Source organism: Legionella birminghamensis (genome assembly GCF_900452515.1).
GTDB classification, from domain to species: Bacteria; Pseudomonadota; Gammaproteobacteria; order Legionellales; family Legionellaceae; genus Legionella_C; species Legionella_C birminghamensis.
In genome coordinates this window covers 2,710,553-2,825,895 of record NZ_UGNW01000001.1, presented here as the reverse complement: position 1 = coordinate 2,825,895, position 115,343 = coordinate 2,710,553, and the positions used below count along the sequence as shown (strand labels likewise).

Genomic DNA, 115,343 nt, shown 5'->3' with positions numbered 1-115,343 from the left:
GGGTTGAGGATTAGGAATATTTCGAAGCACGTCTTTAAATGCGAGAATATTCTGTTCATTAGCCAGATAAGCGCTGGAAAAAAACCAGGGCATTGCCAGTTCTACAAACAGATCAAAGGACACCGCTTCCTTACGGCATCTCAGCAGGCTTTCCAGAGTTTTAATGGTCCTTGGGTTAAAGCGGGAGACGGCGTTTAACAGAATAAGTTTACCCATGCTGTCGAGATAGTGCCGCGCTACAATCTGGGCAATGGCTGCTCCCATGGACTGACCCAAAATATGGGGCTTTAACAGGCCAAGTGCTTCGATCAAAGCAATGACATCCGCCGCCATGGTTTCCAGGGTAAAGGGTTGTCCATTATCCGTTGTTTGGCCAATGCCTCGATTATCAAAAATTACGACCTGAAATTGAGCCGCCAATTGCGGCAGCATCAGATTCCAGAAATTATGATCGCCCGTATATCCGGCGATTAGCACCAGCGGTTGACCCTGACCATGAATTTCATAATACGTTCTGATTCCATTACCTTGCATTACTGGCATCTTCTATCCTTAATCATTTGTCTCTATTGAGCTTAGAGAAAATTACTGCCTGAGTCAAAACCGTATTACTGCTATAACAGTAATTATGGCGGTATAGTTCAACTTCAGAACCAAAAAATCCAAAGATAAGAAATAATTTACTGTTAAAGCAGTAATTAGTCGCGTTTTTTTTATTAAATAGGGTTGAAACTATATTATTTAGCCATTATTACTGCTATAACAGTAATATGTTTATAGTTATGAATAATATGATTGCTAATGAGATTGCACAAATGGTTCATTATTACCGCAAACAAAGCGGGTTATCGCAGCAAGATCTGGCCAATTTAGCCGGGGTAGGTAAGACCGTTATCTTTGATATTGAAAAAGGGAAAGAAACAGTACAATTAAATACATTGATAAAAGTACTGGATGTTCTAAATATTCGGATAAAGTTTGAACCGCCTTTTCCTAAGCCCAGGGAAAATAATTCATGAGAAAAGCGCGCGTATTAGTGAATAACATCGAGGCTGGAATATTAGAGGAATCAGAGACTGGGAAATATCTGTTTAATTACCATGCTGGTTATGAGGGGGCGCCTGTTTCTCTCACCATGCCCTTGGCAAATAAACGCTATGAATTTGATAAATTTCCCCCTTTTTTTGAGGGCTTGCTGCCGGAAGGCATTATGCTTGAAGCATTATTGCGCAAATATAAAATTGATAGAAATGATTATTTTGGGCAATTAATAAAAGTGGGGCAGGATGTTGTCGGCGCGGTTGTTATCGAGGAGTTCAAATGAAGCGCTGTCCCATTACTTATGAAATTCTAAGTGCTCAGGAAAACTATTCGCAACGCGGATTGCGTCTGCTTTCCCCGCAATTGAAAAATCTTCATCCCCTGGCATTTAGTGCTGAAGAACAGCGGAAAGAAGCGCTGGATCGGGTTGGAAAAATGTCAATTCAGGGTGTACAAAAAAAATTAAGTGCACAACTGAAAATTAAAGCAGAGCGTTTTGAGATAACCGATCAAAATGGCCGTTATATTTTAAAGCCGCAAAGTGAGAATTATCCTGAGCTGCCAGAAAATGAAGCCCTCACAATGTGTCTGGCGGAAATAGTCGGCCTTGAAATACCCGTGCATGGATTGATTTATTCTAAAGACAACAGTATGACTTACTTTATTAAACGATTTGACCGAATTGGGGCTAATAAGAAATTGGCTCTGGAAGATTTTGCGCAGTTATCAGGTGAGGATCGCTATACAAAATATAAAAGTTCCATGGAAAAAGTTGCTGCCATTATTGAAAGCTTCTGTACATTTCCCAAGATTGAATTTGTCAAATTATTCAAATTGACATTATTCAACTTTCTAATTGGTAATGAAGATATGCATTTGAAGAATTTTTCCCTTATCACAAGAGGCAGTAAAGTATCTTTATCGCCAGCCTATGATCTACTCAATTCGACAATTGCTCAAAAAAACGCAGAAGAAGAAATTGCTTTACCGATAAGAGGGCGAAAAAAAAATTTAACTAAACGGGATATTGTTGACTATTTTGCAGCTGAACGCTTGAAACTAAATCAAAAAGTAATTGATGGGGTGATTCAGGAATTTCAACAAGCGATACCCGAATGGCAGAAATTAATTACTATCAGTTTTCTCTCGCAGGAGATGCAGGAAAAATATATGCAGCTACTGGAGACAAGATGCAGGCGTTTAAATTTTTCCATAAACGCTGCATTTATTTAAATTCGCGGCAATGAGTATGAATTGCTGTGGCAGCAATGGCCGCCTGACTGGTTGCAACACAGATCTGGTTCAGGCCATCGACCAGATCCCCTGTGGCAAAGACTCCCTTTACTGAAGTTTGCTGGTGTTTATTCACCAACACGGCATCCTCTTTCAGCTTTACTCCCAAATCTTTAGCCAGTTTGTTGTTGGTAATAGCGCCTAAGGCTGAATACAGGCAATCGACTTCCAATTTTTTTTGATTGGTAAAGATCATTTTTGCCGAGTCAGAGGTTAATTCAATTTTCAGAATATCCTCGGTAATTAAAGTGATATTTGCCTCCCGGATCTTTTTCAAGTCAGCCTTTGTCCAGCTATCTGTTTTCCCCAGGCTCAATAGATAAATATTTGGCGTATAATCATGCAGGAAAAGTGCTTCACCCAGGCCGGATTTTCCATAGCCAACCACCGCGATTTTTTTATTGATTACTTCGAAGGCATCACAAACCGGGCAATGCCTGATTAATCCCTTTTGAATGCCGTCATTAATATCCGCCAGACGGGGCTCTATATCCTTTACCCCCGTTGCTAAAATGATATTTTTGGCGAAACGCTCAGATGTTTGAGTGCTTACCAGAAATTCATAATCGTCTATTTGTTTAATCGAGTCGACAGGTTCAGGAATGATCGGTACTTCATAAGCAGCGATCTGAGCTTGTAATCTGGCTAATAATTCCGGGCCTGAAAGGCCTTTTGGAAAACCAGGGTAATTATGGGAAAGAGGGATTTTTTCAGCCCGGCTATTACCCGCATCGTAAATAACTGCCTTGCGGCGGTACCGGCCCAGATAAATGCCTGCAGTGAGTCCGGCAGGACCTCCCCCAATGATAATACAGTCCAGGATATCCTTTTCCATTGATTACCTTAATTTGATATAATTGAAATAAATAAGTATTCTCTCATAATAAATATAGAGCGGATTTACTTTCCTGAACAATGAATTTATTTAACAAATTAGTCAACCTGGAACTTGATGCGACACAATTTGGTTTTCGTTGGGAAAATGCCAGGCAAATTCTCGCGCAAATTGAAAGCGAATGTGCCGAAGTCAATCAAACCCTTGATCAGGAAGAAGCAAGCGATTTGCTGCAATATGAAATTGGCGACCTGTTGCATGCGGTGTTATCCCTATGCCTATTCTGCGGTTTTGATCCCGAGTTAACGTTGGAGAACAGTCTGAATAAGTTCGAGCAGCGTTTTTTGGCAGTAAAGCAGTTGGCCAAGGCTAAAGGTTTGAATCATCTAAACCATTTCTCTTTCGAGCAGTTAATGGAGTTATGGACGGAAGCAAAAATACTCTCCGATAATAAAGAGAGGAAATCTTAAAGTGCTGCACTGAACAGGGATTCAATGCAGCGTATAGAATACCTAAAGCATTGGATTTTTCACGCTCGTAGTGGTTGTTCCTGACGTTTTTGGCTGGTTTCGCGAAAAGAAATTCCATTCGAGGCTGCATCCTCTTCGTTCCTCTTCAATTTCCGGCTCAAACTCTGGCGCTTTTTCGTTTTTTGGACCATTTTTCAGCCTCATCTGGAAATCTTTACTGATAAACGTTTCCTTATCGATGCGAATTTGCTGAACCAGAGTATCGTATTTACTCGGTAAATCCAAATTACTGCGTACGATCATCGCCATTGCCTGAGGAAATTCCATGTTAATCTGTAAAATTAACTTCTGTGCATCCTCGTGACTAATAGGCAATAGCAAATCCAAATCAAGCACTGCATCTTCAGTGTTTGTCCTTTGAAGCATTTCCAATTTTTCAATGGGTTTTTCAACATTAAAGGCTTTTAAAAGTAAATTACCAATGAATGCGGACGCTTCAGGGGAGCCGAGTTCTGTGGCTAAAGCCCTCATGCTCTCCGTTATAGTAGCAAGTGTAATCACCTTGGATTGGCATAAAGTCTGATAAGCTTTTAACGAACGGGGTTTTATGGCCAGATAACTGACTGCAGTTGTATACCAGTCAGGGAGAATTGCAGTTCCCATAGTCGACAAATTAATTTTTAGATAATGAGGGAGTTCCGAACTTACGGCTAAATCAATATATTGAGCAGTGCCGGCTCCATATGTTTTGTTGAGAAAGGCTTCCAGCTTCCTCATATTGTCGCTGCTTAAGCTCATTGCCAGCTGAAAAAAATCGTGATGAAAGTCAAAGTCGCTTTGATTGTTTCGTAAAGGACTAAACTGGCAGTGTTGAGGGAACTCTTCAATCCCTGCCAGACGACACATCATATGTTCGAATAGATCAGATTTCTCGCAATTAATATTAAAAGGAAAAAGCAGGTTTTTAAGCCGGCCGCTAAGATCATAATCATAGTTTGTTTGTTCGGTCTGGAAGCCTAATCTGGCTTCGGGCCTGATAGATAAACCCAGATTTTTTACGGCAGACAGAAAAGCATAGCGAATGCCTGAATAAATTTGAGTTTCATCTAAAGAAGTATCCAAATCACGCATGACCGTAGCTCGCACCGCTTGCTTGTTGCCTAGCAGCAGCTTGGTTGCATTTTCAAAATACTCAGCCAGGGCTTTGTCGCTTATTTTGCCGGGGTTTTTAAGAAGTTCATCAAATGCTTTATTGACCTCATCCATTGAAAACAATTCAATTTTTGAACCCGGTAAGGTGTTTGGTTTTTCCGGCAAGGAATTAAACTCAAACTCCAGGAATTGCAGTGCAGTAGTTATCCATGAACCGCCAATATACTGAATTTCTTTATTGATCAGCATATCCATAGCGCTTTGCGCGGTTTTATCTGTAAAATAAATGTCCAGATAATTCTGCAGTTGGCTTAAGCGATTAATGACATAATTGGGGCGAGCCAGCCTCTGGCCGAAATAATTACCGGATAAGAGGTGGAGATAGGATAATAAAGAGGGAAATGATTGATGGGCGCTTATTAACACATCTTTACAGGGGAAACACATTGCCGGGTGTTTTGTAGACAGAATACCAAATAAAAGCCGCTCAAAGCGAAGGGTATTGGGCTCAACAATCTGGCCGGCAGCAACCAATGCCTGCGCCATTGTATATCCAGGATATCCGGGAACGGGTATGCTCTTAAGTTTCCGGAAGTTGACCACCGCGATGGTTACCTTGCTGAAGTGGCGGGTAAAATCGCTAAAACCTGAGCTCAATTCAAACCATTCGCATTTAGTATTTGCTTTCCAGCCATATTGAACATGCTGTGCATGATTTATAAAAAGATATACGGTATTGTCCTGCATATCTTTTTCTTCAGGAAGTCTATCAGTGATAAATAGTTCCCAACCGCTATTTTGTTTTTCATTTCTGGCTTTCCTGGCATTCACCTCTTCAAAAAAAGCCTGCAAGCTGCAGGAAGCAATTTTATTTAGCCAGTCATCAAATTGGGCAATGGGAAGCAGAGCCTGGGGAGCGTCAGGGGAGGCTGGCTTGCCGAATATTCGTGAGAATAATCCTGGAGCAGGCTTTGTTGATTTATGGGCTGTATTTTCCATAATTGTGCGGGCGACATTCTGCCAACTGCGGCAAATTTCCAATGCGACCTCCCGCTTGTTTTGAATGGCAAAATTCATGTGCTTCATCAGTGCATTGATCACAGCTTCGCCAGTGAACTCCCCCACACCGATTTGCCGGCCTTCCCGCTGGGCGATGGCATACAGAATTGCGGCATTGCTTAGATCCAACAGCTCAAACTTCAACTTAAGGCGGGTCTGAACGTTATTATTTATTTCAGCAAGGCTGTCGGGTGGCATTAGCGGAGTAAAGTTAATTAATCCCAGCTCATCCAATAACAGGGCCTTCACTTGGGGGTAGGTGTTTGAGTCGGTGAGAGACAGGCTGTTTAGATATTTGGCATTAGTGAACATTCAAATTCCAGTGCATTTTTTAAAATAATTGATTATAAATTATTCTAATTGCTTTGTATACTCAAATGAGTAAGAACTTGATGCTTTGCGCTAATCGGCGTTACAATGGTTAAAATATGTACTCGAGTAATCACTTGTAACGGATCATGAGTTCTGAACTGACAATTAAAAATCGCGGCGCACTCTCTAATCCGCAAGGGCGTTTCGAAAAAATCAGCCACGAATCCTTTGACGATGGCTGGGAGAGAGAGCTGGAGGCTTTGCCTCCGCTTGAAACTTTTCTTTATCCTGAGTCAGCCCGGACAATTATCAGCCGTAATCAATCTCCTGATATCGGTTTTGAGCAGTCAATTAACCCTTATCGGGGATGTGAACATGGCTGCATATACTGCTATGCCCGACCGAGTCATGCCTATGTCGATTTATCCCCAGGCCTCGACTTTGAGACAAGGATTTTTTACAAAGTCGGAGCCGCTGAATTACTAAGGAAAGAAATTAACAAGGCAGGTTATCAGTGCAAACCCATAGTTATTGGGGCTGGAAAAAATACGTTTTTTATCATAAATATTGTATCAATTTCGTTTAAATTATATCATTAAGATGCGGGACAATAATTAAAAAATTAATGGATTAAATTTGTTAGCATAGGAAGTGCTTTATGAAGACGTATTCAACGAAAACCAGAACATTGGTATTACATGGCTTGTCGAAAATTGGTAATCTTATTCTCAAAGCGATAGCAACATTCGCATCAGATAGCCGCTCTAAGCCAGCTTATTATAATAAAAAAAAATAAGTTATCGGTTCTAAATATCAGACTTTCCATTCCCGCTCAGGCGGGAATCCATTAGGGATGACGCCGTGAGTGATGAATATCTTGAGAGTATAAGCTTTGACGAATTGACCATTGGCCAGCAAGCTAAACTAAGCCGTCAGCTGACTCCTGATGATATCGCATTATTTGCTGCGGTTTCCGGCGATATAAACCCGGCCCATACAGATCCTGATTTTGCACAAAATGATATATTCCATGGTATTGTAGGCCATGGCATGTGGACTGGCGGTTTAATTTCAGCGCTTTTGGGAACCGCATTGCCTGGTCCTGGCACTATTTACCTGGGGCAGGATCTTAAATTTAAAAAACCAGTTCACCTGGGAGATACCATCACTATTACCATTACGGTAATCGATAAGGAAAAAGAAAAACCGATTGTAGTCTTTAATTGTATGGGGAAAAACCAGCAGGGGGAGACTGTAGTAGAAGGGGTGGCCAGGGTTTTGGCACCCACAAAAAAGCTCAAAGTGGCCAGAGCCCGTTTACCTGACATAGAAATTCATAATCACGATCGCTTCGAGCCAATTATCCGATCATGCCAGGCAATAGGGCCTATTAGGACACTGGTTGTTCATCCTGTTAAGGCTAGCAGCCTTGAGGCTGTTTCAGACGCTGAGAAGGCAGGCTTGATTAAACCCGTTCTGGTGGGGCCGGCAGCCAAGATTAAATCAGCAGCAGCTGAGGCGAATATCGACTCTGGCCGCTGGGAAATTATTGACTGTCCCCATAGCGATGCAGCGGCTTTAAGAGCAGTGCAGCTGGCTGCGGAGGGTAAAGCAGATGCCATCATGAAAGGCTCTCTGGCTACACATGAACTATTGAGCGCTATTGTGCCTTCTTCTGCAAATCTGCGTACCAAGTTTCGCATAAGCCATGCCTATGTCATGGATGTTCCTTCCTACCATAAAACCCTGATCATTACCGATGCCGCTATCAACATTTCGCCAGATGCTGCGGAAAAAGCAGATATTTGCCAAAATGCGATTAATTTATGGCGCGTTTTGAATGGAATGGACGCTAAACCCAAGGTTGCGATATTGGTGGCAACTGAATTCATCAATGTAAAAATGCAGGCTACTGTGGATGCGGCGCTCCTCTGTAAAATGTCTGAGAGGGGACAAATAACGGATGGCATTCTCGATGGGCCCTTAGCTTTTGATAATGCAATTAATAAGGCCGCCGCGATTGAAAAAAATATTGTCTCCCAAGTCGCTGGCGAGGCTGATATTTTAGTAGTTCCTGACATTGAGTCAGGAAATTTGCTTTCCAAGCAGCTTACATTTTTAGGTCATGCCGATGCAGCGGGTATAGTTTTAGGGGCGAGAGTGCCCATTATCCTGACCAGCCGTGCAGATTCTATTCGCACTCGCCTGCTGTCATGTGCCCTGGCTGTAAAAATAGCCGATGCGCGCAGCAAAGGTTGGATTAAATGAGTCTGGCAATCGCTAGTATCCTTGTGCTGAATGTAGGTTCTTCCAGTGTGAAATTCCAGTTATTTGTGGCTGATGAAACCCTGGAATTATTGGTGAAAGGCAAAATTTTTAATATTGGCGGTGAGCCAAGCTTCACTGCCCAGGCTGATGGAGAAAACCGTGTTAACGAAATTCTTTCCACTGATATCGATCAGCAAGCGGCATTGGAATACATTTTCAACTGGATAGAGCAACATCCGTGCAAATGGAAGATCCTTGCTGTGGCTCATCGTATCGTCCATGGCGGCGAGCGTTATGACCATTCGGTTCTTCTGACCCCAGCGGTTATCAATTATCTCAATACACTTTGCCCTCTGGCTCCACTGCATCAGCCTCATAATCTTGCCGGAGTAGAATTTATCAAGCAGCTGGACAAAAGCCTGGTCCAGATTGGCTGTTTTGATACCGCTTTTCATGCAGGGCATGCGCCATTGTTTACCGAGTATGCTTTACCCAAAACAATCCGTCAGGCAGGTGTTCGTCGTTACGGATTTCATGGCTTGTCCTTTGAATGGATCAGTTATTACCTCAACAAACACCATAGGGATTTGATTAAAGGACGTATAATTGCTGCACATTTGGGCAATGGTGCCAGCCTTTGTGCATTGTTGGCTGGGAAAAGTATTGATACAACCATGGGTTTGACTGCTCTGGACGGCCTGCCCATGGGGACTCGCTGCGGCAGTATTGATCCGGGCATTATTCCTTATCTGGTTAATTATGCTGGTCTGGATATTAATGAGGTTGAGTCCTTATTGTACAATCAATCGGGTCTGAAAGGATTATCCGAATGGACGAATGATGTGCAGTTGCTTGAAAGAAGCGAGGATCCGAAAGCGCAGTTTGCACTGAATTTTTTCTGTTTGAAAACCGCACAGTATATGGCAATGATGGCAGTCTCAATGGGAGGCGTTGATCATATTGTATTCACTGGCGGTATAGGAGAAAATTCAAGCCTTGTTCGAAAAAAGATTCTCAATCATGTCCAGTTTTTGTCTGTTAAGTCGGAGCTGGTGGTTTCTGCCAATGAAGAAAAAATAATGGTTTTGCATAGCCTGGCTATTCTGAAAAAGGAATATTAAAATGAAGGGATTAATTGTGGGGGTGACAAATGAGTCCTCAATTGCCTGGGGCTGTGCCAAGGTATTACACGAGGCTGGTGTTGAATTGGCGCTGACCTATCAGAATGAAAAAGCCAAACATTATGTTCAACCGCTCGCCCAGAAGCTTAACGCGTCTGTCTTTATGCCGCTTGATGTCAGCAAGGAAGAGCAAATGACAGCTCTTTTTGATGCAATAAACACGCAATGGGGAAGGCTTGATTTTCTCATTCACTCAATCGCATTTGCCCCTAAATCCGATTTGCAGGGCAGGGTTGTAGATTGTACGAAAGAGGGTTTTTTAATGGCGATGGATATTTCCTGCCATTCGCTGATTCGACTTTCCAGAGCAGCCGAGCCATTGATGAACGAAGGTGGATCAATTATTACAATGAGCTACTATGGTTCGGAAAAAGTGATCAAAAACTATAATATTATGGGCCCCGTCAAGGCGGCTCTGGAATCGACAGTACGTTATCTCGCCATTGAATTAGGCCAGGAAAAAATCAGGGTCAATGCTATCTCTCCCGGACCGATAATGACACGCGCGGCTTCCGGGCTCGCCCATTTTGATCAGTTAATGGAAAAAGCAGCTAATGAAGCGCCTCTGAATCAGTTGGCGACTATCGAAGCAGTAGGCGACATGGCCGCATTTCTGGTGTCGGAAAAAGCGGCACATATCACGGGACAGGTGCTTTATGTGGATGACGGATATAACATTTGTGGTTAGGAATAATACAGCAAAAGCTTCATATTTGAACCCCTTAAGACGATGTCGAATTTCTGGAGGTCAGCTGCTCCGTTACCTCCTCCTCTGTTTTGTTGCCATCGACATCTTTAAATAGAGAAAAATAGCTCTTAACGATTATCCCCGGAGTCCTGACTAAATTGGATGAATCCTTCTGTCCAATTGCCATAACCTGACTGGCTGCTTCAGAAGCAGTTTTATTGCCATTCATAAAATCCTGAATGGCTTCATATTGATCATAAACCCGCTTGGGAATGCGGCAGGGCTTTCCATCCAGTGTGATTTCATAACGGCTATGCCGGATAGCCCAGCCTGTATCACTAAGGCTGGTTGTAATGATAGTTTGCATCACCGCGGCCAGAAAGACCTCCGCTTTGGCCTCTGTCAATTTTTTTCTGAGCGCTTTATTCTCAATTTCCGGTAATATAGCACTGGCTAAATTATAAGCACTTTTCAAAGAGGTTTTACTATTCGTATGCAGAAAGGATCCTAAAGCAAATGAAAACATACCATCGCAAAGTGAAATGAAATGATCAGCCAGGTGAGAAAGCGTTTGTTCGGCAAGAGAGCTTGCCTCGGATGATTTCAATTCCTGTATCAGACGCTTAACACCGTCCTTTTTTTCGGATTGTAAGGTTTGATATATCGCATCAATAACCAGATCATGGTACAGGTTTTCCAACTCACGGGTTTCTTTGGGGAATGGATTGGTTGTTATTGATTTTTCAGAAGGCTGCGCGCTTTTCCATAGTTCCAGAATACTTCGTGATTTAGTAAGCAGTATGTCTATCTGGATTTTGCCTTCCAAAAAATCGCTGGAGCGGGCCAGGCTGGTCACTTCTTCAATCAATTGGGAAAATTTGGGAAGATTCCTCTGACGGATCTCTTTCCGTCTCAGCTCCTGTTGATTCACAAACGCCAGTATTTCCTGATAATTGAGATCCTCTTTTTCGAAAAACTTCAAATCATCCGGGTCATACTCTGCAGAGTATTGCTCATCGGGGCTAGTACTGAGTGTAGACATCCGCTCATCAATATCCTTCTCCAGGACTTCTGTATTATTAGTGAAACATGTCAGGTTCAGACCGAAGAGGGCTTCCCTGATTAATGATCTTATATCAAAGAATTCCTGAAACGGACCGGGCTTTGTTGCTGCGATGCGCCGTTCCGGGGTCTGTAGTTCTGCACTGATGGTATAAACTATGGCATCGATATACAGTTTTTCTTTATCTGACAGTTGGTCAATTTGTGTGTCGCTAGCAACAATACTCAAATTACTTTCCAGGGATCCTTTCCCAAGATCAACCTTGAAGCCCAGATTTTTGGCAGCATCAACCTGTATTTTTCCATTCTGATCCAGGGTATCCCAAAGGCTTAATGTAGAAATTGAGGCACAACCATCAAGCGATTCGCAGCCTGATTTGGTACCAGGTGATTTGACGCGGCCATTACGAAAAACTGCGATGTCTAAAGCTTGCTCGTCCCTGAGCATTTTTTTCAAGGTCGCTAAGGCCTCCAAAAGAAGCTGATTCTTACTCAACTGTAGCTCCATACCCCATTCCCTGTTGAAGGATATACAATTTAATATAACATAGAGATTAATATTTTTCCTCTTTGCAATTGTTTTGTGCGGGTTGCCGATGGCAACAAAACTAAATAAACGGATTTATGCAGGGCTTTTGACAAGCTATACACACAGTTACCCACAGATTCTGTGGATAAAAAAGGCTTACAAATAAGTACAATGTATAGAAAAAGGCAGAAAATTATCTTAAATTTAATAGACTAATCCAGTGATCGAGTTGGTATGGATTCATTTCGAGCATTCTTTGGTATAAAAATAGAACATCAGGCTCAGGAAAAGCTGGCTCAATTAATAGAAGAGCTCAAACATTGTTCGCCCCATTCATCCATACGCTGGACGGCAAAAGAAAATCTCCATATTACCTTGCAGTTCGTGCAGCAAATGCAAATCAGGGATACTTTTGCATTGGCTCAGACTTTAGCGCTTGAACTCCATTCAGAACCTTTTCCTGTAGAGTTCGGAGATTTTATTTATTTTCCTAAACGCTCACAGCCCAGAGTCATATCGCTGAAGGTTGAACCCAACGATAAACTGGCAGCTTTAGCTGAAATAATTGGAAAAGTGCTTGCCCAATTCGGTTATCCAGTTGAAACCCGTTCATACAATGCGCATGCAACCCTGGGCAGAGTTCGAAACAGCGGTTGGAATATCGAGTTTTTTGAACAGTTTAATTTACAGCCAATGGCGGCAATGGAAGTAAAAGAGATTATTCTTTTTGAAAGTGTTTCTGGTAAAGAAGGCTTGCGCTATGTTCCATTAATGAAATGGCCAATTGAAGGGCAACAATTTTGAGCCTCTTTAAGCTAATTCCCACGGCGAAGACCCATAGCTATCTACAAATATTTTCCCCGTCCGAATCCCCGCGGCACCCATGCCTGTTGAAGTAGTATGGTCTTAAGACAAGTTTCAATATTGCCAAAAAATAGGATGTAACAGGTAGTCATAAATAAGTGTTCCTAACAGTAAATTGGCTTCGTGTGGGCCCCGCGGTCGCAGCCGCGGGGATTCGATCGCTTTTAATTCTCATGCACTTGTGTAGATAAGCCGCGGAAATTCAGCGACCTATCCCCCGGAGACAAATGGTTTAAGCTACTCAATCACCGAATTTCTTCAACAGTTCCCCTAACTCTATCGGCATAGGAAATACGATCGTTGAGGTATTGCCGCCGGCCAAAGTAGATAAGGTTTGTAAATAGCGCAGTTGCATTGCCTGGGGTTGTCCAGACAATACTTTGGCTGCCTGAAGGAGTTTTTCAGAAGCTTGTAATTCACCTTCAGCATGAATTACTTTTGCGCGGCGATCACGTTCTGCTTCGGCTTGTTTGGCAATAGCCCGGATCATGCTTTCATCGAGATCCACATGTTTAATCTCAACATTGGAAACCTTAATCCCCCAACCATCAGTCTGGGTATCGAGAATTTTTTGAATATCACTGTTTAATTGTTCACGCTCAGCCAGCATTTCATCCAATTCATGTTGACCAAGCACCGAGCGTAAGGTGGTCTGTGCCAGTTGACTGGTGGCTTCGAAATAATTTTCCACTTGAATAATAGCCTTTTCAGGTTCGACGACGCGGAAATAGAGTACGGCATTAACCCGTACAGATACATTGTCGCGCGAGATGACATCCTGACTGGGTACATCCATAACCACGGTACGCAGATCAACCCTTACTATTTGTTGAACGCCGGGAAGCACCAAAATTAGTCCAGGTCCTTTGACCCGCCAGAAACGCCCCAACTGGAAAATAACGCCGCGCTCATATTCGCGCAAGACACGAAAGCTGGCAATTATGATAATGAAAATAAATGCTATTAGAAATCCGAAAAATGAACCCATGATTAACTTCCTCCCTGATTATCTGCTTCTTCTGTGTCGATTTCTTCAACTTCCAGGTTTAAACCCTCTGCTCTAACGACCCTAAGCGGTTTATTGGCAGCAATAGGCGTTTGAGAGCTGACACTCCAGATTTCACCGCGTATTACCGCCTGGCCGTCCAGATTAATATCATTTAGCGCACGACCTTCAGCATTAAGCAAAATGGATAAGCCATGCTGCACCGTTTTACGTCTGGTTTGAATGGCCATCCCCAGCAAAGTGAACAGGGCAAGAATATTGGCTGCAGCCATTGACCAGATCGCTGAGCGGGCAATCTGATAGGATTGATGTTCCGTGTCGATCAGCAAAATAGAGCCTGCAATAAAAGCAATTGTTCCTCCGACTCCAAGAACGCCAAAGCTTGAAGTAAAGGCCTCTGTAATAATAAAACCAATTCCTATGACCATCAGCGCTAAGCCGGCATAGTTAACAGGTAGTAATTGAAGGCCATACAGGGCAATGATCATTGAGATAGAGCCAATAACCCCTGGTAAGACAAATCCGGGGTTTACCAACTCAAAAAATATTCCGTAAATTCCCAGCAATAACAAGAGATAAGCAATAGTGGGATCGGTAATGACCAGCAGAAATTTCATTCGCCAATCTGGTTGTATAAGAATAATTTCAGGATTACTTGAATTTATCTGTATTGATAAACCTGCCTGATTAACAGTTTTTCCGTCCAGTTTGCTCAATAAATCCTTAGTGTTTTCTGCGATAAGATCAATCACCCCTTTTTTAAGGGCCTCATTGGCTGTCAGGGTTGAAGCGCTCATTACAGCCTGTTCGGCGAAAACTGCATTTCTTCCACGTAATTGAGCGAGGGAGCGGATATAAGCAACACTGTCATTTGTAACTTTCTTATCCATTACTCCTGACTTCTCTTTATTATCGCCGCTCAAACTAACAGGGCTTGCAGCACCTAAATTGGTTCCCGGAGCCATGGCTGCTATGGTGCTGGCATAAAGCAAAAAGGTGCCTGCACTGGCCGCGCGTGCACCTTTTGGATAGACATAGGTGACGATAGGAACTTTAGATGCCAATATATCCTGAATAATCTGCCGTGTAGACTTATCAAGACCTCCCGGGGTATCCAGAACAATTAAAATCAGGTTGGCATCCTGTGCGGAGGAAATACTGCGGCTTAGATAGTCCGCAGTGGCTGGTCCAATACTGCCTTTTATGGTTAATTCTACAATTTTACTGGCCTGCGCAGAGCCATAAATGATGATTAGGGCAAAAGCGATTAGAGAATTGATAATGACGCGCTTAATGCTCATAACCGTCCCGTCCAGATCCCTTTCTTTAAGAATAGCAGAACCGTGAATTGCAGGGCTCTGATTCTGTCAGGCTTATCAAAATCCGTATTTTAAAAAGAAGCGGTGCGCTGATGCAGCTGTTTACTCAGGTGTAGCAGTTCAAAAGCAGTTGTGCCGATTTGCTGTAATGCAGTCTTGGCCTGATCAAAATGTTGATTAATCTGCTCGAGCAGACTTTTCTGCGGAAAAAGTTGTGCATACGTGACTTTATCATTGGCCAAATCAGATGCCCGGCCTTTTCCTAAATGTTCTATTGAGGCATAGGCATCAAGGTAGTCGTCCTGCATTTGAAATACCAGACCTAAATGATTACCATAAAGCCGCAGATTTCTGATTTCTTCACTGCTGGGTGTGCCCGCTGCTAATGCCATATTGATACAGGAAAGAATGAGTTTGCCGGTTTTCAATTGATGAATCTTTCTCAGAGTGTGCTCATCAATTGTATTATTGCAAAGTTCAGAAAGATCAAGGCTTTGCCCGCTCACCATACCGGTAGGCCCGCTGGCTCGCACCAGCTCCCTTGTAATTTCGATTACATTAGCTGCAGGAAGGATGTCTGTTAATTTACTGAGCAGAATTTCAATCGCAAGTGCCTGCATCCCATCTCCCACCAGAATGGCAGTCGCTTCATCAAATGCACGATGACAACTGGGTTTTCCTCGCCGCATATCGTCATTATCCATAGCAGGCAAGTCATCATGAACCAGGGAATAGCAATGGGTCAATTCAACGGCTGCCGCGATATAATCCAGGGCAGCCAAAGGTGCTCTGACCAGCTCGCCGCAGAGATAAACGAGGACTGGCCTCAGCCGTTTACCGCCAGGAAAAAGGGAATAAGCAATAGCCTCTTTTAAGCGGGAAGCGGGAATATCCAGTTCAGATAACAACTGCAATAAGACCATTTCATGACGGTCAATGAGTGCATTCATCTTCTCATTATTCATCAGTGGACTCACTGGCATTCATTGAATTCATCCTGAGCATTTCAATTTTTTGCTCTGCCTGGGTTAATACTTCCTGACATTGACGAGCCAAATGAATGCCTTTTTCATATTGTTTTAAAGAATCTTCAAGCATTAATTCGCCACGTTCCAGCTGTTTGACGATTTCTTCTAGTTCCTGCATGGATTTTTCAAAATGAATGGTCTGAGACATAACTGATTATACTGGCTGTGCTTAAGTTGTAGCATTATACTCGAAATGGGTGAGCCGAGTCACGAAAATTGGATGGGAACCTATGTACTCTGCGTACCGCCCATCCGCTACGTACCGCCCATCCGCTACGTACCGCCCATCTCCTAGGTACCGCCCATCCCCTAGGTACCGCCCATCTCCTAGGTACCGCCCATCCCCTACGTACCGCCCATCCGCTACGTACCGCCCATCCCCCTAGGTACCGCCCATCCCCTACGTACCGCCCATCCCCTACGTACCGCTCATCCCCCTACGTACCGCCCATCTCCTACGTACCGCTCATCCCCCTACGTACCGCGCTTTATGCGCGGTATCCAGCAATCTTTCTGATGAATAGAAAGTATGACAATACACCATTCTATTTATGGTTACCGCGCATAAAAGCGCGGTACGTAGGTACTGATTATGGTTACCGCGCATAAAGCGCGGTACGTAGGTACTGATCATGGTTACCGCGCATAAAGCGCGGTATGTAGGCATTGATTGTGGTTACCGCGCATAAAGCGCGGTACGTAGGTACTGATTATGGTTACCGCGCATAAAGCGCGGTACGTAGGCACTGATAATGGTTACTTCGCATAAAGTGCGGTCCCTAGGCACTGATAAGATAGTTATATTTGGAGGAGCCCTCAAGCTTATAGGGTATTCAATTATAAAAACTACGTGTGATATTTAAACCACACTGGCAATATTTTGTTAAGATAAACCATGAACTTCCACAGGCCTACCTGTGATTCCACACTGCCGTAGGGATCGGCTTTGGATTCAGGATAAGCAATACCCAATCCGAATAGCCCTGGCCCGATAATCCCTAAATGCGGGTTGTATCTGACATGATCATAATCGCCGATAACCAGGTTTTTGCGCGGCTCAAAACCAACTGCGTAAATGACCTGATGGCATTCAGGGAGATAGCGGGCAAGATTGTGCTCATTGACAATATAGCGGGATAAACTGGAAGGCAGTTTTCCATCAATATTTTCGCGGGCCCAAAGGGCAGTCTGCCCTTTTAAGCCGGTGTTGTCGAATAAAATCCAGTCACCCATGTTGATGGCATAGCGGCAGGGGGAGCGGTAAAAATTAATAATTTTTTCTACCCCTAATTCGACTAAATGGCGAAGAATAATAATCGCTGAGTGAGAAGAACCAAAGACAGCATAGCAATGATCTTTTTTTATCGTCTGGCTCAATTTCTCTTTATCAATCGCAGTTTCGAAAGGAAGGACATCAACACCCGGATAATTAAGCGAAGAAGGCAGGGCACCGGTGGCCAGAATGACATTTTTTGCTTTATATTCATTCTCCTCTGTCGTTAAGGTCCATTGCCTTCCCGAAAGATTCATTTGTTTAACGGATTCTTTTCTGGCCGTTGTGGATTGCTGTAAATGATCGCTTACCCATTGCAAGGGTTTAACTATATGCTCGAGTTTGCAGGTATCCTGCAAAGGCAGTTTGAGCAACTCAAATTGCTGTGCTGCTGCTTCGCCAAATCTGAACGATTCGACATCATTTAAAAAATCAACAAAAAGGGCAACGCGGGTATTACTGGAAACCTGGCTCCAGAACTGACCCAGGTCACCGACCTTAAAAGCAGGATCAATCCAGAGAATCTTATCTCCGGGAATCCCGTGATCGATAAGTTTACCGACGGCCGCAATTCCTGCGGGGCCTGCCCCAACTACCGCCCACTGATATACTTCTGCATTCATTATCGACATAGCTTCAATTGCATTTTCAGGATAAGATCACCCAGTTTGAAACATTCTGCGAAAAGAAGCAAAGAATAAATGAAAACCAAGATTCGTTACTGTTGTAGTCAGTGTGCCGCCAGCTTTTCCCAATGGTCTGGACAGTGCGCGCAATGCGGTGCATGGAATTCTGTTATTGAAGAGAGCATTGCGCCGGCCAAAAATTTACGCATTGGCAATTATGCCAATCAGAAATCAATAGTAACCTCCGTCGAGGAAGTCGTAATTAACCATGAGGTACGGATGGACTGCGGCTTATCCGAGCTTAATCGAGTCCTTGGCGGCGGCCTGGTTGATGGTTCGGTTGTTCTTATCGGTGGAGACCCGGGCATTGGTAAATCGACCTTACTGCTGCAAACCCTGGCTAATTTATCGGTACAGCAAAAAGTGCTTTATGTGACGGGTGAAGAATCATTACAGCAGGTTGCCATGCGGGCAAAACGCCTGCAACTTCCGCTGGAGGGGCTTCGTTTATTGGCAGAAACCCATGTGGAAACCATAATTAACCATGCCCAGCTTGAAAAGCCGCGGGTTATGGTAATTGATTCCGTACAGACCATATTCACGGATAGCATTTCCTCTGCGCCTGGCGGCGTTAGCCAGGTAAGGGAATCTGCCGCACAGTTGGTTCGTTTTGCTAAAAGCGCGCAAGTTGCTGTATTTATTGTCGGCCATGTAACCAAAGAAGGGGCTCTGGCCGGTCCTCGCGTCCTGGAGCATATGGTGGATAGCGTTTTGTATTTTGAAGGGCAAAGCGATAGCCGTTTTCGAGTTATACGTGCAATAAAAAATCGTTTTGGCGCAGTGAATGAGCTGGGCATTTTTGCAATGACTGATCGCGGACTCAAAGAAGTTGCCAATCCTTCCGCTATTTTCCTGTCCCGGCAACCCGAACCCACGCCCGGCAGCGCAGTAATGGTGACCTGGGAAGGGTCTCGGCCTATGTTGGTGGAAGTACAGGCTCTGGTGGATGAAGCGCATGGTCAGCAGCCCAAACGAGTCACTGCAGGACTTGAACATAATCGTCTGGCGATTCTGCTGGCGGTTTTGCATCGGCATGGCGGTGTGGCAACCTTTGATCAGGATGTATTCATTAATGTGGTAGGCGGGGTCAAAGTCACCGAGACAGGAAGTGATCTCGCTTTACTGGCGGCCGTTGTATCGAGTTTAAGAAACAGAGTGTTTGACCGTGAAACTATCATTTTTGGTGAAGTTGGCCTGGCCGGTGAAATTCGTCCAGTGCAGAGCGGTCAGGAGCGCTTGAGGGAAGCCGCCAAACATGGATTTAAACGTGCTATTGTCCCTTTTGCCAACGCGCCGAAACAGGCTATTGGACTTGAAGTGGAGCCTGTAAAACATTTGCAGGAAGTATTGCAAAAAATGTAGTTTGTGCTTGTTTGGCCATCAGATATGGACCCCGCGGTCGATTGCCCATAGCTATCTACACATCTTTCAAAATACAGTCTGCTCCTTGCTCCTACGTCCCTCGGCTTGTTGTCCGAGGGATCCATAAGACTCATAGAAAGTCACTGGACCCTGTGGACAAGCCGCAGGGCGTAGTGGCGATGTGTAGATAGCTATGGGTCGTTGCCCTGGGGATTCGGGTGATTGAAGCTGCGGGGATTCAGATCACGTGAACAGGAATTTAACCACTAATGCTGATCAAAATAATCCGAAGGCACACCATAAATAGAGCAGGCCAGCGCCTTGTCTGATTTTTGCTCCCAATCCGGCTTACTTAAAACATCCATAGCATTCTGATACCCAATATTCATTCGAAAATCAACCGCCGATCGGACAAAATTATAATCTTTAAAAGAGTGGGCAAAATGGGTGCCGCGGTAAATGATATGCACCACACTGAAATGTTTACTATGGCCGAGCTCGAGGATTTTCTGTACCTCAGGATCCTGCATCGCTTCCGGAGTTAGTTTATCGCTTAGGTATTGAATTGCGGCCTGTAAATTCTGGCGGCTGGTGTACACATTCGTCAGGCGTCTGGAATGACTGGCGTAGCGAATATCTTTTTGCCGTTCCTCCATCTCGTCCATCGTCTGCGGTAATTTGCCTTGCAGGCTAAAACAATCGACAACAAAGCACAAAGTGTCCATTTCCGGCAGTGCATCCAATACAGTAACCAATGGGGTGTTGGCATAAATACCGCCGTCCCAGTAATATTTGTCGCCAATTTTAATGGCGGGGAAGCCAGGCGGCAAAGCGCCGCTGGCCATGACATGGTCCACGGTTATTTCTGTGATCTGATTATTAAAAAACTCCATCTCTCCTGAGGCAATATCAACAGCGCCCAAACACAAGGTTACTTTTTTGTCATTTATTCGATCAAAATCAATTAATTCAGTTAAGGTTTTCCGTAAGTAAGAGGTGTCGTAATAGCTTAAATTATCCGGTGTATTGTTAGAAAACGCATGAGGGGGGAAGGGGCGGGGCTTAAAAAAACCTTCCAGGCCAAAAAATACAGAATGCAAGGCTCCGATGCGGTTATGCATATGATGGATATAGTCAGGCATTTCATGTTGAAAGAGTGAATCAGTCCATAGATTAGGAACAATTGTATTCCAGAAGGTCATCAATTTTTCAATTTGCTGATCCACAGGATTGCCGGCAATAATCGAACTGTTGATCGCTCCGATGGAGACACCCGCTAGAAAATTCGGATGATAACCTTTTTCATGAATTGCACGAAATGCGCCCACCTGATAGGCACCTAAAGCGCCTCCTCCCTGAAATACACAGGCAATTCGATCGTAATGCTGTTTGATATTGATCGGTTTTGCGGGTTCGTTGATTCGACACAAGGGGCCTTTATGATGGCATTTAATTTCATGGCGTTTATCTTTCTGACGCATGGTACTACTCCGGCATTCCATTCAGTTGCTTGAGATCCCCTGATTGACAGGAGATCTCTCCCTGCAGGCTCCCCTCTTAGGAGCCTCATGCTTGACATGACGCTGAGGAAAACTATTTTCCTTCTTTACCTGAGCAAGTGGCAGCAATTTTATAAATTTCTTTATAATATTCATCGTCAGTCATTTTTTCTGAATTCTTACTCAGATCGACTAACTTGGGATCAGCACAATCACAGTAGGATGTGGCAATTTTCTTATCATTGTCATCCATTTTGGGATAGACCAGCATCCAGCGGCTATGGCAGCTGTCATCAATGTCTTTACTGGTTACCTTATCAAGACCTATATTTTCTTCCGCAGAATCCATGGCATCCTGTAATATAGTTCGGGACATACAAACCTGTGCCGCTTTGTTGATCGCTTCCTGACTGTCTAATGGCTGTTGCGTTTCAGCGCATTTACAATATTTTTCACCAAAATTTTTGAAAGCCATTTTGTCAGTTATTTCCGTATTACGACCCATCCAGGCATTCACACAGGTTGACTGGAAAGTCGGCGCTTCAGTTTTTGCATCTGTCTTTGTGTCTTCGCTAAAACCAATAGCCGGCAAACAACTTACAACTACAACTGTTAATAGTGACTTCATTGATCGAAAGGTCATGGCATGCTCCGTTGAGTGAAGTTATCACCTTCTAGCTTAGTATATAGTTAAGAACTTGGCTAATTTATTTATTAAAAACAATGAAATGATTAGAGTCTCATAAATAAAAGCGGGCTGGGCTGTAAAGCCCGGCAAAATGCAAGAGCTTAAGATTTACTTAAGTCTTTGCGTGTAAAATATTGAGTCATCATGCTTGTTTTATGTATATCCTATGTCAAGATCAGAAATTGAACCCTTATTAATACCTAATCAGAACCAGCCGTTCAGAGAACTGACAACTTTTGACCATGTGAAAACCGGTATTCGACTGTTTACTTCAGTTTTTGAAGGGGCTGCCAACTGGACGTCGACCTTTGGCCCCATTGCCATTTACTACAGTCCAGGGCTTTGGCTGATTGCCCCAGCTGCACTGGGGGCTGCTATTTCGCTTACCAATGAAGCAGTAGAAGCGCTGCTGCAGCGTCTTCCGAATAATAGGTTCCTGCAGGCGCTGCATAAAGGCAGTTTTTTCCTCAGCAACGGGGTTGGCGAATTTTTTGGTAATTTCGGCTTCACCTGGACAATGATTACAACTGTTGGTATGGATATTGGCGGCGTCAGATTATACAGTGATACATTTGGAAAAATCATTGCACCGGCTTTGGCGCTAGTGCCTGCCGGTCTTTCTACTCGTTTTAAGTACGATCTGGCCCAGGGCAATTTGACGGAAAGAGGCCTTGTCCGTCACATCGCCGCCCTTACAAATGGCGGGATTTCCCCTTCGGGAGTGCTGGATGTGCTCATTCAGCAGGGACAATTGTCACTTAACTCATTTGTTCCTACCACCATTATTCTCATAACTGCCCTTTTAGGCTTATTACAGTCATTAGGAAAAGAAGCCTATCCGGCATTAAGCAAGACGATATTGTTTATAATAACAGCAGTCTGCACCAATCCTTCCCTGGCTGCTACCATGTTCCATTTTCCACTGGATATCTATGCTGCCGAGCATGACGATGGGGTAACCAACGATCTTTTTTACGGGGTTCTGGGCGGCAGTTGTTTTTTCTTTACCTTGTTGTCAATTGTGTCGTTTATCGACTTTCAACTTCAATTGGTAGAGCCACAGAAAAAGAAACCCTCGATTGTAGTCGAGGAAGTGAGGGACCCGGAGGATGTGGAAGCGGCTAGCGATGAAGAGCTGTTAACGTTCTCAATGTCTGATTTTTCTTCAGATGATGAGGATTGTATTTCCAGAAAGCTGGGGGCAATGAAACTGGAAAATGAATACGGGAGGGATACTGATACAAAATCAGAGAGCTCAGGCTGGCATTCTCTATCCGATGATTTGCAAGACTCTGAGCCCTTACTTGATGACCAAGTGAGCCTGTCTGTAAATACTGCTTCACCTTTGCCAAAAGAAGCGTATAATGAACCAATAAGGGAGAATTATAGGCAATTAACGGATGAGATGGAGGGGGATGCTTCCGGGCAAAGCCAACAGCTTTCGTCTGGCAGGGCTGTGAAAAGCAAAAACCGCTATCCATTTTTTGCTAGCCGCAGCTTTGATGCATTAAGTCAGTTAAAGCAGGGCCAGGTCGAATCGTTAAATATAGACACTGGATATCAATCCTGCTAATGAAGAGGTTATCATGAAAACGTTGTTAGGCGCTGTTTGTTTGGTAGTCAGTAGTTATGCAATGGCCTCAACCCAGACCAATTACATGTTTTTTCAAAGCGACTCTCAAGCGCATCTTGAAAAAAATGCTGATAGTTCTTATACCTTAACACTGCAAAATCCGCCCAATTACCTGAGTTATTTTTCGGACAGGCCGGCGCGTTCAACCGGGTTAATCAGTTTGTCGGATTTTTTGAGGTTGTGGCAGGACAAATCTGTAAAAGATAATTTCAGCGAAGTACCTCCTAATGTAGCTTTCGCTATGATGCCCTCAACCGGAAAACAACAAAACTTTGTTGCGGTGGTTTCAGACCCACAGTACAGCAACAATAAAGTAACCTATAAACTGGCTGTGATTGGTAAGCAAAGCATTCAGACTGGTGATATGACCCATGTAGATGCTTTCTTCGACAACATCCCCTGGAATCCAGGCGGATTTGGTCATTCCAAGGAGTAGGTTGCTAGCCGCAGCGAAGCACGCGAGCTATACGTGGAGGTAGCTCCTGAATGCGATGGAACACCTCCGAATCCCCGAGGTCGAAGCTCATAGCTATCTACACAAATATTTTCCCCGTCCGAATCCCCGCGGCACTGACCGCGGGGCCCACACGAAGCCTATTTAGAATATCAGTTAGTCTAGTTAATTAAGGATATATTTCTAACTGCTTTTCAATTACTTATTTTCGGCAACATTGCAAGATTCAGGGAATATGTTCGATTACCAGGCATGGGCCCCGCGGTCGAAGCCGCGGGGATTCGATGACTGGGCCGCGGGGATTCGATGACTGCGTCGCGGGGATTCAATGACTGGGCCGCGGGATTCAATGATCTGCACCACAGAGATAGGAAGCTGGAGCCTGTTTTTTACAACTGCACAATTCCCAAATCAATCAAGGCATTAGTCAATGCAATCAAAGGCAAGCCCTGGATAGTACTATCACTGCCAATGACCTGGCTAAACAGCCACTTCGCTCTTCCTTCATAATGATAAGCCCCGCAGCTTTGATACGGTTTGTCGTGCTTTAAATAGTTTTCGATGCTTGATTCATCCAGGTTTTTCAGTGTTAGCATTGCGCTATCCTGTCCCTCCCAGAGGATCTCCCCGGCTTTGGCAATGCAGCAGGCGGAAATCTGTGCATGTTGTTTGCCTCTTAGCAGTTTAAGATGCATTACTGCAGTCTCGTGATTGCCAGGTTTATCCAGAATCTGCTGATCTACTACACAAAGCTGATCGGCTGCGATTACATAGCTTGCAGGGTTTGCCTGGCTAACTGCCCGTACCTTGCAGGCTGCCAGTTGGCGGGCTAGTTCGATAAAATCATTAGAGGAAAATAACTGCTTGATTTCTTCCTCATTGCAATCGGATGGGACAACAGAAAAATCAAGCCCCAGAGAACGCAGCAATTCCTGACGGGCTCTGGAGCCTGAAGCCAGAATGATGGGCTTTTGATGTGGAAAATTATACATAGAACGCTACCGAAGCCATAAGTAAAAAGCCAATAATCACAAAGCTGAAATCGCGCAAATTGCAGCAGCGTTCCACCATGACACAGCGCTCCAGGCCATGTAGTGTGCCAAGATAAAGGAATGTACCTGCTGACGCCGAGATTAGAATTGAATCAAAAAGTGAATTGGTTTCAAGCCCGCGTCCAAAATACCAGCCAAGAAAAATCCCCAATGGGGTCATCAGGCTGAAGGACAAAAAGAAAAGAAGACTTTTGGTGTGGCTAAGGCTGCTTTTATTGAGTTGTACGGCAATAGCAAAACTCTCCGCCCATTTATGGGTAATAATAGCCAGAAACAGCATAACAACTACCGAATTGCTATGGCTTAGGCCTAGTGCTGTTCCCAGCATCAGGGAGTGAACGGACAGCATGGCCCAGGCTAAAATGGCAAACGCAGGATGGCGGTGATTATGATGCTGATACAACTCCTTACCCAGATGTTCAAACCACAGAAACACCAGAAACACGAGGCCGGTAATAATAAAAGCAAAAGGATAATGATACCCCCGCTCAATAAATGCATTATTGGCTTCCGGCAGCATGTGCATTAAGGCCGCGCCAAGAAAAACACCGGTAGCCAGGGTTTCACCGATCGGAAAATCCAGGTGCTCCTCGCTTTCAATTCGCCTTTTAAAAGGTAACCAACCTGCTAATAAAATAACCGCTACAATGGCAACGGCAAATATCAGCTTTAATGTAGCTGCAGTGACAATCATGGATTTCCTTTATGGGATACTGTTGACAGCCGTCATTGCTTTACAGTGACGAGGTCTGAAAGATTCAGGAATGATATTTTTCCATCATCTGTTTGGCAAGTATTTTCTAGCCGGTCCAAATTCTCATTGTTTAATACTCGTATACTGGTTCAGAATATTAACACGTTTTATTTGAGGAAATTGAGCAATGTCCCCATTTATAACTTCTGAAAAAGAGGAGGGGGGCATGGATTTAAAAAGCAGATCCAGATAAAGAGCGCCGTCAAGATAATGGACGGTGAAACCTTTCAAATCGGGAAATTGCTGCTGCCAGGGGGTGATTAATTGCTCTTGTAATGTGTTGCGGCTTGGTAGATGCAAAGAGGGGCAATTCACCTCATCATCTTCCGGATCAACATGCACGGTCACATCCTTCACTTTTTCAAGCTGGCTCATTAATGCACGATGTACATGCTGGGCGATGTAATGGCCTTCAGACACTGAAATAAAGGGGGCTACTAAGATATGCACATCGATTAATATATCCCCACCCATAAACCGGCTGCGCAATTGATGGATCTTATCAACACCATCCACTTCCTGAATAATCTTCTCGATTGTTTGCAGAGTATCTGAGCCAACAGCGGTATCTACCAGTTCTTTCACGCTGTTCCAACCATATTCCAGCCCCATTTTAACAATCATGAGACCCACAATTACCGCAGCAATAGCGTCAAAATAAATATACCCGAGCAGGCTGGCGGCAAGGCCTAAAGCCACCACGATAGAGGAAGCAGCATCTGAGCGGTGATGCCAGGCATTAGCGATAATGAGTTCCGATTTAATACGTTTGCCTATGTGGCGGGTGTAGTGAAAAAGAAGCTCATTAAGTAGTATGGAAATTAAGGCTACCGGTAAAGCCAGCCAGCCGGGTCTTGTATGGTTGGCATTAATCAGTTCATCAATGGAATCCCAGGCGATGCCTATACCGGCAAGCACTAATAGCAGGGATAAAAGCAGGGTGGCTGCTGTTTCAATACGCTGATGGCCATAAGGGTGGCTGTCATCTGCGTCCAGGCTGCCGTATCGGGAGGCGAATAGAACAAGTGCGTCGGTGAATAAGTCTGAGAAAGAATGTACGCCATCGGCGACCAGCGCATGAGAATGCCAGATAAACCCGGTAATGAGTTTGATGAAGCCTAATAAGGCGTTGACCAAGGCACCAAGAAGTGTAACCCGCTTTGCCTGTTTATACCGTTCCGATTGAATCATGGTCGCTTTCGATTGGCAAAGACGATAACTTTAACATGGTTTATGGAAATGATAAAAGCCATCTGCGCAGGGAAGCCGCATGCTTCAGCTCATTGAAGGAATACAGAATTTGAACGAAAAATTTGCACAATCATGTAAATCGCTATAATTTAGTCATCACAATGAAAATATCCACGAGGTGATTATGGAATTTGTCAGTCGCTATGTTTCTCATAAGCCTGATCCAAAAGGGATGGTTAATTATTCCACTGAGGAACACCGGGTCTGGCAACTGCTTTATGAGCGCCAAATGCCAATACTGACCAATAGAGCTTGTGATGAGTTTATTCTTGGGCTCGAACGGCTTGAGCTGTCTGCCGATCGTATTCCTCAATTGCCAGAGATCAGCCAGAGATTGCATGAGTTAACCGGTTGGCGGGTTGAGCCCGTTGCAGCCTTAATTTCAGCGCGGGAGTTTTTTGAGTTGCTGGCCGAGAGAAAGTTTCCTGCCGCAACGTTTATCCGTTGTGAGGAAGAATTAAATTATGTCCAGGAGCCCGATATTTTTCACGAGCTTTTCGGACACTGCCCCATGCTGACCAATCCGGTTTATGCGGATTTTGTCTGCAATTATGCAAAGCGTGTGCTGGGTTTTTCAGAGGACGAATGGCCGCTACTGCAACGTCTGTTCTGGTTTACGGTTGAGTTCGGCCTGATTAAAAATCGGCAGGGTATACGCGCCTATGGGGGAGGAATACTTTCTTCAATCAGCGAAACAGCCTACAGTGTTGAAAGCGATATTCCAATGCGGGTGATATTTAATCCCGTTACGGCCTTCAGGACTCCCTATCGCATTGATCAGCTGCAAAAGGTTTATTTTGTTATTGACAGCTATGATGTCCTGTATGATTTAGTCACCCATGACATGTCGAAGTTGATAGACAGGGCGCGGGAGCTTGGAGAATATCCTCCATTTTTCCCTGTGGATCCAAATAATCCCAGTATTCATATTCTGGCTTGTTAAATTCCGCTACACTTTATAGTATGCGTCATTCAGCAGGCACAGGAATTGAAATGGCTTATTGACAGACTATCATTGTAATGGCTGAGCAGTCTTGTTAATATCAGTGAACCTTTGTGTTCATTGGCATAGTAGTCAAGGAGCATCGTTTGATTAAAGTACTCATTGTGGATGACCATGTGTTCGTTAGAATGGGTATTCGCCGTTTGTTGGAAGATTTACCTGACATGAGTGTCGTCGCTGAGGCGGAGAGCGGGGAACAGGCGTTAACACAGGTCAAATTGCATAAACCGGATGTGGTTTTGCTCGATATGAAAATGCCCGGCATTGATGGCTGGGAAATAACCCGTCGTTTGAAAAAAACAAATCCGCAAATCAAAATTATTGCTGTAACGGCATTATGCGCAGAACCTCTGCCCTCGCGTGTCTTGCAATTGGGTGCAATGGGTTATGTGACTAAAGAGTCCAGCGCTGAAGAAATGGCTGCGGCGATTCGTAAAGTGGCAAAGGGTGAAAAATACCTCAGCACTGAAATTGCTCAGAAAATGGCGATTAGCAGCCTGGAAGCAGTGCAGGAATCCCCATTTGATTTGCTTTCTGAACGAGAAATGCAAGTCATGTTTATGATTACCAGCGGCATGACAGTCCAGGACATTGCTGATCGTTTGTTTTTGAGTACGAAAACAATTAATGGTTACCGTTATCGCATGTTTGACAAGCTTGGCATCAAGAATGATGTAGAGCTCACATTCCTGGCCATGAAGCATCGGATTATTGAAAAACCCACCGATGCGCTGCATGATAAGTCTTAGTTTTAATCGATTTAAAATACGAATCCCACGGGGTGAGCCGAATCCCCGCGGCTCGACCGCCGAATCCCCGCGGCTTGACCGCCGAATCCCCGCGGCTTGACCGCCGAATCCCCGCGGCTTGACCGCGGGGCCCATATGGGAGCTCGGTGAAATGGGCCCCGCGGTCAAGCCGCGGGGATTCGGGGTTCCTAAAGCCGCGGGGATTCGGGGTTCCTAAAGCTGCGGGGATTCGGGGTTCCTAAAGCCGGGGGAGTCGGGACGCCTAAAGCTGCGGTTTTCTGGATAGTCTAAGCCGCGGGATTCGGCATGGTTTTTCGCCGCAACCGTTCTAGTTGTAATATACTTTAAATTCTATGAGTACTTTCGAAGTCAATACCGATTTTTCGGCTTTTCTCTCTAAACTGACCAGTGAACCTGGTGTTTATCGCATGCTGGATTGCGAGGGCGTTGTTTTGTATGTAGGAAAAGCATCCAATCTTAAAAAAAGAGTCAGCAGCTATTTCAATAAGCAAACTGCTGGTGTCAAAACGCGCTCATTGGTTAATCAGATTAGTACTATCGAGGTAACTGTTACCAGCAGTGAAACAGAAGCCTTGCTGCTTGAGAGCAGTTTAATCAAAACGATGAGGCCGCGATATAACGTGCTGATGCGTGATGACAAAACTTATCCTTACATTCAGGTGAGCTCGGGAAGTGCTTACCCCCGCATTGAAATGTTTCGCAGTAAACGTAAGCCGCAAAAAGGGATGGTGTTTGGTCCTTATCCCAGCGCAGGCTCAGTCCGGGAAACATTGGGGGTGATTCAGAAAGTATTTAAAATCCGCAATTGCCGCGACAGCTATTTTAATGCGCGCTCAAGACCTTGCCTGCAGTATCAGATCAAGCGATGCAGCGCACCTTGTACCGCCTATATATCACCTGAAGAATATCAGCAATCCATCAATGATGCGGTTCGTTTTCTGCAAGGTAAATGCGGACAAATCCTTGATGAACTAGCCAAGCGAATGGACGATGCGGTGGAACGTCTGGCTTTCGAAGAGGCTGCTTTCTTGCGCGATCAGATAAAAAGTCTGCGCCTGATTCAGGAGCAGCAGGGCATTGTCCAGCTGCGCGGCGATGCGGATGTCGTTGCCATGGACGTTCAGCCTGGATTTGCCTGTATTCAATGCCTGACGATAAGGAATGGTCAGGTCATCGCCAGCCAGAGTTTTTACCCCAACATGCCTAAAAAGAATATTGCTTTGGAAGAGTATGAACCCAATGATTTACGCCAGCAGGTATTTGAGGCGTTTGTATCCTACTATTATCTCGAAACACCAGAACGGATCCCGGCGCTGATTATTCTCGATGAACCCTTAAGCGATGAGCCGGTTATCCAAAGCATGCTGAGTGATTTGCATAAAAAAGAAGTGCAGATTAATTCGAAGCCAAGAGGGATTAAAGCAAGATGGCTCGAGTTAGCGAATAAAAATCTGCGTTTAAATGTAGCTGAGCATATGGCTTCCACCATCACTTTGGAAAAGCGCTACAATGCGCTGATAGAACTACTCGGTTTATCTGTACCAGTTACCCGCATGGAGTGTTTTGACATTAGTCACACCCAGGGGGATTCTACTGTTGCTTCCTGTGTGGTATTTAATCAGGAGGGGCCATGGAAGAGTGAATATCGGCGTTTCAACATTCAAGGGATTACCCCGGGTGATGATTATGCGGCTATGCAGCAGGCAATAACCCGCCGTTTTAAGCGTTTGGCTGCCATGCAAAATTTGCCGGATATCCTTATTATCGATGGCGGCAAGGGACAGGTTGCAGTTGCTGAGAAGGTTCTCTCTTCATTAGGTATCAATTCAGTGTTTCTACTGGGAATAGCGAAAGGTCCGGAACGAAAAGCGGGTTGGGAACGATTAATTTTAGTTTCCATGAACAAGGAAATGACATTGCCTGTCGATTCTCCGGCACTCCACCTTCTACAGCATATTCGTGACGAAGCGCATCGCTTTGCTATCACATCTCACCGTAAAAAACGCCTCCAGACAGGACTGGACTCCTCTTTGCTTAGTATAGAAGGCGTCGGACCCAAGCGCCGCCAGGCGCTGATGAATCGTTTTGGCGGGATGAGGGAGTTAGCAAAAGCACCTTATGATGAAATCGTGAAGGTTTCAGGTATTAATGCGGAACTTGCCTTACGTATTTTTCAACATTTCCATCCTGAGTCTTGAAAAAAGACCTCAATTAAGAGAATGTATAGGGCTTTTGCCTGAGTTGCAGTAATAGAGCTGGAAAAGTTTACTTTTTAGCTAAACTTTTTTCACAGTTTACCGACAATTAGCTATGAAACAGATTCATAACGCAATTTCAGCACGCTTTTTGCTTGATAAAGATTAAATGCACGAAGGGAGCAGATGATGAGAAAAATCCTGGCAGCAATGACACTACTGATAGCGACCTCAGCGTCCGCCGCGAGCAATTATTATGGCGTGGGTCTTTGTGCTTACTCCCCGTATCAATGTATTAAGGTGCAAAAGGGCCAGACCTGGGAAACGCTGTTCCCGGATCCCGTACAGCGCGATATTGTTCAGCGGCTAAATCGCAGTTACAACCATCTCTGGGCGGGCAAGGAAATTGTCGTTCCTAAAGATCTCAATCAAAAAACGCTGCTCGATTTTTCACCATTTCCGCTGCAGATTGCTCCGGAGGATGAAAAGCAGATTATTGTTGACCAGGACAAATTGGCTTGGGCCGCTTACGGTGAAGACGGCAAACTGGTGAAATGGGGGCCTATTTCTTCGGGTAGAGACAAGTGCTCTGACAGTAATCATTCCTGCCGCACAATGACGGGTATTTTCCACTTCTTCAGTAAGGAAAATGAAAAATGCCGTTCCAATGTCTTCCCTATCGGCAGAGGGGGGGCAAAAATGCCTTACTGCATGTATTTCCATAAAGGGTTTGCCTTACATGGTTCCGATGACATGCCTGGAGAGCGGGCCAGTCATGGATGTGTTCGATTATTTACGCAGGATGCGCTTTGGTTGAATCATGAGTTTGTCGACATTGCCAATCCTAAAATCAACCGAATGGGTACAAAGATAATTGTTCGTCCAATTTTGGCCACCAGTGGAGGAAAAAAATGAGAACAATAAATACAGGTAAAACTCTACTGCTTGCGTCTGTACTATTAGCCTCAATGCAAGCAAGCTATGCTGAGAAGGTCGAAAAGGAAGACAACCGTAATCCGTTGGGTTGTCGTGATACCGGCTATTTGTTTGAGTTAAAAACATTAAAACTGCTTCCAGAAGAGGCAGGTGCTGTGCAATCGATGTATTTTCTATTTAACAAATCGAATCAAAAAGTTAGTCTGTATCAGATGCTTAATAAAGAAAGCTCACGCAGCATGTATCTGAACCATTCCATTCAGAATGGTCAGTGGGCCGTACTATCAACCAGCGAAAAGCAGATGAAATATATCTGTACCATACCGCAACAGGGTTCTCGGTATGGGCAAATTGTAGATTGTGCAGATCATTTACAGGTATGTGAATATACCAATGTAAAATTTGGTTTGAATAATAAAGGGAATTACTGGCTGGTAAATGGTAATACAAGAAGTGGCGCTCTGAGAGATGTTGTGCGGTATGGCATCATTCCGGCGCTATAAAATTTGCGAATCCTGGGCAAGGCGACAATAAAAAAGAGGGAATCACCATGAAATCATTTATCCCATGGTTTTGTCTGGTTGCTGCAACTGCAGCCAATACTGTACAAGCTGCTGACGGAGTTGACGCCTATCGTCGCGGCAATTATTTTCTGGCTGCCAAAAGCTTTGCTGAGGGAACTAGCAAGGATCCTGTAGTTAATTACTACCTGGGAAGGATGCGACTTTATGGTTATGGGGAGTTAAAAAATAATGCATTGGCGCTGCGTTATTTTACCGAGGCTGCTCAAAAAGGGTATATGCCTGCCCAGGAATTTCTTGCGCGCTATTATCTCCAGAAAGGAAATGATCCTGTACAGGCATTCCAATGGTTTAAAAAGCTGGCTGATGCCGATGAGACCGCTGCACAAATGTATTGCGCTGCCGCCTATATTTATGGGTATGGCGTCAAACAAAATGCAGACATGGGACGCCGCTATTTTATAGAAGCGGCAAAAAATGGTAATCCAATTGCGCAATTTGCCGTGGCCTCGCAATTTTTGGACAGCCGGGACAGCCGAAATAAAAAATTGGGTTTAATATGGTTAAGCAAAGCCGCTGAGCAGAATAATCCCAAAGCGCTGGTTAAATTGGGTGAATTATATGCAGCTGGCGGAATTGTTAACCGTGACCCTGTGAAAGCCAAGCAGTTAATGGAGCAGGCGGTAAGCCAGAACTATATTCCCGCCATGGTCGCTTTAGGAGAGCTTGCGCAGAAACAAAACAATTTCTTTGAAGCCAAAGAATGGTTCAATAAGGCGGCTGAGGCTAATAATGTCGATGCGCAACTGGATCTGGCGAAAATGTACCTGTCCAGTACCAACTCTCAACAGGATGCCTCTTCCGGTTTTATGTGGATGCTGAAAGCCGCCCAAAACGGCTCAGGGGAAGCCCAGAAGTTATTGTCGGAAATGTACAAGAAAGGACAGGGGGTGGCAGTTGATGAAAATCTGGCTTTGCAATGGAAACAAACTGCAGAAGCAAGTGCCGCCAAAAAAGTACAGGTCGATCCCCGGGTCGCTACTGCCCGTTGGTTAAGTAATGACAGCTCCGACAAGTTTGGCGGCAATTATCAGTTGGGGGGCATTTACAGCGCCTGGCAAAATCCCCAAGCTTTGAAAGAAAATAATTATAATGCGGCGCCGCAAATGGATACAGTGACCCGTAATCATTTGTATCAGCCGCAATTCGTAATGGCGAAACCCGACGAAATTCCAATTAACGATTATTTCGACGTGTTGGCACCGATGCTCACCGGGGCCCATGCAAATGACTGGTCGTTTCCGCGCTATCCGATTGATAAGCAAATTGCTTCCCTGATCCGCCATGATTCAATGGTACTTAAGCATAAACAGGGTTCCGCAGCTGTCGATGACGGCGCTAATTATCTGCAAAAAGACGACGAAGAGGATTCACCTGATTACCTGGCACAGCAAACATTGGGATGGAAGCAGCAGGCTAACATGCAAGCCGTCCTTAGTGAAATGTATAACCAGGCCATTCTCGGTAATTCCTCATCGCAGTTTGAAATTGGGCAATTATACCAATATGGAATTGGTGTAGTTAAAAATATTGATCAGGCCATTGTTTATTATCAGTTGGCAGCGGCCCAGCAGGATGTAAGGGCTGAATATAATCTTGGGGTGATGTATCTGGAAGGTAAAACCAATCCGGTTGATTATCAAAAGGGAATTGACTGGATGACCGATGCTGCATTTAAAGGCAATGCCTATGCCCAGTATGTTCTTGCTAATATCTATGAAAAAGGGCTCTCGGATCCGAATGGCAAGGAGATCATTAAACCCAACCATCAGCAGGCAATGGCAATGTATTACCTGGCTTCTGCCAATCATTTTGGTGAGGCGGAATATCGATTGGCAGATTACCTGGTCAAAGAGAAACAATCCGGTTTGAGTCAGGTCGCCAAGAAACATCGAAGTGAGCTAATCAAGCGTCTGTATGCCGGGGCTGCTAAACAGGGAGTAGCAGAAGCAATACTCCCCTTAGCGTTCTACAATGCAATGGATAGTGATCCCAAAAAGCAGGCACAGGCTTTTGAGATCGCTCGCAAAGAAGCGCGTAACGGCAACTCGGAAGCCGCTTTATTACTGGGTATAATGTTCGATCGCGGCATTTCAGTGCAGCCCAATCAATACGAAGCCTTATATTGGTACCAGCAGGCGGCGAACAATCCAGTGAGCGCCTTCATCCTGGGGACTTATTTTACGGAAGGAAATGGTGTCGCCAAGGATCTTGAAAAGGGGCGGGCACTGCTGCAGCAATCTGCTGATGCCGGGTTTCCCTATGCTAATCTGAACCTGGGCGTATTGAAACATGATGTGGATGAGTATTTCTTAACCGAGCTGGACACTGCAAGGCAGCAAGGCAATAGTAAGGCAGGTCTTTTATTAGCTGACTACTATCTGCAGCAGGCCAATGATCCGGAAAAAATGAAGCAAGCCCGTGATATTTACGAGTATTTTGCCGGCAAGGGCGATAAGGAAGCTCAGACAAAACTGGCTTTCCTCTACGACCGCGGTCTTGGAGGCGAGGCTAATAGCGAAGTTGCTGCCCACTGGTATACGGAAGCGGCAGAACAGGGTCAGCCTATCGCCCAGTTTTTGCTTGCGCAACTCTATCAACTGGGGCGGGTAGGTGACAAGCCTGATTATGAGCTGGCGAAGAAATGGTATAAACAGGCACAGGTTAACTTTCCCTTTGCTTCTGTAGCACTTGGTTTTATTTACGACACAGTCGAAGATGATTATGTCAATGCCGCTGATAATTACAGTCTCGCGGCAAAAACCGGTGATGCCATTGGGCAATATAACCTTGGTCTTCTCTATGAAAATGGCAAGGGAATGCCGGTTAATCTGCAACAGGCCAGGGATTATTTCCAGCAGGCTGCCGATCAGGGGTATGGTAAGGCGATGACACAGTTAGCCGGGCTGTATTTTAATGGCATTGACGGGGTACGCGACGAGCAACAAGCGCTGCACTGGTATAAAAAAGCGGCAGCTGCGGGGGATGGCGGGGCTCTGTATCAGTTGGGCCTTTTGTCAGAAACAGGTGTGGCAATGAAGCTGGACTTCCCTAATGCAGTCAGCTACTACCAGCAAGCCTCTGATTTAGGAAATGAAAAGGCGCAAATGGCTTTGGCAAGAATGTACCAATACGGCATCGGCGTACAAAAGGATCTTCAGCATGCTGCCGATTTGTATAAAGTTCTGGCAGCCAACAGCAATGCCTATGCCCAGTATCAACTCGCCATGATGTACATTGATGGTCAATTGGGCGAACCCTCAATAGCACAAGGCAAACCCTTGCTGATTCAGGCTAGCAACAATGGCAGTTACCAGGCTGAAACCATGCTGCGCTGGCTTAATGCCAAGCAGGAGCAGAAGCTGAGTTTTATAGAGCCTATGCGATTGAATAAAGCGCCGGTATTGGCCGGGCAACCCGCCGAGTTGATGTATATGGATGCCTTGAATGAATGGAACCGTGGGGATGAAACCATGTCACGTATGATTCTGGATCGCCTGATGACACAATTTCCGCATTACATTCCGGCAAAGAAGATCTATGAACAACTGAACCAGCAGTCCAAGGCTCCGGATTTGGGGTGACACGGATCATCGTATTCCCGCGGCTTCGACCCACAAATATTTTTTCCCGCTCCGAATCCCCGCGGCATCCACCGCGGGGATTCGTGGTGGGAAAATACTTGTGAGGATACAGCACTGCGTTCGCAAAGACGGAGTTAAAACTCTTCCATCTCTTCTTTCAAACGTCTCTCTTCCATTAAATCTTCAATTCGTCTTCGCCGCTCAAGTCTCTTGCTCGAGGCAGTTTCGCAGACAGCGTCTACAATATTGGCATCATCATTATTAATTTCAGAGTCAAATTCATTAAAATCCTGTGATTCCATGCAACCTCCTTTTGCCTGGCGGCAATTTCCATTTGAATAAGACTAATCCAAAATAACAGAAATGGAGGTTGAGATACAATGGGTTTATGATGTGATTTAACTTGCTTCCAGCTCCCGCTCTACCGCTTTAATGAAACGTGATGAATCGGGGGAGGTGGTGGAAAAGAAATAGGTCACTAATTCGCCTTTTCGATTGATCAGATATTTATGAAAATTCCATTTGGGCGCGCTGCCAAATCCTAATTCCTTATAAGCCCAAAGATAGAAAGGGTGTGCCTGTTTGCCTGAAACCACTTCTTTTTGAGTCATCGGGAAGGTTACACCATAATTGACCTGACAAAACTCACCAATTTCTTCTGCTGTTCCCGGCTCCTGTTTGCCAAAGTCATTGGAGGGGACGCCAAGGATTACCAGGCCGCGATCTTTATATTGCTGATATAGCTTTTCCAGCCCTGCATATTGGGGCGTGAAACCACATTTTGACGCGGTATTCACAATGATTAATACCTTGCCCTTATAGGTGTCAAGCGGCAGGGGTTGGCCTCCTGCCAGCTTTTGAAAAGAAAAATGATACGCGTTGTGCTGGGGTGCAGCGTTGGTGTCCATAGAATTCATAGGTATCCCTTATTATTTTTATTATCAATAAAATACGTTTATTTGGGTGCCGGGCCGCCTGCTTTTGCCTCTTTTTCAGCCCGCTCGGTTTCTACTTTCTGTATGTCAGCTTGTAGCGCTGCCTTAAACGCATTGGAGTCCGTTGTTTTACTGATTGGGTTATCAATGTAATTTTTCCGTTTTGCAGCCTGCTCAGCTGCGACGCGTTTAATTTCTGCCAGACGCTCGGGCTTTCCTTTAAATAATTCCTCAGCCGTTTTTACTTCGCCATTCACTTCAATTTTGATATTGGATATGGTCTTGTTCGGGTCTTTGGGGTCAGGGGTCGTTCCTTCTTCAAAGCCAGCACGCAGGCAGGCTTCAAATGCTTTTCTACCCATTTCCATTGCCCATTCCTGGTCTTTATGCTTCACGGACATTTTGATCGTGCTGTTACCGGTTGCATAGACTGCAGAAGCCATGGTGGTCAAATCATAAAGCACATTCTCGTGTCGGCTGTTGTAATACAGGAAGCCGTATTGAGGGAATTCCATGGAGTATTTACCGCTGCCCAGATTTTTCATCTCAAGCCCGGTAATGCCTTCCATATATTGTAAATCTTCGATTTTGACATTTTCAAAAATGGCCAAGCCGCCTGTGCCGTCAACATTGACTGAAATGCCTGTTGGATTAGCTGCCAACTTGCCTGCAGCAATGAGATCTTGTTTATTTTTTTCAGCAACACGGGCGATTTCTTTCTGCATGGCATTGGAGTTGTGCCACATAGTTGCCAGCCAGGCAACGCGGCGACGTTCATTCTCAGCCTGTGTATGTAAATTTTTAACTTCATCTTTAACGGAGCTTTCAAACTTTCCAAGCGCATCTTTCTGGGATTTATCCAGTGCTGCTTCCATTTCTTTCTTGAAGCTTTCGAGCTGGGTGTCAGTATCCAGCCCCATTGTTTTTTTAAGATTTTGCTTAAAGCCGTCGTCTTTAAACAGGGTTTCCAGTTTATCTTTTTCCTGTTTATGCTGATCCGCGATAGCATTTTTTGCGGCCGCATTCGCTTCCTGAAGGTTGCTGGCAACTGTTTCAACGCGATAACGGGGTTGTTTGCTGTGTAAAAGATTATTTAAACTGGTTACTTTGTCTGCATAGCCTTGTTGGGCCTTGGTTGTTTTCTCATCAGTAACCAGAATATCGTCAAGCGCTTTTTTGACCGCCCGGGCTTCGTCAGTATCCTGATTAATTTTTTTGCCAAAATTCTCTTTTTCATCCGGTGTTTTAATTGCAGCAAAACCATCGGTGTTCTTCATCTTGCCTTTTTCATAGGCATCGAAGGGTGTCCCGCTTCCCAGTTTTACCTCATCAGGTCCTTTGGCACTGCTCTCATAGGCTTTGAACTGCTTATGCATCGCATCGGCCCCAAACAAGTCCATGCGTGCCTCAGTACCTAAAGTCTTCCTGCCAAAGGGGATCAGATCAATCGGAACATTGTCGAGGACCGCTTTACCTGCGGTAGTCACTGCAGAGCCCACTTTTGAAGCAACGTCTTTCACAGCCATATAAATCCCGGTGGTAACTGTATTTATTCAATAAGTATAACAGCAAAAAATTAACAGTGAATTAAGAAAATAAATCAGTATTAAAAATATAATTCGTGCATAATCCTGTATATTTTGCTATTATAGTGAGCAAATTTTATATAACTTAAACCGTTTTTTGCTGGTTTCGCTTTATATTGGAAGTTCTATGACAAATGATTCAACAAGTTTTGCATCTCTTGGACTGTCTCAGGCTATTCTAAAAGCCCTGTCTGAAATGCAATTTCAAACCCCCTCACCCGTTCAGGCGAAGACAATTCCCTGCTTGTTGGAGGGACAGGACGTTATTGCCCAGGCTCAGACCGGTACTGGCAAGACGGCTGCTTTTGCTTTACCTATTTTACAGAAACTGAACCTGAAATCCTCTGCGACTCAGGCCCTGGTTCTGGCGCCTACCCGTGAACTGGCAATTCAGGTGGCCGAACAATTTTCTACACTTAGTTCAAATCTCCATGGCCTGACGATTTCCGTTTTATGCGGAGGCCAGGATTATCGCCGGCAATTGAAGCAACTGAAAGATGGTGCGCAGGTGGTTGTTGGAACACCGGGTCGTATCCTCGATCATATTGACAGAGGTACGCTTCAACTGAATCAATTAAAAACCTTTGTGCTTGATGAAGCCGATGAAATGCTGCGTATGGGCTTTATTGAAGACGTGGAAACGATTTTGTCCAAATTGCCTGAAGAAAAGCAAATGGCTTTATTCTCCGCAACAATGCCTTACCGGATTCGCCAGATTGCTAATAATTATCTGAACAACCCGGTTTCTATTGAAATCCGTTCAGAAACAGCAACAGTAAAGAGTATCGAACAACGCTTTATTTTCGCGTCCCAGGGTCAGAAACCGGATGCATTGCATCGAATTCTAGCCGTTGAAGATTATCAGGGCGTTATTGTTTTTGTCCGTACCAAAAGCAGTACTGAAGAAGTGGCTGAGTCCTTGCAACAACAAGGATATCGGGCAATGGCTATCCATGGGGACATCACTCAGGCACTAAGGGAGCGGATTATTGCCCAGTTTCGCCAGGGGGCTATAGATGTTCTGGTGGCCACTGATGTTGCAGCCCGTGGTCTGGATGTTGATCGAGTCACTCATGTGATCAACTACGATGTTCCCCATGACTGCGAAACCTATGTTCATCGTATCGGCAGAACCGGACGGGCTGGACGCAGCGGGGTGACTATCTTATTTGTTACTCCCAGAGAGTCAAGAATTCTCAATACGATTGAACGGCATACCCGCCAGCGCATTGAGAAAGTGAATGTGCCTAATGATCATGCCATTCAACAGGCCCGTCAGCAGCGGTTTATGGATAATATCACCGCTCGTCTGGAACATCAGCATTTGCCTGCCTACAAGGCAATAGTGCAAAATTATCTGGCTCAGAACGATGTATCGCCTGTTGACGTTGCTGCGATTCTGGCATTGCTGCTCAATCAGGATAAACCCTGGCAGCAGGAGTTGCCAAAATTTAAAGCTGATTCTGGTAAAGAAAGACGCAGCCGTGATCGCGACAGTGAACCAAGAGGTTCCAAAGGGGGCGACCGCCGCCGTGGTGATCGATTCGATTCTGAGAAAAAACCAGGTCGAAAAGATAAGCGAGAGTTTGGGGATAACCATCAGCAGGAATTATTCCGAATTGATGTTGGCCGTGTTCATGGCGTCAAGCCAGGTAATATTGTCGGGGCGATTGCTAACGAAGCAGGTCTGCAAAGCCGTTATATTACCGGTCTTAAAATTCATGACGATCATTCCACTGTCCGCCTGCCTCAAGGGATGTCCAAGGAAGTTTTCCAGGATTTAAATAAAGCCTGGGTTTGTGGACGTCAATTGAAGCTTACGTCTTTAGGGGTAGTGTAAATCCCTGGGCTCCGCGGTCGATGCCGCGGGGATTCGTTGGTCTGCGGCGGGCGGGATTCGAAGCCATTCCAAATCGCCGCGTGAATATAGACTCTACGCGGGGGATGCGCACTCCCCGTATCCCCGCGGCATCGACCGCGGGGCCCATCTCATACATTGACACCATCTCAGGGTTTCGGCGGATTTGTATTAAGTAAAGCGGCTGCTCCCAAAACACCCAAAGCCAAAATTCCTCCCCCGAGAAGCGCATAATTACTAAGCTGTGAAGCTTCATCTTTTGCCCGCACCGCTGCAAGCGGCCTGATCTTTACACGCAACACCGCTAAAGGGTTTGCTGAGTTGATAGGATTGGCCAACTCGCGAATGGATTTATTCCTTATTTCTTCCTGATAGTTATACAATTCCTCTGGTGGTTCAGATAAGTAGGATTCAAGTGTTTTAGTCAACGCTTCTGCTACTGCTGCCGTGAGCGTGAGAGCATGTTCTTCACGCCAATGTGTGATACCAAAGCGTTCAGTGTACATGAAACGCTTCTTATCATCCGAGCTTTGAAAATTGTTTGCAGCGATACTTCTTTTGCTTGGGCTGTCAAGAATTGAAAGCAGGTGATAATAAAACTGACCCAGAAATTCCTCGCGTGTAATGGCCATGATACTCCTTATAATTCAAGCCGTTAATGGTAATCGTTTATAAATACGATAGGTGAAATCAGCAACTAATTGGCCGTTGGGCTTTCTTGCATATAAAGGATACACCGCTATTAGTTGATATTTTTTTAAAAATTGCTGTTGGATGAGTATCTCCATCAGATCATTTGCCTGATTCCATTCATTAACAGAATAGATAATCCAGTCTGGAGGATGACGTACTAACGTTAATGCATAATTCTCAAGCGAACTGTGCTGTGTCATTTGCCGATTATTCAAACATTCACTGTCAATATAATCTAAATCAGGCCGGCCAAAATAAGGAATAATTCCACAATCAGAGACCAGGATGCGAGCATTTCTCTGCGCCTGGTGGTTAATCATCTGACTAACCCTCATTCGAAGATCACTGCGCTGCTGATAATGGAGCAGTTCTTTCTGTGTTTGAGTTTCGTTTATGCCCGGTATGCTGAAATGGGCAAGCAATAACACTGTAATAAAGCACAAGACCATTTTCAGCGTATTGTTTAACGAGAAATAGTTGAGAAACTCTTGAATGCCCAGAGGAGGCAATACGCAAATTAATGCAAAGGCAGGCAGAAAGAGACGGTTATAATGGGCAATAATCGGATTGGCATCCCAAAGTAATACAGCATAGGTTAAAGAGGGCAGCCATAACAGCATGTTACGGCAATCGTATCTGGCAAATAAAAAGGGGAGGCCCAGAATGATGAATGGGAAGCTGATTGCCAGGTAGTCATGAATAAGGAGAAAATGATAAAAAGAGGCAATTGATGGATAAAAACTGCCTACCGATTTGCAGAGGTAACTGTTTGGCAGCAGCTGGCCAAAATAGGCAATCCGCCATAAAGAATAGATTAAATAAGGCAGTACAAAACTAATTAATACAGATTTCCAAAAGGCAGTATGCGGTTTATCAGAAGGGTTATTATAACGGCGGCAAATAATGTAAAGACCGGCGAATAATAGCCAGAGGATCCCTTCGAACCTTGTCAGAGATAAAAAAAGAAGGCTAATACAAATCCATACACCGTTTCCTTTTTTTAATTTTGTCAGCAATAAGTAAGTAAGCAGTAAAGCCAGCGCAACGAACAGACTGGTTTCCAGCCCGCTCACTGTCCACCAGTAGAGTCCCTTGTAGCAGGAAAAGAGATAAACACTGAGTAGCGCGTATAGCGGGTTACTGAAGACTCGAGCACAACGGTAAAGAAAGTAAAACGAAAGAAAAAGACAGGCCGTCGCGAATATTTTCATTGCTGGAATTAATGGAAGGCCCAGTTTGATAAATAAAAAAGCAAGCAATAACCAGCTAAAATTGGAATAGCCCTCAACTGGAGGCTGATTGAATGACCACAGAAGGCCTTTCCCCTGTGCCAGATGCTCGGCATATCGCCAACTGATAAACGCATCGTCCGTCACAAAATTCCAGCAGTTTATTAAGGAATAAACGGCATTAAATCCAATTAACAGCAGAATAACGGCTGTTAAACTGGTTTTCAGGTATTCTTCTTTACTCACTTGGGCTCATGGGACGGTGGTGCAGCCAGGAGACTGCTCCTTTGTTGCTGCTCTTCAGTAAATGTACTGAGCTTGTTAATGAAAAATGCGAGGAAATTGCCAACGCGGTTTTGTTGATAGAAACGTTGTATATTGGGTCTGGGCTGATTGACGCCATCGGTTAATTTCAACACATAAGCCAGGCAGTCGATCTCTCCCGGTTTCATCTTATTCGCCATATAGTGATAAGTGCAGGCATGCGTTTCCTGCATTTTTCGGTGTAAGGCCATCATTTCAGCGATGGTTTGCCCAGTCGTTTCCTGCGTGATGCATTGCTTTGGTTTTTTATCCGTTTTTGAAGGGGAGGTGGCAAATTCCAGGGTAAAAGGTTTTCTATTGGGAATGTCAATAATAATGAATGCATGTTGTCCCACATAGCCTTTTAACTTTTTACTAACAAATTGTGCGGGGTGTGTGGCTACCTGGTAGGATGTCCTGGATTGCAGGAATTGCTCCAGTTTTTCTTGGTTTCCATCGAAATTCTTCTTTAGCAACTCTTCCAATACATCGTCCAGATATTCATGGAAAGATTTTTTACTAGTGCTTAGGTGTCTTAAATTTTCAGTCAAACCCCGCAATGCAAATCGGAGTTGCCTGATGAGAGGGGTTTCCAGAATATACTCCGGTGCACGGTTTCCAATGGCACCCCCCATGCACAGGCCCACTAAAAGTCCCAAAGCAAAAAACTTTAATGGGTTTTGTTGATTCATTATTCCAGTAGCTAATCCGGTAACTCCACCCAGGATAGCGAAGAATATGCCCGTTATTATCGCCAGTATGGCACAGCCAATGGTCAACAGGTGGGGGTAAAAAACAAAATTGCTGTCGTATTTATTAATGAGTCTGGCGAGGCTATCATACCGTTTATTAACCAGATGAATTTGATTCCTGAGTTCGGGCGAATTTTGTTTGAGGATTAAAAACTGCTGGCACTGCAGGGTCAAGTCGATAGAAACGGCCAGGATATCTCTGGTCTGTTGGGTATTCGTCTGCTCAATAGCTGTCAGCAATAAAAACAAGTGATATTTCAGTTCGGTGGTAGGAAGGGCCAATATGCTTTGTCTAAAAAATTCCAGCCTGTTTTCATATTCTGATTCGAGCATGGCATTTATCACTTGGAAGCTTTGCTAACTATATTGTGAAGAAAATTGCAAAAGTTCAAGCAATAAATGCAAATACTTTCTGCATCAGTTTAGAACCACAATAAGCTGCTGTGGCAAAAGGAAATTAACGCATATAAAGCCAACGGAAATATTTTGATTAATTTACTATTTGTTCTCATGGTAAATCCATTGATTAATGGTCTGGAGTAATCTGTATTCAAGATCCATGCCTGTTATTCCCAGTCGATGGTCATGGCTCAGCAACCATCCATAATTGTCAATAAATGCTCGAATAGTTGACTTATTGTAAATTAAATTGATTGTCAGACAGTTCCATACTATAATTCGTTGTTTTTTATAAAATACAATGAATTAAGGCTTTAAATGAAAGTATTACTGACCTTATGTGCTTTGTTTTTGTCCACTGCAGTGAATGCGGCAGCATTAAAAGATATCGTCGTTTTTGGCGACAGTCTTTCGGATAACGGCAATCTTTATGAATATATGCACCATCAATTGCCGCAGTCGCCTCCTTATTATGAGGGTCGGTTCACGAATGGTCCGCTTTGGGTTGAACGCTTACTGGCGCTCTATTACAAGAAAAACCCAAACAGCCATTTGAAGGATTATGCTTTTGGCGGTGCTGGTGTTTCCGAAGAAGATGACGGCGGGGTGCTTTTTACCCTGCGCAGTGAAATTGAAAGCTATTTTCTAACCCACCATCAGGCAGAAAAGAATAATTTATATGTGGTTTGGATTGGCGCGAATAATTATCTCGGCGTGCCAGAGGATGTTAATGAAACGGTAGCGCGGGTAAATAAAGGCATTGCTAACGGTTTGCGGCAACTGGCTGACAAGGGTGCGCGTCATATTCTGGTATTCAACTTACCCGATTTAGGTAAAGCTCCAGCAGCCAAGGATTTTGAAGCTGAAGACATTCTCAGCGAATTTTGCCGACAGCACAATGCTGCCTTAGCTAATACTATGCGTGAATTGAAGGCCGAATATCCTAAGGTTCAGTGGATATTCTATGATGTGAATGAATTGTTAAACAATATCTTTGCTGATCCTGCCCGCTATGGTTTCAACAATGTAGATCAAACCTGTTACGATGTAATGATTGAGAAACCTAGCCAGAAATCAGTCCTGGAAATTGCTTCACGCGTTCACTTAAACAGCGAACAGGATTCCTGTGAAGGGTTTCTGTTTTTTGATCCGGTTCATCCCACCGCTCCGGCCCATCAAATCATGGCAGAAACGGCTTATCGTCTGCTTAAAGAAGCCGATATTTCTTTCGGTAATTCGAATTCGGAAGAGGGCTGAGTCTTAATTCACTCCGAATTCCCGCGGCAAGATTCACTCCGAATTCCCGCGGCAAGATTCTCTCCGAATCCCCGCGGCAAGATTCTCTTCGAATCCCCGCGGCTGCGACCGCGGGGCCCAAGTCTGTGGCGGAACATGCTCTTCAGATGAATCCAATGTTACCGAAATAGCAATTAAAAGCAGTTAGGAACAAGTCTTTCAAACATTATCCTTAAATTAGCAAAACCGATATTCTAAATAGGCTTCGTGGCCCCGCGGTCTTTTGCCGCGGGGATTCATATAGTTGACGCCGCGGGTATTTGATAAGCTTTGTTTGCACAAGTTTAGGCAAAATTCTTGCATTGAATTAGTTATCTTATACGAAAGAGAACGCTATGCTCTTCCGTTTTTTTTATCTACTTCTGTTATATATTGCTCAGGAATCGCTTTTGTTTGCTGCAGGCGATATAAAAATTAGTGTCAATCAGGAGCAAATTACACTTCCTTTCTGGGAGGCTCCGCACACTCCGGGCAAAGGCGGTATTATTCTTTTGCAGGGGGGGAAACCTGCCGGTGGTTCAGCGTTTTCAAAGCGCTTGGCTGCCGAGTTGGCGGCATCAGGCTGGTCTGTGGTTCTTTTGAATAGTGATCCTCAGGTAAAAACACCTTGGCTTGAGCAATTGCCTGAAGTAATGTCCACTTTGCGGCAGCATTCGAGTAAACGGTTGATAATGATTCATTATGGCGATGAGGTTGAACTTAGTCTGGACTATTTCTTCAAACCTCAGTCCAAGCAAGTGAATGGATTAATCCTGCTTTCAGCTTTCCAAAGCAAACCTTTGCCGCAGAAGGAAAAAGGGCCTGGAGGCATTTTGCGTTTCCCGGTTTATGAGATCTATGGACAGTTTGATTATGAGGCGGTGAAACAAAATGTACGACAGTTTCAACAGCAATTGGATAGGAAACCACCCTCCAAAATCCTGCAGATACCTGGGGGCAGCCATGACTATGACTATTCCACTCCTCTGTTAAGCAATTACTTAAATGGCTGGATGAGTCATTTGCAAGCCATAGAAAGGGCAAAATCCCCCTTGTAATTGATAATGCCTGTACATCGTCTTTGCGAGCATGGGCTCTGCTGAGAGGCATTGAGGCTTGCTTCACTTCGTTCGCAATGACGAGGAACGTTGTTCGCAATGGCGAGGAGGCCGTTGAAAAGCAGGGTTAGTCGCCTACCATCCCTTACTAGCACAAATCTCCTCGTAGGCTTTCGTGATTTTCTGCGTTTTTTCATTGGCAATCTTAATCATTTCTTCAGGTAAGCCTTGGGCAATCAATTTATCGGGGTGATTTCGGCTAATTAATTTTCGGTATGCCTTCTTTACTTCCTGTTTGCTGGCATTGGGGCTGACCTCAAGAATTGCATAGGCATGCATCAGGCTGTTAGGGGGTTGATAGTTGTAATTATCTCTTTGCTGATGTGAACCAGAAGAAGAATAAGAGGAGGAACGACGATTTGAGCGTTGCGAATAATCAGCAGTGGAGTAAGCACCGCCGAAAATGTAATCTTCATAAAACCGATATTGCTGTCTTAGCGGGGCAAAGCCCATTTTTCGAAAAATATTATCCAAAGCTTGGATCTTTGACTCGGTTAATCCACCCGCTTTGGCAACACGGTACTGGATGTCCATAAATAATTTTAAAAGTTCGGGATTAATTCGACAGGTATCCTGAAGTGTGGACAGTGTGCTGGCAAGATCAAACTGCGCGCTTTTACCCTCATTAAACAACCGCTTGGCTAATTCCTGTTGTTCATTATTCAGGCGCATTTCATTCATTAACTGGCGGGCAACCTGAATTTCTTCCTCGGAAACCCTGCCATCCGCTTTGGCAATATGTCCCATGACTGAGAAGGTTGTCTGAAAAAATATTTGCTGGATTGCCTTTCTCTTTTCGCTGTAATAACTCCAGTGTGGACGGGAGAAATGTTCGGCAAGGCCGCGATCGAAAAAATTGCCGATAAGAATACCAAAGAGGGCACCCATGGAGCCTCCCATAAGGTATCCCAGGAAACCGCCAATTATTTTTCCCCACCATGTATGTGTCGTAAAGTACTGACGAAGATTCATGTAAGCCTGCAGTGATTGCTTGGATAAACCAATTATTAGTCCCTTTTACGGATGATTAACTCATTATTTCATAAATTGGGAAGATAAACGACATTCGAAATGCTGTTTACACTTTATTAACTATTATATGGCTAAATGCGATAGCTTACAAAGTGGCCAATATGCCAATTGTATTAAACAGTTTCTGAAATTAGGAGTAATGAGTATATACTTCTCCTTTTTGCAGGAATTCTAATGCGTTATATTTATTCCTTTTTCATGTACTTGTTAACTCCCTGGCTTCTTTTCCGTCTTTGGTGGAAGGGAAGAAAAATTCCCGCTTACCGCGAGCGAATCGGTGAACGCTTCTGGGCTGGCATGCCACCAGTTCCTGATATTGATGTATGGGTACATGCTGTTTCATTAGGGGAGGTCATCGCGGTAACACCGCTTGTTAATGAAATGCTTGCTAAAAACTGGCGTCTGCTGATCACAACCATGACGCCGACGGGTGCTGAACAGGTAAAAACAAAATTTGGCGACAAAGTCCAGCATCGTTATATCCCCTATGATTTGCCCGATGTATTACAGCGCTTTTTTGTTTCAGTCAAACCACGTGCCGGTGTTATTGTCGAGACTGAACTCTGGCCTAATCTGATTCATTATGCCAATGCAGCCAAAATCCCTTTGATGCTGATTAACGCTCGTTTATCGGATAGATCCTGTAAGGGATATCAGAAAATTAAATGGCTGATACAGCCAGTGATTAATCAGTTTACCTGGATCCTGGCTCAAAGTGCCGATGATGGTAAGCGCTTCCAGCAATTGGGAGCCAGAGAGGGGCTGGTACAAACTATAGGTAATATGAAGTTTGACCTGCAAACTAAAGATATTAACCGTGATTTATTTTTGCAGCTAAAAGCTGCCTGGGGGCAGGACAGACCTGTAGTTATTGTCGCCAGTACCCACGATAATGAAGAAGAGCAAATACTGGGGCAATTGGCGCGCCTGCAAGCTGCTATCCCGAATGTAGTAACATTATTTGCCCCACGTCATCCCGAGCGCTTCCAAAAGGTTTATGCGCTGGCCCAGCAAGCTGGATTTAAAACTGGTTTGAGAAGTAAGCCAGAGACACTGTCGTCAGAGTCAGATGTAGTTATTCTGGATTCCATGGGCGAATTGCTCGGTTTTTACCAGATAAGCGATTATGCTTTTGTTGGGGGAAGTTTTGTTCCGATTGGCGGCCATAATGTGCTTGAACCAATTGCTATGAACGCTCCTGTATTTAGCGGTCCAGAGGTTCATAATTTTAAAACGATTTGCCGTGATTTGCTCGAAGCCGATGCCATGATTATTGTGCAATCAGCATCAGAGTTAGTCGACAAGATTATTGCACTTCATGCAGATGAACCAGAAAAAAAGAAATTGGTGTCGAATGCCAGCGAGGTTTTAAAAGCGAATAAAGGCGCTGTAGCGCGTTATCTTGCGGTTGTTGAAACATTTGTTGATTAGAATTAATTAGGGCATAACTCCAGGTTCTGCGGTTTGTCCCTGAGCGATCCTCAAAAAATATAAACTTCTTGTCAGTGCCTACGTACCGCGCTTCATGCGCGGTACGTAGCATTTTTATAAAATCAGACAGTTACCCTTACTTTGTAAGGAACTCTCAGGGCTTGTAGGCAAACCGCAAACTTATACTAGTCACAATTATGGATACCGCGCTTAAAGCGCGGTAAGTAGACAGTTATCGCGGAGCGTAGCGCCCGGTTAACTTCCCTGGTTCTGCCTTTCTTTAATTTCAGAAAGGGTTTTGCAATCGATGCACAGGGTGGCTGTGGGGCGGGCTTCCAAACGTCGCAAACCAATTTCTACGCCGCAAGCCTCGCAATATCCGAAGTCTTCGTCACGCAGGCGCTCCAACGCATCCTCGATTTTTTTGATCAGTTTTCTTTCCCGGTCGCGTGTACGCAGCTCCAGGCTGAATTCTTCTTCCTGACTGGCTCTGTCATTGGGATCGGCAAAGTTTGCAGCCTCTTCCTTCATATGGGAAACGGTTCTATCCACTTCTTCCATGAGAGATCTCATCCAGGCTAACAATATTTTCTCAATATGTGCCCGCTGCTTCTCGTTCATGTACTCTTCCCCTTCAGTTTCCTGATAGGGGGCTATTCCCATACTGCCAACGGCGTCATTTTTCACGTTCAGTGTACTCTCATTGTTTGTATCAATTAATTGTAACGGCATCGAGGCCTCCCACTATTACATCCTTTAGTAAATGCACCAAAAATTAAGGCCGTTAGGTATATCAAAAATTAAGTCATTCATCAACCTTTCGCAGCCTTCCTCCACTTACTCTGTCCAGACCTTGTATGTCCTTCCAGCACTGTATATTTTGATATCCATAATCTTTAATCATAGACGCTACAACAGATTTTTGATCATAGCCATGCTCTACTAATAATAGCCCGTCTGGCTCAAGCCTAGCAATACTCTGTTGCAGGATATGCCGAATTGCCGTTAAACCGTCTTCACCGCTGGCAAGCGCCGTTTGCGGCTCAAATCGCAAATCGCCCTCTGACAGATGGGGATCGTTCTGCGGAATATAAGGAGGATTGGAAACAATTGCATGAAATAATTTCGCTTCAGAAAAGGCAGAAAACCAATCCGAATGAATAAAACGGATATTATTAATTTGTAGTGAGGCAGCATTTTCCATGGCAACCTGTAATGCGTCCTTGCTATTGTCGCAAGCATATATTTCCCAGTTGGGGCGTTCTTTAGCCAATGCCAGCGCAATTGCACCGCTGCCTGTTCCCAGGTCAGCAACGCGCAGCGCCAATTGCTGCGGCAGCAAACGCAGACAGAGTTCAACAATTAACTCGGTTTCAGGCCTGGGAATAAGTGTACTTTCGGAAACTTTTAACGGCAGCGACCAGAATTCGCGCATTTGCGTCAGATAAGCGATAGGGCGCCCCAGTTGGCGATCATTGATTAGCTGCTGAAACTGCTCCCATTGCTGTGCGTTAAGCAGTTGTTCAGGATGTGTATAAAGCCAGGTTCTTGTCTTTGACAGCGTATAGGCCAGTAAAACCTCAGCGTCCATTCTTGCTGTATCATGGCAGCCGGCAAGGGCTGCTGCCGCTATTGACAAGGCTTCTTTAATATTAGTCATGTCGGCTTAATTCAGCTAATAGTTCAGCATGATGCTCTTTTTGCAGCGCATCAACTACAGGCGTCAAATCGCCTTCGATAATATCACTCAACTGATAAAGGGTTAGATTGATGCGGTGATCAGTAAGACGACCCTGCGGGAAATTGTAAGTACGGATTCTTTCGGAGCGATCGCCTGTTCCTACCTGGAGCTTTCTTGTCTGTGCCTGTTGCTGCCGCTGTTTGCTTTGTTCAGCATCCAATAGGCGGGTTTTCAGAAGGGCCATCGCCTTGGCACGGTTTTTATGCTGGGAACGTTCATCCTGGCATTCTACAACAAGACCTGTGGGTAGATGGGTAATACGAATCGCAGAGTCAGTTTTATTAACGTGCTGACCCCCGGCGCCTGATGAGCGATAGGTATCAATACGCAGTTCATCTGCACTAATATCAATATCGTCAATTTCATCGACTTCCGGGAGGATAGCGACGGTACAGGCAGAGGTATGAACCCGTCCCTGTGATTCTGTTTCCGGGACTCGCTGCACGCGATGCGCGCCAGATTCAAATTTTAACTGGGAATACACTGAAACGCCGGAAATCCTCGCAATAATTTCCTTATATCCGCCATGTTCTCCATGATTGGCGCTAATGATCTCCATCTGCCAGCCTTGTGTCTCAGCATAACGGCTATACATACGGAATAAGTCGCCTGCAAAAATCGCTGCCTCATCGCCTCCTGTTCCTGCCCGGACTTCGAGATAGACATTTCGCTCGTCATCCGGATCTTTGGGAATCAGATAAATTTGCAATTGGGCATCCAATTCTTCAATCTGCTGCTTTTCGGCATTAATTTCTTCAGCTGCCATCGCCGCCAGATCTTTATCTTCCCCCTTAGCCATCTCTTCCAGAGCCAGTAAATTTTCCTGAGCCTTCTGATACGTTTCATAACAGGTGGCTACGGGCTCAAGCTGGGCATATTCCTTGGATAGATTTTTAAACTGATTCTGATCGCTGATCACCGATGCTTCAGATAATAGACGGCCAACTTCCTGGAAGCGCTCCAGGAGCTGCTGTAATTTGGATTCAAGAGATTTCTTCATAACTGGACTGATTTACCGGATTGTGGAAAAGATATTTCGCCAAATCAAGAAGATCCTGGCGATTATCCCAGGCCGCCTGTCTTAAGCCGATGGTGGGCTGATGAATCAGCTTGTTTAGCATGCGGTTACAAAAGGTCTCCAGAACCTGCTTTTGGTTCTGGCCTGATGAGAGATTAAGCATTGCGCGTTCGAGTTCCTGTTGGGCAAGAGACTCCATCTGGTTGCGGTAGCTGCAGATGATGTCCTTAGCGCGTAAGGACCGGTGCCAGCGAATATAATTATCCAGCTCGGATTCAATAAGCTGCTCTGCCTGCAGTGCTGCTGTTCGCCGCTCATTCATTCCATGCTCAATCATTAGCTGCAGATCATCAACGTTATACAGCTGTACAGAAGGTATTTCTGCAACATCCGCTTCAATGTCGCGTGGAACAGCCAGATCAAGAAAAAACATAGGCGCCTGGCTTCTTTGGGATAGCGCATGCTCAACCAGGCTTTTATTAATAAAGGGCAGGGGACAGGCTGTTGCCGAAATAACAATATCTGCCTGAGCCAGATATTGGGGAATGTCGCCTATCGTTAATGCTTTACCTGCAAAAGCAGCAGCCAACTGCTTGGCATTTTCCGGAGTGCGGCTGGCGACAAGAAATTGCCGGACTCCTTCTTTATGTAAATATTTGGCGACTAGAGAGGCGGTCTCACCTGAACCAATCAAAAAAACACGCAAATTTTCAAGATTCTTAAAGAATTGCCCAATAAGTAATACCGCAGCATAAGCCACGGAGACTGGGTTTGTCCCAATACCGCTGCGGCTGCGAATACGTTTGCTGGCACTGAAAATGTACTCAAAAATAGAACGAAGATTGGATTTGACTGTTCCCGCATCACAGGCCTGTTGATAAGCCTGCTTCATTTGACCAAGGATCTGAGGTTCGCCAAGCATCATCGAATCGAGACCGCTTGCCACCCTCAAAGTATGCCGGACACCTTCTTCACCATGGTGAAGATAAAAATAAGGCTGCAACTCTTCAGTATGCAACTGGTGTTCACGGGCAATCCAGGGAACCAGTAAACCAGGATCGTCTGTGTCGCAGTAAAACTCGGTGCGATTGCAGGTGGAAAGTATGGCCGCTTCATTAACTGCAGGTAAATACAGGAGACGATGCAATACAGAACCCTGAATACCGGACGGTACGGCTAATTTCTCACGTACATTAAGCGGCGCAGTTTTATGATTGAGCCCACAGGCAACAAACACCATAGATTTATCAAAAGAAGCAAAATAATTAGGAATTGTAAACTAAAAGAGGGTTCATTTACAAACTACTCAAGTGATTTTGAATTTGGCCGTTAATAAACATGAGGCAAATGCAGGTTTGGCTGTAAAGCCTGGCATTATTCGCTATGCTAATAATAAGGGCTAAAAAATAGACTTACTGTCCTTTAAGGAGCATCAAATGGATATTATTTTCCAAGGGAAGCATAACAGTGAGGAAGCCGCTGAGAGTTTATTAAGTGTATTGAAATTGTTTAAAGAGCGTTACCATATTGAGCAATTTCGTGAAATGCACCTGACCGTAACCCTGCTGGATGACGCGGGTGAAGATGTTGAACTGGTTGACACGGAAACCATGCAAACCTATCGTATATTCGAGGTGTACCGCAGGGGGCATGAATTATCGACTGGCCGACGCGCTCATCCGGTACTGCAATTGGTTGTTGATAATACAAAAAAGCAGGAGTAGGGGATGCTTATTGCTCTGTTCGCAATTATTCTAACGTTGTTGCTAGTTGTTGGTTTACATGAGGCAGGACATGCAATAGCGGCAAGATTTTTTGGCATCAAAATTGAAACTATCTCCATCGGTTTCGGCAAGCCTATTGCCAGATGGCGGCGAAAAGATTGCGAGTGGGTATGGGCAATGTGGCCATTAGGCGGCTATGTCAAACTGTTAAATTCACGTATCCATCCGGTAAAACCTGAAGATTATCCTCATTGCTTTGATAAGAAGCCAATAGGGGTAAGGATTATTGTGCTCTTGTCTGGATCCCTGGTTAATCTGGCTTTAGCCTGGGCAGCATTCTTCCTGTATTATTCAATGGATCATCAGCAACAAACTCCTGTGGTCAAACAGATTATTAGCCGCGGCCTCGCGGAACAAGCAGGTCTGAAAAGCGGGGATAGAATTATCTCTGTCGATCACCAGAAAACGCAGTCCTGGCAAGACGTTGGCATGTATCTGATTGAAAATTTAAATAATCCTGCCGTACCGATTAAGGTGGTGGACAATAATAACAACCATCAGGAATATGTGCTCAATCTCCAGGCTTTGCCAATGGTTAAAGGGAATTTACTGACAGAAATCGGCATTACGCCCGCAGAGGGCATACAATATGTCGAGACAGTTCCAGGCCAGGATTTTATTGAAGCAGCAGGTTTTGCATGCTTTAAACTAAAACAATTGCTGTGGTTTTTTCTGATCATTTTAAAGCAGCTAATAACTGGAAAAATACCTTTTTCGGTACTGCTTGGGCCTATTGGTTTGCTCACTGCTTCAGTTTTGTCCCTCCAGCAGGGGGTTGCGGTATTTTTATATTTCATTGGGACTTTAAGTCTGGCGGTAGGTTTGGTTAATTTATTTCCAATTCCTGGTTTGGATGGTGGTTCCATCATTTTGGCGATTATGGAGAAAATTCGCGGAAAACCGATTTCTATAGCCTTGGAAGTTTTACTTTATCGTTTGGCAATGATTGCTTTTTTCCTGTTTTTAGTCCAGTTAATAGTGAATGACCTCGAGCGTTATCTCCGCTAGCCAATAGTCCTTGCGCAGCACAGGACATCTACTCGCTGAACCCCTTTCCGTTTTAGACCTTTTGATAATTCGTTGACGGTGCTGCCTGTGGTTAGCAAATCATCAATCAACATCACGTGACGGTAGGTATTGGCCTGCACAGAAAAGCTGTGGTTCAGATTGGATTGCCGCTGTTTTCGATTGAGCTGGGCCTGTGGCGAAGTATTTTTTATTTTATGGCAAATTGAAAAATCATAAGGGACTTCCAGATGCCTGGCGATTTCACGCGAGAGCAGGGCGGACTGGTTGAAACCCCTCTGTCTTAGCTTTTTAAAATAAAGGGGGACAGGGATAATACAGTCGGGTTTCTCTAATGCCGGCGGCAAGGCATCCAGCAGTAGCCTGACTAATACGGGTAACAAATAAAAAGCCTCCCGGTATTTAAATTCGTGAATTAGGCTGCGTAGCGGCTCTTCATAACGATAAACGGTAAATATCTGATCAAATTGCGGCTTTTTCTTAATACAGCTGCCACAGAGATCAAATTGTTTGCCAATGGGCATTTTACAGATACGGCAGGCGGCTTCAATTTTCTTGAAAAATGTTATGCAGCTGCGGCAGATGGCCTGATTTTGCTCATGATATTGGGAACAAAGCTTGCAAACAGCAGGCAATTTAAATTGCTGCCATATATTTTTCCATTTAGGAAGTCGTTGAATTAAGCGTTCCATTTGATAATCCTGTTGCCGGGTGACTTGCAATGCTATACTTCGCTTCTTTTTTAACTAAAGCTGGATTCATTCCATTTGCAGTCATAATGAACCCGAATATAGAAGTTTGCAATGCCTTTAATCGTCATGCCGCCGAGTATGAACAGGCCGCCAAAATACAAAATGAAATTGGTCAGCGCTTATTTGACCGTTTATCTTTTTTAAAAATTACACCCCGCTATGTGCTGGATTTAGGAAGCGGCACGGGTCTTTTTACAGCGCAATTAAAAAAGAAGTATCCAAATGCCCAGATTATCGGGCTTGATTTAGCTTATGGGATGTTGCTACAAGCCAGGCAAAAGCAGCGCCTGTGGCGTAAATGGCCGCTGGTGAATGCTGATATGATGAAACTGCCATTCGCTGATCGGGTTTTTGATTTAGTCTTTGCTAACCAGGTGGTGCATTGGTCGCAACCCCCGCTGGCCGTTTTTAAAGAATTGAATCGAGTGATGAATGTGAATGGTTGTCTGATGTTTTCCACGCTGGGTCCAGATACCTTTAAAGAACTGCGCAGCAGCTGGAATTCGGCTGATAGCTATGCCCATACAAATGAGTTTGCCGATATGCATGATGTCGGCGACGAGTTGCTGCGTCAGGGGTTTTTAGATCCGGTCATCGATATGGAATTACTCACTGTCCACTATAAAAGCATCACGCAGCTAGTCAGCAATTTAAAAAGCCAGGGTGTACGCAATATTAATCCAATGCGAAATCATGGACTGACCGGCTGTAAAGCATGGAAAAAATTTGAAGAAAATTATCAGACATTCTGTACGGAAAACAATAAATACCCTTTAAGCTATGAAGTGGTTTACGGCCATTCATGGAAGGGTGAGAGGCATCGCGATGATGAAGTATTTATTCCGGTATCACAAATCAGGAAAGCCCAAAGAAAAATATAATACAGAAGTCCAATACTCATCCCTATGAGCTATTCTTAATAGATAAGCTTAGGGAGAACGATGCTAATGAGTACCCTGAAGTTAGGGGAAATAAAGTCTCGAATGCTTAGGGAAGTGAATTTAAATAGAAAGGGAGCGAGTCTTTATCGCAATGAATTTGGACATATCATTGCCCCTCTTCTATTAACGCAATGGCCAATTTTTAAAAGAAAGCAGCCAGTTATTTTCAGTGACAAACATTTATGCATGATGCAGCTGACAGAATTGTGTTATCGAATGCTTGTTCGCTGCGCTATATTCCCTCTATATTCACTACAGTCAACGACTATCCATGCTGATAACACTATCTCCTTTCCCCAGCTTAAAAATATTGAACAGCGGCTATTTGCCAGAATGACTCAGCCCTCGCTTTATTTACCTGATCTTCAGGGAGAAAAATTAACCAAAGCACAGGCTTTAACCTGGACCTACCTTTACACCGTTGAGATGGCTCATTTCATCGCTGAGCAACAAGCAGGGAATAATCCAGATTTAATAAATGACCCAGCCCTGTGGTCGCAGTTTAAAGAAGAAGCGGCGTTTATTCTGTATTGTATTGCCTGCGGGGATTGTAATTTAATGAGCAGAGTGGATTGCATGCTGAATGAATGCCTGCGGTTACTCGATGTTTGCTGGGTGCAAATGGATATCATCCGGCAAACCAATTACATGTATTGCTACCACAGGGAGATACTCGAAGCGTTTTATGATGATTTTATCAGCCATTTTAACAAGATAGATACCCATTTCCATTCCACACTGGGCCAAAGCCTTTCGCAAATGTCTATTGAACAATTAGATCAACTTTCCACAGAGGATTTTATTGGCCATGAGCCGCTGATTAAAATCATTTATGGCCAGGACACAATTGATTTTCGCGAGTACTGGCGGGCTAATATCCAGTATGATGAACAACGCTCGCTTTATCTAATCACAAGAATATCAGCTCCTGAACGGGTTTTAAAAAATATTATGAATTAATTAATTAAGCCTTGATCTTTTGCAATTTCAGCTTGATTCAAAGCGCTTGATTGCGTTATTTTATTCGATTATTCAAATAATTAGTTAAAGGAATGATAATGCACAGAAAGGATTTGCACCGGATTAAGCTGGGTCTTCTGCCTATTATGTTAGGCCTTTCATCCAATTTATTTGCATATGCACCCTTGCCTCTGGCTTCTTCCTATAATGATTCACAAAAAGACATCCCTTTGTTTTCATCGTTAACGCCATTATTTGCCACACTGTTTTGGATTGGAGGTAATGGACAATGGTCAAATGATGCGAACTGGACTGGGGGAGTTGAACCGACAAGTACTGATTTTGCCATAATCGATGCTGCAGTTACGGTGGATATCACTAATTATGCAGCAGCAGCTCAAGGCTTGAATTTGGATAGCGGAGCGACTCTTTTAGTGAATGCAGGGGGTTCTTTAACGACTGGTTATTCTGGATCATTTAACGATTTGATAATAGGGAACCTTGGTGCTGCCTCACTACAGATTAATGGCGGTACAGTGAACAGCGAGTCTGCGGTGATAGGCCTATCTTCTACAGGTATTGGTGCAGCGTCAATAACATCAGGGGGTGTCTGGAACAGTAATTTTCTGACTGTAGGTTATGGCGGTACTGGTACATTGAATATTGTCGACGGGACATTGAACAGTAATTTTCTTAGTGTAGGTGCTTTCGGTAATGGCACAGTGAATATTGGCGACGGGATATTGACTACAAATGATAGTATTATAGCTGAGCGATTTGGATCCGGTGTAGTGAATGTAGTAGGTGCAAACGCTGTCTGGAACAATGCGAATACGCTAACCGTAGGTCTTTCAGCCTTTGGAGGAACTGGTACTTTAAATATTACGAACGGGGGGAGGGTGACCGACACGACTGCTTTAATTGGCGGTTTAGGAGCGGGGCAGTTTGAAGGCGGTGTTGGAATCGCTACTATCTCAGGTGCTGGTTCAATTTGGTTAAATACGAATACTTTATCAATCGGCAATGATCTTGCCAAGGGGACAGTAAACATTTCTGACGGTGCCCTGGTTATTGCCGGTACGACTAAAGTCGGTTCATTTGCCACGCAAGCTAATTTAAATATCTCAGGAACTCCCGGCAGCCGGGGTATATTATCGACAGGCCAGTTAACGACTGCCTTTTCACAGAATGTGAACGCCACTTTTGATGGGGGGATATTACAAGCGACGGTGAACCAGACCAATTTCATCAGTGGTTTTAACCCCGGTGAGCTGGTAATTGCTACCGGAGGACTGTTTGTGGACTCCCAGGCATTTACCGTTGTCGCTAACAGTGTTTTCTCTGGAATAGGGGGCTTGACCAAACTGGGCTCAGGCCATTTGATTTTAAATGGAGATCAACTATACACTGGACCAACTGAAGTTCTGGATGGTCAGCTAACTGTCAATGGCCGGCTTAGCGGGAATATGCTGGTTGGGCCAAACAGCCGACTAAGTGGTAATGTCACTACGGGATCAACTATCCTACAAGGGGTAATCGCACCTGGTAACTCTATTGGCACTATTGTTGTCGCGGGGGATTATACCCAGACTGCGGGTTCAGTCTATGAAGCCGAAATAAATCCACTGGGTCAGTCTGATTTTATTCATGTACTGGGAACCGCCACTCTGGAACCTGGTGCCGGTCTTTTTGTCCTTAAGGAACCAGGCCTTTATAACACCACGCACTATACACTATTAACTGCGGATGGCGGTTTAACGGGTACCTATAGCAATTTTACCCAAAATATGCCGCTTATTGATCTGGTACTAAGCTATGATGCCAATAATGTGTATTTGGATATATTCCGAAACCAGACGCCGATTGCCTTTTTTGGACAAACTGCAAATCAAATGAATACAGCGGTAGGTGTGGAAAGTTTGGGGGCAGGAAATCCAGTCTATGATGCACTGATTAATCTGCCCGATAGCGTCAGTATCAATGATGCATTAAACCGTTTAAGTGGTGAAATATACGCTTCCAGTGTTGCGGCACTCGTCGATGAGAGCCGCTATGTGCGTGATGCCCTATGGACTTATCTGGATAATCCTGCTGGCGTCAATACCCAACAAATAAACGGTATCAACTTTTGGACACAAGCTTTTGGCGCATGGGGAAGGCTTGATGGTAATGTGAATGCTGCAAAGATGAAGCGCGATACCCAAGGTATTTTTATCGGCGGGGATACGCATATCGGCCAGCAAAGCGGGGTAGGTATTTTAGGCGGCTACAGTCAATCCGATTTCAGAGTAAGTAAGCGATTTTCAAAGAATGATATCGATAATTATCATCTGGGACTGTATGGATATACCCGCATTAATCAGTTCACGTTAAATGCTGCCGCATCCTATTCTTGGCAGGATGGGGATACTTATCGTAATGTGGAGTTTCCTCTGTTCTCAAATCGTTTAAATGCAAGCCCCGATGCTCGTACTAAGCAGGTCTTTGGGGAAGTAGGTTATTTGTTTGATTTAAATGCTCTGTCAATTAAACCGGTAGCAAATCTTGCCTACGTGGATGCTGAGGTTGATACTTTAAGGGAAGCTGGCGGTGCTGCAAGTCTGTATGCCCAGGAAGCTAGCCAGCATATGACTTATTCAACCCTTGGTGCCCGAGAAAAAAGTCTGCTTTATACCGGCTCGAATTACAACCTCAGTCAACGGCTTTTTCTGGGCTGGCAGCATGCTTATGATAATTTAATACCAAATACCAACCTTGCATTTAGCTCAGGTAGTGCAGCATTCAGCATTTATGGAACTCCTCTTGCAAGGAATGCTTTGGTATTGGATGCCAGTTTACAAGCCCAGCACCTCTCGAAAAACATGTTGCTCAGCTTAGCCTATTTTGGCCAATTTTCTGATCAGGTTCGTGATCAGGGGGTTGCTGCACGTTTCTCCTGGCATTTTGCATAAACAGGGTGAAGCGATATTCTTCACGGGTTCCGTGGTCTTTCCCCGGAACCGTGGATCAGCGTTGCTAGGGTAAATAATAATAAGGGTTGGGCAGCTTAAATCCTTTTTCTGCAAAACCGCCTTTTAAATCACTGAATTGATCACCAATAGTCGCAACAATCGTATACCCCTTGGCTTCTATTGCCTGTCGCGTACCGGATTTAAATGGGATAATTGATGGCTCTTTATAATCCATGGGTTTTAGAAACAAACCGCCCCAATTGTTATAACCTGCGGAACGGAGATTTTTTTCGGTGGCCTGGCGTTCGCTGGTATTGCGGCCGCTTACAAAAAAAACGGTAATATTGTGGCGTTGTGCATCTTGAAAAAGCTGCAGCATGGAGGCAAATACGGCGCCTCTGGATTTTAAAATTTCCCGGGCAAAACCAGTTCTGGTGATGGAGAAATTATGTTCTGACATAGACCGGTAGTTGCTCAAACTGGTTTCATCGATATCGAGAACAATAGCGAGTTTCTGCTTGTTTCCCCGCTGATTATTTTGAGCGGCGCGTTTATCTATGTAATGTTGTGCCTTACAGACTACTGTATTAAATTCTTTTTCATACTCGCCATCATCATGATAGTGAATCAGCTCGTTTTTTAGAAGACCAAGGTTTTGCGGCTCAGCAAACAGAGTGGAAATATTAAAGAGGAGAAGAAATACAAGAGAAATACGCTGCGGTAATGATGTCATTGAATAATTTCCAAAACTAACGGCTTGAAGGCGCCTAGTATATCGCGAATAAATTGTCTGTCAAACGCGCAGTGTGTTCTTTGTTGTTTCAGTGCTGTGAAAAACCTCAGAGAAAGCAAATCGCCGGGCTTATTGTGGGTTATACGAGTTTTCGTTAAAATACGCCACTGTTTTGCAAATAGAACTGAATTGGTACTATATTATCAGGTTCATGTTATACTTAATGATAAGTAATATATCAGACTGATTTAGTACTAGATTATTTGATGTGGGGGTGCTATGCTGCGCATCAGCAAATTGGCCGATTATGGGACAGTAGTAATGGTGCATCTGGCGAAATCGCCTGAGCATCTTTGTAATGCCCGGGATATAGCCCAGCATACTCATCTGAGCATTCCAACGGTCAGTAAATTATTAAAACGATTGACGGCAGCGGGCTTGCTAATTTCTGTACGCGGGGTTAGCGGCGGTTATCGGCTGCAGCGTCCGGCCAATGAGATTTCAGTGGCACAGATTATTTATGCGCTGGAAGAACAGCGCGGCTTAATTGAATGCAGTTTGCAACCTAATGAATGTTCTTTGCAGGGTTTTTGTCACATTCAGGGAAACTGGCGTTTGATTAGCCAGGCGATTGAAGCTGCTTTGGACAGCGTAAGCCTGGAGGTTCTGGCCAAGCCAACATTGCAAAGTATTGAAATTGACCGCATCAAGCAGTTAGCGAGTGGAGTAAGTCGTGGCTAAAAGCAATGAACAAATTACAGCCCTTTTGGAAAGGGAATATCAGCATGGTTTTGTGACCGACATTGAAGTAGAAACGTTTGAACCCGGGTTAAACGAGGACGTTATCCGCCGATTGTCTGCCATTAAGAATGAACCGCAGTTTCTGCTCGACTGGCGTTTGAAAGCCTTTGCCCATTGGAAAACCATGACGCATCCTGAATGGTCAAGTGTTCATTACCCGCCAATTGATTACCAGAACATTTCCTATTATTCCGCACCAAAATCCCAAAAAGATGCGCCCAAAAGCCTGGATGAAGTTGATCCAGAATTACTGCGTACCTATGAAAAACTGGGGATTCCATTGCGTGAGCAGGAAATGCTTGCCGGTGTTGCGGTCGATGCAGTATTTGACAGTGTTTCTGTCGCCACTACTTTTAAAGCCAAACTGGCTGAAGTGGGTGTGATTTTTTGCCCGCTTTCAGAAGCAGTCCATCTTTACCCGGAACTGGTAAAACAATATCTGGGTTCGGTTGTTTCGTATCGCGATAACTTTTATGCAGCGCTTAACTCAGCTGTTTTTAGTGACGGTTCCTTTGTCTATATTCCCAAGGGTGTCCGCTGCCCTATGGAATTGTCCACTTATTTCCGTATTAATGCGGCCTCCACGGGGCAATTTGAGCGTACTTTGATTATCGCTGATGATCACAGTTATGTTTCCTATCTTGAAGGTTGTACCGCGCCTATGCGCGATGAAAACCAGCTGCATGCTGCCGTAGTAGAGCTGGTTGCCTTAGACGGTGCCCAAATCAAGTACTCCACTGTACAAAACTGGTATCCGGGAGACAAAGAAGGAAAGGGCGGCATTTATAATTTTGTAACAAAACGAGGCGCTTGCCGCGGCAAGCAGTCAAAAATCTCCTGGACCCAGATTGAAACGGGTTCGGCGATTACCTGGAAATATCCCAGTGTTATTCTCCAGGGTGATGATTCAGTCGGTGAATTTTATTCGGTAGCCCTGACGAATAATTTTCAACAGGCAGATACTGGCACCAAAATGATTCATTTAGGCAAGAATACCCGTTCGACAATTATTGCCAAGGGTATCAGTGCCGGGCATGCGCATAATGCTTATCGTGGTTTGGTGCGCATCGCCCCAACCGCCACCAATGCAAGAAATTTCACCCAATGTGATTCGATGTTAATGGGCAGCAATTGTTCAGCCCATACGTTTCCCTATATCGAAGTTAAAAACCCCACTGCTCATATTGAGCATGAGGCAACCACCTCAAAAATTTCTGAGGAACAATTATTTTATTGCCAGCAACGAGGGATTGAAACGGAAGATGCCGTATCAATGATCGTTAATGGTTTCTGTAAACAGGTTTTAAAAGAACTACCTATGGAATTTGCGGTTGAAGCGACCAAATTATTAGGTATTAGTCTGGAAGGGGCAGTAGGTTAATATGTTAGAAATTAGAAATCTTAATGTAGCCATCAATTCTCAACCTATTTTAAAAGGGATTGATTTGCAGGTTAAAGCCGGAGAAGTACACGCGATCATGGGCCCGAATGGCTCAGGAAAGAGTACTTTATCCAAGGTATTGGCGGGTCATCCTGCTTATACCGTGACTGACGGTGATGTGAGTTACTCAGGGCTTGATCTCTTGCCGTTGTCACCTGAACAACGAGCCCAATCCGGTATTTTTATGTCTTTCCAGTATCCGGTAGAAATCCCTGGCGTCACGAATATTAATTTTCTAAAAGCATCGGTTAATGCCGTGAGAAAAGGCCAGGGTAAACCAACCCTGGATGCAATCGATTTCCTCAGTTTTATTCGCGAAAAATGCCAGCTGCTGGATATGGATGAAAGTTTTCTCTACCGCAGTATAAATGAAGGATTTTCAGGCGGTGAAAAAAAGCGCAATGAGATTTTACAAATGGCGGCATTAGAGCCCAAACTCGCCATTCTGGATGAAACAGACTCTGGCCTGGATATTGATGCATTACGCATTATTTCCCAGGGCGTTAATGCCATGCGCTCACCGGAAAGAGCCATTATTCTGGTTACTCACTATCAACGCCTGCTCGATTATATCGAGCCTGACTTTATCCATGTTCTGGCCAATGGGCGTATCATCAAGTCCGGCGATAAAAACCTGGCACTGGAATTGGAGAAGAAGGGCTATAGCTGGCTCGAGGAGACGGTATAGGCATGAGCGCAATACTTGAGTTTTACCAGTCACAGATTAAAAATAAGCCTGCTCCACTGCCTGGTCTTGCCGAGATTCAGCGGAATGCTTTGCAGGCCTTCAGACGTCTGGGATTTCCCACCCGACATCATGAAGAGTGGAAATATACGCTCGTTGACCCGCTGCTTCAGTATGAGTTTCACTCTGAGCTCCCTGCTGACTCTGGGATATCAGGTCCTGCTACGCCAGAATTTGGTATACATTGTGGTTTGAACAATGGTTCATTCTACAGCTCGGAAGCAGTTAATGAATTACGCAAGCAGGGCGTTATCGTTGAATCGCTGCTGACCATTGCGCAAGAGCAACCGGAACGTGTTAGTGCCTATTTACAGCAAACTCGTTATGACCATGGTTTTCAGGCCTTGAATGCGGCTAATTTAAATAGCGGTTTGTTTATCTATATCCCCGCTGATTTGAAACTTGAGGAGCCCCTGGTCATAAACTACTGGCAGGATCTGGCTGAATTGGCAGTCCATTCCCGTACTCTTATTATTTTGGAAAAGAATGCTTCGGCAGCCATTGTCGAATCCTGGCAAGGCAAGAAAGACTGCGTTTATTTAAGCAACCAGATGACTGAAGTCTATTTAGCGGAACAGGCAGAACTGACTCATTATAAAATCCAGCAGGAAAGCAAAAAGGCCTTTCACATCGGCCAGTTAACGGTACAACAGGCCTATGCCAGCCGCTTGAAAAGCCATTCGCTAAGCCTTGGCGGACGATTAGTGCGCAGCGATATCAATATCGCCCTGCAGGAAAGCAAAGCTGAATGCCTGATGAATGGTATTTATGCCCCTGCAGATAGCCAGCATATTGACCATCATACTGTGGTGAACCACCGGGTGCCTGAATGCCGCAGTGCCCAGGATTACAAAGGTATCATGGCTGGAAAGTCGCGTGCGGTGTTTAACGGCAAAGTTATCGTTGCACCCGGTGCTCAGCATACTGAGGCGCAGCAGCAAAATAAAAATTTATTACTCAGCGGCCAGTCCGAAGTGAACACCAAACCGCAACTGGAAATTTTTGCCGATGATGTGATTTGCTCCCATGGAGCCACTGTCGGACAGTTGGATGAGGACGCTCTATTTTATCTGGCTACCCGCGGCATTGGTCGACAGGAGGCCAGCCGTTATCTGATTCAGGCTTTTGCTGCCGAAAATCTTCGCTTGATTGATTATCGACCGGCTGCTGAATGGATTGCTAATTTAATTAATCAGCAATTGGAGGAACATTATGCCTGATGCAAACGCTCTGATTGACAGCTTTAATATTGCCAAAATTCGCAGTGATTTTCCGATTCTGGATCAGACCGTTAATGAACATCCTCTGATTTATCTTGATAACGCAGCAACCACACAGAAACCTAAAGCGGTTATTGAGGCGATTAGCCATTATTATATGAATGATAATGCCAATGTGCATCGCGGTGTTCATGCACTTAGCGCCAGAGCTACCCAGCAGTATGAAATCGCCCGTGGAAAGGTACAGCGTTTCATACATGCCAAAAGTTTACGGGAATGTATATTTGTGCGCGGAACAACAGAGGCAATTAATCTGGTGGCACAAAGTTTTGTGGCGCCGCGAATTATGCCCGGCGAAGAAATCCTTGTTACCCATATGGAGCATCATTCCAATATTGTTCCCTGGCAGATGGTGTGTAAAAAAACCGGTGCCCAATTAACGGTTGCCCCAATTTCCTATGATGGGGAAGTGCTGCTGGACGAATATGAACGATTGTTAACAGATAACACCAAATTTGTTGCTATCAATTATGCTTCCAATGCCTTGGGTACGATTAACCCGGTCAAAAAAATGATTGAAATGGCCCATGCTAAAGGGGCCTTGGTGTTGCTGGACGGTGCACAGGCTTCCGCCCACTTGCCGATCGATGTACAGGATTTAAATTGTGACTTCTATGCTTTTTCCGGCCATAAAATGTATGGACCAACGGGTATAGGCGTATTATGGGGAAAAGAGCATTTACTTGATGACATGGGACCCTATCAGGGCGGCGGTGAAATGATCAATTATGTATCATTTGAATCCAGCGATTATGCCCAATTGCCGCATAAGTTTGAGGCAGGAACACCCGATATTGCCGGGGCAATTGGATTAGGGGCGACCATTGATTACCTCTGGTCACTTGATATGGACGCCGTTGCTGCCTATGAAAACTATTTACTTAACTATGCAACCCAGGAAATTAAAGCGCTCAAGGGCTTTAATATTGTAGGTACTGCCAGACACAAGGTGCCGATTATTTCCTTTGTCCACGGCAAAATACATTCACATGACATCGGTACTATTCTTGACAGCGAAGGCATTGCGGTTCGCAGCGGTCATCATTGCGCCATGCCGTTAATGGAGTTTTTTAATATTGCGGCTACTACCCGCATTTCCCTGTCTTTCTATAATACCATTGAAGAAATAGATCGCTGCATTCATGCCTTGAAGAAGGTAAAAGAGGTTTTTGCATGAATACAGATTTAAGAGAGTTATATCAGGAAATTATTATTGATCATAACCGTAACCCTCGTAACCATTATGCAATGACAGAAGCAACTGCCCAGGCAAACGGATTCAATCCATTATGCGGAGACAAATTAACGCTCTATGTCAAAATTGAAAATGAGGTAGTGGAGGCTTTAAGCTTCGTGGGTTGCGGCTGCGCCATTTCCCAGGCTTCTGCCTCTTTAATGACAGAAGCGTTAAAAGGCAAGTCTGTTGACGAAGCGCACCAATTATTCGAGCGTTTCCATACTATGGTGACTAGTGATGAATCCAATGAATGGGCGGCCCTTGATAAATTAGCTGTTTTAGCTGGCGTTCGGGCTTTCCCAGCGCGAGTCAAATGCGCCACTCTGGCATGGCATACTTTGGAGGCTGCTTTAAAGAAAACGAAGGCAACGGTTAGTACGGAGTAGACGATGTTCGGATTTAAAAAGAAACCGGAGCAGGAGCAACTCAAAGAGCTGGTTATCAGCGAGTTGAAAACCGTATTTGATCCGGAAATTCCAGTCAATATTTACGATTTGGGTTTAATATATGACATTGAAATTGATGATGAGCATCATGCCCACGTTAAAATGACCCTGACTACTCCCGGTTGCCCTGTGGCGCAGACTTTTCCTGGAACCGTAGAGCAAGCGGTGAATCGGGTGGAAGGAATTAGCGATTGCACAGTTGAACTGGTCTGGGATCCCCCCTGGACCCAGGAGCGAATGACCGAGGCCGCCAGATTAGAGCTGGGAATATTTTATTAATGGGTGAATATTAATCCTCCTCATTGTGAATAATACCCTCTCCTACGTACCGCGCTTTATGCCTGAGGGATGGTCACAAAATTTAATCATCTTACCAGTGCCTACGTACCGCGCTTTATGCGCGGTATCCATACAGGGCTTCTATGGATAAAAAGTATTACAAATACACCATCCTGTTTATGGTTACCGCGCATAAAGCGCGGTACGTAGGGGCTTGGCGGTAACGTAGGGGCTTGGCGGTAACGTAGGGGCTTGGCGGTACGTAGGGGCTTAGCGGTAACGTAGGGGCTTGGCGGTGCGTAGGGGCTTAGCGGTTTGTAGACAATAAGCCAGAAGCTGTTATTTGAGCGAAGAAAGCGTCCGCTTTCGTCCCGGAGGCTAAGATCGTCTGGTAATTCAAATGATTTCATTACAGATCACAAGATAAACTCAAGCATAAAGGTGAATAAATGTCTTTCCAAAATTCATGGCGACCCTCTACTTCCATTAATCTTCTTCGGCAACGTGCAGCCATTCTCAATCAAATCAGAGCGTTCTTCAATCAACGCGGCTATCTGGAGGTAGAGACGCCTGCCATGGCTAGTTGCGGCATTACTGATGTCTATTTAAGTAATATCAAAGCCATATTCCGCAATGAAACCTATTACCTGCAGACTTCTCCTGAGTACCACATGAAACGGCTCCTGGCAGCAGGCAGCGGGCCTATTTTCCAAATGGCCAAAGCCTATCGGGATGATGAATTCGGACGTTACCACAATCCTGAGTTCACCATGCTGGAATGGTATCAGCTTGATATTGACCACCATGCATTAATTCAGGAAGTTGATGAATTATTGCAAGTGATTTTAGGCTGTCCGCCGGCAATCCGTAAAACCTATCAGCAGCTATTTATGGAGGTGTGTGCCCTTGATCCGTTTACTGCAACCATTGCGGACTACAGGGCTTGTCTTGAGCGATTCAGCCTGGAGTACGTCTTGGCGGCCGATGAAAAGGATGCGGATCAATATTTGTTTTTATTAATGAGCCATATCGTTGAACCTAGCCTGGCAAGCTCGACAGCTCCAGTGGTTGTCTATGATTTTCCTGTCTCCCAGGCGGCCTTAGCCCAAGTCAATAATGACCGTGCACAACGTTTTGAATTTTATTATGGCGGTATGGAATTAGCGAACGGTTTTCATGAGCTCCTGGACGTGGAAAAGCAGAGGAATCGCTTTGAACAGGATATAGCGAAGCGGAAAGCCTTAGGCTTGGAACTTCCTCCCATTGACCCTTACTTTCTTGCTGCATTGGAGCATGGTTTGCCTGCTTGTAGCGGAGTTGCCCTGGGGGTGGATCGTATGGTGATGTTGGCGTTACAGCAGACTGATATAGCAGGTGTTTTAAGCTTTGATTTTTCCCGGGCATAGGCTACGACAAAATTTACAAGCGAATAACGAACCTCTAGAGAAGCATATTCGACCCGTTCGACTCTTAACCTACACTTTTTTAAAATCCGTAATGAGAGCAAAATGTACTAATGGATTAATTGTTGAGCGCATGGCATTAATTGTGTTATTATTGTTGAAAGATGGGAGTAAATAAAATATGTCCAATGAATTAACATTTATCGGTTTCCAAATTCGACAAGCCATTGAAGACAAACAGCTTCATACTCTTCAATCGTTGCTTGAAGATGATGCTTGTACTGCAGAGGTGTTACTTGAGCGTTGTGTAAAATTCAATAGCACTTCCCTGCACTTGGCAATTGAAACGGGTAGTTCGGAAATTGTAAGCGCTTTGGTAAACAGCAAACATTGCACTGAAGCATTGCTGAGCGCAGTCAATAGCCAAGGCTATCCTGCTTTGTGTGCTGCTATTTCAAAAAATAGCGAGGAGATGACTGAAGCAATTTTACTTAGTAAACATTGTCAAAAACAGACTATAGTTGCAAGCACACAAGATCGGTCCAGATGTAATGCGCTACACCTCGCTGTAATGAGTAAAAACAATAGAATTGTCAGGGCGTTACTCAATTCAAAGTATGCTTCTGAACTCTTGGATGCTCGTTGCAGACCCATACTATTAAGTTATAATCCCTTTGAACTGGCGGCTTTAGATGCTAATACGGAAATGCTGACAGATTTTATCTGTCATCCTGCTTTTATGAAATCTAAGCAAAACTTGAAAGAAATTCACATTTCACTGGATATTGAACTATTAGGCATAAAGGGTGCTGTCGCACTATTTGAAAAACGCAAACATTACTTATACCAAACTGAGAAGCTTATTACTGCGTTATCTTCTAAAATTGATTATTTTAATAAGAAAAACTATAAAGATAAGATGCTGGTTCGTAAGGTAAGAGATGAGTTGAAGGCTGCAAAAGAGGAATATGAAGGAGGAATATTAACTCCGGAATTGCAAGAGTCCTTTGAGGCGGCTTGCTTTAATGTTCTGCGAGAGGCTAGGAATGCTGAAGTTAAACAACACTTGCAAGTATTTCGAGGTGGCATCCGGGGCTTAATTGACAGTTTTCTCAAGTGTATAGGTTGTGATGCACAAATAAAATCAAATCGTGGCCGTTTTTTTGTCCCTCAAACGAAAACAGAAGTTCTTTGGAATAGGTTTGAGGAATTAATTCCCCAGGTAAATTCCCCAAGCCCTTTTAGTTCATAAAGGAGTGAGTTAAGAGGGCTTGGGTCTGACTGTTAATTGTCGCTATGTTCTCGATTAGCTGTTTGCTGTTCCTTGTTATCCTTTCTCTTTCCCTGATTCATATCGGTTTTTAAAGGAACAACTCGTGCGCCGGATTGTTGCTGCTGCTGATTACCGCTTTTTTTGCGCTGCATATTTCCGCCTGGAGTCTGTCGTTGCTGATTACCTGATGGGCGTCTTCTTCGAGAAGGAGAACCACCCTGGCGTTTTTCGCCGCCAGTCCTGGTGCTTGCTTGCCGCTGATTCTGACTACGGGGCTGCTTTTGCTCTGGTTTGGCAGCAGGTTGTTTTGCAGTTTCATCAGCACCACCAAAAAGACTGGTCCACAAACGTTTAATAAAGCTGGTTTGCGGCGCTTTTGAGCCAGTTGCTACAGCAAAGGTCTTCACTGCTGGTTCGTCTCTTACAGCATCCTGCTCGTCACGAATAATCGTTAACTCAGGTTGTTGAATCATTGTATAACTGGGTTTTTTATTCTTGCCTACATTATCTTCTTTCAGGCGGGTAATGCTGTATTGAGGGGTTTGCATGTAAGGGTTAGCAATGACAATAATCTTGACCCCATGACGTTTCTCAATATGCAGGATAAATTCGCGCTTCTCGTTAATGATAAAGGTCGCCATTTCAACTGGAACCTGAACATGTACTTCAGCGGTTTTATCCTTCAATGCTTCTTCTTCGATAAGACGAACAATAGACAGGCCATGCGACTGAATATTTCTGACAGTTCCACGTCCTTCGCAGCGCGGGCAGACTTCCTGAGCGGTTTCGCCGAGAGAGAGGCGTAAGCGCTGGCGAGACATTTCCAGTAAACCAAAGCGGGAAATGCGGCCAACCTGAATTCTTGCGCGGTCAGTTTTTAACGCTTCTTTTAATTCGTTCTCCACATCACGCTGATTTTTACTGGAATTCATGTCAATGAAATCGATGACTACCAATCCACCCAGGTCGCGCAAGCGTAATTGCCGTGCAATTTCATTGGCAGCTTCAAGATTGGTATTAAGCGCTGTGGTTTCAATATCAGCACCACTGGTTGCCTTGGCTGAGTTAACGTCAATGGAGACCAGGGCTTCAGTGCGGTCGATAACCAGTGCGCCGCCAGAGGGCAGGGCTACTTCGCGCTGATAAGCGGTTTCAATCTGGCTTTCAATTTGATAAAAATTAAACAGGGGAATGTTGTTATTGTACAATTTAACATTGGGCAAAAAGTCAGGTTTAACCTGTTCAATGTATTGTTTGGCTTTAACATAGGAAATCTGATCATCAATAATGATTTCAGAAATCGACTTCCTCAGATTATCGCGAATCGAACGAATGATTACATCGCCTTCCTGATGGATGAGGCAGGGGGCTAATTGATTAGTGTATGCATTACGAATAGCCTGCCATTGATTGCATAGCATATCGAGGTCAGCCTGTAATTCATCCTGGCCTTTGCCAACGCCTGCGGTGCGAATAATCAGGCCCATTCCTTCAGGTAATTCCAGGGCATTGAGCGTTTCTTTCAATTCATCACGATCATCGCCCTCAATTCGACGGGAAATACCCCCTGAGTTTGGATTATTGGGCATTAAAACCAGGTAGCAGCCTGCCAGTGTAATGAAGGTTGTAAGCGCTGCACCCTTGCCGCCGCGTTCTTCTTTGTCAACCTGGACCAGTAATTCCTGATTTTCACGAATCAATGAAGTAATGGGCGGGCGATCGTCGCCAAACTCATCAGGATTTTTACTCAGATACTCGGGAGCAATTTCTTTTAAAGGCAGGAATCCTTGTCGTTTCGCGCCGTATTCTACAAAGACAGCGTCAAGACTGGGTTCGCGGCGGGTTACAACAGCCTTGTAAATATTTCCTTTCTTTTTTACTTCAGTTGGACAATCAATGTCCAAATCAAACAGATAGTTATCTTTTATCAGCGCAACTCGAACTTCTTCAGATTGAGTCGCATTTATTAACATTTTCTCCATCACACACCCCGTTGAGGGCGCAACACTTAAGCCAGAAGACAGTGCAGGATATTTTATTGTTTGTTAAAACGTTATAGCCTTCAGCTACAGGCAAAGTACAGTAAATGAGTAAGCATACGTTTAACTCGCAGGACAGTACTGTACAGGGATTACCGCAATTGAATTGTAACCAGAAGCCACTTTATCAAATTATCAGATCCCGGATTAACCGCTTATTATCCAAACAAAAAATTCATTAAGCATTTCCCAATATTACTAAATTCAGACCATACGCAAGTTACCATCAAATCGACGGTGCATGTTCCATGTTCAGTGTATCTAAGGGACTATTTACGCAGAGCAGGTGTTTTACTTTAGAAATAGTGTAATTTACCTTTGACTCTATTCAATTAAGTCATTCACATCTACACACATGTCTGACATGCGCAGGTATCCGGTGAGTTCTCTTTTTATGACTCTTAATACCGGGCTTACTTCCTTCATATCATTAACCTAAGGGAAGCGCATTTTATTATCGTAAGTGTGCCGATTTTTATCGGCAATTAAACTTTTTAGTCATTATACGTTATAATTCGGTCGCCGGAATAAATTTTCCGACATTTAGTATTTTAGCAAAAAAAACTGCCACAGCAAATAGGTTAATCAAGAATGAATGATGTACGCTATCTGGAAGTAACTGCCAATGAAGAAGGGCAGCGTCTGGACAATTATCTAATGAGGGTATTGAAAGGGGTTCCCAAGAGCCATATTTACCGCATCATTCGTTCCGGTGAGGTACGCATCAATAAAAAAAGGGCCCAGGCAGCAAGCCGGCTAATGGAAGGAGATATACTGCGCATTCCCCCGGTACGAACCAGCCAGGAGAAGGAGCATTTTGTAGGCGACAGGCTTGAGCAGCTGCTGAAAAAAAGCATTATTTATGAAGATAATGAATTGCTGGTAATTAACAAACCGGCAGGTATAGCAGTGCATGGCGGAAGTGGTTTAAGCCTTGGGGTCATTGAGGCGCTTCGCAAAATCCGGACTGATTTGCATTATCTGGAACTGGTGCACCGCCTGGACAGGGACACTTCGGGTTGCCTGTTACTGGCTAAAAAAAGAAGTGCTTTAAGATTGATCCAGGCACAGCTGGAGAGCAGGGAAGTAAAAAAGATTTACTGGGCACTGCTGCATAATACCTGGACGGATAATCGAAAAATTCTGGTTGATCAACCACTGAAAAAAAATATTCTGCACTCTGGTGAGCGCGTGGTCATTGTTCATCCTGAAGGAAAACCTTCGCAGACTGAATTTAGGCTGCTGGAGAATTATGCGGATGCCTGCTGGGTGGAAGCATCTCCCAGAACAGGCCGTACGCATCAAATACGGGTGCACAGTGCGTATCTCAAGCACCCCATTGCCGGCGATGAAAAGTATGGCGGTGCGCGTTTATCTTATGATTTTATTCGTGATCGTTCTCGGCTATATTTGCATGCGCGGTCAATTCAATTTAATCTGAAGGACAAAAAACTTTGTTTTGAGGCGGAATTGGATGAGCAATTCAGCCAAACATTAAAATTCTTACGTACACGGGAGTGTGGTAGTCATGAGTAAGCGATATCGTCTGGTCGTCTTCGACTGGGAAGGGACAATCAGCGACACTCTTGGTCAGATTATAGACTATGTGGCCAGTGAGGCAAGGCGCTTGAATCTGGGTGAAATGGATCCGGAACTTGCAAGGGAGCATGTAAGCCTTGGGCTGGTTAATGCGACGAAAAAGGTATTTCCTCATTTAAGCCCGCCACAACTGGAACAATTACTGGAGGCAGTTCAGCTCAAACTTTATGCGCGTCATGCCGAAGTTTATCTGATTCCTGGTGTTCTTGAATTAATCCAGCGTCTTAGCAAGGAAGGCGTGTTTCTTGCCATCGCTACTAACAAAGGACAGCAAAGCCTGCATAAGGCGCTACAAAGCACCGGCCTGGAAAAGTATTTTACAGTGACCAAATCAGCAGGGGTTCTTCCTTCAAAGCCTCATCCGGAAATGCTTGTTGAGATTTTGCGTGATTTCGGCGTTACCCCGGAGGATACCCTGATGATTGGTGATTCACCCACGGATATGGAAATGGCAAAGAGTTTAGAGGTGGATGTAATCGGGGTGGACTTTTATCACCAGCATCCCGAACTACTAGAGCAATCAGGTGCGCTGGCTGTATTTGATGATTACAAGCTGGTTGCTGATTTTCTTCAACTGCCGCAAAAGGATTGATGTCGTGAGCAATCTAACCAGTTTACCCAATATGTTGACGCTGTTTCGAATAATGCTGATTCCAGTCTTCATCATTGTCTTTTATCTGCCTTTCGCCTGGTCGCGCGGATTATCTGCAATCATTTTTGCCCTTGCCGGATTCACCGACTGGCTTGATGGTTACGTGGCCAGAAAAATGAAACTAATGTCCCCATTCGGCGCTTTTCTCGATCCTGTTGCTGACAAATTGCTGGTAGCCTGTACTCTCCTACTCCTGGTTGGCGCAAGAGATGTCAATTACATCACCTTACCGGCTATTGTGATTGTGGGGAGGGAAATCGTTATTTCCGCCTTGCGTGAATGGATGGCTGAAGTGGGAAGCAGAGCCAGTGTTACCGTCAGCTACATAGGTAAAGTAAAAACAACCTTGCAAATGGCGGCACTGGTACTACTGATAGCCTTCGACCCAACCCAGTCCTGGTGGGGATTAATTGGCTTTGTTTTGCTTTACGTGGCTGCTATTTTAACCATCTGGTCAATGGTTATTTATTTGTCTATTGCATGGCCAGAATTAACTAAAAAAAGTTAAACCAATGTGTTGACACGACCCTAATTTTCGGTAAAATGCATCACATAAAGACGCGGGAATAGCTCAGTTGGTAGAGCACAACCTTGCCAAGGTTGGGGTCGCGAGTTCGAGTCTCGTTTCCCGCTCCAAATTCAAAGCGACGTATGAGTCGCTTTTTTTTCAACAGAAATATATAGGGCTGTGTGGCAGAGTGGTCATGCAGCGGCCTGCAAAGCCGTGTACGCCGGTTCGATTCCGGCCTCAGCCTCCACAAAATTGCCCAGGTGGCGAAACAGGTAGACGCAAGGGACTTAAAATCCCTCGGGAGTTAAATCCCGTGCCGGTTCGACTCCGGCCCTGGGCACCATATACCTTCCTGGTATTAATTGATCTCCTCAAAATTAAAAAAAATTAAGAATTTGATAAAGGATTTCTCATGGGATTTTGGCAAAAATTACAATCGGTCAGCGACCAGTACGCAGAAACTACACATTGCACAGTGCCCTTTATAGATATTGCAAAACAAATATTAAATCAGTGTATGACAAACTGTGCGTATATGTATGAAATGCTTGTACAGATAAAACCGTTTAAAAGCTATAGCCGGCAGTATTTGAGAAGGGGGCTGGAATTATTAGCAAACGACAGTTTGGATGAGCGGGAACAGTTTAAGATTGTGATTAGCAGCTTATTAGCTGCGAAGTATTACAATGATCATCATCATGCAGGCGATAAGTATTATCAAAGCAATCCGCTGCATCTTACAGTGGAAATGAAATATAATTTAGGAACTCTTCTTAAACCGCATGAAAAACCAAGCTTTACCGAACAGGATGCTGACTTCGATAATAAAATCGATGTTATATCCTCTGCTGTATTGAATGGAGAGATAAACCTGGATAAATCTCTTTTTATTAATTCCTCTTTAATTTCTGCAGAATTATTTAATCAGAAATTACAAGCGTTATGTGATAGGTATGAGATTGGATTATCTATGGAAGAACAAACTGAAAGCTACAGAGCTCCTGGCGCGTCCAGGTAGATTAAGTGGACCCTGCGGTCGCAGCCGCGGGGATTCGACTGCATTTGTGTAGATAGCTAGGGGTCTGCGCCGCGGGAATACACGATTGCACCGTGGGTGGTGTAACGAATCTCCGCGGCTTTGACCGCGGGGCCCAGCTGCCTTGTGGATTATTTATATTCCCAAAATGCGATATGCGCACCAGTAGGATCAGCAATAATCGCAAACAAGCCGATGTTGCCCACAGGGGTAACAGGCATCTTGACAGTTGCTCCCAGGTCAGTTGCTTGCTTCAGGGTTTCCGCAACATTATCGACTGCAATATAGCTCATCCAGTGAGGGGGGATTTCATTCCGCTCCTTGGGGATCCCCCATATGCCGCCAATGGCTTCTTCGCCTTTTGCCTGAGTGTTGATAAAGGTATAAATCATATCGCCTGTGTCATGCTCGGTAAATTGCCATCCTAGCAATTTGCTATAGAATTCTTTGGCGGCTTTAACATCAGGAGTAGCCAGTTCATTCCAGCAAAATTCTCCAGCGCGTATTTTGTCCATTATTAAATCTCCTTATTTTTGAAATGAAATTAAATGTTTGCCTATGGAAACCTGCATTTTGTCGGCAAGAATGAATGCAATTAAGTATAGGGTATTTTCTGGAAGATGAGTTTATTCTTCATCTCGAGCGGAGCGGCTCATTAAACTGAGAACCGCTTGTTGTGGACTGAGTTCGCCGGTTAAAAGGCGGTTAACCACTGCGCAGATTGGCATTTCCACATTATTACGCTCAGCCAGGAGGCAGATTTGTGCAGCGTTATGCTTGCCTTCAACAACCTGGCCGATGAGTTTTTCTGCTTCAATAGCAGAAATTCCATGGCCTAAATGTAGACCAAAGCGCCGGTTTCGAGACTGGTCATCGGTGCAGGTCAACACCAGGTCACCGACTCCAGCCAGACCCATAAAGCTTTCATCACGTGCGCCCAATACCTTGCCAAGACGGCGCATTTCCGTTAAACCTCTTGTAATTAACGCCGCTTTGGCGTTAGCGCCAAAATGCAGCCCATCGCTGATTCCGCAGGCAATGGCCAGAACATTTTTAACGGCACCGCATAACTGCACACCAATTAAATCATTGCTTAGGTAGACGCGTACATTCTGATGGTGCAGGAGCTCGCGAATGGATTCCTGGTAGACCGTATTATTCCCCGCTAATGTAAGGGCAGTGGGCAATCCCTGAGCGACTTCCCTGGCAAAGGAAGGGCCTGAAATGGCAGCAACTGAAAAATGTTCACCCCAATGATGGGCAATAATATCGCTCAGAAACTGATTGTTGGCAGGGTCAAGTCCCTTGGTTAGCCAGGATATACCTGTTGCAGGTTTATCAATAGTCTGAATTATTTCGCTAAAAGAATGAGAGGGAACAGCAATAATTACTTCGCCAGCTGATGAGCTGCATGCCTGCAAATCGTCAGTAAGCGCCAGAGTGTCCGGAAGTTTAACATCCGGTAAATAACGTTGATTGCAGCGGCTGGTTTTCATGGAAGCAACATGCTGCGGGTCACGTCCCCACAGCATTACTTTTCGGCCTGCCTTTGCCATGTGGATAGCTACAGCAGTACCCCAGGAGCCAGCCCCTAGTATAGCAATCGGTTTATTATTCATTGATTATCAATGAGTTGTTTCTGTTTCATCTGATTTGGCTTTGCTCTGCTCTTCCAGTTGCTGCATATACAGCGCATCGAAGTTAATAGGTGCCAGTACCAGTTGGGGGAAGCTACCGCGAATAACTTGTGAAGTAATTGCTTCTCTTGCATAAGGAAAGAGAATGCTTGGGCAGAAACTTCCTAATAAATGGCCTAATTGTTCTTTAGGGGCGCCCTGGATGGTAAAAATACCCGCTTGTTTGACTTCAGCCAGAAACGCGGTAGTGTTCTTGTTTTTAACTGTTGCAGTAACGGTCAGAACGACTTCGTAGACATTCTTTTCTAACTCTGTATTTTCTGTGTTCAGATCAAGAGTTAATTCAGGTTCCCATTGCTGTTGGAAAACCGCAGGCGTGTTGGGTGTTTCAAAAGAACTGTCTTTCATATAAACACGTTGAATCATAAATTGGGCTTCATTGGATGGATTTGTAGTTGCTTCGTTCATTATTTTTCCTAGTTATTGTAAAAGTTGATCTAATTTACCAGCGTCTTCGAGCGTGTATAAATCATCACAGCCGCCGATATGCTGTCCGTCAATAAAAATCTGTGGCACTGTTCTGCGTCCACTGCGGGCAATCATCTCATCACGCTTTGCCGGCTCTTCATCAACACGGATTTCCTGATAATTGACCTTTTTGCTGTCAAGCAGCTGCTTAGCTCTAACACAATAAGGGCAATAGCCTGTGCTGTATATAACGATGTTCGCCATACTTATTTTCCTTTTACCAGAGGTAAGTCTGCATTTTGCCATGCTCCCATTCCTCCTGCCAGAATCATTGGCTCGGAGAATCCCTTAGCACGCAATTTAGCAGCCAATGCAGTCGATTGTAAACCTTTGGCGCAAACCAGGATAATCGGTTTGTTTTTGTATTTATCCATAGTCTGCTGCTCAAAATCTTCAGCATTAGCACGAATTGCATTGATAATATGACCCTTGCGATAGGTTTCTGTATCCCTTAAATCAATCACCAGGGCATCTTCCCTATTTATTAAATGAACTGCCTGTTGCGGCGAGACTTCTTTGGCGCGTTTTTTCTGCGTTTGTATTTCATTAATAAAAATGAGGAGCAAAATGACAATCAAGCCTAACCATAACGCCCAGTGATTAATAATAAATTGCCCTAGTTGTCCCATAAAATACTCATGATAATAAAATTACTAGGGCTGAATTATCCTTAGATTATCCTGTCAACGCAAGTGATTAAAAGCCCCCGCGCGCCATTTCCTGTAATCGTGCAATTCGTTCAGCTGTAGGCGGATGTGTTGAAAACAGGGCGCTGAGACTCTCGCTGGTTAATGGATTGACAATAAATAAATTCGCTGTCGTCGGATGGTTTTCGGCGGCTGGAAATTGACCCTGATGGTTTGCCATTTCCAGTTTACCTAAAGCACTGGCCAACCATAAGGGATGGCCGGATAGTTTTGCTCCGCCGACATCCGCCTCATACTCTCGAGAACGAGAGACTGCCATCTGAATAAGGCCTGCTGCCAGGGGCGCTAAAATTAACATTAGAATTGCGCCAATTGGATTATGCCGTTCGCCCTCAGAGTTGCTTCCCATTGGTATGAACATAAATATATTGGCAATGCCGCTGATGGCACCTGCCAAGGTAGCGGCAATGACACTGATTAAGGTATCACGATGGGTAACATGTGAAATTTCATGGGCGAGCACACCGGTAAGCTCTTCCTGGCTCAGCCTTGATAAAATACCTGTTGTCACGGCAACACTGGCGTGCTCAGGGCTTCTTCCAGTAGCAAAGGCATTGGGAACCGGGGTGTCGACTATGTACACTTTAGGAACAGGAATTTGTGCGCGATTGGCAAGCTGTGAAACAATTGAGTAAACAGGATGATTCTCATTGAGAGGCTGTGCTTTATACATTCGGAGTACAATCTGATCAGAAAACCAGTAGGCGCCAAAATTCATCACAATTGCAAAGATCAAGGCGATCATCATACCGCTATAACCGCCCAGTAAACGGCCGATAACCATAAGCAGGGCGGTTAGGGCAGCAAGTAAAATCAGGGTTTTCAAATTGTTCATAGTAACCATCCCTTGTTTCTGATGTAGGCTGTTGTCTTGCGAATAGAGTGAAGTAATCCAGCTTTCGGTGCCTCATTCTAGTTCCGATCTGGATTACTTCGCTATGCTCGCAATGACGGGGGGCCAGTGGGATATTATGCCATTTCCCTGTCATTGCGAGCCTTGGCGAAGCAATCTAGATCGGGGCTGGAATAGAGCACCGGGGCTGGCTTCGCTATGCTCGCAATGACGAGAGGAGCAATCCAGGACCTATTATAATTAAATAGTCACTATTCCCCGTTTTTCAAGCCTGGCTATCATAAAAGCGCATAACTTCAGCCAATGGCTGTCCCACCGCAGCAGAAGGAGATTTAATCGCCAGGACCGCTGCCAGAGTACTGGCTATGTCAGTGGTATAGACGGGACGATTAACCTTTTGCCCGGTAAATTGGCCATTGACAAACAGAATGGGAACGTAACTATCGTATTGCCAGGGGGTGCCATGATCCACTTTCTGGCCTTCCTGATCCTCGCTTAACTGATAAGGAGGCGGTACCAGGTAAATATCGCCGGCACGATTTAAATTGGCCATGCGAACTACTTTTTCGCTGAGCCAGTCATGCTGGGTATTGGCTAAGGATAAGGCATAAGCCTGAAATACACCGGGGAAATTGTTTAATGCTTCAGCCAGGCTGGCACTAACCTGATCAATATCCAGATTGCGGGCAGCGATTGCCTCATGATTCAGATAGACATAGGGAAGCATGATGGCCTGCAGGCTATTGGGCGGTAGCTGGAAACGCTTCAGCAGCACCTGTTCAATGGCATGGCGCAAATCCGTTTCATTTAAGGCCTTGGCTTGCGGCATATTGTGCTCTGCCAGATAGCTTGGTGAGTCGCTTACGCCATGATCAGCAGAAAGGACAATCAGGGTATTGGCAAGCCCTACCTGAGCGTCAATGGCTTTTAGCAGTTTTGCCATGGTTTGATCAAGACGCAGCAGATTGTCTTCTGATTCGAGACTATTAGGGCCAAACTCATGCCCTACCGCATCAACGGCAGAGAAGCTAATCCCCAAATAATCCACGTTATTGGCTGTTTGTCCCAGTTTCTCTTCTTTAAGCAGGTGAATGGCGAAATCAGCGGTTAACTCATCCGCTTTCGGGGTCATGGATAAGTATTCGAAGTACTCTTCAGTACCAGGCTCCCCAGTATGGTGCGGGAAGCTATTGCCAAAGTCTACCGATCGGTTGGGGAATCCTGCCGCTTTAGCGTAAGCATATTGATTCATGGGCCTGCTGAGCGACCAGGTTTCATTTTGCGCATGATAATCCGCATTCCAGTTAGTCACCCACTGTGGATATTGGCTAAGATAATAACTACTGCTTACAAACCCCCCATTTTTTCGATCAAACCAATAAGCCTGACCAGAATGGCCTGCGAGGGTAATCGCTGCGCGGTCTTTTAAAGAAACGGCAAAGGCGTGCCCTTTTTGAGCGAGTACCAGTTCATCGCTGAGTGTGGAAGCAAGCAGCTGACGCGGTGAACGTCCGGGCAGCTCTTTTTTGGTATGGGCAGTAGGAATAATTTTGCTGTCAGAATCTTCCATACAATAAACCGCCTGGCCAGTCTTTCGGTCTATCCAGTCATTGGCAACAACGCCATGAAGTGCAGGATAACTGCCGGTAGCGATAGTCGCATGGCCGACACAGGTTACTGTGTGGGCGTGGGGGTGATGGGCATTTTGATAACTTATCCCATGGCTGTATAAGTAGTTAAAACCATCCGCAGCAAATTTGGTTTTATAGCGTTCCAGCAAATCACCGCGCAACTGATCAACCACAATCTGCACAACCAGCTTGGGCGGCGCGGTTTCGGCAGAGGCAATGCCTGCCAGCAGCATTAATGGTATACCAAGGTATTTCTTCATTTGATTTCCTTTCTGTTGAAGCAAAGCGCCATCCTAAAACAGACCGGGAGAGAAATAAAGCATTCACGGATGATTCCCTAAAACTTATCATGAAAACAATAGGTTGTAATTTAGTTAAGTCGTTTAAAGAAAAGTCATGACGAATGGAAATAATTAGTTTACACTGGGTGTCGTGAGGAAGATCTTCACTTATTGGAATATGGAGTTTAAGGAGAATAATATGGCTTTTGAAGTTCCAGCTTGGGAAAAAATTAAAGAAGCGTATAAAGAGCAAAGAAGGGTTGTAATTACTAAGAACCAAAAAAACAGGATTGAGGACTTAAGTGATGATCGATTCGGTCAGCTCAAATTTCTTGATATTCTGGAAGCGACTTTAGACTCACCCCTCAGTGGTTTGTCTGATAAGCAAAAGGCAAACATTTTTGTAGGCTCACTTCTTGTAGTTGAGCAGATGATTGAAGCTCGATATTGGGCAACTTCTCCCGATAATAGCGCCTTGCATCGGGGTATACCATTAATCATTAATCGTAACGATTCGAATAAAATGGATCCCTTAACTGGATGGACCATATTCACCGATACACTAGACTATATGGATAAACAAATTCATGTTGATAATGATCCGGGTAAACCTAAATTAAGAAATCATCTATTTTCAAATATCAGGAAAGACGAAAAAGCCTCCCTCGCGTTTGATCATGATAAATACATGACGGTGCTTGTTTCCTCACAGAAGACAGCTCGTCTTGAAAAAGATGACAAGGAAAGTCAGGATATTAAAGAAGCTGAGGCAGCTGAAAAGAAAGCCAAGCTTGAAGAAGAAAAGAGAATTAAACAGGAAGCTGAAAAAGCAAAAGGGCACAGCGGTGGAGTACTTAGTACCCTGAAACATATGGTATGGTCTTCGACCCCTGCTCCGACTTCAACAACCGATGAAAAATTTACGCCTGCTGAACCTCAGGGTCCTTCCTGATTTCTATCTGCATACCGCGGAATGTCCGCGGTATGATTCACATCACTTATCTATTGCATAGCCCGCCATCGCCCAGCCGGCGATCCCCGCATTGACTGAATACACTTCCTGATACCCCATTTGTATTAAGGTATCGGCTGCAGCCAGGGAACGCACACCGCCCTGACAATACAGATAAACGGGTTCTGCCAAGTCGCTGGTCTCTTCCTTAATACGCGCAGCCAACTCGCCTTTAGGAATATGGCGCGCTTGTGGAATGCGATAGTTTTGCCATTCATAGTCCTCGCGTACATCAATCAGGCAAATGTCGCTATTCCTATCCATCCGCTGCTTTAGTTCGTGAACATCAATGGTTAAAATTTTATGTTCGTTCATGATTCGTCTCTCTCAATGTAGGTCGGGTTAGGGTCGAGTGGTGGATAAACCAATAAATTGCAGCCGTTATGACGCCCCCCAGCAAGGTAGCAAAAGCCCAGGTCGCTGCTGAGACCAGTGCCGGGCGTTGCCCAATTTGGTACAAGCTCCCAGCGTCACGGGCAACGGCGCCCGCAAAAAGGAGGTGGAGCAGGGCATTGATTAGAATTAAGAGGTATTGGAAGGTGTCAATTTGCGCCGCGTATTGTTCTATTAGTTGAGTTAACATTTTAATCGCATCTGAACTTGGATAAACCATAATAGCAGAAAAGCGGGGATTCTGTCTTTCTGCATATGTTTTCCCGCTCCGAATCCCCGCTGCACCAACCCTTCGAATCCCCGCGGCGTCGCCCCTTCGAATCCCGCGGAGTCGCCCCTTCGAATCCCACGGAGTCGACTATCCGAATCCCACGGAGTCGACCATCCGAATCCCCGCGGCATGCGACCGCGGGGCCCAAAAGATCTAATTCATAGCTCCAATTTACTAAGCAGTTCATTCAATCTTTACTCCGGTAGGATTGTAGTCCCTGAGTTCTTTTTGAGCCAACCATGGGCCCCCGATCGACGCTCATAGTTCTCTACACATCGCTGAAAACACAGTCTGCTCTTAGCTTCGACTTCCCTCGGCTTGCCCGAGAGCTCCAGATGACTTATGGAAACACTGGACCCTGCGGACAAGCCGCAGGGCGTAGTGGTGATGCGTAGATACCTATGGGCTAGGATCGCGAGGTCGAAGATTGAGCTGGGGTGTGGGCCCCGCGGTCGCAGCCGCGGGGATTCGGAGGTCGCAGCCGCGGGGATTCGGAGGTCGTAGCCGCGGGGATTCGGAGGTCGTAGCCGCGGGGATTCGGAGGTCGTAGCCGCGGGGATTCGGAGGTCGTAGCCGCGGGGATTCGGAGGTCGTAGCCGCGGGGATTCGGAGGTCGCAGCCGCGGGGATTCGGATGGTCTACGCCTCGGGGATTCGAAGGGTCGACAGCAGACTTCATAAATGCATTTTGATTGAATGGCGTTCTTAATGTATAATAATGCGTCATTCTGTTGGTTGTTTGTTTTTGGTGATTAATGCAAGAGAAAAAAGAAAAAAATCCGGGACATTGGAAGCGTGTATTTATAGACAGGGTCGCTTTGGCCAAGTATACGAAGGATCCTGAGCGAGTGAAGAAACTGGCCCGGGCGTTAGTGGAGAGCCCTGGCTCAACCGATTGGGAGCCATTATCCCGTGAGTTGGCGAGTGCTCGCCTCAATGATGCCGACCGGGCCCTGATTATTGATTTTGAAGTGGATGGCGAAAGGACTGCAGTCATAGCAGACATAGCCGAAAACCATGATTATAACAAGTCACCGCTATATTCAGACAAAGACGGGGTCGCTAAATATCGGGCGAAGTATGGCCCCTCGATAATCCAGCGCATCCGCGAGCAGATGGCCGAGGAACAAGCCGCTGCTGCCCGTCAGGCGGCTGGCGATGCAGTTGCACCGCCTCATCCGGTCATAACCCTGGATTGCTACAACCAGAATTTCATTCGTTTGAATACTCAGCAGGAATCAGTATTGGAAACAAGGCTCCCTGCATTGATCAGTGGGGCGCCAGGATCCGGAAAATCCTGTGTAGCAATATCATTGATTACAGAGCTGGTAAGCCGCCTGTCTGATAACCCTGAGACGTGTATACTCTATGTGACGAAATCACCAGAATTAATCAAGGCGATGCAGGCAATCTGGGACGCGCTGTTACTGCCTGAGGAACTGAAGCAGCGGGTTGAGTTTAAAACCTATGAAACGGTAGCCCGTGAGCAGAAAGGCGAGGCGTTTGTTGGAAAAACGATTGCCAAGGAGGCTGATTTTGAGGAGTGGCTAAAAGGGTATATGCCAGCCCGTTTACCCGAGGCACGCCAGCTTTATGAGGAATTCCGACTGTCATCGGGTTATCCCGACAAGACTCAATATCTGGGGCTTGGTGATAAGAAAAGCCTGTACCATAATAAAGCGGACAAACAATGGATCCTCAAGGCGTACAAGGCTTATCTGGCCTATCTGGAGGATAAGCGTAAAGTCGCGCCCGATTTTCTCGATCTGGGGCAGCAGGGAAAATATGACCTGGTCCTTAGTGACGAGGCCCAGGATTTGTCGGGGCAGGAACTCTTAAACCTGCTGAATCTTGCTAAAAACGGGCAGATTTGCCTTTGCATGGATTCTCATCAAAGTCTTTTTGACAGCAAGTCAAAACGTCCATTTATTTTTGAACTAATGCAGCGTTCAGGTTTAGAACTCAAGTATATTGAACTTCCGCATTCTTATCGTTGTCCTGCGCACGTGGTGCATTTTGCGAACACGGTGATTGGTATCAAAAACCAGGCAGTGGGTGGCAGCTCAGACAAATTGGAACGACCGGAAATAAAAATGTCCCCGGAACAGGCGAATACGCCGGGCATGGTCCATTGGCTTAAGCAGGATGAAGAAGAGCTGGCCAAGTTGAGGGACATGGCCGGGCAAAGTAATTTTGCCATTATCACCTTGCCGCAGTATGTGGATGAAGCCCGTAAAAAGTATCCTAAAGCGGTGATGATCTACACCCCGGAGCAAATCAAAGGGCTGGAGTACGAGAATGTGATCCTGTACCGGATGCTGGATGATCCGCTTTGCCATGAAGCCAGTCGCGAACTCAATCTGGAGCTGAATGGCAAAATTCCGGTTAACCAGCCAAAACGGGGTTGCAGCAGAGACCGCTTTGGCCCTCCCTTCAACAAAATTTTTACCAGCTGTACACGCGCCACGCGCCGTTTGTTTGTGGATCAGGGGAAAGACCATCCCTTAACAAATCTTTGCAATGCGCTGGAGCAGGGGATAAAAACGCCAGACACGGCCTTCTTAAGGGAAGTAATTCTTAAGCAGACCGAAGAAGAATACCTGGCGGGATGGCAGGCAGAAACCTGCAGGCTATATCAAAACGGTAAGAAAGAGATGGCAGAGGAAGCCTTCAACCACTGGAATAGGGAGAAGATGCTGTATGTCAATTATGAAAGCTTTCTGCTGGCCCATGAGCTGATTAAGATTGAAGAACCCGCTAAGCCAACGGAAACGGCTCCCGTCCAAGAGCCTGAAAAACGGTTAGCGGCTACCTCTGAAGTCTCTGAAAAGAAAGACAGTCCGATTGTTTCAAATACAGCCAGCGAAAACCGGCCTTCAGATAGGGGAAAACGGGGGCGACAGCGAAGGAAGCCAAATGCAGAAACCCCAACCACCGCCAGTCTGTCAAAAAATACTTTTTCGGGCGGGGTTGTCGGGCGGTCGCCTAAATTTTTTTCCAGTAGTCCTAAAAAAGTTCAGGAGGAATTGCCTGACAGCACCCGGTTTGAGGAAAGCGTTCAGTCAAATTTGAATGATTGGTTTGAAGGTTTTTCCGATAGCTGGTTTGATTTGATATCGGATAAACCACAACCAGAATACCTTTTCGAATTGCTATTTGTAATTAAACATGCCGGTTATGACTGTTTTCTGAGCCGGTTAAAGTCAGATAATGAAAGATGGATGGCGCTTAAACGCTCATTTACAAAGTATCCCGAGATGACCGCGTTCTATTTTTCATTAAGTCAGCTAAGCAAGGAAAAATCGGGCAGTGGGAAAACCTATTTTGAAATTCTATGCCGGAAGCAGTATGGGCTTGATTTTTTGAAGGAGGTTTGGGAATCGATGTCCATCCCTGGCATGTTGGATAAAGATCCGCTCCCTTCATTGCCTGCTATTTTGTTCGGCGCGTCCTCGGACACTGAATGGGGTAAGCTGAGCGAGGAAAACAATTTGTTAATGTACCTGCTTAACCACCCGACAGGGCGCCATATATTCAAGACTCTTTTTACCAGCCAATTGTTTTCAAGTTTAAGTTCGAAAGACAAGGATGGTGAGACACTGTTGCATTGGGCAGTCAGGAATCAACGCATCAATGTGATTGTATTGATCATGGCCGCCAGGGACAGCGCCTTGCGTGAGGGGCTTTTGAGAGGCGAGGACGATGTATTGGGCGTAAAAAACAAGGCAGGACTTACGCCGCTCGAATTGGCACAGGCTGACAATCTGGGTAATGTAATCAAATCGCTTGATCCTGCCCTTTATCAACGATCCGCGGTCAAGAAAGCCGAAACTTCCTCCCAGGTTGAGACATTTGAAAACAAGGAGTCTTTAGACAAAAAGATTGTAGAGCTTGAAAAAACAAGGGGAGCGATGCTTCTTCCTGAAGTGAAAAAATTGTGTAATGAAATTGAAGCATTGTACAAGTCGCAAAAGTCCATCGAGGAAAAAATAGAGGCAGAAAAAGCCACCACTCAAAAGGGATTGAGTAATAAAAAGGCATTAACCCGTCAATTAAATAAAACCAAACGATCTATTGCGGATAAGCACAAGATGTTTGACAGGCAAACCCGTGAAGCTAGATTAAACGCACTCGCTGATTTAGCGTCTACTCCAATGGATGCTAAGGAAACGTATGAGAAGTTTGATCTGCTGATAATAGGTAGCGGTATAGGTCTGATGTACTGCATTCTGATATCCATGCCGACACCCAATGGGCTGACTATGCTCAGGTGCATGTATAAAAACAAGCTTAAGGCAAGCGATAGGGAAAGTACCTGGTCTTGCCTGGAAAACTATTTACAAGACAATAAGGCTCTGGTTCATCACTATTTCTCTTTGGATGAGTTATTCAAGCCCTTTGAGGATAGCGATAAAACCCGTTTTGAAATGCTCGCTCGTACTGAAGAAGGCCTTGAGTTCCTGGTTTTGGTTTTTAAGAGTCTGAACCTGTCCGATACAATGAAATTCGAAGCACAGGCTTCCATTGGATTGAGTTTGTTTGTTAAAGGATCAATCAAGGGTTGGGGGGCAGTGCGGGAGTCTAATTCCCTATTCTTTTATTTGCTCAATCGTCCGCAAGGGCTTTACTTGCTTTCCAGGCTGCCGGCCACTATCGTTTACAATTTGATGCGTCGGCAGGATTCTGAATTGAATAGCGTTTTGCACTGGGCTGTATCCAGCAAGCGGGCGGAGCTGATTGCTATGGTACTTGCTTTAGAACCAAGGCTTAAGGATAGCGGTGCAATACGAGCGCTTTCCGGCTTAAAAAACACCGCGGGGCAGACTGCACTGGATATCGCAAAAGCCACTGAATTTGAAGACGGGATTGCTTTATTAACCGCCCTGGAATCAAATCAAACTGTCCAGCCAGGACTGGCCACTTACTCATCGCTGTATCACCCTGCGGAGAGGGCCTCCACTGAAACGGAAAGCAGTGCCTGCTCAACATTAAGCGCTTCAATCGGTGATCCAATCGACTCCCCTTGTCGAATGCCTTAAAGCCCACAGCAGGTAAGGGCATTATTGTAGGTTGGGCCTTCTGGCCCAACAAAACGCTTTGGGCTCATGTTGAGCCTGCATCCAATTACAGAATTACTTGCTATTCTGGACAATTTACAATAATTTAATTAATTTTTGCATGGCAAAAACCTTGATGGACTACGCTTATCAAGACTACAGTAGTGGCAACTTGCTCTCATCTTAAATCATAATAATAATTAGAAAACTTGGCTGTTTCATTGGGGTTGAGTTTAATTGCTGAGGAGTATTCTCATGCATCACTATGATGTACCTGTACCCAATTTATTTACGGCGCACTGCGGCCCTTTATACCACGTGGAAGAAGTTATTTTAAGCCAGATTGCTGATATCGAGGATTGGTTCCGGCAGCAATGGCGAAAAACGCCTCCTCCCCTGACATCTTCGGTTGATCTCCGGCATGCCGGCTTTAAAATTTCGCCTGTGGATACTAATTTGTTCCCAGCCGGGTTTAACAATCTAAATCCCGATTTCCTGCCGCTTTGCGTGCAGGCTGCCCAGGCGGTTTTAATCGATTACCTGCCAAACTGCAAGCGTATATTAATTCTTCCAGAGAGCCATACCCGAAACCGTTTTTATATGGAAAGTCTGGCTGTTTTAAGGGACATTTTAATTCAGGCTGGATTTAATGTCAGAATCGGAAGCCTTGATCCGGAGGTAATTAGACCCGTTGAAATTGATCTGGAAGGCAATAACAAACTGCTAATAGAACCCCTGATACGCCATGAAGACCGCGTGGGGCTGCATGATTTTGATCCCTGCTTCATTGTACTCAACAATGATTTGTCAACTGGGGTGCCGCCTATTCTCGACGGGATTAAACAGCGTATTCGACCGACTGCCAAGCTGGGCTGGTTTTCTCGTCTGAAATCCAGTCATTTCGGCTTTTTTAACGAGATTGCCACTGAGTTTTCCGAAGTTATCAATCTGGATCCCTGGTTTGTCAATCCTTATTTTACTGCGGTTGATGGCATTGATTTTATGGCCCAGGAGGGCTTGGAAAATCTCGCGGAGGCCGCCGATGTCCTTCTGCGGCAAATTGAGGACAAATACCGAACCTACAATATTGATGAAAAACCATTCCTTGCCGTGAAAGCGGATAATGGCACTTATGGAATGAGTGTGATGATGATTCATGACGCGAATGAACTTCGCCAGTTGAATCGGAAGCAGCGAACCCGCATGGCTGCCAGCAAGGGAAGCCAGAAGGTGGAGCGCGTTATTTTGCAGGAAGGCGTTTTCTCTTTTGAAACCATGCCTGATGGGGCTGTGGCTGAACCGGTGGTTTATATGATAGGCCAATTTGTAGTGGGTGGATTTTATCGTGTTCATCAGGGAAGGGGCAGTGATGAAAATTTAAATGCGCCGGGCATGCACTTTGAACCGCTGGCCTTTTCACAACCCTGTAATATGCCAAGAGGAGATTTGCCGCCCGTTGAATATCCCAACCGCTTTTATGCGTATGGCGTAATTGCGCGCCTGGCTGCTTTGGCTGCTGCAAGAGAAATCGCGGCTATTGGAGGCGAATAATGAAACTTGCTGTTCTCATGGATCCTCTGGATTCGATAAAACCTTATAAAGATTCGACTGTGGCCATGTTGCAAAGTGCGCAGCAATTGGGATGGGAATGTTCTTATTTTACAACTGCCGATATGGCCTGTCGGCAGGGACAGGCTTTTGCGCAGGTGACTCCCCTTACGCTTGGCGATGAAAAATCCAACCGCTGGGTTGAAGTGGGCGAGACAGAAGAGAAATCCCTGAATGAATTTAACATTATTCTGATGCGAAAGGATCCTCCTTTCGATATGGAATACATCTATGCAACCTATGCGCTGGAACTTGCCGAAAAAGCCGGCGTCCTGGTTGCCAATAAACCGCAAAGCTTGAGGGATGCTAATGAAAAGTTCTTTACTTTACAGTTTCCTCAATGCTGTCCTCTGACTCTGGCCACTAAAAATATTGATCGCCTCTACCAGTTTTGGAAGCAACACCAGCAGGTTGTTTACAAACCGCTGGAGGGTATGGGGGGAAACGCTATTTTCCACGTGGATGAAAATGCAAACAATTTATCGGTCATCCTTGAGGTTTTGACTCAAAATGAAACCGTAACGATTATGGCTCAGCGTTATATTCCTGAAATAAAAAATCTCGGTGATAAACGTATCCTCTTAATCGATGGCTTCCCTGTTCCCTATGCACTGGCCAGAATCCCTGCAAAAGGCGATATCCGCGGTAATCTCGCGGCGGGGGCTCGGGGCGAAGTGGTGGCGATAACGGACCGTGATCGCTGGATTTGTGAGCAAATTGCTCCCACATTGCGGGAAAAAGGTTTGTTTTTTGTAGGGATTGATGTGATTGGTGATTATCTGACAGAAATTAACGTCACCAGCCCCACTTGTATCAGAGAAATTATGCAGGTGACCGGCCTTGATATCGCGGGTGACTATATGCGTTCTCTGGCGGAAAAATTAAGTACTTAATATGTTACCCCGGATAAATCGTTCAGCCTGTAGCGGCTTCAGAGTGGCATCTCGAAGGCTTCGTTCGCTGCCAAGCCTTCGAGACGAGCTACGCTCCTCCTCAGGCCGAACGGTTTGGGCTGGCACTGTCTTCCTATTTAAGTTACACTATTTCCCTCCAAATTGCTGAGCCTGCTATGCGTTCTTTTTCCCGTGAAATTCTAGTTACGTTTGCGGTAAAAATCGTTCTTCTGACCGCTTTATGGTTCTGTTGCTTTCATCATGTTGAAAAACCGCAATCAATCAAGCAATGGATATTGGGTTCATCTTTGACGCCGGAGGTTATCGCAAAACACTAATTTATTGATTTGACAAGGGGAGTTTTGTTTTAACTTCAGTTACTAAGGTGAGCTATGATTCCTGCCAGTGAAGTTGTTGATTTATCCCGTTTACAATTTGCTTTAACCGCGCTTTATCATTTCCTGTTTGTTCCACTAACACTTGGATTGTCCTTACTATTAGCCATTATGGAGACTGTTTACGTCATGACTGGGCGTGACATCTGGCGCCAAATGGTTAAGTATTGGGGGCTTTTATTTGGTATCAATTTTGTCCTCGGAGTGGCCACGGGGTTAACCATGGAATTCCAGTTTGGTACTAATTGGGCGTATTACTCGCATTATGTTGGCGATGTATTTGGCGCACCTCTGGCACTTGAAGGCTTGATGGCTTTTTTTCTGGAGGCCACTTTTGTCGGTCTATTCTTTTTTGGCTGGAATAAATTATCAAAGCTTCAACACATGGTTTGTACCTGGTTGCTGGCTTTAGGTACTAATTTGTCAGCATTATGGATTTTAATTGCCAATGGCTGGATGCAGAATCCTGTCGGTGCCGAATTTGATTACCAGACCATGCGGATGGAAGTCAGTGACTTTGCCGAAGTTATGTTTAATCCTGTCGCCCAAGCCAAATTTGTCCATACCATTAGTGCCGGCTATGTCACGGGTGCAATCTTTGTTCTGGCGATCAGTGCTTATTTCCTGCTGCGGGGACGCCATATTGATCTGGCCAAGCGCTCCATGACCGTCGCGGTTTCATTTGGTTTGGCGTCGGCCCTGTCTGTTGTAGTGCTTGGTGATGAGAGTGGTTATGTAGCGAACAGTAACCAGAAAATGAAGCTTGCTGCCATTGAAGCGATGTGGCACACAGAAAAAGCCCCGGCAGGTTTGACGGTATTTGGCATTCCCAATGAAAAAACGCAGACGACCGACTACGGCTTTGAGGTTCCCTATGCGCTTGGCCTAATCGCTACCCGTTCTATCAGCGAGCCATTGCAGGGCATTTCAGAACTGATCGAAGAGGGGAAGCAGAACATCCGCGAAGGAATGCAGGCTTATAAGGCATTATCGATTCTTCAGCAAAATCCTCAGGACAGCCAGGCAAAGGCCGATTTTGAATTGCATCGACATGCTTTAGGCTATGGGCTTTTATTAAAAAAATATACCGAAAATGTAAGTGATGCATCGGAAGAACAAATTAATATGGCTGCTAATGATCTCAAGCCAAAAGTATTACCCCTGTTTTTCTCCTTTCGCATCATGGTGGCCTGCGGCTTTTTCTTCATTTTGCTGTTTGCGACAGGGTTTTATTTATCCACAAAACGAAAATTGCATACCAGCCGCTGGTACCTTCACATTGCTTTCTGGTCACTTCCCTTACCATGGATTGCGGCCGAGTTAGGTTGGATTGTCGCAGAATATGGACGCCAGCCCTGGGTTGTGCAGGGTATCTTGCCAACTTATATCGCCACTTCCTCCGTCAGTTTCTCCCAGGTTGCGACTTCCCTGGCTGGTTTTATTATTTTTTACACGGTACTTGCCATTATTGAAGTGTATCTAATGGTTAAAGCCATTCGGCTTGGCCCAACCAGTCTGATTCAAGGGAGTGAAAAATGAGTCTTGATTATGAAATGCTGCGTCTAATATGGTGGCTTTTGTTAGGTATACTGCTGATTGGATTTGCCGTAATGGACGGATTTGATCTGGGGGTAGTCATGTGGCTGCCATGGCTGGCAAAGGGAGACACGGAAAAAAGGGTATTAATTAATAGCATTGCCCCGACCTGGGAAGGTAATCAGGTGTGGTTTATTTTAGGCGGAGGTGCTATTTTTGCCGCCTGGCCTGCTTTATATGCCTTGTCCTTTTCCGGGTTTTATCTCGCCATGCTGCTGGTATTACTGGCATTAATCCTGCGGCCGGTAGGGTTTAAATACCGATCCAAACTGGAGTCAAAACACTGGCGGAATAATTGGGATCGCGCACTTTTTATCGGCGGATTTGTGCCCGCACTGATTTTTGGGGTAGCCATCGGCAATGTATTGCAGGGGGTTCCATTTCATTTTGATAGCAGTTTACGCCCGTTTTATACCGGTACGTTTCTAGCGCTGTTAAATCCCTTCGCCTTATTATGCGGGGTATTGTCGGTTGCTATGCTGGCAATGCATGGGGCATTTTTTCTCAATGTGAAAACAGATGGAGTTCTGCAAAACAGGGCGGCTATCGCAGCGCGTTCCTCAGCCTTGCTGGTTATCGTTTTATTTATTGCCGGCGGCATCTGGGTGTATTTGGGGATAGACGGCTATGCCCTGGTGAGTCCAGTGGCACATGACGGCCCCTCTAACCCGCTTTATAAAACGGTTACCCATGTGCCGGGCGCCTGGTTTTATAACTATTACCAAAAACCATGGACGATGCTGGTGCCGGTGTCCGCCCTGATATCAGCCCTGCTTGCTATTCTTTGTAGCAGAAAGCCAAAGTGGGCTTTTATTTTCAGCGCCATTACCGTTGCAGGCATTATAGCGACAGTCGGGATTAGTATGTTTCCATTTATATTACCTTCTGTGACATACCCATCGCAGAGTTTAATCGTGTGGGATAGCTCCTCAAGCATGTTGACTTTGAATATCATGTTGTTCTCAACATTAATATTGCTACCCCTGGTCCTTCTTTATACGGCATGGGTTTACCGTGTTTTAAAAGGCAAGGTTACAACTGATACTGTCGAGAGTAATTCGACTATTGGCTATTAGGAGGTTCTTTATGTGGTATTTTTCTTGGATTTTAGGTACAGGTCTGGCCTGCTGCTTTGCCATATTGAATGCGATGTGGCTGGAATTAAGGATCAGTGATTCAAACCAGAATGGGTAGCTGCCCAGCTTTGCTGTTTTATTTCATTCAGCCATCCGAATCCCCGCGGCTTCGAACGCGGGGCCCATGTCTGGTAGTCGAAAATGCTCTCAGATAAATCCATTATTGCCGAACATAGCAATTAAAAGCAGTGAGGAACAAGTCTTTCAAACATTATTAAATTAGCAAAATCGATATTCTAAATAAGCTTCGTGTGGGCCCCGCGGTCGTTGCCGCGGGGATTCGGATGGTCGTTGCCGCGGGATTCGGATGGTCCCTTCCGCGGGATTCCATAGCTAATTTGTGTAGCTATCTATGGGCCGAAGCCGTGGGGGTTAGCTGTTGCATTCGCCGAAGAATCCAGATCAGGCTAAGCAAATCCCAGCTGTCTCCAGGCTTCATAAAGGATAATGGCCACCGAATTGGAAAGATTCAGGCTGCGGCTATTCTCCTTCATCGGAATGCGAATGGCAGGGTAGTTTTCTCTTAACTCAGCAGGCAGCCCCCGTGTTTCTGGTCCGAATAGCAGAAGATCTTCCTCCTGATAGGCAACCTGATCATAATGCACGCTGCCCTTGGTGGTGCAGGCAAAAATTCGGCGGTGTGCATTTTGGGCAATAAATGCGGCTTCATTTTCATAATGAATGACTCTGGCCCATTCGTGATAATCAAGCCCAGCGCGGCGCATACGCTTGTCATCCATAGCAAAACCAAGCGGATGGATTAGATGTAATTGCGCGCCGGTATTGGCGCACAGGCGGATAATATTGCCGGTATTGGGGGGTATTTCCGGCTGGTAAAGAGCAATATGCAGCATATAAGATTTAAGTAAATGTTGAACTAAGGTACGATTTTACCTTATTCATCCACATAATCACTACCAAGGCTTGTATCGCCAGCACTTTCATCGTCATTTTCGTCCACATAGAGTGATTCGGAATCAACAGCCTGGCCTTGCTCGCCTGTGATCCGGTAATTACGATGTTGTAAATAAGCATCGCGGATAAAGGCATATTTATCAAGCGCCTCGTCCATCAGTTTCTCGGTTTCAAACAACTGGGAGCGGAGATCAACATATCTGACGCCGATAAGTGTATTGGTAAGAACGGGTTCCAGGTAGGGATAGGGGGTCATTAGCGGGTATTCCAGCACCATGCCCATTCCATCGCGGATTGTGCTTGGGCCGAGGAAAGGGATAACAATATAGGGGGATCGTTTGTCGCCCCATTTTGCAAAGGTCAAGCCCAGATCATTGCTATGCGGCGGCAATCCCATGCGGCTTGCGGCATCAAAAAATCCGGCAATTCCAAGCGTTGAGTTAATCAGAAAGCGCCAGCTGTCTTTAGTGGCCTGGCGAAACTCGCCCTGGAGCAAATCATTGCCTACTGTAGGAATCATGTTCACATTCTCATAGGCATTATTGATGCTGGCGCGCACCTGCCCGGGCAAAACGGCCTTATAAAGACGGGCGGGCGGTTTTAAAAAGGTGGCATCAAATGCCATATTAAACTTGTGGGTTTCGCGGTTAATGGACTCGTAGGGGTCAACGGGATTAGGACCCTGGTGGATACAGGAGGCGAGCATTAAGGTGCCTGCAGTAGTGGTGAAAAATGCCATTAAACGCATGATATTTCAATTATTCCGAGTCAGCGGGATTTCATGTTACCACTATCACAGGATCTCCCACAATATGAAACTGTTTTAAAACTCCATCACAAAAGTGACCGGCCCATCATTGCAGAGATGAACCTGCATGTCAGCACCAAATTGGCCCTGGGCGACTATCGAATAATGCTCTGATGCCAGTTGAATTAACTCATTGAATAATGCATTAGCCTGTTTGGGTGGAGCGGCATTGGAGAAGCTTGGCCGGAGCCCTTTGCGGGTTTCAGCCAGCAGGGTAAATTGGGGCACGAGCAGCAAGCCTCCCTCAACCTGCTTTAAATTTAAATTCATCTTTCCCTCGGCATCACTGAAAATACGGAAGTTAAGGCATTTATCAAGCATAGTTTTTAAAGTTTCGGAGGTATCGGCAGGCCCAAAGCCACAGAGGATTAAAAGGCCCCGCCCAATTTCACCAATTACTTGCTGCTTAACTGCTACACGCGCTTCCCGCACGACCTGAATAACCGTTAGCATGCATCCAATCCCTGGCGTGACATCTCCTTGGTGGCGCAAATCAGGGCATCAATGATCCCGGCTTCTTTGTCCGAATGGCCGGCATCACGTACTATGCGGAGATTGGATGCGGGTAAGGCCTGATGCAGGGTTAGGGCACCAGCCAGCGGGCATACCATGTCATAACGGCCGTGTATGATGTAGGCAGGGATATGGCGTAATTTATAGGTATTATTAAGAATCTGGTTTTCTTCGATGAAGTAATGGTTATTAATATAATGAGTCTCAAGAGTGGCTAGGGTCAAGGCAAAATGCGGATCGCTGTACTGATCGATTAATGTTTGATGGGGCTGAAGACTGCTGCATCGAGCCAACCAGAGTGCCCAGTTTTTAGCAGCTGACATGCGGCCCAGTTCATTTGGCCCTAGCAGCCGGCTGGAATAATATTGAGGAACTTTGCCCAGTTCCTCTTCGGGGACAAAATGGGTAAACTCCTGCCAGTAATCGGGATAAACCAGGTTGGCTCCCTGGCGGTAAAACCAGTCAATATCCTGTTGCCGGCCTAAAAATATTCGATGAAGCAATAAACCGCAGATTTGCTGAGGATAGAGTTGGGCATAAAGTAAAGCTAATAAACTTCCCCAGCCCCCGCCTGATAAAATAAAGCGCTGAATGCCCAGATAATCACGGATTGCATCAATATCTTCCAGTAAATTTTGGGTAGAATTGCCATTGAGTTCCAGATGAGGAGTGGAGCGGCAGCAACCGCGTTGATCAAAGATAATGATGCGATAAATCTGTGGATCAAAAAAACGCCTGAGATAGGCATCTCCGCCTGCACCTGGTCCCGGGTGCAACACAATGACTGGCAAACCTTTGGGATTTCCTGTTTCTTCCACATACAATACATGAGGATGGGCAACGGGAAGCTCATGAACATGATAGGGTTTAATACAGGGATAGAGGGTATGCATATTGTATTACTCAGGTTCCTTTTTATTAATCATATACTTTGTTTGCCAGAATTGGAAAATAATCCATACAGGAAAGCTGGTCTATTTAATAATCGATAATTTTTATTGCGATTACTCCACTAAATTTAAGATAATAGCTCATTTTTCAAAGCGGGAGTCATGTATGGCGGTAGAATTATTAACCAAAGGTTTAAATCAGCGGCAATATGAAGCCGTGACTGCCTCTTTGAAGAATATTCTGGTCCTGGCTGGGGCGGGCAGTGGAAAGACAAGGGTATTGGTGAGCAGGATTGCCTGGCTGGTTTCTCATTACCATATGCCGTTTTCTTCTATCCTGGCGGTTACCTTTACCAATAAAGCAGCGGGTGAGATGCGCAGCCGGCTTGGCCAGATTTTTGATGCACCGGTTCATGGATTATGGGTTGGAACCTTTCATGGACTCTGCCACCGCATGCTGCGCCGTCACTTCGAGAGGGCGAATCTTCCGGAAACCTTCCACATTCTGGATAGCGATGATCAGGCCCGTATGTTAAAGCGGGTTATTGCCTCGTTAAATCTTGATGAAGAACAATGGCCGGTAAAACAGGCTCAATCCTTTATTAATGGCCGAAAGGATGAGGGTTTACGTCCCCAGCATATCCATGCCCAAAGTTATGGGCCGACCCGTACGCTAATCCGTATCTATGAAGCCTATGAACAAGCCTGTCAAAATGCGGGAGTAATCGATTTTGCGGAATTACTGCTGCGGACACATGAACTTTTACGTAATAATCCCGATATTCTTGAGCATTATCGTCAACGGTTTAATGCCATACTGGTCGATGAGTTTCAGGATACCAATACTATTCAGTATGCCTGGATACGATTGCTCGCAGGTGATCAGGCGGTGGTTATGGCGGTTGGCGACGATGACCAGTCCATCTATGGCTGGAGAGGTGCGAAGGTTGAAAATATTGCCCAGTTTGTCAGGGATTACCCCAATACAGAAACAATCCGTCTGGAGCAGAACTACAGATCAACCGCTACTATCCTCGAAGCAGCCAATGCCTTGATCACAAACAATAAAACCCGCATGGGCAAGGACTTGTGGACAGATGGCCGTACGGGCGAAAAGATTGTGGTTTACAGTGCGTTTAATGAGCTGGATGAAGCCCGCTTTATCAGTGAACGCATCAGCCTTGCAATCAATCAGGGACGCAGTGCCGACGAGATTGCCATTCTGTATCGTTCGAATGCCCAGTCACGGGTATTGGAAGAGGCGCTGCTGCATGCCGGCATTGCCTATCGTATTCATGGCGGCCTGCGCTTTTTTGAACGGGCGGAAATCAAAGACGCATTGGCGTACATGCGGTTGATGGCTAATACAAAGGATGATACAGCCTTTGAACGAGTTGTTAATTTTCCAACTCGCGGTATTGGCGAGAAGACGCTGGATGAATTACGCCAACTGGCAAAATCAGAACAGATTTCGCTTTGGCAGGCTGCTGAACTGTTAGTCAATGATTCCTCACATCTTACGCAAAGGGCAAGTAGTTCTTTGGGACGCTTCCTTCATTTAATAAAGGATTTGCAACAGCGGATAGCCGGCCTGGAACTTGACAGGCAAATCAGCGAAGTCATTAATATAAGCGGCCTTTACGCGCATTTTGCGAAAGTGAAAGGCGATAAATCAGAGTCCCGTCTTGATAACTTACAGGAGTTAGTGAATGCCGCCAAAGAGTTTCGCTATGAGCAGGATGATTATGATGAGGAGTTGCCTTTACTGGTTGCATTCCTGGCCCATGCGTCGCTCGAAGCAGGGGAAATGCAGGCTGGCGAGCATGAGCGTTATGTGCACCTGATGACACTTCATGCAGCAAAAGGCCTGGAGTTCCCGCTGGTATTTCTAAGCGGAATGGAGGAGGGCGTGTTTCCAGGTAAACAGTCTATTGAGGAGCCGGGACGGCTTGAGGAAGAGAGACGGCTTTGCTATGTGGGGATGACCCGTGCCATGGAAGAGCTTTTTCTCACGTATGCGGAAGTAAGGCGTCAATATGGACGCGAAGAGTACCATCGACCCTCGCGTTTCCTGCGGGAATTGCCTCCTGAGCACCTGCATGAGTTAAGGGTAAAAACACAATTCCAGAAGCCAATCACTTCAAAAACCGTGACCGCAAACCTGGCTGAAGATGCCGGGTTAAAACTGGGCCAGGCCGTCTCCCACGCAAAATTCGGGACGGGTGTAGTCATTTCTGTAGAAGGTACCGGAGCACATACGCGTGTCCAGGTTAAATTTAAAAATCATGGAATGAAGTGGCTGGTACTTGCTTATGCCAATTTAACGCCGGAAGATTGTACTTTTTAAAATTAACTTGAAATTCAAATCCTCTGATGCTAGGGTTCATTCGGAAAATTGAAACGGGTGGATCCGCACAGGCAATGTGCTGGAGCACCAGCAATCTGGACAATTTATTAAGGGGACTTTTCGTGAAATTTTCAGGACTATTAACAGCTGGCGCATTAATTACTGCAATGTTTTCTCCAATCGCTATGGCAGACAGCACTACTGCTGCAGGCACTAACGCAGCCGCATCCATGCCCGATGCACAAAAAAAAGCGATTGAGCAGGTTATTCATGATTATTTGGTTAATAATCCCGAAGTACTGATTGAAGCGTCCCAGGCGCTGCAGCAAAAACAGCAGCAAAGCATGCAACAGCAGGCACAATCCGCAATTCAAACGAATGCCAATGATTTATTCAGTGATAAATTAACGGTGTTAGGTAATCCCAATGGTAACGTAACCCTGGTTGAGTTTTTTGATTACCAATGCATCCATTGCAAAAAGATGGCACCGATAGTAGGCGGCCTGATTCAAAAAGATCCTAACTTACGCGTCATTTATAAAGAATTCCCTATTTTTGGCAAAAGTTCAGAAAAAGCGTCTCGAGCTGCTTTAGCTGCCGCCATGCAGGGTAAATACAAAGCTATGCATGATGCTTTATTTGGCCAGGAACAACGCATTACTGATCAAAGCATCAATGATGCAGCGAAAGCAGCGGGTCTGGATATGACCAAGTTTGCTGCTGACATGAACAGCCAGACTGTAACCGATGCGCTGGATGCCAATCGCCAGTTAGCTGAAAAACTGCACCTGATGGGAACTCCTGCATTTATCATTGCATCTACACCAAATGGCACATTTAAAGCAGGCAGCGAGCCTTCATTTGTTCCAGGCGCTGCCAGTGAAGAGTCCTTAATGGAGATGATCAAAAAAGCGGGAAGTAATTAAGATTAACTAATTATTGCAGGTTGGGCCCTGGCCCGACAAAGCGAGTTGTACCACTCCAGAGCTAAGGTTGGGCCAAGGCCCAACCTGCATAAGATTGCAGAATCCATTTCACTTTGCAGAAAACACAGAATATAGATGAGATAAGCATGAATAAACCATCGACTTTCCAGGACATTATTTTGACCTTGCAGCAATTCTGGGCCAAGCAGGGATGCGTACTATTACAGCCTCTGGATATGGAAGTCGGTGCCGGGACTTTTCATCCCGCGACATTTTTAAAAGCAATTGGCCCAGAGCCCTGGGCAACCGCCTATGTGCAGCCTTCACGCAGGCCGGCTGATGGCCGTTACGGCGATAATCCAAACCGTGTACAACATTATTATCAGTTTCAGGTTATTCTAAAGCCATCTCCTCTCGATATTCAGGAGAAATACCTGGATTCCCTGCGAGCGCTGGGTGTGGATCCCTTAACGGACGATATTCGTTTTGTAGAAGACAATTGGGAATCCCCCACCCTGGGGGCCTGGGGACTGGGCTGGGAAGTCTGGCAGAATGGCATGGAAGTTTCCCAGTTTACCTATTTTCAGCAAGTAGGCGGCCTGAGCTGCAAACCGGTAACCGGCGAGCTTACTTATGGCCTGGAGCGTATTGCCATGGCTGTATTAGGAGTAGATAACCTCTTTAATTTACCCTGGTGCAAGACAGCCGATAAGACGGTGACGTACGGGGATGTTTTTCACCAGAATGAGGTGGAAATGTCAGCCTATAATTTTGAACATGCGAATGTTGAAGAATTATTTAAACAGTTTGATTACTACGAAAGCGAAGCGGAGAAACTGATTGCCCTGAGTTTGCCTTTACCTGCTTATGAAATGGTGATTAAAGCTTCCCATGCATTTAACTTACTGGATGCACGGCGGGCAATCTCAGTGACTGAGCGCCAACGGTATATCCTGCGAGTCCGTCAGTTATCAAGATCTGTGGCACAGGCGTATTATCAGGCGCGTGAAGCCTTGGGTTTTCCTTTATTGAAGGTGTAAACAATGGTTAATGATTTTTTATTCGAATTAGGTTGCGAAGAATTACCCTCCGGTTCTGTTTTACCTTTATCCAAAGAGCTAGCCTATAACATGAAAGACGCTTTGGACAAAGCCCAAATTGCTTACGAGGCCATTAAGTCATTTGCTACACCGCGACGTCTTGCGATCCTTATAAGTAAAGTAGCTAAAGAACAACCGTCCCAGACCACAGTGAAAAGAGGACCGGCAGTTGCTGTGGCTTACGATGCAGACGGTAAGCCGAGTCCTGCGCTTCTTGGCTTTGCCCGTTCCTGCGGGGTGGGGGTTGATCAGCTTGGCCGCAGTAAAACAGACAAGGGCGAATGGTTCATTTATGAGAGTCATTCGCCTGGTGCGCCCAGCGAAACTATATTACCTGAACTGGTGCAACAATCACTATCGGCATTGCCAATTCCCAAGCCTATGCGCTGGGGTGCAGGGGATGAAGAGTTTTCCCGGCCTGTGCATTGGGCCGTAATGCTCTGGGGTAAGCAAATCATTAAAGCAAGCGTTTTGGGAGTGGCTACGGGACGTATTTCTTATGGCCATCGCTTCCATCACCCGCAGGCTGTTCAAATAGAGCATCCCGGGGATTATGAGCAGGCTTTATACAATGCTTCAGTGGTGGCTGATTTTAGCAAACGCCGTCAATTAATTGTTGAGCAAATTGAAAAAACAGCAGCGAAGGCTAGAGGGCATGCCGTCATGCCTGACGAACTGGTAACTGAGGTGGCCTCAATTGTTGAATGGCCACAGGCATTATTAGCGGGTTTTGATCCGGCATTTTTGGAGGTTCCGTCTGAAGCATTAATCGCATCGATGCAATCGCATCAGAAATGTTTTGCCTTGAAAGATGAAAAACAGCAGCTGATGCCTTTGTTCATCACTATTTCAAATATTGAAAGTAAGAAACCAGAGCAGGTTATAGCGGGTAATGAAAAAGTAATGCGTGCACGTCTGAGCGATGCTGCTTTCTTTTTTGACCAGGATAAAAAGCAGACACTTTCCCGACATCTGGATGCCATTTCAAAAGTGATTTTTCAGGCTAAACTAGGGAGCCTCCTGGATAAATCCCTGCGTATTCAGGCGATTATGGAGCAGTTTATTCAGCCATTAGGTCTGGATAGAGAGCAGGCCATGCGTGCTGCAGAGCTTAGCAAATGCGATCTGATGACGGGGATGGTGGGTGAGTTTCCCGAATTGCAGGGATTGATGGGGTATTATTATGCAAAACACGATGGCGAAAAGCTGGATGTCGCTATTGCGCTTAATGAACAATATCTGCCGCGTTTTTCAGGTGATGCGCTTCCGCAATCGTCTCTTGGTTTTGCCTTGTCACTTGCTGATCGCCTGGATACTTTAGTCGGTATTTTCGCGATAGGGCAAAAGCCAACCGGTATGAAAGACCCCTTTAAATTGAGAAGGCATGCCTTGGCGATTGTCCGCATGCTCATGAATAATCCAGTAGCATTGAATCTGTCTCAATTGATTAATGCCTCAATTGCAGTGTATGGCAAGCTGATAAACGCGAATGAGCCGGCTTTGCAGGAAATTCAGGCATTTATTCTGGAGCGCCTGCATTCCTATTATCAAGCGCAGAATGTGAGTAATGATATCGTGCTGGCGGTACGCGCCCGTCAGTCAGATAATCTCTATGATTTTGACCAGCGGGTGCAGGCATTGCTTCAATTTATTGATTTGCCCGAAGCCAGTTCTTTAGCAGCTGCCTGTAAACGGGTAGGCAATATTTTGCAACAGCAAATCTATAGTGAGAATGTCGACTCCAGCCTGCTGAGTGAAATTGCCGAGCAGCATCTCTATGCCTCATTGCTTGAAGTGGAAGAAAGATCAAAAAGCTGGCAGCAAAGCAAAAAATATTCGCTAATATTAAATCAATTGGCAGGATTAAAAACTGCAGTCGATGCATTTTTTGAACGGGTGATGGTGATGGTCGACGATGAGAAAATTAAAGCCAATCGTTTGGCCTTATTGGGTCGGCTACAAGGGCTGCTGCAAAGCGTAGCAGATATTTCGGTTTTACAGACGGTATCATGAATAAAGTGATTTTACTGGATCGGGATGGAGTCATTAATGCCGATTCAATTAACTATATTCGCTGTGAAGAGGATTTTAACTTCTTACCGGGCAGCAAGGAAGCCATTGCCCGGCTGACGCAGTTAGGCTATCAGCTTGGTATTGCAACTAATCAATCCGGTGTTTCACGCGGCTATTATACCGAGCAAACCCTGTTATCAATTCATCAGAAAATGCTGAGTGAATTACAGCTGGTAGGCGGTGAGATTGCTGCTATTGAATATTGTATTCACATGCCGGAGGAAGGGTGTAAGTGCCGCAAGCCCCAGCCGGGTTTATTACTGGGCCTGGCTAAAAAGCTTGCCTGTTCATTAGAGGGCGTTCATTTTGTAGGTGACAGGGTATCCGATATTCAGGCCGCAATGGCTGCAGGGGCTACTCCTGTCATGGTATTGTCGCCAATGACTGACAGGGCAGGGCTTATGAATTATCCAGAAGTCCCTGTTTTCCATTCCCTGCTCGATTATGTGAGAAGCCTGGACAAGCTGCATGATTGAAAATTTGTCAATTGCCTGCGAGGATGAATCGCTTCAGCTCCGGGCGAATGAACTGGCAAACAGTTTACAACTACCACTGGATTCCAAAGCAAAAAATCAACTTCTCCTCACTGAAAATGGTTTATCGCTGCGAATTTCTCCTTTTATGCCGCAGCAGGCCAATTTTGAATATGCCTATTGGCAAAGCCGTAAAAATGAGGGAAAAAAGCAGGGGATAGTCCGTGCCTGCAAGCCAGGACCAAGTGTTCGTATAATTGATGCAACAGCAGGCTGGGGACGCGATGCCGCCGTTCTCGCTTCATTTGGTGCAAGTGTTCTGATGCTGGAAAGAAACCCGGTGATCGCCGCATTGTTACAGGATGCTTTGCTGCGTCAGGATGAATTGTCGAGAGAAGCGCTCAATTTATCACTTAAACAGGTTGATGCGATTTCTTATTTAAATCAGATAGAGGTTGATGAATATCCAGATGTCATCTATATCGATCCGATGCATCCAGCCAGACAAAAATCAGCACTGGTGAAAAAAGATTTGCAGGTACTGCAGCAATTAATTGGTACCGATTATGATGCCATGGCTTTATTGCAGACAGCGCAAAAAAGGGTGCGAAGTAAAGTGGTGGTAAAATGGCCGCAACTATTAGCTCCCTTATCGACTCCCAATTTCAGTATTCCAGGAAAAACAATACGGTTTGACGTCTATCTTCCCTGAGCTATTCTACGCATTTCTACTCTCTCCGGATACGTGGGCATTAATCTACAGGTAGCTATCTACACAAACGTTTTCCCCATCCGAATCCCCGCGGCACAGACCACCGAATCCCCGCGGCTGCGACCGCGGGGCCCATGCCTGTTGAAGTAGTACGGTCCTCAGACAAGTTTCAATGTTGCCAGAAAATAGGGTTTAACAGGTAGCCATAAACAAGTGTTCTTAACATTAAATTGGCTTCATGGGTCCCGCGGTCGCAGCCGCGGGGATTCGATAGCTATAAATTCTCATGCACTTTGTGTAAATAGGCTATGGGACAAGCCGCAGGGCTAATTCAATCTATCCTATGATTTTTTTTAGCAATATGAAACAAAGCATCGTGATCATTAAAATTAACATTAAAATTAATTAGTGACTGTTTATTTTTTTCACCCGGTTTTTCTTTCTGATAATTCGACTGAGGAAGGCTGCTGGCTTCACCATTGGGCGGATTTGCTTTTTATCTTCCATGAGAGTGCTCCTTATTTAGTCTAAAGCATAACGAAAAAAGAGCGGAACTTATAAATTAAGTGTATGTAGTTTTGTGCCGAATTTCTACGAAGGGCTTGGTTTGACTATTGGGTGAGGGTATAAATGCAGGATTCTCACACCCCTTGGGATGTGAGAATAAAACTGAATTAAGCAGACATTGCTTTGATGCGGGCGCTCAGGCGGCTTTTAATACGGGCTGCTTTATTTTTATGAATCAGGCCCTTGCCAGCAGCTTTGTCAATAACAGGTTGCGCTTTTGCATAAGCTGCTTTAGCTGCTTCATGGTCACCTGTTTCAACGGCTTTCAGTACATTCTTAACAAATGTACGGTACATTGAGCGTGCACTGGCATTGTGCTGACGCAGTTTAATGTTTTGACGGGCGCGTTTAATTGCTGACTTAATATTTGCCACTTAAAATCTCTCCACTCAGTAAGACGGCAGCCATTATTCTGATTCAGGCCACGGACTATATATCAAAAGATGCTAATCATGCACAATGCACTCGATTTTGTCAATATTTATCAAGTTTCAAACAGGCATAAATTTTGGATATTTATAAATATTGGGCTAAGACGAAGTTGTCACGTGTGTTCTCAATATGCGCACTATGTCAATAATATGATATCATATGGTTTTTTTACCTCGTTTAAATCCGCTATGAAAGAAAAGTTTAATTTTAAAGACCATACGATTTCTGTTTACCTCTATAACGACAAGCTGCGATTTAAGCTACGAAATAGGGATGGTCAAACTCACCACAGCAGTAATTATCATTTGGCCAAATGGTTAGAGGACAATTTATCAACTTTTCCGGCTTACTCAAATGATTCACAGTTTCTTTGCCGCTATATTCAACATCAGTTAAGACAATTTTGTACCAGTAATCATAGTAAATTTGTCCAGGTCTTCGATGACAGGCGTTCCACTGAAAAAAAGGTGGTCATTGGTGAACCTTATGGTTTATTAGGGGGCGTAACCGGGGGACAAATACTTCAGGTAACATGTTCTGGCCTGCAGATCGCAGCGGCTGTAGCCCTTACTCCTGTCAACCCTTGGCTGGCCAGCGGAGTCTGGAGTTCGGGGGTGGCTACTCTAACGCAGGCAATACAGGATGAAAATTTAAGTACAGCCAAGTATCTTTCAACCGGGGTTGTAAGTGCTAGTACCGGTTTGCTTGGTGGGGGGGCTAATATTCTATTAGGGCAGGGAGTTACAGCAATGCTTGTAGGCGGCGCTTTAAGCAAACCTGCGGGTAGAGCCCTCGAAGCTGTTGTCACTCAACAGCCCTTACCTTCTGGTGAGGATTTACTGAGTGATGTTGTGGTGGGCGGGATTGCCAATGTGGTCGGGGGTAAAACATCGGAGTATACATCCAAAGCATCGGGATTTGTTTTGGGTAAAATGATTAATCCTGTCAGTTCGGCTCTAAATGCTACGGTTAGTCAGTCGCTAACAGCGGCTTCGGCGGCTACCAGCAGTCAGATAACCTCACAAGTAACCGAAAATGTCCTTCTTGAGAAACCTTTGGGACATAATCTGACCCCTTCTTCTCTAGTCGCTACTGCTCTGGCCTCAGGAGCCGCTGGCGGCATCCAGGCCTATATGCAGCATCAGGAGAGAAGAATAAAATTAATCGTTCAGGATGAAGATGGCAATGAGCGGGTTATATGGAGCGGCAGCGAGCAGGATTACGAGGATTACGATATTGCCAAAAAGGTGGAGGAATGGCAGGGAACGATGGATTTGGATGAGTTGACTGAAAGGTTAGCGGAAGAGACTGGCGAAAAAAGCTCCCGTAAAAGGAAAGCGGATGACGATGACAGTGGGAGGGCTAAAAAAGCTAAAGTCGAACCGCTTGTGCCTCCCGAAAAATGGGACGACTCCCTTACTGCAGTTAAATTAGTTAAAGCGGAGCGGGCAGCGGGAGGAGGTATAAACGCTATTGCGAAAAGAATGAGCGATATTTTGGCCTGTAAGTTTTGGGGCGGGGATCCTGCTAATCATGATAACGCCGCAAAAGAAGCTATGCGAATACAGTTTGAAAAGGATCAGGATGGAAGTTCACAAAGACATGAGAAGCGTCTGATCCGCTCGGCTAGCCGATATATGGAGGCTCATCGAATCGAGCATGCTGCCAAAGCTTTACTTGTCCAATATGAATCGCAAAAACCAGCTACAATACAGACGATTAAATATTTCAATGAAGCGCCTCAGAAAGATCTTATTGTGCAAGTATATATACAGAAAATTGACAATGAATTTAAAAAAGCCGGGTACTCTTCTCTGGATGGAGACCAAAAAGCACAATTAACTATGATTTGCAATGAGCATCTAACAAAAACTCCGACTGACAGACAAAAAGAGGCTTTTATTAATGCAGGCTTCGCAATAGCGGGGGGTAATTTTACCGATGATCAAAGAGGGGCGGCATACAATATATTTAAAAAGGCTCAGGAGACTGCTGTAAATGTAGGCGAGCGTCGATTTGACGGACTGGAAGTACAGAAGAAGGAGCGTGTACATAAAAACAGAACTAAAGTGCTAAAGTGTGCAGTTGGAGTAGTCGAACAAGCGGCTAAAGAAGTGCTTAGAGGCGGCGCCGGCGCAGGTGTTCAAACGGACGGCCAGCAAGTTAAGCTGACAGTTGGACCGGCCAAACAACCTGACATGGTTCCTGTTTACACTTCTGGCGAGAAGGGGCAATTCAGCCAGCAGTTGGAAGACGCAGTCAAAAAGACTGCCCCAACAGTAAGGGAGCAAGCGCCATTAAGCCTTATTAAGGAAACTGTAGTTTCACCGCCACCATTAAAGCATCTTCCCCTGCCAGTAAAACGGCCAGCCGCGCCTGTAAATAACCGGAATAATAATCTTCCCCCGAATAAAGTCGCCAGAGCAACACCTGCAACGGCAAGCAAGGTTGAACGGAGCAAGTTGCCTGTAAAAACTGAAACAAAACAGAAAGAGAAGGATAAAAAAGGCAGAGAGCATTGGCGGTATACTGGGAATAAAAACAAAAAGGATGGGCAGTTTGCTGCGGCGCCCCATAAACAGATGTCTACGAGCAGAAACGGTTTATTCAGCCGGCCGGGGGTGAATTTGAAACAAGGTGACAAGTCAGTGGGGGTTACAAACAGTACCTCATACGTTGCCCCTCTTGATATAAGTTCCCACGTCCAACTGGAGCTGACTCAAACGACCAGTGTTGGGGTGGCGCATATGACCAGCGAGAGCGGTGTGCCTGCAGTCAGTGCCACGGCCTCTTCCCGTCTTGAGGTTGCAAAAATGAAGAAAGCCCGCCTTGATTTATTTGCGGTAGACCTCAATGCTTCTGCCTCAGACAAAGAGCTTGGGCTTAGTGCTCAGGTTTCTTTAGCCCAAGTGCAGACCGTTCTTGAGACGAAGCCAGTTTGCCAGAAAGGTTCCTGTACTAAAGTCACGGTGGTAGCTAGTTTGCATGCGGGAAGTGCTGGAATCAAAGCCGGATTCTCAAACAATGGTAATAATACCAAGGTTTCAGCGGGTGTTGGTCTGGGACTTTTTGGTGCTTCTGCGCAGGTAAATATTGAAAAGTGGACAGAAAATACAGGTAATACTGGAGTACAAAGCACGTCAGGGCTGCAGGATCCATTAATTCAGCCAAGGATAAAATAACGGAGTTGGGCAGATTACATGGATAATTCAGTCCGAATCCCCGCGGCATCGACCCATAGCTATCTACACATCCCTGAAAACACAGTCTGCTCTTAGCTTGGACTTCCCTCGGCTTGCCCGACAAGCGGCAGGGCGTAGTGGTGATGCGTAGATACCTATGGGCTAGTACCGCGAGGTCGAAGATTGAGCTGGGTTGTGGGCCCCGTGGTCGGTGCCGCGGGGATTCGGACGGGGAAAATATTTGTCTAGATAGCTATGGGCTGCGATCGCGGGAATTCGGGCGGAGGGACTAAGCGATTAGACTCATTAATTAATTAATGGGATAATCCCTTTTTATTCCCTGATTCGAATGACTATGTCTGCGACCGAGATAATGCTCCCAAAACAACAAAGCCTGCTGCGCTCAACCACACTGGTTTCAGTGATGACATTTATTTCAAGAATGACCGGGTTTGCCCGCGATGTCGTGATTGCCCAGCTATTTGGCGCAGGGGCGGGAATGGACGCCTTTTTTGTAGCGTTTCGGATCCCTAATTTTATGCGGCGTTTATTTGCTGAAGGCGCATTCTCACAAGCTTTTGTGCCAGTACTGGCGGAATATCAGCAAACGCAGCCTGTTGAAGATGTGAGACTTTTTATCGCGCGGGTATCAGGACAATTAACTGCGGTGCTCTCCGTCGTAACCCTCATCGGGATTCTGGCTACTCCTGTGATTATTTTTCTCTTTGCGCCCGGTTTTGGAGAAGGAAGTGCCCGCAGTTTACTGGCTACCGAAATGCTGCGTATTACTTTTCCCTATCTTATGCTGGTTTCTTTAACTGCAATGGCAGGCGCTGTGCTAAACACCTATGGCTATTTTGCTATTCCAGCGATTACGCCGGTCATGCTAAATCTGAGCATGATCCTGGCTGCCTGGTATTTAAGCCCGATGTTGCCGCAGCCGGTTGTTGCGCTGGCCTGGGGAGTATTTATTGCCGGTGTGGCGCAGTTCTTATTTCAGCTGCCGTTTCTTTACAAAAGAACCTTGCTGGTCAGACCGCGCCTGGCTCGTAAAGATGAGGGCGTAAGGCGGGTGATGAAGTTAATGATCCCTGCCCTGTTTGGTGTTTCAATTGCCCAGCTGAATCTGATGGTAGATTCCATTTTTGCCTCTTTCCTGAAGGTAGGATCGGTTTCCTGGCTTTATTATACCGACAGGCTCACCGATTTTCCCCTTGGGGTATTTGGGGTAGCGATTGCTACAGTCATTTTGCCTCATTTATCACGCCGCCATGCGGAGCAGAACACTGAGCGTTATTCGCGGGCGCTTGATTGGGGATTAAGACTCATCTTGTTGATTGGTTTACCGGCTGGTATCGGCCTGGCTGTTTTTTCAATGCCTCTGATTGCCTGTTGTTTTTCTTATGGAAAATTTAACTTGAACGATCTTTTACAAACCCAAAAAAGTTTGATTGCTTTAGGCAGCGGCGTTCCCGCTTTTATGATGATTAAAGTACTGGCTTCAGGATTTTATGCTCGTCAGGATATCAAAACGCCGGTGAAGGTAGGGGCTATTGCCATGGTGGTGAATAGCCTTTTTTGTGCCGTATTAATCTGGCCTCTAGCGCATGCAGGCCTGGCGCTTTCTTCCTCGCTTGCCGGTTATGTAAACTGTGGATTGCTTATTTTTTTGCTTTTGCGAAAAAAAATCTACCATCCCGCAAAAGCTTGGCTAAAATTTATTATGCAGTTGTTGTTTGCTAATACATTAATTGCCGTTTATCTCTATTATGCCAGTGGCGATGTCGCAATGTGGCTGCATCTTTCATCGGTGATGAGGCTCTTGCTGCTTTCTGCTCACATTGCCGCGGCAATTCTGATTTATTTTGCAGCACTTTATGTGACTGGCGTGCGACCTAAACAGTTCCGTGGATTAATAAAGGAGTAAATTATGCAAGCAGAATTATTTTACAAAAACCAGGCTCAGGATATCATACCTGTCATTCTGCTTAGCAAACAGGATTGGGCATCGGGAATGCCGGAACTGCTTTCATCTGAGCGGAATCAATTTTATACCCAGCGGTTTAAGGGAAATACCGGCGATCTCTGCATTATCAGCGGGGAAAATGGCAAAAGTCAGAAGGTCTATCTCGGAGCAGGGGATGCGAATAATTATTCATTGGCGCTAGCCTCTGCTGCACTGCGTTTGCCCGAGGGAAATTATCAATTACAACAGGCGCTGCCGAATGCCCATGTCATTTTCTGGGGATTGGCCCAGTACTGCTATGACCGTTATAAAAAGCAGGAAATACAACCACGAGTGTTAATATTAGAAAATAATCTTCGCGAAGTGCTTCAGGATGTTGACGCTGCTTTTCTGGTGCGTGATTTGATTAATGCACCCACCAACTGCATGGGGCCTCAGGATTTATCCGATACAATGAAGACCCTGGCTACCCGTTATTCGGCGAGCTTTCAAGAATGGATAGGGGATGAGCTTCTTGCTGCCAACTTTCCCGCTATTCATGCCGTTGGTCGCGCATCCATCAATCAACCCCGTCTTTTGTCCTTGAACTGGGGCAATGAAAAACATCCTAAAGTAACGCTGGTCGGTAAAGGTGTTTGCTTTGATACCGGCGGCCTGGATATTAAACCTTCGAACTTCATGCGCTTGATGAAAAAAGATATGGGCGGTGCAGCACAGGTTCTGGGGCTTGCCCAGTGGATTATGGCTAGAGAGCTTCCTATTCGGCTCCAGGTTCTGATTCCTGCCGTTGAGAACTCAATAGGGCCTGATGCTTATCGTCCGGGTGATGTTTTAACCATGAGAAACGGTCTTACCGTTGAAATCGATAACACCGATGCAGAAGGGCGTCTGGTACTGGCTGATGCCCTGGTATTTGCCGGTGAAGACAAACCAGAGCTTATTATTGATTTTGCAACCTTAACCGGCGCTGCGCGGACAGCGGTAGGTACAGAAATTTCTGCCTTGTTTTGTAATAACGATAAGCTGGCCAATGAATTATATGAGTTTGCAGGCAAAGCCAATGATCCGGTATGGCGTCTACCCCTGTATGCTGCTTATGAGCCTTTGCTGGATTCCTCAATTGCCGACTTATCCAATTGCTCGGCTTCGCCTTATGCAGGCGCAATTGTTGCTGCGCTGTTTTTACAGCGTTTTGTTCCCGCAGGAATTCCCTGGGTTCACTTTGATGTGATGGCCTGGAACGTTTCATCCAAACCTGGAAAGCCGGAGGGCGGAGAGGCGATGGGAATCAGGGCGGTAGGTGAGTATTTGCTATCGAGGTATGCGGGCGCTTGATAAACCCTTAATAAAAATGCAAGATAGTTCCATGGTGAATAGTGGGCCTGGGGTCCATTCAATTCCTGTGGAACTTTAATAAGGATATTATCTTGAATTTTTTACCTGAAAATCAGGCGGCTTTATCGCAAGCTGCCCTCTCAAATGAAGCGAAAATCCAAACCGGCGCCCAGGCATCCCGTTTCGGAGCCCTGGATATTCAGCGTGGTATGATCATGATGCTGATGGCTTTCTCCCATGGCCGGGAGTATCTGGGTGGAGAGCACTACTCCAATTATCATTTAGATGCGTCGCCTGCCTGGAAGGGGGATTTTTGGCTGGATTTTTTTCAGCAAGTCGGTGTTAGCTCCATTGTAGCTGGCGGATTTTTCATGATGATGGGGATCGGAATTTATTTCTTATGGCAATCCCGCCTGAAGGAAGGATACCCGCCTAATGAGGTCTGGCGGTATTTAATGACCCGGGGCGCTGTAATGCTGACCGTTCAGTTTACGATAATGGCAGTTTTTGAAACAATTTCCTCTCCTCACTTCTACTTGTATGTTGGCGTACTTTATGGGCTTGGTATTTGCATGATGCTGGCTGCCTGTTGTTTACGGTTACTGGAAAGCATAAAACAAACAGCCTGGGGCAAAGCCTATTCGACTGTTGATTATTGGCTACCTTTAGTCATTGCTGCAGGAATAATCATTATTAATCAATTAGTGATGCTCCAGACTCAGGCTGCTGACGTTTCACCGGGCTGGGGGAAGATAATACTATTGCTGGGAGGAACCTATACTATCAATGGCATTGATGTGGACTTTGATTTTATGCCTTTTCCCTGGTTTCCCGCAGTCGCTTTTGGCTTGGTTATCGGTAAAATTATATCCCGCCGGGACGATCAGAGTATTAAACTGCTTCAATGGATAGCTTTCAGTTTGCTGGCTGCCTGGTTTCTGCTTAAAACCGCTTATTTGCAAGGCAGTATTTCATGGGGCGATTACAAAACCCTGGTATCTGGCGAGCACCTGGATTGGCGGTCTTATTTCTGTTCTAATAAATACCCGCCCAGCCTTTCCTATTTCCTGTTTGCCTGGGGTATTAACCTTTTGGGAATTCTCACTTGGTTTAAGCTGGAAAATCGTCTGGGGCATGTCCCACTGCTATTGCAGCCGCTGAAAACCTTTGGTCAGTGCGCGCTGTTCTTTTTTGTCTGCCACTGGTATGTGTATTATCTTATTTCAGTACTCTTGCCCGCCAGGCTTACATCTGCAGGCGGTCTTCTCGGTTTTTGGCTTATAGGGCTCTTGCTTCTATATCCCGCCTGTTATTTTTACAGGAATTTTAAAATGACCAAGCCCAAAGCCTCTCTGTGGAGAATGTTTTAAGCGGATGGTCCTCACGACTTTTATGTTTTCCTCATCCGAATCCCCGCGGCTGCGACCGCGGGGCCCATGTCTGGCAGACATGCTCTTTAAGTTTACAATGTTGCTAAAAAATAGAGAGTGAAGAGGCCCAAGATTAATACCCCGAATAGGCATCATGTGGGCCCCGCGGTCGACGCCGCGGGGATTCGATGATCGTTGCCGCGGGGATTCGATGATCGACGCCGCGGTGATTCGATAGTTAATGCATTTGTATAGATACGTATGCGGTTAAGACAAAGGGAATATCCTGCAAAATGATAATTCCAATGCAATATCAGGATTCAATACTTTGCATATGACATGAAAAAGCGCATAATAGTTGCTTTTTGACGAAATGAATTAAGCCCATGAAACAGACTGTTGAAAATCTGCTTGCCGATGCGATTCGCTCTTTGAAAACCTCTGGTGTTATTCCCTCAGACGTAGATGTAGAGATTAAAGTTGACCGCAGTAAAGATTCATCGCATGGTGATTTCGCCAGTAACCTCGCCCTGATATTGGCGAAGCCTTGCCGCCAACCGCCTCGTCAATTGGCAGAATTGTTGATTCAGACGATAGGTCAGCATGAGAGTGTTGAAAAAATCGAGATCGCTGGACCCGGGTTCATTAATTTTTTCATGCAGAAGGACAGCCTATCCCAGGTGGTTGCTACCATTCTCGAGCAGCAGGAGAATTATGGGCGAAGCAATCTCGGTAATCAGCAGCCTGTTTTGATTGAATTTGTTTCTGCCAATCCCACAGGCCCCTTGCATGTAGGGCATGGGCGCGGTGCTGCATTTGGCGCAACTCTGGGTAATTTGTTAAGTGCCGCCGGCTATAAAGTGAGCCGGGAATATTATGTGAATGATGCTGGCAGGCAAATGAATATTCTGGCCGTCAGTGTCTGGTTAAGGTATCTCACGCTGACCGGAGAGTCGATTATATTTCCGGCCAATGGTTATCGTGGGGATTATGTCAATGATATCGCGCGAATGGTTTTTGAAAGCCATGGTGAAAAGTACAAACAGCCCTGGGGCTTAATTAAAGAAAGTTTGCCTGCGGATGAGCCGGAAGGCGGCGATAAGGAAGTTTACATCGATGCAGTGATCGAGCGCTGCAAGCAATTGCTCGGCCTTGATGGTTTTAAATATTTTCATAAAGAAGCGCTAGATTCGGTTCTGGATGATATTAAAGACGATCTGGAAGATTTTGGCGTTCATTTTGACTGTTGGTTTTCAGAACAGCATTTACTTGAAGACGGTTCTATTGAGAAAGGCATCCAGGCTCTGAAAGATGCAAACCATACCTACACGAAAGAGGGGGCTTTATGGTTTAAAGCGACCGATTTCGGGGATGAAAAAGACCGGGTGCTCATTCGCGCTAATGGCCAGACTACCTATTTTGCTTCCGACGTTGCCTACCACTGGAACAAATATGATCGTGGTTTTGCCCGGGTTATTGATATTTTCGGTGCTGACCATCATGGTTATATTTCTCGCGTAAGGGCAGCGGTGAATGCCCTTGGGCATGATGATAATGCCTTGAATGTCCTGCTGGTGCAGTTTGCCATTTTATATAGAGGCGGACATCGTGTACAGATGTCTACCCGCAGCGGTTCCTTTGTTACTTTACGTGAACTTCGTGAGGAAGTGGGTAAGGATGCCGCCCGCTTTTTCTATGTAATGCGTAAACCCGAACAGCACATGGATTTTGATTTGGATTTGGCCAAATCACAATCCAGTGACAACCCAGTGTATTATATTCAATATGCGCATGCGCGCATTAGCAGCGTGTTAAGGCAATTAAAGGACAGAGGGCTAAGCTGGAGTGAGGAAATCGGATTGGCAAATATTGCTAAATTGGTTGAACCTCATGAAATTTCCCTGATGACCCTGATTAGCCGTTATCCGGAAGTGATCGTATCCGCTGCCAATACTTGTGAGCCGCATCAGATAGCTTATTATCTGCGGGAGCTCGCGAACGGGCTTCATAGCTATTACAATGCCGTGACTTTATTGTGTGAGCAGGATACGCTGCGGTCTGCGAGATTATCGCTATTGACAGCTGTACGGCAAGTCTTAAGGAATGGTTTACAATTGTTGGGTGTTTCCTGCCCTGAGAGCATGTGATGGCCAAGGACTATGTAAGAAAACGACAGGCAAAACAGAGAAGCAATGCGCCCCGGCAATTGTTACTGTTGCTGGCATCTTTTTTGGGCGGTTATCTTACTGCGACTATTTTTGATTTTACCAGTTTAAGCGCGTGGGTAAACAAACATGTATTGGCCGCCCAGGAATTACATCCTGAAGCAACGGTTCCTGCTAAAAAAGCGGAAGCGCCAAAACCCAAATTCGAGTTTTACACCTTGCTGGCAAAAGATTCCAGTCCCCAGGTACTGGCAAATCGTCCAGGTAGTGCTTCACCTCGCGCTTTGCCTCCTGCCAATACTGCTACCGCTCACACTGCACAGCAGGCTACACAGGTCACCCGACCAACTGCGGCACCAGTCAACGCGAAAACGCAGGCTCCTGCCCTGCCGCAGGCCGTTACTGTGGCTGAGAGTAAACCTGCCGCCAATCCAGCTCCAGCTAAAAATTCAAAAGAATATTATCTGGTGCAGATTGCTTCCTTC

At 45.3% G+C, this 115,343-nt stretch carries 101 protein-coding genes, 3 tRNA genes and 1 pseudogene (2 of these 105 running past the window's edge); 63 read left to right on the top strand and 42 right to left on the bottom strand.

The genetic code is table 11. The features are described from left to right. Positions 1-543, bottom strand: the 5' portion of a protein-coding gene (locus DYH42_RS11995) for an alpha/beta fold hydrolase (RefSeq protein WP_058522889.1). Its footprint begins 243 nt before the window's first position; 543 of the gene's 786 nt are visible here — the first part of the coding sequence; its start codon is at positions 541-543; its stop codon lies off the left edge, out of view. Between the two features lie 248 nt (positions 544-791). On the opposite strand from DYH42_RS11995, the gene DYH42_RS11990 reads away from it, so the two are divergent. The 3 genes from DYH42_RS11990 to DYH42_RS11980 are packed head-to-tail and all read left to right on the top strand — an operon-like array spanning position 792 to position 2,274. After that, positions 792-1,019: a type II toxin-antitoxin system Y4mF family antitoxin gene (locus tag DYH42_RS11990; RefSeq protein ID WP_058522888.1), complete on the top strand. Its 228-nt coding sequence runs from the start codon at positions 792-794 to the stop codon at positions 1,017-1,019. After that, positions 1,016-1,324: a HipA N-terminal domain-containing protein gene (locus DYH42_RS11985; protein WP_058522887.1), complete on the top strand. Its 309-nt coding sequence runs from the start codon at positions 1,016-1,018 to the stop codon at positions 1,322-1,324. Before DYH42_RS11990 ends, DYH42_RS11985 begins: the two co-directional genes overlap by 4 nt. Next, the gene (locus tag DYH42_RS11980; RefSeq protein WP_058522886.1) at positions 1,321-2,274 is read left to right on the top strand and encodes a HipA domain-containing protein; all 954 of its coding nucleotides are present in this window, start codon (positions 1,321-1,323) and stop codon (positions 2,272-2,274) included. Before DYH42_RS11985 ends, DYH42_RS11980 begins: the two co-directional genes overlap by 4 nt. Here DYH42_RS11980 and DYH42_RS11975 read toward each other — a convergent pair. Continuing rightward, a complete protein-coding gene (locus tag DYH42_RS11975) occupies positions 2,267-3,169 on the bottom strand; it encodes an NAD(P)/FAD-dependent oxidoreductase (RefSeq protein WP_058522885.1) in 903 nt (300 codons plus the stop codon). The genes DYH42_RS11980 and DYH42_RS11975 overlap by 8 nt on opposite strands. A gap of 80 nt (positions 3,170-3,249) precedes the next feature. Between DYH42_RS11975 and DYH42_RS11970 the strand changes: the two genes are divergently transcribed. Next, the gene (locus tag DYH42_RS11970) at positions 3,250-3,639 is read left to right on the top strand and encodes a MazG nucleotide pyrophosphohydrolase domain-containing protein (protein ID WP_058522884.1); all 390 of its coding nucleotides are present in this window, start codon (positions 3,250-3,252) and stop codon (positions 3,637-3,639) included. A 42-nt stretch (positions 3,640-3,681) separates the two neighbouring features. Here the strand turns inward: DYH42_RS11970 and DYH42_RS11965 are convergent, their stop codons facing one another. Next, complete coding sequence (locus DYH42_RS11965) at positions 3,682-6,162, bottom strand: hypothetical protein (RefSeq protein WP_058522883.1); 2,481 nt, start codon at positions 6,160-6,162, stop codon at positions 3,682-3,684. A 146-nt stretch (positions 6,163-6,308) separates the two neighbouring features. On the opposite strand from DYH42_RS11965, the pseudogene DYH42_RS11960 reads away from it, so the two are divergent. From DYH42_RS11960 to fabI, 4 genes and pseudogenes are all read left to right on the top strand, one after another. Continuing rightward, a pseudogene (locus DYH42_RS11960) lies at positions 6,309-6,716 on the top strand (radical SAM family protein); the annotation flags it as partial. Positions 6,717-7,023: 307 nt separating this feature from the next. Further along, a complete protein-coding gene (locus tag DYH42_RS11955; RefSeq protein WP_058522882.1) occupies positions 7,024-8,430 on the top strand; it encodes a bifunctional enoyl-CoA hydratase/phosphate acetyltransferase in 1,407 nt (468 codons plus the stop codon). Beyond that, positions 8,427-9,551, top strand: coding sequence for an acetate/propionate family kinase (locus DYH42_RS11950; RefSeq protein WP_058522881.1), 1,125 nt, complete (start codon positions 8,427-8,429; stop codon positions 9,549-9,551). Before DYH42_RS11955 ends, DYH42_RS11950 begins: the two co-directional genes overlap by 4 nt. 1 nt (position 9,552) lies before the next feature. Then, positions 9,553-10,299 (top strand): enoyl-ACP reductase FabI, encoded by a 747-nt coding sequence (gene fabI / locus DYH42_RS11945; protein ID WP_058522880.1) that lies wholly within the window; start codon positions 9,553-9,555, stop codon positions 10,297-10,299. Positions 10,300-10,333: 34 nt separating this feature from the next. Here the strand turns inward: fabI and DYH42_RS11940 are convergent, their stop codons facing one another. After that, positions 10,334-11,857 carry a hypothetical protein gene (locus tag DYH42_RS11940; RefSeq protein WP_157062383.1) on the bottom strand — a complete coding sequence of 508 codons (1,524 nt, stop codon included), beginning with the start codon at positions 11,855-11,857 and terminating at the stop codon, positions 10,334-10,336. Between the two features lie 267 nt (positions 11,858-12,124). Between DYH42_RS11940 and thpR the strand changes: the two genes are divergently transcribed. Next, positions 12,125-12,694, top strand: coding sequence for an RNA 2',3'-cyclic phosphodiesterase (gene thpR, locus DYH42_RS11935; protein WP_058522878.1), 570 nt, complete (start codon positions 12,125-12,127; stop codon positions 12,692-12,694). A gap of 301 nt (positions 12,695-12,995) precedes the next feature. Here thpR and DYH42_RS11930 read toward each other — a convergent pair whose 3' ends face one another. The 5 genes from DYH42_RS11930 to DYH42_RS11910 form a co-directional block, all read right to left on the bottom strand. Then, positions 12,996-13,742, bottom strand: a complete 747-nt coding sequence (locus DYH42_RS11930) for a slipin family protein (protein ID WP_058522877.1) — start codon at positions 13,740-13,742, stop codon at positions 12,996-12,998. A gap of 2 nt (positions 13,743-13,744) precedes the next feature. After that, the gene (locus DYH42_RS11925; protein WP_058522876.1) at positions 13,745-15,061 is read right to left on the bottom strand and encodes an NfeD family protein; all 1,317 of its coding nucleotides are present in this window, start codon (positions 15,059-15,061) and stop codon (positions 13,745-13,747) included. An 89-nt stretch (positions 15,062-15,150) separates the two neighbouring features. Next, positions 15,151-16,044: a polyprenyl synthetase family protein gene (locus DYH42_RS11920; protein WP_058522875.1), complete on the bottom strand. Its 894-nt coding sequence runs from the start codon at positions 16,042-16,044 to the stop codon at positions 15,151-15,153. After that, positions 16,037-16,255: an exodeoxyribonuclease VII small subunit gene (locus tag DYH42_RS11915; RefSeq protein ID WP_058522874.1), complete on the bottom strand. Its 219-nt coding sequence runs from the start codon at positions 16,253-16,255 to the stop codon at positions 16,037-16,039. The genes DYH42_RS11920 and DYH42_RS11915 overlap by 8 nt, the downstream gene beginning before the upstream one ends. Positions 16,256-16,953: 698 nt before the next feature. Further along, positions 16,954-18,003: an FAD-dependent oxidoreductase gene (locus tag DYH42_RS11910; protein WP_058522873.1), complete on the bottom strand. Its 1,050-nt coding sequence runs from the start codon at positions 18,001-18,003 to the stop codon at positions 16,954-16,956. Positions 18,004-18,081: 78 nt separating this feature from the next. Between DYH42_RS11910 and radA the strand changes: the two genes are divergently transcribed. Then, on the top strand, positions 18,082-19,428 hold the full coding sequence (radA, locus tag DYH42_RS11905) for a DNA repair protein RadA (protein WP_058522872.1): 1,347 nt from the start codon (positions 18,082-18,084) through the stop codon (positions 19,426-19,428). 266 nt (positions 19,429-19,694) lie between these two features. Here radA and DYH42_RS11900 read toward each other — a convergent pair whose 3' ends face one another. Beyond that, a complete protein-coding gene (locus tag DYH42_RS11900; RefSeq protein WP_058522871.1) occupies positions 19,695-20,909 on the bottom strand; it encodes a patatin-like phospholipase family protein in 1,215 nt (404 codons plus the stop codon). 112 nt (positions 20,910-21,021) lie between these two features. After that, complete coding sequence (locus DYH42_RS11895; RefSeq protein ID WP_058522870.1) at positions 21,022-21,570, bottom strand: hypothetical protein; 549 nt, start codon at positions 21,568-21,570, stop codon at positions 21,022-21,024. 211 nt (positions 21,571-21,781) lie between these two features. Between DYH42_RS11895 and DYH42_RS11890 the strand changes: the two genes are divergently transcribed. Both DYH42_RS11890 and DYH42_RS11885 read left to right on the top strand, forming a co-directional pair. Next, entirely contained in the window at positions 21,782-23,188 is a 1,407-nt protein-coding gene (locus tag DYH42_RS11890; protein ID WP_058522869.1) for a hypothetical protein, read from the top strand. Positions 23,189-23,201: 13 nt separating this feature from the next. After that, positions 23,202-23,684: a hypothetical protein gene (locus DYH42_RS11885; RefSeq protein WP_058522868.1), complete on the top strand. Its 483-nt coding sequence runs from the start codon at positions 23,202-23,204 to the stop codon at positions 23,682-23,684. Between the two features lie 407 nt (positions 23,685-24,091). On the opposite strand, the gene DYH42_RS11880 is transcribed toward DYH42_RS11885, so the two are convergent. The 3 genes from DYH42_RS11880 to DYH42_RS11870 all read right to left on the bottom strand — a co-directional run bounded on the left by DYH42_RS11880 (position 24,092) and on the right by DYH42_RS11870 (position 26,699). Continuing rightward, entirely contained in the window at positions 24,092-24,694 is a 603-nt protein-coding gene (locus tag DYH42_RS11880) for a Maf family protein (RefSeq protein WP_058522867.1), read from the bottom strand. After that, positions 24,687-25,448 (bottom strand): ZIP family metal transporter, encoded by a 762-nt coding sequence (locus tag DYH42_RS11875; RefSeq protein WP_420324119.1) that lies wholly within the window; start codon positions 25,446-25,448, stop codon positions 24,687-24,689. The genes DYH42_RS11880 and DYH42_RS11875 overlap by 8 nt, the downstream gene beginning before the upstream one ends. Positions 25,449-25,571: 123 nt before the next feature. After that, positions 25,572-26,699, bottom strand: a complete 1,128-nt coding sequence (locus DYH42_RS11870) for a cation diffusion facilitator family transporter (RefSeq protein WP_065232791.1) — start codon at positions 26,697-26,699, stop codon at positions 25,572-25,574. Positions 26,700-26,883: 184 nt separating this feature from the next. Here DYH42_RS11870 and phhA point away from each other — a divergent pair, with 184 nt between their 5' ends. From phhA to DYH42_RS11840, 6 genes are all read left to right on the top strand, one after another. Next, positions 26,884-27,702: a phenylalanine 4-monooxygenase gene (phhA, locus tag DYH42_RS11865; RefSeq protein ID WP_058522866.1), complete on the top strand. Its 819-nt coding sequence runs from the start codon at positions 26,884-26,886 to the stop codon at positions 27,700-27,702. 146 nt (positions 27,703-27,848) lie between these two features. Continuing rightward, entirely contained in the window at positions 27,849-28,511 is a 663-nt protein-coding gene (gene letA / locus DYH42_RS11860) for a two-component system response regulator LetA (RefSeq protein WP_058522865.1), read from the top strand. 353 nt (positions 28,512-28,864) lie between these two features. Beyond that, entirely contained in the window at positions 28,865-30,730 is a 1,866-nt protein-coding gene (gene uvrC / locus DYH42_RS11855) for an excinuclease ABC subunit UvrC (RefSeq protein ID WP_058522969.1), read from the top strand. Positions 30,731-30,916: 186 nt separating this feature from the next. Beyond that, positions 30,917-31,642: a L,D-transpeptidase gene (locus DYH42_RS11850; RefSeq protein ID WP_058522970.1), complete on the top strand. Its 726-nt coding sequence runs from the start codon at positions 30,917-30,919 to the stop codon at positions 31,640-31,642. Next, positions 31,639-32,166: a hypothetical protein gene (locus tag DYH42_RS11845; RefSeq protein ID WP_058522971.1), complete on the top strand. Its 528-nt coding sequence runs from the start codon at positions 31,639-31,641 to the stop codon at positions 32,164-32,166. The genes DYH42_RS11850 and DYH42_RS11845 overlap by 4 nt, the downstream gene beginning before the upstream one ends. A gap of 47 nt (positions 32,167-32,213) precedes the next feature. After that, positions 32,214-35,828, top strand: coding sequence for a tetratricopeptide repeat protein (locus DYH42_RS11840; protein ID WP_058522972.1), 3,615 nt, complete (start codon positions 32,214-32,216; stop codon positions 35,826-35,828). Positions 35,829-35,962: 134 nt separating this feature from the next. Here DYH42_RS11840 and DYH42_RS16620 read toward each other — a convergent pair whose 3' ends face one another. The 3 genes from DYH42_RS16620 to DYH42_RS11830 all read right to left on the bottom strand — a co-directional run bounded on the left by DYH42_RS16620 (position 35,963) and on the right by DYH42_RS11830 (position 38,289). Then, complete coding sequence (locus DYH42_RS16620; RefSeq protein ID WP_165483342.1) at positions 35,963-36,130, bottom strand: PA3496 family putative envelope integrity protein; 168 nt, start codon at positions 36,128-36,130, stop codon at positions 35,963-35,965. Between the two features lie 96 nt (positions 36,131-36,226). Beyond that, positions 36,227-36,745 carry a glutathione peroxidase gene (locus DYH42_RS11835; protein WP_058522973.1) on the bottom strand — a complete coding sequence of 173 codons (519 nt, stop codon included), beginning with the start codon at positions 36,743-36,745 and terminating at the stop codon, positions 36,227-36,229. 38 nt (positions 36,746-36,783) lie between these two features. Next, positions 36,784-38,289: a hypothetical protein gene (locus DYH42_RS11830; RefSeq protein WP_058522974.1), complete on the bottom strand. Its 1,506-nt coding sequence runs from the start codon at positions 38,287-38,289 to the stop codon at positions 36,784-36,786. A gap of 187 nt (positions 38,290-38,476) precedes the next feature. Between DYH42_RS11830 and DYH42_RS11825 the strand changes: the two genes are divergently transcribed. After that, positions 38,477-40,189, top strand: a complete 1,713-nt coding sequence (locus tag DYH42_RS11825) for a DEAD/DEAH box helicase (protein WP_058522975.1) — start codon at positions 38,477-38,479, stop codon at positions 40,187-40,189. A gap of 167 nt (positions 40,190-40,356) precedes the next feature. Here DYH42_RS11825 and DYH42_RS11820 read toward each other — a convergent pair whose 3' ends face one another. Genes DYH42_RS11820 through DYH42_RS11810 form a run of 3 tightly spaced genes read right to left on the bottom strand, consistent with a single transcriptional unit; the run spans position 40,357 to position 43,517 of the window. Beyond that, positions 40,357-40,839 carry a hypothetical protein gene (locus DYH42_RS11820; protein ID WP_058522976.1) on the bottom strand — a complete coding sequence of 161 codons (483 nt, stop codon included), beginning with the start codon at positions 40,837-40,839 and terminating at the stop codon, positions 40,357-40,359. Between the two features lie 15 nt (positions 40,840-40,854). After that, the gene (locus DYH42_RS11815) at positions 40,855-42,375 is read right to left on the bottom strand and encodes a hypothetical protein (RefSeq protein WP_058522977.1); all 1,521 of its coding nucleotides are present in this window, start codon (positions 42,373-42,375) and stop codon (positions 40,855-40,857) included. After that, the gene (locus DYH42_RS11810; protein WP_058522978.1) at positions 42,372-43,517 is read right to left on the bottom strand and encodes a hypothetical protein; all 1,146 of its coding nucleotides are present in this window, start codon (positions 43,515-43,517) and stop codon (positions 42,372-42,374) included. Before DYH42_RS11810 ends, DYH42_RS11815 begins: the two co-directional genes overlap by 4 nt. Before the next feature lie 384 nt (positions 43,518-43,901). Here DYH42_RS11810 and plaA point away from each other — a divergent pair, with 384 nt between their 5' ends. Then, positions 43,902-44,840 carry a GDSL family lysophospholipase PlaA gene (plaA, locus tag DYH42_RS11805; protein ID WP_058522979.1) on the top strand — a complete coding sequence of 313 codons (939 nt, stop codon included), beginning with the start codon at positions 43,902-43,904 and terminating at the stop codon, positions 44,838-44,840. A gap of 374 nt (positions 44,841-45,214) precedes the next feature. Next, on the top strand, positions 45,215-45,916 hold the full coding sequence (locus DYH42_RS11800; RefSeq protein WP_058522980.1) for a hypothetical protein: 702 nt from the start codon (positions 45,215-45,217) through the stop codon (positions 45,914-45,916). Positions 45,917-46,051: 135 nt separating this feature from the next. Here DYH42_RS11800 and djlA read toward each other — a convergent pair whose 3' ends face one another. Continuing rightward, positions 46,052-46,948, bottom strand: a complete 897-nt coding sequence (djlA, locus tag DYH42_RS11795; protein WP_058522981.1) for a co-chaperone DjlA — start codon at positions 46,946-46,948, stop codon at positions 46,052-46,054. A 234-nt stretch (positions 46,949-47,182) separates the two neighbouring features. On the opposite strand from djlA, the gene waaA reads away from it, so the two are divergent. Continuing rightward, positions 47,183-48,439 carry a lipid IV(A) 3-deoxy-D-manno-octulosonic acid transferase gene (waaA, locus tag DYH42_RS11790; protein ID WP_058522982.1) on the top strand — a complete coding sequence of 419 codons (1,257 nt, stop codon included), beginning with the start codon at positions 47,183-47,185 and terminating at the stop codon, positions 48,437-48,439. 255 nt (positions 48,440-48,694) lie between these two features. Here waaA and dksA read toward each other — a convergent pair whose 3' ends face one another. The 4 genes from dksA to hemA form a co-directional block, all read right to left on the bottom strand. Next, entirely contained in the window at positions 48,695-49,171 is a 477-nt protein-coding gene (gene dksA / locus DYH42_RS11785) for an RNA polymerase-binding protein DksA (RefSeq protein ID WP_058522983.1), read from the bottom strand. A 73-nt stretch (positions 49,172-49,244) separates the two neighbouring features. Further along, complete coding sequence (prmC, locus tag DYH42_RS11780) at positions 49,245-50,099, bottom strand: peptide chain release factor N(5)-glutamine methyltransferase (RefSeq protein ID WP_083503077.1); 855 nt, start codon at positions 50,097-50,099, stop codon at positions 49,245-49,247. Further along, a complete protein-coding gene (gene prfA, locus DYH42_RS11775) occupies positions 50,092-51,180 on the bottom strand; it encodes a peptide chain release factor 1 (protein WP_058522984.1) in 1,089 nt (362 codons plus the stop codon). Before prfA ends, prmC begins: the two co-directional genes overlap by 8 nt. Beyond that, positions 51,164-52,438, bottom strand: coding sequence for a glutamyl-tRNA reductase (gene hemA, locus DYH42_RS11770; protein WP_058522985.1), 1,275 nt, complete (start codon positions 52,436-52,438; stop codon positions 51,164-51,166). The genes prfA and hemA overlap by 17 nt, the downstream gene beginning before the upstream one ends. Before the next feature lie 196 nt (positions 52,439-52,634). On the opposite strand from hemA, the gene DYH42_RS11765 reads away from it, so the two are divergent. Both DYH42_RS11765 and DYH42_RS11760 read left to right on the top strand, forming a co-directional pair. Then, the gene (locus DYH42_RS11765; RefSeq protein ID WP_058522986.1) at positions 52,635-52,922 is read left to right on the top strand and encodes a hypothetical protein; all 288 of its coding nucleotides are present in this window, start codon (positions 52,635-52,637) and stop codon (positions 52,920-52,922) included. Positions 52,923-52,925: 3 nt separating this feature from the next. Continuing rightward, positions 52,926-53,990 carry a M50 family metallopeptidase gene (locus DYH42_RS11760; protein ID WP_058522987.1) on the top strand — a complete coding sequence of 355 codons (1,065 nt, stop codon included), beginning with the start codon at positions 52,926-52,928 and terminating at the stop codon, positions 53,988-53,990. Here the strand turns inward: DYH42_RS11760 and DYH42_RS11755 are convergent. Then, positions 53,987-54,700 (bottom strand): ComF family protein, encoded by a 714-nt coding sequence (locus DYH42_RS11755; RefSeq protein WP_115317064.1) that lies wholly within the window; start codon positions 54,698-54,700, stop codon positions 53,987-53,989. The two genes, DYH42_RS11760 and DYH42_RS11755, sit on opposite strands and share 4 nt — an antisense overlap. Before the next feature lie 86 nt (positions 54,701-54,786). Between DYH42_RS11755 and bioC the strand changes: the two genes are divergently transcribed. From bioC to DYH42_RS11740, 3 genes are all read left to right on the top strand, one after another. Next, a complete protein-coding gene (gene bioC, locus DYH42_RS11750; RefSeq protein ID WP_058523017.1) occupies positions 54,787-55,641 on the top strand; it encodes a malonyl-ACP O-methyltransferase BioC in 855 nt (284 codons plus the stop codon). A 66-nt stretch (positions 55,642-55,707) separates the two neighbouring features. Next, positions 55,708-56,661, top strand: a complete 954-nt coding sequence (locus tag DYH42_RS11745; RefSeq protein WP_058522988.1) for a hypothetical protein — start codon at positions 55,708-55,710, stop codon at positions 56,659-56,661. 98 nt (positions 56,662-56,759) lie between these two features. Further along, entirely contained in the window at positions 56,760-59,612 is a 2,853-nt protein-coding gene (locus tag DYH42_RS11740; RefSeq protein ID WP_058522989.1) for an autotransporter outer membrane beta-barrel domain-containing protein, read from the top strand. A 64-nt stretch (positions 59,613-59,676) separates the two neighbouring features. Here the strand turns inward: DYH42_RS11740 and DYH42_RS11735 are convergent, their stop codons facing one another. Further along, positions 59,677-60,345: an HAD family acid phosphatase gene (locus DYH42_RS11735; protein WP_058522990.1), complete on the bottom strand. Its 669-nt coding sequence runs from the start codon at positions 60,343-60,345 to the stop codon at positions 59,677-59,679. A 279-nt stretch (positions 60,346-60,624) separates the two neighbouring features. On the opposite strand from DYH42_RS11735, the gene DYH42_RS11730 reads away from it, so the two are divergent. The 9 genes from DYH42_RS11730 (at position 60,625) to DYH42_RS11690 (ending at position 69,229) form a co-directional block, all read left to right on the top strand. Beyond that, the gene (locus tag DYH42_RS11730) at positions 60,625-61,086 is read left to right on the top strand and encodes an SUF system Fe-S cluster assembly regulator (protein ID WP_058522991.1); all 462 of its coding nucleotides are present in this window, start codon (positions 60,625-60,627) and stop codon (positions 61,084-61,086) included. Further along, entirely contained in the window at positions 61,079-62,527 is a 1,449-nt protein-coding gene (gene sufB / locus DYH42_RS11725) for a Fe-S cluster assembly protein SufB (RefSeq protein ID WP_058522992.1), read from the top strand. The genes DYH42_RS11730 and sufB overlap by 8 nt, the downstream gene beginning before the upstream one ends. Before the next feature lies 1 nt (position 62,528). Continuing rightward, positions 62,529-63,275 carry a Fe-S cluster assembly ATPase SufC gene (sufC, locus tag DYH42_RS11720; RefSeq protein ID WP_058522993.1) on the top strand — a complete coding sequence of 249 codons (747 nt, stop codon included), beginning with the start codon at positions 62,529-62,531 and terminating at the stop codon, positions 63,273-63,275. Between the two features lie 2 nt (positions 63,276-63,277). Further along, positions 63,278-64,552, top strand: a complete 1,275-nt coding sequence (gene sufD, locus DYH42_RS11715; protein ID WP_058522994.1) for a Fe-S cluster assembly protein SufD — start codon at positions 63,278-63,280, stop codon at positions 64,550-64,552. After that, a complete protein-coding gene (locus DYH42_RS11710) occupies positions 64,545-65,789 on the top strand; it encodes a cysteine desulfurase (protein ID WP_058522995.1) in 1,245 nt (414 codons plus the stop codon). Before sufD ends, DYH42_RS11710 begins: the two co-directional genes overlap by 8 nt. Beyond that, positions 65,786-66,235: a Fe-S cluster assembly sulfur transfer protein SufU gene (gene sufU, locus DYH42_RS11705; RefSeq protein WP_058522996.1), complete on the top strand. Its 450-nt coding sequence runs from the start codon at positions 65,786-65,788 to the stop codon at positions 66,233-66,235. The genes DYH42_RS11710 and sufU overlap by 4 nt, the downstream gene beginning before the upstream one ends. A 3-nt stretch (positions 66,236-66,238) precedes the next feature. Beyond that, entirely contained in the window at positions 66,239-66,574 is a 336-nt protein-coding gene (locus DYH42_RS11700) for an SUF system Fe-S cluster assembly protein (protein WP_058507730.1), read from the top strand. Between the two features lie 449 nt (positions 66,575-67,023). Further along, entirely contained in the window at positions 67,024-67,980 is a 957-nt protein-coding gene (gene epmA, locus DYH42_RS11695; RefSeq protein WP_058522997.1) for an elongation factor P--(R)-beta-lysine ligase, read from the top strand. Positions 67,981-68,158: 178 nt separating this feature from the next. Beyond that, positions 68,159-69,229, top strand: a complete 1,071-nt coding sequence (locus DYH42_RS11690) for an ankyrin repeat domain-containing protein (protein ID WP_058522998.1) — start codon at positions 68,159-68,161, stop codon at positions 69,227-69,229. Positions 69,230-69,261: 32 nt separating this feature from the next. Here the strand turns inward: DYH42_RS11690 and DYH42_RS11685 are convergent, their stop codons facing one another. Continuing rightward, positions 69,262-71,232: an Rne/Rng family ribonuclease gene (locus tag DYH42_RS11685; RefSeq protein ID WP_083503079.1), complete on the bottom strand. Its 1,971-nt coding sequence runs from the start codon at positions 71,230-71,232 to the stop codon at positions 69,262-69,264. Between the two features lie 648 nt (positions 71,233-71,880). Between DYH42_RS11685 and DYH42_RS11680 the strand changes: the two genes are divergently transcribed. From DYH42_RS11680 to DYH42_RS11650, 7 genes are all read left to right on the top strand, one after another. Continuing rightward, a complete protein-coding gene (locus DYH42_RS11680; RefSeq protein WP_058523000.1) occupies positions 71,881-72,825 on the top strand; it encodes an RluA family pseudouridine synthase in 945 nt (314 codons plus the stop codon). Next, a complete protein-coding gene (locus tag DYH42_RS11675; protein WP_058523001.1) occupies positions 72,818-73,480 on the top strand; it encodes an HAD family hydrolase in 663 nt (220 codons plus the stop codon). Before DYH42_RS11680 ends, DYH42_RS11675 begins: the two co-directional genes overlap by 8 nt. Before the next feature lie 4 nt (positions 73,481-73,484). Further along, positions 73,485-74,048 (top strand): CDP-diacylglycerol--glycerol-3-phosphate 3-phosphatidyltransferase, encoded by a 564-nt coding sequence (pgsA, locus tag DYH42_RS11670; RefSeq protein ID WP_058523002.1) that lies wholly within the window; start codon positions 73,485-73,487, stop codon positions 74,046-74,048. Positions 74,049-74,100: 52 nt separating this feature from the next. After that, a tRNA-Gly gene (locus tag DYH42_RS11665) sits at positions 74,101-74,176 on the top strand. Between the two features lie 48 nt (positions 74,177-74,224). Continuing rightward, positions 74,225-74,298: transfer RNA gene (locus DYH42_RS11660), tRNA-Cys, on the top strand. Between the two features lie 7 nt (positions 74,299-74,305). Continuing rightward, positions 74,306-74,394: transfer RNA gene (locus DYH42_RS11655), tRNA-Leu, on the top strand. A gap of 69 nt (positions 74,395-74,463) precedes the next feature. Beyond that, a complete protein-coding gene (locus DYH42_RS11650; RefSeq protein ID WP_058523003.1) occupies positions 74,464-75,069 on the top strand; it encodes a hypothetical protein in 606 nt (201 codons plus the stop codon). 149 nt (positions 75,070-75,218) lie between these two features. Here DYH42_RS11650 and DYH42_RS11645 read toward each other — a convergent pair whose 3' ends face one another. The 7 genes from DYH42_RS11645 to DYH42_RS11615 all read right to left on the bottom strand — a co-directional run bounded on the left by DYH42_RS11645 (position 75,219) and on the right by DYH42_RS11615 (position 80,703). Further along, positions 75,219-75,602, bottom strand: coding sequence for a VOC family protein (locus tag DYH42_RS11645; RefSeq protein WP_058523004.1), 384 nt, complete (start codon positions 75,600-75,602; stop codon positions 75,219-75,221). Positions 75,603-75,713: 111 nt separating this feature from the next. Further along, positions 75,714-76,706 (bottom strand): NAD(P)H-dependent glycerol-3-phosphate dehydrogenase, encoded by a 993-nt coding sequence (locus DYH42_RS11640; protein WP_058523005.1) that lies wholly within the window; start codon positions 76,704-76,706, stop codon positions 75,714-75,716. A gap of 6 nt (positions 76,707-76,712) precedes the next feature. Next, positions 76,713-77,192, bottom strand: coding sequence for a protein-export chaperone SecB (secB, locus tag DYH42_RS11635; protein WP_058523006.1), 480 nt, complete (start codon positions 77,190-77,192; stop codon positions 76,713-76,715). A gap of 12 nt (positions 77,193-77,204) precedes the next feature. Next, on the bottom strand, positions 77,205-77,456 hold the full coding sequence (gene grxC / locus DYH42_RS11630) for a glutaredoxin 3 (protein WP_058523007.1): 252 nt from the start codon (positions 77,454-77,456) through the stop codon (positions 77,205-77,207). 2 nt (positions 77,457-77,458) lie between these two features. Beyond that, positions 77,459-77,881, bottom strand: a complete 423-nt coding sequence (locus DYH42_RS11625; RefSeq protein ID WP_058523008.1) for a rhodanese-like domain-containing protein — start codon at positions 77,879-77,881, stop codon at positions 77,459-77,461. Positions 77,882-77,948: 67 nt separating this feature from the next. Further along, complete coding sequence (gene htpX, locus DYH42_RS11620; RefSeq protein WP_058523009.1) at positions 77,949-78,794, bottom strand: zinc metalloprotease HtpX; 846 nt, start codon at positions 78,792-78,794, stop codon at positions 77,949-77,951. A gap of 283 nt (positions 78,795-79,077) precedes the next feature. Next, positions 79,078-80,703: an alkaline phosphatase family protein gene (locus DYH42_RS11615; RefSeq protein WP_058523010.1), complete on the bottom strand. Its 1,626-nt coding sequence runs from the start codon at positions 80,701-80,703 to the stop codon at positions 79,078-79,080. A 220-nt stretch (positions 80,704-80,923) separates the two neighbouring features. Here DYH42_RS11615 and DYH42_RS11610 point away from each other — a divergent pair, with 220 nt between their 5' ends. Then, complete coding sequence (locus DYH42_RS11610; protein ID WP_058523011.1) at positions 80,924-81,676, top strand: hypothetical protein; 753 nt, start codon at positions 80,924-80,926, stop codon at positions 81,674-81,676. Between the two features lie 42 nt (positions 81,677-81,718). Here DYH42_RS11610 and DYH42_RS11605 read toward each other — a convergent pair whose 3' ends face one another. After that, positions 81,719-82,051, bottom strand: a complete 333-nt coding sequence (locus DYH42_RS11605) for a rhodanese-like domain-containing protein (RefSeq protein ID WP_058523012.1) — start codon at positions 82,049-82,051, stop codon at positions 81,719-81,721. Beyond that, on the bottom strand, positions 82,038-82,319 hold the full coding sequence (locus DYH42_RS11600; protein ID WP_058523013.1) for a hypothetical protein: 282 nt from the start codon (positions 82,317-82,319) through the stop codon (positions 82,038-82,040). Before DYH42_RS11600 ends, DYH42_RS11605 begins: the two co-directional genes overlap by 14 nt. Positions 82,320-83,154: 835 nt before the next feature. Here DYH42_RS11600 and DYH42_RS11595 point away from each other — a divergent pair. The 7 genes from DYH42_RS11595 to cydX all read left to right on the top strand — a co-directional run bounded on the left by DYH42_RS11595 (position 83,155) and on the right by cydX (position 93,142). After that, a complete protein-coding gene (locus DYH42_RS11595; protein WP_058523533.1) occupies positions 83,155-87,438 on the top strand; it encodes a DNA/RNA helicase domain-containing protein in 4,284 nt (1,427 codons plus the stop codon). A gap of 273 nt (positions 87,439-87,711) precedes the next feature. Continuing rightward, on the top strand, positions 87,712-89,007 hold the full coding sequence (gshA, locus tag DYH42_RS11590) for a glutamate--cysteine ligase (RefSeq protein WP_058523534.1): 1,296 nt from the start codon (positions 87,712-87,714) through the stop codon (positions 89,005-89,007). Next, complete coding sequence (gshB, locus tag DYH42_RS11585) at positions 89,007-89,957, top strand: glutathione synthase (RefSeq protein ID WP_058523535.1); 951 nt, start codon at positions 89,007-89,009, stop codon at positions 89,955-89,957. The genes gshA and gshB overlap by 1 nt, the downstream gene beginning before the upstream one ends. Before the next feature lie 176 nt (positions 89,958-90,133). Continuing rightward, the gene (gene cydP, locus DYH42_RS16890; protein WP_337589141.1) at positions 90,134-90,295 is read left to right on the top strand and encodes a cytochrome oxidase putative small subunit CydP; all 162 of its coding nucleotides are present in this window, start codon (positions 90,134-90,136) and stop codon (positions 90,293-90,295) included. 54 nt (positions 90,296-90,349) lie between these two features. Then, a complete protein-coding gene (locus DYH42_RS11580) occupies positions 90,350-91,891 on the top strand; it encodes a cytochrome ubiquinol oxidase subunit I (protein WP_058523536.1) in 1,542 nt (513 codons plus the stop codon). Beyond that, positions 91,888-93,024 carry a cytochrome d ubiquinol oxidase subunit II gene (gene cydB / locus DYH42_RS11575; RefSeq protein WP_058523537.1) on the top strand — a complete coding sequence of 379 codons (1,137 nt, stop codon included), beginning with the start codon at positions 91,888-91,890 and terminating at the stop codon, positions 93,022-93,024. The genes DYH42_RS11580 and cydB overlap by 4 nt, the downstream gene beginning before the upstream one ends. Before the next feature lie 10 nt (positions 93,025-93,034). Further along, positions 93,035-93,142 carry a cytochrome bd-I oxidase subunit CydX gene (gene cydX / locus DYH42_RS11570; protein ID WP_058523538.1) on the top strand — a complete coding sequence of 36 codons (108 nt, stop codon included), beginning with the start codon at positions 93,035-93,037 and terminating at the stop codon, positions 93,140-93,142. Positions 93,143-93,491: 349 nt separating this feature from the next. Here cydX and trmL read toward each other — a convergent pair whose 3' ends face one another. The 4 genes from trmL to pip form a co-directional block, all read right to left on the bottom strand. Further along, a complete protein-coding gene (gene trmL / locus DYH42_RS11565) occupies positions 93,492-93,938 on the bottom strand; it encodes a tRNA (uridine(34)/cytosine(34)/5-carboxymethylaminomethyluridine(34)-2'-O)-methyltransferase TrmL (RefSeq protein ID WP_058523539.1) in 447 nt (148 codons plus the stop codon). A gap of 41 nt (positions 93,939-93,979) precedes the next feature. After that, positions 93,980-94,747 carry an MlaA family lipoprotein gene (locus DYH42_RS11560; protein WP_058523540.1) on the bottom strand — a complete coding sequence of 256 codons (768 nt, stop codon included), beginning with the start codon at positions 94,745-94,747 and terminating at the stop codon, positions 93,980-93,982. Between the two features lie 75 nt (positions 94,748-94,822). After that, positions 94,823-95,260 carry a D-aminoacyl-tRNA deacylase gene (gene dtd / locus DYH42_RS11555; RefSeq protein WP_058523541.1) on the bottom strand — a complete coding sequence of 146 codons (438 nt, stop codon included), beginning with the start codon at positions 95,258-95,260 and terminating at the stop codon, positions 94,823-94,825. Then, entirely contained in the window at positions 95,254-96,213 is a 960-nt protein-coding gene (gene pip / locus DYH42_RS11550; protein WP_058523542.1) for a prolyl aminopeptidase, read from the bottom strand. Before pip ends, dtd begins: the two co-directional genes overlap by 7 nt. A 163-nt stretch (positions 96,214-96,376) precedes the next feature. Between pip and uvrD the strand changes: the two genes are divergently transcribed. The 6 genes from uvrD (at position 96,377) to DYH42_RS11520 (ending at position 103,841) form a co-directional block, all read left to right on the top strand. Then, entirely contained in the window at positions 96,377-98,557 is a 2,181-nt protein-coding gene (uvrD, locus tag DYH42_RS11545) for a DNA helicase II (RefSeq protein ID WP_058523543.1), read from the top strand. 122 nt (positions 98,558-98,679) lie between these two features. Then, complete coding sequence (locus DYH42_RS11540) at positions 98,680-99,483, top strand: DsbA family protein (RefSeq protein WP_058523682.1); 804 nt, start codon at positions 98,680-98,682, stop codon at positions 99,481-99,483. Between the two features lie 146 nt (positions 99,484-99,629). Further along, positions 99,630-100,523, top strand: coding sequence for a glycine--tRNA ligase subunit alpha (gene glyQ, locus DYH42_RS11535; protein ID WP_058523544.1), 894 nt, complete (start codon positions 99,630-99,632; stop codon positions 100,521-100,523). Between the two features lie 3 nt (positions 100,524-100,526). Further along, positions 100,527-102,596: a glycine--tRNA ligase subunit beta gene (gene glyS, locus DYH42_RS11530; protein ID WP_058523545.1), complete on the top strand. Its 2,070-nt coding sequence runs from the start codon at positions 100,527-100,529 to the stop codon at positions 102,594-102,596. Then, entirely contained in the window at positions 102,593-103,132 is a 540-nt protein-coding gene (gene gmhB, locus DYH42_RS11525) for a D-glycero-beta-D-manno-heptose 1,7-bisphosphate 7-phosphatase (protein WP_058523546.1), read from the top strand. Before glyS ends, gmhB begins: the two co-directional genes overlap by 4 nt. Next, entirely contained in the window at positions 103,125-103,841 is a 717-nt protein-coding gene (locus DYH42_RS11520; RefSeq protein WP_058523547.1) for a class I SAM-dependent methyltransferase, read from the top strand. The genes gmhB and DYH42_RS11520 overlap by 8 nt, the downstream gene beginning before the upstream one ends. Before the next feature lie 674 nt (positions 103,842-104,515). Here DYH42_RS11520 and rpsT read toward each other — a convergent pair. Then, a complete protein-coding gene (rpsT, locus tag DYH42_RS11515; protein WP_058507698.1) occupies positions 104,516-104,782 on the bottom strand; it encodes a 30S ribosomal protein S20 in 267 nt (88 codons plus the stop codon). A 246-nt stretch (positions 104,783-105,028) separates the two neighbouring features. Between rpsT and DYH42_RS11510 the strand changes: the two genes are divergently transcribed. The 6 genes from DYH42_RS11510 to DYH42_RS11485 form a co-directional block, all read left to right on the top strand. Continuing rightward, complete coding sequence (locus DYH42_RS11510; protein WP_058523548.1) at positions 105,029-108,022, top strand: hypothetical protein; 2,994 nt, start codon at positions 105,029-105,031, stop codon at positions 108,020-108,022. Between the two features lie 355 nt (positions 108,023-108,377). Then, a complete protein-coding gene (gene murJ, locus DYH42_RS11505) occupies positions 108,378-109,949 on the top strand; it encodes a murein biosynthesis integral membrane protein MurJ (protein WP_115317060.1) in 1,572 nt (523 codons plus the stop codon). 3 nt (positions 109,950-109,952) lie between these two features. After that, on the top strand, positions 109,953-111,323 hold the full coding sequence (locus DYH42_RS11500) for a leucyl aminopeptidase family protein (RefSeq protein WP_058523550.1): 1,371 nt from the start codon (positions 109,953-109,955) through the stop codon (positions 111,321-111,323). A gap of 92 nt (positions 111,324-111,415) precedes the next feature. Next, complete coding sequence (locus tag DYH42_RS11495) at positions 111,416-112,693, top strand: heparan-alpha-glucosaminide N-acetyltransferase domain-containing protein (RefSeq protein WP_131792969.1); 1,278 nt, start codon at positions 111,416-111,418, stop codon at positions 112,691-112,693. Positions 112,694-113,079: 386 nt separating this feature from the next. Next, positions 113,080-114,840, top strand: a complete 1,761-nt coding sequence (gene argS / locus DYH42_RS11490) for an arginine--tRNA ligase (protein ID WP_058523552.1) — start codon at positions 113,080-113,082, stop codon at positions 114,838-114,840. Beyond that, positions 114,840-115,343, top strand: partial view of an SPOR domain-containing protein gene (locus tag DYH42_RS11485; RefSeq protein ID WP_058523553.1) — the 5' portion only. 207 nt of this gene lie beyond the right edge of the window; only the first 504 of its 711 coding nucleotides appear in the window; the start codon lies at positions 114,840-114,842; the stop codon falls past the right edge of the window. Before argS ends, DYH42_RS11485 begins: the two co-directional genes overlap by 1 nt.

Excerpts from the sequence above, each read along its gene's own strand:
- DYH42_RS11880 (WP_058522867.1), bottom strand. The coding sequence starts at position 24,694 with ATGTATAATTTTCCACATCAAAAGCCCATCATTCTGGCTTCAGGCTCC.
- uvrC (WP_058522969.1), top strand. The coding sequence starts at position 28,865 with ATGAGTACTTTCGAAGTCAATACCGATTTTTCGGCTTTTCTCTCTAAA.
- DYH42_RS11595 (WP_058523533.1), top strand. The coding sequence starts at position 83,155 with ATGCAAGAGAAAAAAGAAAAAAATCCGGGACATTGGAAGCGTGTATTT.
- sufC (WP_058522993.1), top strand. The coding sequence starts at position 62,529 with ATGTTAGAAATTAGAAATCTTAATGTAGCCATCAATTCTCAACCTATT.
- DYH42_RS11510 (WP_058523548.1), top strand. The coding sequence starts at position 105,029 with ATGAAAGAAAAGTTTAATTTTAAAGACCATACGATTTCTGTTTACCTC.
- pip (WP_058523542.1), bottom strand. The coding sequence starts at position 96,213 with ATGCATACCCTCTATCCCTGTATTAAACCCTATCATGTTCATGAGCTT.
- djlA (WP_058522981.1), bottom strand. The coding sequence starts at position 46,948 with ATGAATCTTCGTCAGTACTTTACGACACATACATGGTGGGGAAAAATA.
- DYH42_RS11600 (WP_058523013.1), bottom strand. The coding sequence starts at position 82,319 with ATGTTAACTCAACTAATAGAACAATACGCGGCGCAAATTGACACCTTC.
- DYH42_RS11920 (WP_058522875.1), bottom strand. The coding sequence starts at position 16,044 with ATGAATAATGAGAAGATGAATGCACTCATTGACCGTCATGAAATGGTC.
- argS (WP_058523552.1), top strand. The coding sequence starts at position 113,080 with ATGAAACAGACTGTTGAAAATCTGCTTGCCGATGCGATTCGCTCTTTG.
- DYH42_RS11650 (WP_058523003.1), top strand. The coding sequence starts at position 74,464 with ATGGGATTTTGGCAAAAATTACAATCGGTCAGCGACCAGTACGCAGAA.
- DYH42_RS11910 (WP_058522873.1), bottom strand. The coding sequence starts at position 18,003 with ATGAATGCAGAAGTATATCAGTGGGCGGTAGTTGGGGCAGGCCCCGCA.
- DYH42_RS11825 (WP_058522975.1), top strand. The coding sequence starts at position 38,477 with ATGACAAATGATTCAACAAGTTTTGCATCTCTTGGACTGTCTCAGGCT.
- DYH42_RS11890 (WP_058522869.1), top strand. The coding sequence starts at position 21,782 with ATGTCAAGATCAGAAATTGAACCCTTATTAATACCTAATCAGAACCAG.
- htpX (WP_058523009.1), bottom strand. The coding sequence starts at position 78,794 with ATGAACAATTTGAAAACCCTGATTTTACTTGCTGCCCTAACCGCCCTG.
- prmC (WP_083503077.1), bottom strand. The coding sequence starts at position 50,099 with ATGACTAATATTAAAGAAGCCTTGTCAATAGCGGCAGCAGCCCTTGCC.
- bioC (WP_058523017.1), top strand. The coding sequence starts at position 54,787 with ATGAACCCGAATATAGAAGTTTGCAATGCCTTTAATCGTCATGCCGCC.
- gmhB (WP_058523546.1), top strand. The coding sequence starts at position 102,593 with ATGAATAAAGTGATTTTACTGGATCGGGATGGAGTCATTAATGCCGAT.
- murJ (WP_115317060.1), top strand. The coding sequence starts at position 108,378 with ATGTCTGCGACCGAGATAATGCTCCCAAAACAACAAAGCCTGCTGCGC.
- gshB (WP_058523535.1), top strand. The coding sequence starts at position 89,007 with ATGAAACTTGCTGTTCTCATGGATCCTCTGGATTCGATAAAACCTTAT.
- DYH42_RS11735 (WP_058522990.1), bottom strand. The coding sequence starts at position 60,345 with ATGACATCATTACCGCAGCGTATTTCTCTTGTATTTCTTCTCCTCTTT.
- DYH42_RS11615 (WP_058523010.1), bottom strand. The coding sequence starts at position 80,703 with ATGAAGAAATACCTTGGTATACCATTAATGCTGCTGGCAGGCATTGCC.
- DYH42_RS11950 (WP_058522881.1), top strand. The coding sequence starts at position 8,427 with ATGAGTCTGGCAATCGCTAGTATCCTTGTGCTGAATGTAGGTTCTTCC.
- sufU (WP_058522996.1), top strand. The coding sequence starts at position 65,786 with ATGAATACAGATTTAAGAGAGTTATATCAGGAAATTATTATTGATCAT.
- secB (WP_058523006.1), bottom strand. The coding sequence starts at position 77,192 with ATGAACGAAGCAACTACAAATCCATCCAATGAAGCCCAATTTATGATT.
- cydP (WP_337589141.1), top strand. The coding sequence starts at position 90,134 with ATGCGTTCTTTTTCCCGTGAAATTCTAGTTACGTTTGCGGTAAAAATC.
- waaA (WP_058522982.1), top strand. The coding sequence starts at position 47,183 with ATGCGTTATATTTATTCCTTTTTCATGTACTTGTTAACTCCCTGGCTT.
- DYH42_RS11755 (WP_115317064.1), bottom strand. The coding sequence starts at position 54,700 with ATGGAACGCTTAATTCAACGACTTCCTAAATGGAAAAATATATGGCAG.
- thpR (WP_058522878.1), top strand. The coding sequence starts at position 12,125 with ATGGATTCATTTCGAGCATTCTTTGGTATAAAAATAGAACATCAGGCT.
- DYH42_RS11990 (WP_058522888.1), top strand. The coding sequence starts at position 792 with ATGATTGCTAATGAGATTGCACAAATGGTTCATTATTACCGCAAACAA.
- fabI (WP_058522880.1), top strand. The coding sequence starts at position 9,553 with ATGAAGGGATTAATTGTGGGGGTGACAAATGAGTCCTCAATTGCCTGG.
- gshA (WP_058523534.1), top strand. The coding sequence starts at position 87,712 with ATGCATCACTATGATGTACCTGTACCCAATTTATTTACGGCGCACTGC.
- grxC (WP_058523007.1), bottom strand. The coding sequence starts at position 77,456 with ATGGCGAACATCGTTATATACAGCACAGGCTATTGCCCTTATTGTGTT.
- hemA (WP_058522985.1), bottom strand. The coding sequence starts at position 52,438 with ATGGTGTTTGTTGCCTGTGGGCTCAATCATAAAACTGCGCCGCTTAAT.
- DYH42_RS11610 (WP_058523011.1), top strand. The coding sequence starts at position 80,924 with ATGGCTTTTGAAGTTCCAGCTTGGGAAAAAATTAAAGAAGCGTATAAA.
- DYH42_RS11685 (WP_083503079.1), bottom strand. The coding sequence starts at position 71,232 with ATGGAGAAAATGTTAATAAATGCGACTCAATCTGAAGAAGTTCGAGTT.
- DYH42_RS11675 (WP_058523001.1), top strand. The coding sequence starts at position 72,818 with ATGAGTAAGCGATATCGTCTGGTCGTCTTCGACTGGGAAGGGACAATC.
- DYH42_RS11765 (WP_058522986.1), top strand. The coding sequence starts at position 52,635 with ATGGATATTATTTTCCAAGGGAAGCATAACAGTGAGGAAGCCGCTGAG.
- DYH42_RS11800 (WP_058522980.1), top strand. The coding sequence starts at position 45,215 with ATGCTCTTCCGTTTTTTTTATCTACTTCTGTTATATATTGCTCAGGAA.
- DYH42_RS11830 (WP_058522974.1), bottom strand. The coding sequence starts at position 38,289 with ATGGCTGTGAAAGACGTTGCTTCAAAAGTGGGCTCTGCAGTGACTACC.
- DYH42_RS11625 (WP_058523008.1), bottom strand. The coding sequence starts at position 77,881 with ATGGGACAACTAGGGCAATTTATTATTAATCACTGGGCGTTATGGTTA.
- DYH42_RS11870 (WP_065232791.1), bottom strand. The coding sequence starts at position 26,699 with ATGATTCAATCGGAACGGTATAAACAGGCAAAGCGGGTTACACTTCTT.
- DYH42_RS11930 (WP_058522877.1), bottom strand. The coding sequence starts at position 13,742 with ATGGGTTCATTTTTCGGATTTCTAATAGCATTTATTTTCATTATCATA.
- DYH42_RS16620 (WP_165483342.1), bottom strand. The coding sequence starts at position 36,130 with ATGGAATCACAGGATTTTAATGAATTTGACTCTGAAATTAATAATGAT.
- DYH42_RS11760 (WP_058522987.1), top strand. The coding sequence starts at position 52,926 with ATGCTTATTGCTCTGTTCGCAATTATTCTAACGTTGTTGCTAGTTGTT.
- DYH42_RS11740 (WP_058522989.1), top strand. The coding sequence starts at position 56,760 with ATGCACAGAAAGGATTTGCACCGGATTAAGCTGGGTCTTCTGCCTATT.
- prfA (WP_058522984.1), bottom strand. The coding sequence starts at position 51,180 with ATGAAGAAATCTCTTGAATCCAAATTACAGCAGCTCCTGGAGCGCTTC.
- DYH42_RS11700 (WP_058507730.1), top strand. The coding sequence starts at position 66,239 with ATGTTCGGATTTAAAAAGAAACCGGAGCAGGAGCAACTCAAAGAGCTG.
- DYH42_RS11835 (WP_058522973.1), bottom strand. The coding sequence starts at position 36,745 with ATGAATTCTATGGACACCAACGCTGCACCCCAGCACAACGCGTATCAT.
- DYH42_RS11965 (WP_058522883.1), bottom strand. The coding sequence starts at position 6,162 with ATGTTCACTAATGCCAAATATCTAAACAGCCTGTCTCTCACCGACTCA.
- dksA (WP_058522983.1), bottom strand. The coding sequence starts at position 49,171 with ATGCCGTTACAATTAATTGATACAAACAATGAGAGTACACTGAACGTG.
- DYH42_RS11605 (WP_058523012.1), bottom strand. The coding sequence starts at position 82,051 with ATGAACGAACATAAAATTTTAACCATTGATGTTCACGAACTAAAGCAG.
- uvrD (WP_058523543.1), top strand. The coding sequence starts at position 96,377 with ATGGCGGTAGAATTATTAACCAAAGGTTTAAATCAGCGGCAATATGAA.
- DYH42_RS11745 (WP_058522988.1), top strand. The coding sequence starts at position 55,708 with ATGAGTACCCTGAAGTTAGGGGAAATAAAGTCTCGAATGCTTAGGGAA.
- plaA (WP_058522979.1), top strand. The coding sequence starts at position 43,902 with ATGAAAGTATTACTGACCTTATGTGCTTTGTTTTTGTCCACTGCAGTG.
- DYH42_RS11970 (WP_058522884.1), top strand. The coding sequence starts at position 3,250 with ATGAATTTATTTAACAAATTAGTCAACCTGGAACTTGATGCGACACAA.
- DYH42_RS11640 (WP_058523005.1), bottom strand. The coding sequence starts at position 76,706 with ATGAATAATAAACCGATTGCTATACTAGGGGCTGGCTCCTGGGGTACT.
- phhA (WP_058522866.1), top strand. The coding sequence starts at position 26,884 with ATGGAATTTGTCAGTCGCTATGTTTCTCATAAGCCTGATCCAAAAGGG.
- DYH42_RS11845 (WP_058522971.1), top strand. The coding sequence starts at position 31,639 with ATGAGAACAATAAATACAGGTAAAACTCTACTGCTTGCGTCTGTACTA.
- dtd (WP_058523541.1), bottom strand. The coding sequence starts at position 95,260 with ATGCTAACGGTTATTCAGGTCGTGCGGGAAGCGCGTGTAGCAGTTAAG.
- cydX (WP_058523538.1), top strand. The coding sequence starts at position 93,035 with ATGTGGTATTTTTCTTGGATTTTAGGTACAGGTCTGGCCTGCTGCTTT.
- DYH42_RS11875 (WP_420324119.1), bottom strand. The coding sequence starts at position 25,448 with ATGATTGTCACTGCAGCTACATTAAAGCTGATATTTGCCGTTGCCATT.
- glyS (WP_058523545.1), top strand. The coding sequence starts at position 100,527 with ATGGTTAATGATTTTTTATTCGAATTAGGTTGCGAAGAATTACCCTCC.
- DYH42_RS11560 (WP_058523540.1), bottom strand. The coding sequence starts at position 94,747 with ATGCGTTTAATGGCATTTTTCACCACTACTGCAGGCACCTTAATGCTC.
- radA (WP_058522872.1), top strand. The coding sequence starts at position 18,082 with ATGAAAACCAAGATTCGTTACTGTTGTAGTCAGTGTGCCGCCAGCTTT.
- DYH42_RS11900 (WP_058522871.1), bottom strand. The coding sequence starts at position 20,909 with ATGCGTCAGAAAGATAAACGCCATGAAATTAAATGCCATCATAAAGGC.
- DYH42_RS11710 (WP_058522995.1), top strand. The coding sequence starts at position 64,545 with ATGCCTGATGCAAACGCTCTGATTGACAGCTTTAATATTGCCAAAATT.
- DYH42_RS11885 (WP_058522868.1), top strand. The coding sequence starts at position 23,202 with ATGAAAACGTTGTTAGGCGCTGTTTGTTTGGTAGTCAGTAGTTATGCA.
- DYH42_RS11580 (WP_058523536.1), top strand. The coding sequence starts at position 90,350 with ATGATTCCTGCCAGTGAAGTTGTTGATTTATCCCGTTTACAATTTGCT.
- DYH42_RS11520 (WP_058523547.1), top strand. The coding sequence starts at position 103,125 with ATGATTGAAAATTTGTCAATTGCCTGCGAGGATGAATCGCTTCAGCTC.
- DYH42_RS11810 (WP_058522978.1), bottom strand. The coding sequence starts at position 43,517 with ATGCTCGAATCAGAATATGAAAACAGGCTGGAATTTTTTAGACAAAGC.
- trmL (WP_058523539.1), bottom strand. The coding sequence starts at position 93,938 with ATGCTGCATATTGCTCTTTACCAGCCGGAAATACCCCCCAATACCGGC.
- DYH42_RS11850 (WP_058522970.1), top strand. The coding sequence starts at position 30,917 with ATGAGAAAAATCCTGGCAGCAATGACACTACTGATAGCGACCTCAGCG.
- DYH42_RS11895 (WP_058522870.1), bottom strand. The coding sequence starts at position 21,570 with ATGACCTTTCGATCAATGAAGTCACTATTAACAGTTGTAGTTGTAAGT.
- DYH42_RS11690 (WP_058522998.1), top strand. The coding sequence starts at position 68,159 with ATGTCCAATGAATTAACATTTATCGGTTTCCAAATTCGACAAGCCATT.
- epmA (WP_058522997.1), top strand. The coding sequence starts at position 67,024 with ATGTCTTTCCAAAATTCATGGCGACCCTCTACTTCCATTAATCTTCTT.
- DYH42_RS11645 (WP_058523004.1), bottom strand. The coding sequence starts at position 75,602 with ATGGACAAAATACGCGCTGGAGAATTTTGCTGGAATGAACTGGCTACT.
- DYH42_RS11975 (WP_058522885.1), bottom strand. The coding sequence starts at position 3,169 with ATGGAAAAGGATATCCTGGACTGTATTATCATTGGGGGAGGTCCTGCC.
- cydB (WP_058523537.1), top strand. The coding sequence starts at position 91,888 with ATGAGTCTTGATTATGAAATGCTGCGTCTAATATGGTGGCTTTTGTTA.
- DYH42_RS11915 (WP_058522874.1), bottom strand. The coding sequence starts at position 16,255 with ATGTCTCAGACCATTCATTTTGAAAAATCCATGCAGGAACTAGAAGAA.
- DYH42_RS11840 (WP_058522972.1), top strand. The coding sequence starts at position 32,214 with ATGAAATCATTTATCCCATGGTTTTGTCTGGTTGCTGCAACTGCAGCC.
- DYH42_RS11730 (WP_058522991.1), top strand. The coding sequence starts at position 60,625 with ATGCTGCGCATCAGCAAATTGGCCGATTATGGGACAGTAGTAATGGTG.
- glyQ (WP_058523544.1), top strand. The coding sequence starts at position 99,630 with ATGAATAAACCATCGACTTTCCAGGACATTATTTTGACCTTGCAGCAA.
- DYH42_RS11985 (WP_058522887.1), top strand. The coding sequence starts at position 1,016 with ATGAGAAAAGCGCGCGTATTAGTGAATAACATCGAGGCTGGAATATTA.
- DYH42_RS11680 (WP_058523000.1), top strand. The coding sequence starts at position 71,881 with ATGAATGATGTACGCTATCTGGAAGTAACTGCCAATGAAGAAGGGCAG.
- sufD (WP_058522994.1), top strand. The coding sequence starts at position 63,278 with ATGAGCGCAATACTTGAGTTTTACCAGTCACAGATTAAAAATAAGCCT.
- DYH42_RS11980 (WP_058522886.1), top strand. The coding sequence starts at position 1,321 with ATGAAGCGCTGTCCCATTACTTATGAAATTCTAAGTGCTCAGGAAAAC.
- DYH42_RS11925 (WP_058522876.1), bottom strand. The coding sequence starts at position 15,061 with ATGAGCATTAAGCGCGTCATTATCAATTCTCTAATCGCTTTTGCCCTA.
- DYH42_RS11820 (WP_058522976.1), bottom strand. The coding sequence starts at position 40,839 with ATGGCCATTACACGCGAGGAATTTCTGGGTCAGTTTTATTATCACCTG.
- DYH42_RS11500 (WP_058523550.1), top strand. The coding sequence starts at position 109,953 with ATGCAAGCAGAATTATTTTACAAAAACCAGGCTCAGGATATCATACCT.